This window comes from Bradyrhizobium sp. MI1.11, assembly GCF_055811255.1.
Map to the genome: position 1 here is coordinate 117,800 of NZ_JBVVPM010000001.1, position 114,366 is coordinate 232,165.

Annotated in this window: 100 protein-coding genes and 2 pseudogenes (2 of these 102 only partly in view); 69 read left to right on the forward strand and 33 right to left on the reverse strand. The window is 63.9% G+C overall.

Translation table 11 applies throughout. The features are described 5' to 3' along the window. On the forward strand, positions 1-577 hold the 3' portion of the coding sequence (locus AC0L30_RS00550) for a cytochrome c biogenesis CcdA family protein (protein ID WP_007593977.1). It extends 155 nt beyond the left edge of the window; 577 of the gene's 732 nt are visible here — the last part of the coding sequence; its start codon lies off the left edge, out of view; the stop codon is at positions 575-577. Here AC0L30_RS00550 and AC0L30_RS00555 read toward each other — a convergent pair. The 3 genes from AC0L30_RS00555 to AC0L30_RS00565 form a co-directional block, all read right to left on the reverse strand. Further along, on the reverse strand, positions 574-1,710 hold the full coding sequence (locus tag AC0L30_RS00555; RefSeq protein WP_473255070.1) for a mandelate racemase/muconate lactonizing enzyme family protein: 1,137 nt from the start codon (positions 1,708-1,710) through the stop codon (positions 574-576). The two genes, AC0L30_RS00550 and AC0L30_RS00555, sit on opposite strands and share 4 nt — an antisense overlap. A 13-nt stretch (positions 1,711-1,723) precedes the next feature. Further along, positions 1,724-3,181: a sensor histidine kinase gene (locus AC0L30_RS00560; RefSeq protein ID WP_007593972.1), complete on the reverse strand. Its 1,458-nt coding sequence runs from the start codon at positions 3,179-3,181 to the stop codon at positions 1,724-1,726. 342 nt (positions 3,182-3,523) lie between these two features. Further along, complete coding sequence (locus AC0L30_RS00565) at positions 3,524-3,868, reverse strand: DUF1236 domain-containing protein (RefSeq protein WP_007593970.1); 345 nt, start codon at positions 3,866-3,868, stop codon at positions 3,524-3,526. 138 nt (positions 3,869-4,006) lie between these two features. On the opposite strand from AC0L30_RS00565, the gene AC0L30_RS00570 reads away from it, so the two are divergent. The 4 genes from AC0L30_RS00570 (at position 4,007) to AC0L30_RS00585 (ending at position 7,509) form a co-directional block, all read left to right on the forward strand. Then, positions 4,007-4,240, forward strand: coding sequence for a hypothetical protein (locus AC0L30_RS00570; RefSeq protein ID WP_219682739.1), 234 nt, complete (start codon positions 4,007-4,009; stop codon positions 4,238-4,240). A 359-nt stretch (positions 4,241-4,599) separates the two neighbouring features. Beyond that, positions 4,600-5,598, forward strand: coding sequence for a TRAP transporter substrate-binding protein (locus AC0L30_RS00575; protein ID WP_473255071.1), 999 nt, complete (start codon positions 4,600-4,602; stop codon positions 5,596-5,598). Positions 5,599-5,677: 79 nt separating this feature from the next. Then, complete coding sequence (locus tag AC0L30_RS00580) at positions 5,678-6,193, forward strand: TRAP transporter small permease (RefSeq protein ID WP_007593965.1); 516 nt, start codon at positions 5,678-5,680, stop codon at positions 6,191-6,193. Further along, positions 6,190-7,509 (forward strand): TRAP transporter large permease, encoded by a 1,320-nt coding sequence (locus AC0L30_RS00585; RefSeq protein ID WP_007593964.1) that lies wholly within the window; start codon positions 6,190-6,192, stop codon positions 7,507-7,509. Before AC0L30_RS00580 ends, AC0L30_RS00585 begins: the two co-directional genes overlap by 4 nt. Before the next feature lie 48 nt (positions 7,510-7,557). On the opposite strand, the gene AC0L30_RS00590 is transcribed toward AC0L30_RS00585, so the two are convergent. After that, positions 7,558-8,832: a serine hydrolase domain-containing protein gene (locus AC0L30_RS00590; protein ID WP_007593963.1), complete on the reverse strand. Its 1,275-nt coding sequence runs from the start codon at positions 8,830-8,832 to the stop codon at positions 7,558-7,560. A 162-nt stretch (positions 8,833-8,994) separates the two neighbouring features. Here AC0L30_RS00590 and AC0L30_RS00595 point away from each other — a divergent pair, with 162 nt between their 5' ends. Next, on the forward strand, positions 8,995-9,912 hold the full coding sequence (locus tag AC0L30_RS00595; protein WP_007593962.1) for an intradiol ring-cleavage dioxygenase: 918 nt from the start codon (positions 8,995-8,997) through the stop codon (positions 9,910-9,912). Positions 9,913-9,942: 30 nt separating this feature from the next. On the opposite strand, the gene AC0L30_RS00600 is transcribed toward AC0L30_RS00595, so the two are convergent. Continuing rightward, entirely contained in the window at positions 9,943-10,836 is an 894-nt protein-coding gene (locus AC0L30_RS00600) for a LysR family transcriptional regulator (RefSeq protein ID WP_007593961.1), read from the reverse strand. A gap of 104 nt (positions 10,837-10,940) precedes the next feature. Here AC0L30_RS00600 and AC0L30_RS00605 point away from each other — a divergent pair, with 104 nt between their 5' ends. After that, positions 10,941-11,810 (forward strand): SDR family oxidoreductase, encoded by an 870-nt coding sequence (locus AC0L30_RS00605; protein WP_007593960.1) that lies wholly within the window; start codon positions 10,941-10,943, stop codon positions 11,808-11,810. A gap of 42 nt (positions 11,811-11,852) precedes the next feature. Beyond that, the gene (locus tag AC0L30_RS00610) at positions 11,853-12,527 is read left to right on the forward strand and encodes an NAD(P)-dependent oxidoreductase (protein ID WP_007593959.1); all 675 of its coding nucleotides are present in this window, start codon (positions 11,853-11,855) and stop codon (positions 12,525-12,527) included. 24 nt (positions 12,528-12,551) lie between these two features. Here AC0L30_RS00610 and AC0L30_RS00615 read toward each other — a convergent pair whose 3' ends face one another. Together AC0L30_RS00615 and AC0L30_RS00620 are read right to left on the reverse strand one after the other, a co-directional pair. Continuing rightward, the gene (locus AC0L30_RS00615) at positions 12,552-14,288 is read right to left on the reverse strand and encodes a bifunctional protein-serine/threonine kinase/phosphatase (protein ID WP_035993136.1); all 1,737 of its coding nucleotides are present in this window, start codon (positions 14,286-14,288) and stop codon (positions 12,552-12,554) included. 61 nt (positions 14,289-14,349) lie between these two features. Beyond that, the gene (locus AC0L30_RS00620) at positions 14,350-15,189 is read right to left on the reverse strand and encodes a formate/nitrite transporter family protein (RefSeq protein WP_007593957.1); all 840 of its coding nucleotides are present in this window, start codon (positions 15,187-15,189) and stop codon (positions 14,350-14,352) included. 669 nt (positions 15,190-15,858) lie between these two features. On the opposite strand from AC0L30_RS00620, the gene AC0L30_RS00625 reads away from it, so the two are divergent. The 11 genes from AC0L30_RS00625 (at position 15,859) to AC0L30_RS00675 (ending at position 29,523) form a co-directional block, all read left to right on the forward strand. Further along, positions 15,859-17,178: a CmpA/NrtA family ABC transporter substrate-binding protein gene (locus tag AC0L30_RS00625; protein WP_473403624.1), complete on the forward strand. Its 1,320-nt coding sequence runs from the start codon at positions 15,859-15,861 to the stop codon at positions 17,176-17,178. Positions 17,179-17,238: 60 nt separating this feature from the next. Further along, the gene (gene ntrB, locus AC0L30_RS00630) at positions 17,239-18,135 is read left to right on the forward strand and encodes a nitrate ABC transporter permease (protein ID WP_007593954.1); all 897 of its coding nucleotides are present in this window, start codon (positions 17,239-17,241) and stop codon (positions 18,133-18,135) included. Between the two features lie 11 nt (positions 18,136-18,146). Continuing rightward, positions 18,147-18,941 carry an ABC transporter ATP-binding protein gene (locus AC0L30_RS00635; protein WP_007593952.1) on the forward strand — a complete coding sequence of 265 codons (795 nt, stop codon included), beginning with the start codon at positions 18,147-18,149 and terminating at the stop codon, positions 18,939-18,941. 338 nt (positions 18,942-19,279) lie between these two features. Continuing rightward, entirely contained in the window at positions 19,280-20,671 is a 1,392-nt protein-coding gene (locus AC0L30_RS00640; protein WP_473255072.1) for an MFS transporter, read from the forward strand. Between the two features lie 119 nt (positions 20,672-20,790). After that, entirely contained in the window at positions 20,791-21,219 is a 429-nt protein-coding gene (locus tag AC0L30_RS00645; protein ID WP_007593949.1) for a globin family protein, read from the forward strand. Between the two features lie 10 nt (positions 21,220-21,229). Then, complete coding sequence (locus AC0L30_RS00650) at positions 21,230-22,447, forward strand: NAD(P)/FAD-dependent oxidoreductase (protein WP_007593947.1); 1,218 nt, start codon at positions 21,230-21,232, stop codon at positions 22,445-22,447. A 15-nt stretch (positions 22,448-22,462) separates the two neighbouring features. Then, the gene (locus tag AC0L30_RS00655; RefSeq protein WP_473255073.1) at positions 22,463-25,168 is read left to right on the forward strand and encodes a molybdopterin-dependent oxidoreductase; all 2,706 of its coding nucleotides are present in this window, start codon (positions 22,463-22,465) and stop codon (positions 25,166-25,168) included. Between the two features lie 300 nt (positions 25,169-25,468). Next, entirely contained in the window at positions 25,469-26,371 is a 903-nt protein-coding gene (locus AC0L30_RS00660) for an SMP-30/gluconolactonase/LRE family protein (protein WP_035993133.1), read from the forward strand. 45 nt (positions 26,372-26,416) lie between these two features. Then, on the forward strand, positions 26,417-27,256 hold the full coding sequence (locus AC0L30_RS00665) for an aldo/keto reductase (RefSeq protein ID WP_007593941.1): 840 nt from the start codon (positions 26,417-26,419) through the stop codon (positions 27,254-27,256). A gap of 186 nt (positions 27,257-27,442) precedes the next feature. Next, complete coding sequence (locus AC0L30_RS00670; protein WP_007593939.1) at positions 27,443-28,384, forward strand: DMT family transporter; 942 nt, start codon at positions 27,443-27,445, stop codon at positions 28,382-28,384. Between the two features lie 59 nt (positions 28,385-28,443). Further along, entirely contained in the window at positions 28,444-29,523 is a 1,080-nt protein-coding gene (locus AC0L30_RS00675) for a zinc-binding dehydrogenase (protein ID WP_007593937.1), read from the forward strand. 4 nt (positions 29,524-29,527) lie between these two features. On the opposite strand, the gene AC0L30_RS00680 is transcribed toward AC0L30_RS00675, so the two are convergent. Then, a complete protein-coding gene (locus AC0L30_RS00680) occupies positions 29,528-29,989 on the reverse strand; it encodes an Lrp/AsnC family transcriptional regulator (protein WP_007593935.1) in 462 nt (153 codons plus the stop codon). 132 nt (positions 29,990-30,121) lie between these two features. On the opposite strand from AC0L30_RS00680, the gene AC0L30_RS00685 reads away from it, so the two are divergent. Together AC0L30_RS00685 and AC0L30_RS00690 are read left to right on the forward strand one after the other, a co-directional pair. Further along, positions 30,122-32,485: a transketolase gene (locus AC0L30_RS00685; protein WP_007593933.1), complete on the forward strand. Its 2,364-nt coding sequence runs from the start codon at positions 30,122-30,124 to the stop codon at positions 32,483-32,485. Between the two features lie 204 nt (positions 32,486-32,689). Next, the gene (locus tag AC0L30_RS00690) at positions 32,690-34,120 is read left to right on the forward strand and encodes an aldehyde dehydrogenase family protein (RefSeq protein ID WP_007593931.1); all 1,431 of its coding nucleotides are present in this window, start codon (positions 32,690-32,692) and stop codon (positions 34,118-34,120) included. Positions 34,121-34,274: 154 nt separating this feature from the next. Here the strand turns inward: AC0L30_RS00690 and AC0L30_RS00695 are convergent, their stop codons facing one another. Next, positions 34,275-35,252, reverse strand: coding sequence for an SMP-30/gluconolactonase/LRE family protein (locus AC0L30_RS00695; protein WP_354127747.1), 978 nt, complete (start codon positions 35,250-35,252; stop codon positions 34,275-34,277). Positions 35,253-35,341: 89 nt separating this feature from the next. On the opposite strand from AC0L30_RS00695, the gene AC0L30_RS00700 reads away from it, so the two are divergent. Then, positions 35,342-36,166: an NAD-dependent epimerase/dehydratase family protein gene (locus tag AC0L30_RS00700; RefSeq protein WP_007593926.1), complete on the forward strand. Its 825-nt coding sequence runs from the start codon at positions 35,342-35,344 to the stop codon at positions 36,164-36,166. A gap of 38 nt (positions 36,167-36,204) precedes the next feature. Here the strand turns inward: AC0L30_RS00700 and AC0L30_RS00705 are convergent. Further along, positions 36,205-37,475: pseudogene (locus AC0L30_RS00705) on the reverse strand (MFS transporter). On the opposite strand from AC0L30_RS00705, the gene AC0L30_RS00710 reads away from it, so the two are divergent. Together AC0L30_RS00710 and AC0L30_RS00715 are read left to right on the forward strand one after the other, a co-directional pair. Then, positions 37,474-37,779 carry a hypothetical protein gene (locus AC0L30_RS00710; RefSeq protein WP_157158573.1) on the forward strand — a complete coding sequence of 102 codons (306 nt, stop codon included), beginning with the start codon at positions 37,474-37,476 and terminating at the stop codon, positions 37,777-37,779. The pseudogene AC0L30_RS00705 and the gene AC0L30_RS00710 overlap by 2 nt on opposite strands. Then, positions 37,776-38,189, forward strand: coding sequence for a hypothetical protein (locus AC0L30_RS00715; protein ID WP_007593923.1), 414 nt, complete (start codon positions 37,776-37,778; stop codon positions 38,187-38,189). Before AC0L30_RS00710 ends, AC0L30_RS00715 begins: the two co-directional genes overlap by 4 nt. Before the next feature lie 40 nt (positions 38,190-38,229). Here AC0L30_RS00715 and AC0L30_RS00720 read toward each other — a convergent pair whose 3' ends face one another. Further along, the gene (locus AC0L30_RS00720; RefSeq protein WP_007593921.1) at positions 38,230-38,913 is read right to left on the reverse strand and encodes a GntR family transcriptional regulator; all 684 of its coding nucleotides are present in this window, start codon (positions 38,911-38,913) and stop codon (positions 38,230-38,232) included. Positions 38,914-39,088: 175 nt separating this feature from the next. On the opposite strand from AC0L30_RS00720, the gene AC0L30_RS00725 reads away from it, so the two are divergent. The 4 genes from AC0L30_RS00725 (at position 39,089) to AC0L30_RS00740 (ending at position 43,951) form a co-directional block, all read left to right on the forward strand. Then, entirely contained in the window at positions 39,089-40,807 is a 1,719-nt protein-coding gene (locus tag AC0L30_RS00725) for an IlvD/Edd family dehydratase (protein WP_007593919.1), read from the forward strand. Between the two features lie 61 nt (positions 40,808-40,868). Beyond that, positions 40,869-41,864 (forward strand): TRAP transporter substrate-binding protein, encoded by a 996-nt coding sequence (locus tag AC0L30_RS00730; protein WP_473403625.1) that lies wholly within the window; start codon positions 40,869-40,871, stop codon positions 41,862-41,864. A gap of 168 nt (positions 41,865-42,032) precedes the next feature. Continuing rightward, positions 42,033-42,614: a TRAP transporter small permease gene (locus tag AC0L30_RS00735; RefSeq protein ID WP_473403626.1), complete on the forward strand. Its 582-nt coding sequence runs from the start codon at positions 42,033-42,035 to the stop codon at positions 42,612-42,614. Continuing rightward, the gene (locus tag AC0L30_RS00740; RefSeq protein WP_007593913.1) at positions 42,611-43,951 is read left to right on the forward strand and encodes a TRAP transporter large permease; all 1,341 of its coding nucleotides are present in this window, start codon (positions 42,611-42,613) and stop codon (positions 43,949-43,951) included. Before AC0L30_RS00735 ends, AC0L30_RS00740 begins: the two co-directional genes overlap by 4 nt. On the opposite strand, the gene AC0L30_RS00745 is transcribed toward AC0L30_RS00740, so the two are convergent. Further along, the gene (locus AC0L30_RS00745) at positions 43,911-44,516 is read right to left on the reverse strand and encodes a histidine phosphatase family protein (RefSeq protein ID WP_473255077.1); all 606 of its coding nucleotides are present in this window, start codon (positions 44,514-44,516) and stop codon (positions 43,911-43,913) included. The genes AC0L30_RS00740 and AC0L30_RS00745 overlap by 41 nt on opposite strands. Beyond that, positions 44,513-45,307, reverse strand: a complete 795-nt coding sequence (locus tag AC0L30_RS00750) for an enoyl-CoA hydratase/isomerase family protein (RefSeq protein ID WP_007593907.1) — start codon at positions 45,305-45,307, stop codon at positions 44,513-44,515. The genes AC0L30_RS00745 and AC0L30_RS00750 overlap by 4 nt, the downstream gene beginning before the upstream one ends. A gap of 216 nt (positions 45,308-45,523) precedes the next feature. Between AC0L30_RS00750 and AC0L30_RS00755 the strand changes: the two genes are divergently transcribed. Beyond that, positions 45,524-46,744: an NAD(P)/FAD-dependent oxidoreductase gene (locus AC0L30_RS00755; protein WP_007593906.1), complete on the forward strand. Its 1,221-nt coding sequence runs from the start codon at positions 45,524-45,526 to the stop codon at positions 46,742-46,744. Between the two features lie 50 nt (positions 46,745-46,794). Here the strand turns inward: AC0L30_RS00755 and AC0L30_RS00760 are convergent, their stop codons facing one another. Both AC0L30_RS00760 and AC0L30_RS00765 read right to left on the reverse strand, forming a co-directional pair. After that, the gene (locus tag AC0L30_RS00760; RefSeq protein ID WP_007593905.1) at positions 46,795-47,703 is read right to left on the reverse strand and encodes a ribokinase; all 909 of its coding nucleotides are present in this window, start codon (positions 47,701-47,703) and stop codon (positions 46,795-46,797) included. A 32-nt stretch (positions 47,704-47,735) separates the two neighbouring features. Then, positions 47,736-48,629 carry a sugar kinase gene (locus AC0L30_RS00765; protein ID WP_007593904.1) on the reverse strand — a complete coding sequence of 298 codons (894 nt, stop codon included), beginning with the start codon at positions 48,627-48,629 and terminating at the stop codon, positions 47,736-47,738. 210 nt (positions 48,630-48,839) lie between these two features. Here AC0L30_RS00765 and AC0L30_RS00770 point away from each other — a divergent pair, with 210 nt between their 5' ends. The 9 genes from AC0L30_RS00770 (at position 48,840) to AC0L30_RS00810 (ending at position 58,627) form a co-directional block, all read left to right on the forward strand. Beyond that, a complete protein-coding gene (locus AC0L30_RS00770; protein ID WP_007593903.1) occupies positions 48,840-49,688 on the forward strand; it encodes a VOC family protein in 849 nt (282 codons plus the stop codon). Positions 49,689-49,959: 271 nt separating this feature from the next. Beyond that, positions 49,960-50,619, forward strand: coding sequence for a TetR/AcrR family transcriptional regulator (locus AC0L30_RS00775; RefSeq protein ID WP_007593902.1), 660 nt, complete (start codon positions 49,960-49,962; stop codon positions 50,617-50,619). Positions 50,620-50,961: 342 nt separating this feature from the next. Further along, complete coding sequence (locus tag AC0L30_RS00780) at positions 50,962-51,771, forward strand: ABC transporter permease (RefSeq protein ID WP_007593901.1); 810 nt, start codon at positions 50,962-50,964, stop codon at positions 51,769-51,771. A 63-nt stretch (positions 51,772-51,834) separates the two neighbouring features. Then, a complete protein-coding gene (locus AC0L30_RS00785; protein WP_007593900.1) occupies positions 51,835-52,827 on the forward strand; it encodes an ABC transporter substrate-binding protein in 993 nt (330 codons plus the stop codon). 14 nt (positions 52,828-52,841) lie between these two features. Further along, a complete protein-coding gene (locus tag AC0L30_RS00790) occupies positions 52,842-53,672 on the forward strand; it encodes an ABC transporter ATP-binding protein (RefSeq protein WP_371261368.1) in 831 nt (276 codons plus the stop codon). Between the two features lie 220 nt (positions 53,673-53,892). Then, positions 53,893-55,290, forward strand: coding sequence for an enolase-like domain-containing protein (locus AC0L30_RS00795; protein ID WP_007593898.1), 1,398 nt, complete (start codon positions 53,893-53,895; stop codon positions 55,288-55,290). Further along, positions 55,287-56,438, forward strand: a complete 1,152-nt coding sequence (locus AC0L30_RS00800; protein ID WP_354127733.1) for a Gfo/Idh/MocA family protein — start codon at positions 55,287-55,289, stop codon at positions 56,436-56,438. Before AC0L30_RS00795 ends, AC0L30_RS00800 begins: the two co-directional genes overlap by 4 nt. Positions 56,439-56,573: 135 nt before the next feature. Then, positions 56,574-57,764 (forward strand): dihydrodipicolinate synthase family protein, encoded by a 1,191-nt coding sequence (locus AC0L30_RS00805; RefSeq protein WP_473254856.1) that lies wholly within the window; start codon positions 56,574-56,576, stop codon positions 57,762-57,764. Continuing rightward, a complete protein-coding gene (locus tag AC0L30_RS00810; protein ID WP_007593895.1) occupies positions 57,764-58,627 on the forward strand; it encodes a sugar phosphate isomerase/epimerase family protein in 864 nt (287 codons plus the stop codon). The genes AC0L30_RS00805 and AC0L30_RS00810 overlap by 1 nt, the downstream gene beginning before the upstream one ends. A gap of 1,197 nt (positions 58,628-59,824) precedes the next feature. Here the strand turns inward: AC0L30_RS00810 and AC0L30_RS00815 are convergent. The 3 genes from AC0L30_RS00815 to AC0L30_RS00825 all read right to left on the reverse strand — a co-directional run bounded on the left by AC0L30_RS00815 (position 59,825) and on the right by AC0L30_RS00825 (position 64,375). Next, positions 59,825-61,291, reverse strand: a complete 1,467-nt coding sequence (locus tag AC0L30_RS00815) for a Spy/CpxP family protein refolding chaperone (protein ID WP_007593890.1) — start codon at positions 61,289-61,291, stop codon at positions 59,825-59,827. Between the two features lie 486 nt (positions 61,292-61,777). Continuing rightward, entirely contained in the window at positions 61,778-62,992 is a 1,215-nt protein-coding gene (gene rocD, locus AC0L30_RS00820) for an ornithine--oxo-acid transaminase (RefSeq protein ID WP_007593888.1), read from the reverse strand. Positions 62,993-63,154: 162 nt separating this feature from the next. Beyond that, the gene (locus AC0L30_RS00825) at positions 63,155-64,375 is read right to left on the reverse strand and encodes a cytochrome P450 (RefSeq protein ID WP_007593886.1); all 1,221 of its coding nucleotides are present in this window, start codon (positions 64,373-64,375) and stop codon (positions 63,155-63,157) included. A gap of 107 nt (positions 64,376-64,482) precedes the next feature. Between AC0L30_RS00825 and AC0L30_RS00830 the strand changes: the two are divergent. The 9 genes and pseudogenes from AC0L30_RS00830 (at position 64,483) to cnbZ (ending at position 75,931) form a co-directional block, all read left to right on the forward strand. Then, positions 64,483-65,032, forward strand: a pseudogene (locus AC0L30_RS00830) (phosphonopyruvate decarboxylase). Next, complete coding sequence (locus AC0L30_RS00835; protein ID WP_473403627.1) at positions 65,029-65,619, forward strand: thiamine pyrophosphate-dependent enzyme; 591 nt, start codon at positions 65,029-65,031, stop codon at positions 65,617-65,619. The pseudogene AC0L30_RS00830 and the gene AC0L30_RS00835 overlap by 4 nt, the downstream one beginning before the upstream one ends. Positions 65,620-65,741: 122 nt before the next feature. After that, a complete protein-coding gene (locus AC0L30_RS00840) occupies positions 65,742-66,443 on the forward strand; it encodes a TetR/AcrR family transcriptional regulator (protein ID WP_007593882.1) in 702 nt (233 codons plus the stop codon). Position 66,444: 1 nt separating this feature from the next. Beyond that, positions 66,445-67,638 (forward strand): efflux RND transporter periplasmic adaptor subunit, encoded by a 1,194-nt coding sequence (locus AC0L30_RS00845; protein WP_007593881.1) that lies wholly within the window; start codon positions 66,445-66,447, stop codon positions 67,636-67,638. A 76-nt stretch (positions 67,639-67,714) separates the two neighbouring features. Beyond that, positions 67,715-70,810: a MexW/MexI family multidrug efflux RND transporter permease subunit gene (locus tag AC0L30_RS00850; protein WP_007593878.1), complete on the forward strand. Its 3,096-nt coding sequence runs from the start codon at positions 67,715-67,717 to the stop codon at positions 70,808-70,810. 134 nt (positions 70,811-70,944) lie between these two features. Beyond that, entirely contained in the window at positions 70,945-73,542 is a 2,598-nt protein-coding gene (locus tag AC0L30_RS00855; protein ID WP_007593877.1) for an ATP-binding protein, read from the forward strand. Further along, entirely contained in the window at positions 73,539-73,928 is a 390-nt protein-coding gene (locus tag AC0L30_RS00860; protein ID WP_007593876.1) for a response regulator, read from the forward strand. The genes AC0L30_RS00855 and AC0L30_RS00860 overlap by 4 nt, the downstream gene beginning before the upstream one ends. After that, positions 73,925-75,175, forward strand: a complete 1,251-nt coding sequence (locus AC0L30_RS00865) for an adenylate/guanylate cyclase domain-containing protein (RefSeq protein WP_007593875.1) — start codon at positions 73,925-73,927, stop codon at positions 75,173-75,175. The genes AC0L30_RS00860 and AC0L30_RS00865 overlap by 4 nt, the downstream gene beginning before the upstream one ends. 9 nt (positions 75,176-75,184) lie before the next feature. After that, positions 75,185-75,931, forward strand: a complete 747-nt coding sequence (gene cnbZ, locus AC0L30_RS00870) for a 2-amino-5-chloromuconate deaminase CnbZ (protein ID WP_007593874.1) — start codon at positions 75,185-75,187, stop codon at positions 75,929-75,931. Between the two features lie 221 nt (positions 75,932-76,152). Here the strand turns inward: cnbZ and AC0L30_RS00875 are convergent, their stop codons facing one another. From AC0L30_RS00875 to AC0L30_RS00930, 12 genes are all read right to left on the reverse strand, one after another. Then, a complete protein-coding gene (locus AC0L30_RS00875; protein WP_007593864.1) occupies positions 76,153-77,043 on the reverse strand; it encodes an ABC transporter permease in 891 nt (296 codons plus the stop codon). A 4-nt stretch (positions 77,044-77,047) separates the two neighbouring features. Further along, a complete protein-coding gene (locus tag AC0L30_RS00880) occupies positions 77,048-77,989 on the reverse strand; it encodes an ABC transporter permease (protein WP_007593862.1) in 942 nt (313 codons plus the stop codon). Positions 77,990-78,020: 31 nt separating this feature from the next. Continuing rightward, positions 78,021-79,544, reverse strand: coding sequence for an ABC transporter substrate-binding protein (locus tag AC0L30_RS00885; RefSeq protein ID WP_473403628.1), 1,524 nt, complete (start codon positions 79,542-79,544; stop codon positions 78,021-78,023). Between the two features lie 23 nt (positions 79,545-79,567). After that, positions 79,568-80,668, reverse strand: a complete 1,101-nt coding sequence (locus AC0L30_RS00890; protein WP_007593860.1) for an ABC transporter ATP-binding protein — start codon at positions 80,666-80,668, stop codon at positions 79,568-79,570. Further along, a complete protein-coding gene (locus AC0L30_RS00895) occupies positions 80,668-81,657 on the reverse strand; it encodes an ABC transporter ATP-binding protein (RefSeq protein WP_007593859.1) in 990 nt (329 codons plus the stop codon). The genes AC0L30_RS00890 and AC0L30_RS00895 overlap by 1 nt, the downstream gene beginning before the upstream one ends. After that, a complete protein-coding gene (locus tag AC0L30_RS00900; RefSeq protein ID WP_007593858.1) occupies positions 81,654-82,364 on the reverse strand; it encodes a DUF1028 domain-containing protein in 711 nt (236 codons plus the stop codon). Before AC0L30_RS00900 ends, AC0L30_RS00895 begins: the two co-directional genes overlap by 4 nt. 9 nt (positions 82,365-82,373) lie before the next feature. Further along, positions 82,374-84,176 carry a gamma-glutamyltransferase family protein gene (locus AC0L30_RS00905; RefSeq protein ID WP_007593857.1) on the reverse strand — a complete coding sequence of 601 codons (1,803 nt, stop codon included), beginning with the start codon at positions 84,174-84,176 and terminating at the stop codon, positions 82,374-82,376. 81 nt (positions 84,177-84,257) lie between these two features. Beyond that, the gene (locus AC0L30_RS00910; protein WP_007593849.1) at positions 84,258-85,247 is read right to left on the reverse strand and encodes an ABC transporter ATP-binding protein; all 990 of its coding nucleotides are present in this window, start codon (positions 85,245-85,247) and stop codon (positions 84,258-84,260) included. Beyond that, a complete protein-coding gene (locus tag AC0L30_RS00915) occupies positions 85,244-86,230 on the reverse strand; it encodes an ABC transporter ATP-binding protein (protein ID WP_007593847.1) in 987 nt (328 codons plus the stop codon). Before AC0L30_RS00915 ends, AC0L30_RS00910 begins: the two co-directional genes overlap by 4 nt. Before the next feature lie 13 nt (positions 86,231-86,243). Beyond that, complete coding sequence (locus AC0L30_RS00920) at positions 86,244-87,212, reverse strand: ABC transporter permease (RefSeq protein WP_007593845.1); 969 nt, start codon at positions 87,210-87,212, stop codon at positions 86,244-86,246. Next, the gene (locus tag AC0L30_RS00925; protein WP_007593842.1) at positions 87,213-88,193 is read right to left on the reverse strand and encodes an ABC transporter permease; all 981 of its coding nucleotides are present in this window, start codon (positions 88,191-88,193) and stop codon (positions 87,213-87,215) included. A 101-nt stretch (positions 88,194-88,294) separates the two neighbouring features. Next, entirely contained in the window at positions 88,295-89,896 is a 1,602-nt protein-coding gene (locus AC0L30_RS00930; protein ID WP_219682695.1) for an ABC transporter substrate-binding protein, read from the reverse strand. Positions 89,897-90,200: 304 nt separating this feature from the next. On the opposite strand from AC0L30_RS00930, the gene AC0L30_RS00935 reads away from it, so the two are divergent. From AC0L30_RS00935 to AC0L30_RS00960, 6 genes are all read left to right on the forward strand, one after another. Then, on the forward strand, positions 90,201-90,458 hold the full coding sequence (locus tag AC0L30_RS00935) for a DUF6489 family protein (RefSeq protein ID WP_007593837.1): 258 nt from the start codon (positions 90,201-90,203) through the stop codon (positions 90,456-90,458). After that, a complete protein-coding gene (locus tag AC0L30_RS00940) occupies positions 90,458-91,258 on the forward strand; it encodes an esterase/lipase family protein (protein ID WP_007593835.1) in 801 nt (266 codons plus the stop codon). Before AC0L30_RS00935 ends, AC0L30_RS00940 begins: the two co-directional genes overlap by 1 nt. 46 nt (positions 91,259-91,304) lie before the next feature. Beyond that, positions 91,305-92,855, forward strand: coding sequence for a WS/DGAT/MGAT family O-acyltransferase (locus AC0L30_RS00945; RefSeq protein WP_007593834.1), 1,551 nt, complete (start codon positions 91,305-91,307; stop codon positions 92,853-92,855). A 10-nt stretch (positions 92,856-92,865) separates the two neighbouring features. Then, positions 92,866-93,861, forward strand: a complete 996-nt coding sequence (locus AC0L30_RS00950) for an alpha/beta fold hydrolase (RefSeq protein WP_473254861.1) — start codon at positions 92,866-92,868, stop codon at positions 93,859-93,861. A gap of 129 nt (positions 93,862-93,990) precedes the next feature. Beyond that, positions 93,991-97,224, forward strand: a complete 3,234-nt coding sequence (locus tag AC0L30_RS00955) for a bifunctional cytochrome P450/NADPH--P450 reductase (RefSeq protein ID WP_007593829.1) — start codon at positions 93,991-93,993, stop codon at positions 97,222-97,224. 129 nt (positions 97,225-97,353) lie between these two features. Then, positions 97,354-98,028 (forward strand): spermine/spermidine synthase domain-containing protein, encoded by a 675-nt coding sequence (locus AC0L30_RS00960; protein ID WP_007593827.1) that lies wholly within the window; start codon positions 97,354-97,356, stop codon positions 98,026-98,028. Positions 98,029-98,128: 100 nt separating this feature from the next. Here the strand turns inward: AC0L30_RS00960 and AC0L30_RS00965 are convergent, their stop codons facing one another. Continuing rightward, complete coding sequence (locus AC0L30_RS00965) at positions 98,129-98,593, reverse strand: nuclear transport factor 2 family protein (protein ID WP_007593825.1); 465 nt, start codon at positions 98,591-98,593, stop codon at positions 98,129-98,131. Positions 98,594-98,742: 149 nt separating this feature from the next. Continuing rightward, a complete protein-coding gene (locus tag AC0L30_RS00970) occupies positions 98,743-99,657 on the reverse strand; it encodes an alpha/beta fold hydrolase (RefSeq protein WP_007593824.1) in 915 nt (304 codons plus the stop codon). A 170-nt stretch (positions 99,658-99,827) separates the two neighbouring features. On the opposite strand from AC0L30_RS00970, the gene AC0L30_RS00975 reads away from it, so the two are divergent. The 16 genes from AC0L30_RS00975 to AC0L30_RS01050 all read left to right on the forward strand — a co-directional run bounded on the left by AC0L30_RS00975 (position 99,828) and on the right by AC0L30_RS01050 (position 113,892). Next, the gene (locus tag AC0L30_RS00975) at positions 99,828-100,211 is read left to right on the forward strand and encodes a hypothetical protein (RefSeq protein WP_007593823.1); all 384 of its coding nucleotides are present in this window, start codon (positions 99,828-99,830) and stop codon (positions 100,209-100,211) included. Beyond that, positions 100,208-101,290: a PHA/PHB synthase family protein gene (locus AC0L30_RS00980; protein ID WP_007593822.1), complete on the forward strand. Its 1,083-nt coding sequence runs from the start codon at positions 100,208-100,210 to the stop codon at positions 101,288-101,290. The genes AC0L30_RS00975 and AC0L30_RS00980 overlap by 4 nt, the downstream gene beginning before the upstream one ends. Beyond that, the gene (locus tag AC0L30_RS00985; RefSeq protein ID WP_007593821.1) at positions 101,287-101,880 is read left to right on the forward strand and encodes a GNAT family N-acetyltransferase; all 594 of its coding nucleotides are present in this window, start codon (positions 101,287-101,289) and stop codon (positions 101,878-101,880) included. The genes AC0L30_RS00980 and AC0L30_RS00985 overlap by 4 nt, the downstream gene beginning before the upstream one ends. Before the next feature lie 202 nt (positions 101,881-102,082). Beyond that, positions 102,083-102,538 (forward strand): phasin, encoded by a 456-nt coding sequence (locus tag AC0L30_RS00990; RefSeq protein WP_007593819.1) that lies wholly within the window; start codon positions 102,083-102,085, stop codon positions 102,536-102,538. 169 nt (positions 102,539-102,707) lie between these two features. Further along, positions 102,708-103,994, forward strand: a complete 1,287-nt coding sequence (locus tag AC0L30_RS00995) for a DUF445 domain-containing protein (RefSeq protein WP_354127710.1) — start codon at positions 102,708-102,710, stop codon at positions 103,992-103,994. Positions 103,995-104,194: 200 nt separating this feature from the next. Then, a complete protein-coding gene (locus AC0L30_RS01000) occupies positions 104,195-104,965 on the forward strand; it encodes an esterase/lipase family protein (RefSeq protein ID WP_007593815.1) in 771 nt (256 codons plus the stop codon). Between the two features lie 92 nt (positions 104,966-105,057). After that, positions 105,058-105,924, forward strand: a complete 867-nt coding sequence (gene paaX / locus AC0L30_RS01005; protein WP_007593813.1) for a phenylacetic acid degradation operon negative regulatory protein PaaX — start codon at positions 105,058-105,060, stop codon at positions 105,922-105,924. 76 nt (positions 105,925-106,000) lie between these two features. Next, entirely contained in the window at positions 106,001-106,993 is a 993-nt protein-coding gene (paaA, locus tag AC0L30_RS01010) for a 1,2-phenylacetyl-CoA epoxidase subunit PaaA (RefSeq protein ID WP_007593811.1), read from the forward strand. Positions 106,994-107,003: 10 nt separating this feature from the next. After that, on the forward strand, positions 107,004-107,291 hold the full coding sequence (gene paaB, locus AC0L30_RS01015; protein WP_007593808.1) for a 1,2-phenylacetyl-CoA epoxidase subunit PaaB: 288 nt from the start codon (positions 107,004-107,006) through the stop codon (positions 107,289-107,291). Positions 107,292-107,421: 130 nt separating this feature from the next. Then, a complete protein-coding gene (paaC, locus tag AC0L30_RS01020; RefSeq protein ID WP_007593806.1) occupies positions 107,422-108,198 on the forward strand; it encodes a 1,2-phenylacetyl-CoA epoxidase subunit PaaC in 777 nt (258 codons plus the stop codon). Continuing rightward, positions 108,192-108,695: a 1,2-phenylacetyl-CoA epoxidase subunit PaaD gene (gene paaD / locus AC0L30_RS01025; RefSeq protein ID WP_007593804.1), complete on the forward strand. Its 504-nt coding sequence runs from the start codon at positions 108,192-108,194 to the stop codon at positions 108,693-108,695. Before paaC ends, paaD begins: the two co-directional genes overlap by 7 nt. Before the next feature lie 2 nt (positions 108,696-108,697). Further along, entirely contained in the window at positions 108,698-109,780 is a 1,083-nt protein-coding gene (gene paaE, locus AC0L30_RS01030) for a 1,2-phenylacetyl-CoA epoxidase subunit PaaE (RefSeq protein WP_219682679.1), read from the forward strand. A 55-nt stretch (positions 109,781-109,835) separates the two neighbouring features. After that, positions 109,836-110,285, forward strand: a complete 450-nt coding sequence (gene paaI, locus AC0L30_RS01035) for a hydroxyphenylacetyl-CoA thioesterase PaaI (protein ID WP_007593801.1) — start codon at positions 109,836-109,838, stop codon at positions 110,283-110,285. Between the two features lie 28 nt (positions 110,286-110,313). Further along, entirely contained in the window at positions 110,314-111,645 is a 1,332-nt protein-coding gene (gene paaK, locus AC0L30_RS01040; RefSeq protein ID WP_007593800.1) for a phenylacetate--CoA ligase PaaK, read from the forward strand. Between the two features lie 181 nt (positions 111,646-111,826). Next, positions 111,827-112,831 (forward strand): quinone oxidoreductase family protein, encoded by a 1,005-nt coding sequence (locus AC0L30_RS01045; RefSeq protein WP_007593798.1) that lies wholly within the window; start codon positions 111,827-111,829, stop codon positions 112,829-112,831. Between the two features lie 2 nt (positions 112,832-112,833). Next, entirely contained in the window at positions 112,834-113,892 is a 1,059-nt protein-coding gene (locus AC0L30_RS01050) for a YeeE/YedE family protein (protein ID WP_473403692.1), read from the forward strand. Here AC0L30_RS01050 and AC0L30_RS01055 read toward each other — a convergent pair. Continuing rightward, positions 113,871-114,366: the 3' portion of a DMT family transporter gene (locus tag AC0L30_RS01055; protein WP_007593794.1), read on the reverse strand. It continues 419 nt past the right edge of the window; 496 of the gene's 915 nt are visible here — the last part of the coding sequence; its start codon lies off the right edge, out of view; it ends in the stop codon at positions 113,871-113,873. The genes AC0L30_RS01050 and AC0L30_RS01055 overlap by 22 nt on opposite strands.

A 114,366-nucleotide genomic window follows, 5' to 3' on the forward strand; every position in this document is an offset into this window, starting at 1 on the left:
CGCCATCATGATGTCGGCGCTCCTGTTCGTGCTCGGCTTCTCCACGGTGTTCGTGGCGCTCGGCGCCAGCGCCTCTCTGATCGGCGGACTGATCCGCGCCTGGTCGGCCGAACTCTCGATCCTCGCCGGCATCGTTATCATCGTCATGGGCCTGCACTTCCTCGGCCTGACGCGCATCGGCCTGTTGATGCGCGAGGGACGCTTGACCGCGCCCAAGCCCGTTGGCCTCTGGGGCGCTTATGTGATGGGGCTGGCCTTTGCCTTTGGCTGGACGCCCTGCATCGGCCCGATCCTCGCCGCGATCCTCTCGGTCGCCGCGGCCGAAGCCACGGTGACGAAGGGTGCCGGCCTGCTCGCGGTCTATTCGGCCGGCCTCGGCATTCCCTTCCTGATCGCGGCCCTGATGATCGAGCAATTTTCCACCCTGTTCGCGCGCATGAAGGGCCATCTCGTCAATGTCGAGCGCGCCATGGGCGTCCTGATGGTGATTACCGGCATTGGATTCCTCACCGGCGCGGTCTCGAACGTGAGCATCTGGCTGCTGGAGACGTTTCCGGCGTTGCAGACGATCGGCTAGGCCTCCGCCGCAAAGCGCGCCAGCGCCTCGCGGTCGATCTCGATGCCGAGGCCAGGCCCCTCGGGCACCCGCACGACGCCTCTCTCATGCTCGATCGGTTCCTTCAAAATCGCCTGCCGGATCGGATGTTCGGTGCGGTCGAATTCAAGCATCGGCTCGAGCGAGGACAGCGAAGTCGGCGTGTGCGACGGCAGCACGGCGAGGAGCTGAAGCGAGGCCGCGATCGCGATGCCGGTGCCCCAGACATGCGGATTGTAGCGGATGCCGAACGCCTCGCTCATGTCGGCGATCTTCTTGCATTCACTCAAACCACCTGCCGCGCAGCTGTCGGGCTGGGCGATGTCAAGTGCGTGCGAGACGAACAGCTCGCGAAAGCCGAAGCGCGTGAATTCGCACTCGCCGCCGGCGACCGGAATCGTGAGCGCGGATTTCACCGCGCGATAGCCCGCGACATCCTCCGGCGGCACCGGCTCCTCGAACCATCCGATGTCATGGCGCTCGATCAGGCGGCCGAGCCGGATCGCCGCGACCGCGTCATAGGCGTGGTTCGCATCGACCATCAGCGCGACATCGGCGCCGATCGCCTCGCGCACCGCGCGGGTGACTGCGGCATCCTCGGCGATGCCGAAACCGACCTTCAGCTTCACGGCGCGGAATCCTTCGGCGGCATAACCGGCCGCTTCCTCCGGCAGATAGGTCAGCGGATCGCCTGACTTGCGCCGGTAGAGACCGGTCGCATAGGCCACAACCTGCTTGCGCGCGGCACCGCCGAGAAGCTGATGCACGGGTACGCCAAAATGCTTGCCCTTGATGTCCCATAACGCGATGTCGATGCCGCTCATCCCCTGGATCACGACGCCCTTCTGGCCATGATCGCGCAAGCGCGCATAGACCATCTGCCACAGCACGTCGGTGCGCAACGGATCTTCGCCGATCAGCCATGGCTCGATGCTGCGAACCACCGCCGCCGTCATTCGTGCCGGGCCGTAGCATTCACCCCAGCCGACAAGGCCGTCGTCAGTCTCGATTTCGACCAGCATCGCGGTGCGCGTGTCGTACCAGGCGCGCGAATAGGCGAAGGGCTGCGACAGCTTTGCTTCGAGGATGTGCGTGCGAACGCTTGTGATCTTCATTGCCGGCCTCCGTTCATCGCGCCTCATCCAGCGCGCAAATCACCGTGCAGACCACGCCGCGCGGCAGGAAGTCGACCGTTGCCTCGCCGCCGAGCTGGTCGCGCGCGCTGCGTTCGATCAGGCGTGAGCCGAAGCCGCGTTGCACCGGCGCCGTCACCGGCGGTCCGCCGATCTCGGTCCAGATCAGGCGGAGCCGCGGCTTCGGCGCCTCGGCAACGACCTCCCACTCCAGCGTCACCCGGCCGGTCTCATTGGACAGCGCGCCGTACTTTGCAGCGTTGGTGGCGATCTCGTGCACGATCATCGACAGCACCACGGCGAGCCGCGGCGACAGCGGCACTGCGGGTCCGGCCATGCGGATGCGCTCTGGATTGTTCAGCAGGAACGGCTGGAGCGCGCGGGTGATCACGTCCCGCAGCTCGGAGCCCGCCCATTTTTCCTGGCTCAACAAATTGTGCGCTTCGGCCAGCGCGCCGAGCCGCCCCTCGAACTTCGTCCGCTCGTCCCGGCTGGCGCTGCGGAAGGTCTGCACCGCGATCGCCTGCATCAAGGCGAGCGTGTTCTTGACGCGATGGTTGAGCTCGTCGATCAGGAGATCGTGCAGCATCTCGCCGCGCGCGATCGTGGTCGCCATCCTGACCGCGAAGGTCAGGCCGGTCAGCAGCAGGATGCCGCCGATAAAACTGGTGATCGCGATGTTGCGCCAGAGCGGAGCGATCAGCGAGCTCTCGGCGACGCCGGCCACGATGGTCCAGCCAGTGAGCCGCGACCTCGTATAGACGGTGGACAACGCAACACCATCGAGCGAAACGGTCGAGAGTGCGGCCTCCGGTGTGCGCAATATACTCTCATACAGCGTGCCGGTAGCCCGTTTGCCGAACGTCTCCGTAGGGTTCGGCGTGCGCGCGAACACGAAAGCCTTGGTGTCGAGCAAGGAAACCGTCCAGTTCTGGTCGGGCCGTTGCTTCTCGACCAGGTCCTGAAAGGTGCTGACCGGCGGACTGAAGCAGAGGTCGTAGATCACCTCGCCATCGCGGAGCACCGGAACCTCGACCGTAAGCACCTGTCGGCCGTTGATCGCGCCGGTGAACAGGTCGGAATATTGCGGCGACCTGGTCGCAAACACCTTCTCGATGATCTCGAGATGACCGCGCGGCGGCAGGCTTGCGGTGTCCTCGGTCGCGGAGGAAAACAACAGCCGGCCTTTGCGATCGGAGATCAGCACCAGGCCGCCCTTGCCATATTGGTCGACGAAGCCGAGGGCCATGCGGCGGAAGCTCTGGAAGTCGTCATTGCGCAGCGAATTGGTCAGCGCAAGCACTTGCAGGCCGCCGGTCATCCGCTGCACCTCGGAGTCCAGCACGAGGCGCATGCTGCGCACGTTCTCCAGCACGCGGCGGGTCGCGTCGTTGCGGTCCTGCTTGTAATTGTAGACGGCAATACCGACCGCGAAGACGATCAGCGGCAACATCGTTCCCGTGACCAGAAGAGCGAGCCGGACCGGCAAAGTGAGCTTTGACAAACGCGGGCGTCCCGGTTCCAGCGCAAGGGAGCGCCGGATTTATGATTTTGGGAGACCATAGGGGCGGGATTTGCGCCGCGCCATAATTTTCGCGTCCGGACGAGCCGCCCAGAAGATTTTGCATCGCAGTCGGCGGCTGTGCCTCAGCTCATGCTGATTGCGGTTAGTAGCAGGCACATGGCGTACACGGCCGCCAGGCTGAGCCCGGCGATCCGGGCCTCTCGATGCGATCTCATAACGTCAACTCCCAGAGAGGGAGGCCGCCTTCAAGGCGGCCCCCTTACACCTGGATCAATCAATTTCCTGAACGACCGTACGCGAGCCGGGATCGACGAGCATCACGCGATCGCCGGAGTAGACGTAGCGATACTTCGTGAGGGACGGGCCCCAGTCGGCCGGAACGGCCTCGAGCTCGACGTCGCTCGGCACCTTCGCGCCGACGATAATCTTCTCCTTCGTCGTGACCGGGCGAATGCGATGCTCGGTGACGTAGGATTTGATCCTGGTCCGGTATTGCGGCTCGATCTGAACGGCCGCCGCGTGACCGGTTCCGGTCGTCGTTACGACGGTCGATTGCGCGAAAGCACCGGTCGAAATCAGGACCGCGGCGGCGGAAAGCAGGAACAACTTCTTCATCTCGTTCTCCTCATTCGAATATGCGCCGCAACAACCCCTCATCGCCGACAGCGTTCCCGGCTCTGGGAACCAATTACCATTTTTTCCCGTTTGTAGATGACCGGGCTGAACGGCTCGGGTTCTGGAGGAGGACGACCAATGAAGTTGAAGATAGTAACTGCAGCACTGATGCTTGCCGCGTTTTCCCTGCCGGCGTTCGCTGCCGACGAGTTCTATGTCGTGCAGGACGTCAAGACCAAGAAGTGCACGATCGTCGACAAGAAGCCGACGGACACGTCCATGACCGTCGTCAGCCCGTCGGGCACGATCTACAAGTCGCGCACCGAGGCTGAAAGCGGCATGAAGACCGTCAAGGTCTGCACGTCGAACTGAGGAGGATGACAAATGCCAGTTCTGATTCTCTGGGCCGTTCCTGCCGTGCTGGTGATCGGCGGCGGCATCTATCTGATCGGCCATTTGCATTAAAGCACAGTGGAAGGCGAGCGGATCTGTGCGTGCAGCGCACAGGTCCGCAAGCCTGTCTCCCCTCAGCCTGCCACGCGTCGCCAGGAGCGCAAGTTGCAGTGCAACAGTTCGCGCGAAGAGTGGCCCTGCGACGAAGAGGACCTCCCGCGCACGCGAAATGACTTCCGTCCCGCCGACGTTTTCCATACGCTTCCCTCTCGCAAGCCGCATACCGGCTGCGCTCACGGCCCGGCGACAGGGCCGGAGCATCAAAGGGAGGGGAGACGATGAAGCGAAGATCATTTCTCGCTGGGATCGGTGCGACCACTGCGGCGGCCGCGATTGGCATGCCGTCAATCGTCAGGGCACAGTCGCCGATCACGCTGAACGGCGCGGTCCAGTTCAACGACGACCACGCCTTTAACCGGGCCCTGCTCCGGTTCGAAGAGCTGGTGAAGAAGTATTACGGCAAGCCAGTCAACTTCAGGCTGCACAGGAATTCCTCGCTTGGCCTCGAAAAGCAGTATTTCGAGTACATGTCGCAGGGCAAAGCCGTCGATTACGGCATCGTCTCGCCGGCTCACATGTCGACCTTCGCCAAGGCGGCTCCGTTCATCGACGCGCCCTTCGTGTTCAAGGGCATCGAACACATGAACAAGGTCGTCGAAGCCAATATCCTGGCGCCGATCGCTGACGAAGTCGCGGCCAAGGCCGAGGTCGTTCTGATCGGCTATTCCGGCGGTGGCATCCGCAATATCTTCGCCAACAAGCCGCTCAAGACTCTTGCCGACCTTAGGGGACTCAAGGTGCGCGTGCAGGGCGCGCCGATCTGGTCCAAGACCTTTGCGGCCGTGGGCATGAGCCCGACGGTGATCGCCTATAACGAAATCTACAACGCGATCCAGAACGGCGTGATAGCGGCCGGGGAGAACGAGGCGGCCGGCGTCGAGGCGATGAAGTTCTACGAAGTGGCTCCGCATCTCAACCTGACCCAGCACGCCGTGTCGATCCGGCCGATCTGCTTCTCGGTGAAGACGCTGAAGACCCTGCCGAAGGATTTGCAGGACGCGATCATGAAGGCCGGCAAGGAGGCCGGCGACTACGGCCGTCAGCTGGAGTCGAGCGAAGAGGTCGTCAAGCTCGACACGCTGGAAAAGGCTGGCAAGCTCAAGCGGGTCCCGTTCGAGGAGCGGGACGCCATGAAAAAGCTCGCCGATCCCGTGATGGCCACCTACGCCAAGGAAATCGGCGCGGAAGGCATTTTCGAGAAGATCAACGTCGTCTGAGAACTGTCGCCGCCCACGCGACAGCGGGGCAAGCCAGACGGCTTGCCCCATTGCGTGATTATGATCCCCCGGAGTCGTAATGACCGAAATATCGATGCCGCCGAACCCGTCGCCATGGCGCCGAGCAACGGCGGCCTATGCAAAACTGCTGGAAATCCTGCTCGCCGCCTCTGTCGGCCTTCTGGTCATTCCAGTCACGTTGCAGATCATCTCGCGCTACACGCCTTTGATTCCGTCCTACATCTGGACCGAGGAGATGGCGCGGTTCATGTTCATCTGGACGATCATGATCGGCGCCATGGTCGGCATCAGAGAGTCGCAGCATTTTGAAGTCGACGTCTGGCCTGACCTGTCACGCCGAAGCGAAGCCTTGGTGCGGATTCTTGCGCGGCTCGGCGTGCTGGTGCTGGCGCTGGTGTTCGTATCCGCCGGCATCGAGTTCACCCGCTTTGCCTGGAACAGAACTTCGGAGCTGGCCGATCTGCCGCTTTGGCTGATCCACGTCGCCTGGCCGGTTGCCGGCGTGACCTGGATCGTGTTCGCCGGTGAACAGATTGTCGACGAGATCCGGATTCTGGTTGGGGCAAATCAATGAGCGGCAATGTTCTTTCTGCCGGGCAGGCCGCGATGGTCCTGTTCGGTACTTTCGTTGGCCTGCTCATCATACGCGTGCCGGTCGCCTTCGCGCTTGGTCTGGCCTGCGTGCCGATCCTGCTGATCGAACCGCATCTGTCGCTGATGACGCTCGCGCAGGAAACCTTCAACGCCTACAATTCGTTCATCCTGCTGGCGGTGCCGTTCTTCCTGCTCACCGCCAATTTGATGAGCATTGGCGGCATCACCGATCGCCTGGTGGCGTTGTCGCGCTCGATGGTCGGGCACTGGCCGGGGTCGCTGGCGCAGATCAACGTCGTGCTGTCGGTGTTCTTTGCCGGCATCTCCGGCTCCTCCACCGCGGACGCGGCGAGCCAGTCCAAGATATTCATCGATGCCCAGACCAAAGAGGGTTACGACCTCTCGTTCTCCATCGCCATTACAGCGGTGTCGGCCGTGCTCGCCGTCATCATCCCGCCCTCGATCCTGATGATCGTGTGGGGCGGACTGATCTCGACTTCGATCGCCGCGATGTATCTCGCGGGCATCGTGCCGGGCTTGCTGATCGCCGGCGCGCAGATGGCAACAGTGCATGTCTATGCCGTGCGGCGTGGTTATCCGACCTATCCGAAGGACACCTGGAGGGAGATGTGCTGCGCCATCTGGCGCTCGATACCGGCGCTGCTGACGCCGTTCATCATCGTCGGCGGCATCCTGCTGGGGTGGTTCACCGCGACCGAATCCGCCTGCGTCGCGGTGCTTTATTCCGTGGCGCTATCGACATTCTTTTACCGTGAAACCGGCGCGCGCGAACTCTACAAGGCTTTGCTCGACACCGGCCGTCTCGCGGGTGTCGCGCTGTTCTGCGTGGGCACCGCCAGCGCGTTCGGCTGGCTGCTGGCCTACTACAGGATTCCGCAGGAATTGCTGGCCAACGTCTCGACCTGGGGCATGGGTGCGATCGGGGCCGGCTTCTTCATCGCGTTCTGCTTTCTGGTGGTGGGCTGCTTCCTCGACGCCATTCCGGCGATCATCATCGTCGGCACCGTTCTCGAACCGCTGGCGAAATCGGTGGACCTTCATCCGGTGCAGTTTGCGATCATATCGATCGTCTCGCTGGCCTTCGGGCTGGTGACGCCGCCCTATGGCCTGTGCCTGATGATCGCCTGCTCGATCGCCGGGGTGCGGTTGCGCTATGCGCTCAAGGACACGGTGATCATGCTGATTCCGATGCTGCTCGTGCTGGCGGCGGTCATCATCTGGCCGAGCGTTTCGCTGTTCCTGCCGCGCCTGATCGTGCCGGAGATGTTGAAATGAACGGGGCTTGATCCCGCGGTTCTGATGCCGCGGGATCGGTGATTTTGTCTAGAGATTGCTCTCGGTGATCGCGGCGTAGACCATGCTGCGCAGCTCGCGCCGGAGCGGGTAGGCGCTGGATGGCAGCACCTGCGTCATGAAGATGGTGATCAGCTCCTCCGCCGGGTCGATCCAGAACGACGTCGTGGCCGCGCCGCCCCAATTGTATTCACCGGGGCTGCCGGCGACCAGTGTCTCGGCCGGGCGCATGGTCACGGCGAAGCCGAGGCCGAAACCGATGCCGTTGTAGGTCGCTTCGGAGAACAGCGAGCGCGACACCTCGGGGAGAAAGCGCCCGCCGGGAATGTGGTTGGTCGTCATCAATGCCAGCGTCTTCGGCCCGATCAGCCTGACGCCGCCGAGCTCGCCGCCATTGAGCAGCGCACGGCAGAAGGTGAGATAGTCGGCCGTCGTCGAGCACAGCCCGCCGCCGCCCGAGATGAAGGACGGCGGTGACAGGAACGAGCTCTTGGTTGGATCGTCCTGTAATGTCAGTCCCTCGCGCCGCTGGCCGGCATGGAAGGTCATGCCGCCGCCCGGGTCGGCCGAGTAACAGGCGGCGAACCGGTGGGCCTTGGAAGCAGGCACGTGGAAATCAGTGTCGGTCATGCCGAGTGGATCGAGGATGCGTTGTTTCAGGAACTGCTCGAAGGGGATCCCGGAGATCTTGCCGACGAGGTAACCGATCACGTCGGTCGAAACCGAGTAGTTCCAGGCCTCGCCCGGCGAGAACTCCAGCGGGATTTTCGCGAGGCTCTCGATCATGGTCTGCAGCGTGCCTGATTTCTCGACCTCGCCGATCTTTTCAGCGCGGTAGGCGGCATCGACATTCGAGCGCTGCTGGAAGCCATAGGTGAGGCCGGAGGTGTGGCGCAGGAGGTCGACGATCAGCATCGGCCGCGACGGCGGCCGGGTCAGGAAGGACGGCGCGGTGCCGGCGACGAACACGCCGAGATCCTTCCATTCCGGAATGTACTTGGCGACCGGCTCATCGATCGCGACGAGGCCTTGCTCGACCAGCATCATGAAGGCGACGCTGGTGAGCGGCTTGGTCATGGAATAGATGCGGTAGATGGTGTCGTCCTTGACCGGCGCCTTGCGCTCGATATCGGCAAAGCCCTGCAGAGAGCTGTGGGCGACCTTGCCACGGCGATAGACCAGGAGATGCGTGCCCGGGAAGCGACCGGCATCGATGTACCGGCTCTTCAGATGCGCATCGATACGGTCGAGCGCGGACTTGGACATACCGACGGATTCGGGCGAGGCGGGGGTAGGGGCGAGCATCAGTTCCTCCGGGGCATTTTATCGGAAAGGTGATAGCCGAAATGGCGACCTCTTTCCAAGCCGGCTGCGCTTAACGCAGCCGGCCCGACTGGTGTAGGCTGCGCCCTGGAACGCCTCCAAGGAGCCCACCCGGGCCAACGAAAAAACCAGGGCAAACGCACCATGACCCAGTTCAACGAGACCGAACTCACTGAAGCCGTCGTCCGGAGCTTTGACCAGACACCCGACCCGCGCGCGAAATTCCTGCTCCAGGAATTGGTGAAGTCGCTGCACGATTACGTGAGCAAGACCGGCCTCACCTTTGAGGAGTGGGAATACGCCATCGATTTCCTGACCCGCACCGGCCAGAAATGCACGGACACCCGGCAGGAATTCATCCTCCTGTCCGACGTGCTCGGCGTCTCCATGTTGGTCGACGCGGTCAACCATCGCGAGCGCGAGGGCGCTACCCAGACCACCGTGCTCGGGCCGTTCTATGTCGGCGAGCACAAGGTGACGGCGCACGGCACCGACATCTCTCCGAACAATCAGACCGGCGAACGGATGTTCGTGCAGAGCCGTGTCACCGATCTCAAGGGCAAGCCGCTCGCGAATGTCCCCGTTGACGTCTGGCACGCCGACGATGACGGCTTCTACGACTCGCAGAAGCCGAACTATGATGAGGTCGGCGCCTCGGCGCGGGCGCGCTTCATCACCGATAGCGATGGCCGCTTTTTCTTCCGCACCATCCTGCCTTGCAGCTACCCGATCCCGACTGACGGCCCGGTCGGCGAGATGATCGTGCAGACCAACCGCCACCCGATGCGCCCGGCGCATGTGCACTTCCTGGTCAATGCCAAGGGCTACGAGCCGCTGATCACCCACGTCTTTATGGACGGCGACAAATATCTGGATTCCGACGTGGTGTTCGGCGTGAAGGACGACCTCGTCGCCAAGGTCGAGCCGCGCAGCGACCCGGAGATGCCCGACGGCTCCAGGGCAAGCGGGCAGTGGCACCTGATGACCTACGAATTCCACCTCAAGCCCGGCGGCGGCATGGCGCCCAAGCCGCTGGGGATGAAGGCGGAGGAGCCGGCCTGACCGTCAGGCGCGAGAGCACGCGCCGCCCTCTCATCTCCCGATAAAGGCCGCCAGCTCGTCAGGCGTCCCCATCGGAAAGGCTTCTTTCATGAAGTCGAGGAAGGCGGATACGCGCGCACTCAGGAGCCGGCGTGATGGATAAAGCGTCCACAGCGCGATCTCCGGTCCCTCGATATCGCCCCAAAGCACCAGCGTGCCCGCAGCGAGGTCGTGACTGACCAGTGACACTGGCAGGCGCGTAGCGCCGACGCCGGCCCGGACCGCATCGCGGACCATGATGAGCGACGACAGGCGGAGGACTGGATCAATCGCAATGCGCGATTGTCCGCCTGGCGTTGTCACGTCCCAGCTTGTTAGCTGATCGCCCGCGCCGCGCATGACGGCCGGCACGGCGATTCCGTCCCGCGGTCGTTCGAGGTCAGGGCTCGCCACCACCACCAGCCGATCGCGCAAGAAGATTCGTCCGACCAGGTTTTCATCCGGATCGGGATTGACCCGGATCACCAGATCATACCCTTCCTCCACCATGTCGACGGAGCGATCTTCCGTCGTGACCTCAAGACGGATCTCCGGATATCTGAGCGCGAACCCGGCCGCGAGATTTCCCATTGCAGTCTGCGAGAACAGCATAGGCGCGCTGATCCGCAAGCTGCCGCGCGGCCTGTCTCCACCCGAGGCGATCGCTGTCGCCGTCTCGTCGAGCTCGGTGAGCAAGGCCCCCGTCCGCTCGTAAAGGGCGCGTCCTTCCTGCGTGAGTTTCAGGGTGCGCGCTCCCCGTTCGAACAGGCGCAGGTCGAGCGCGGCTTCCAGCTCCGCGACCCGCCGGGACAGGGTGGCTTTCGGGCGTCCGGCGGCGCGTGCGGCCCGGCCGAACCCGCCGTGCCGGGCAACGAGATTGAAATCGGCGAGTGCGAGCAGGTCCATTGTTCCACCAGTGAGACAGTCTGTCCAGATATAGCGGCTATCGGTCCGAATGTGGATCAGTAATTTCCGGGATGTCTTCTGACCCCAACCCCGGAGTGATCCCCATGACCATCCTCGTTACCGGCGCAACCGGCACCGTCGGCCGCCATGTCGTCGAACAGCTCGTCAAGCGCGGCGCCGATGTCCGCGCTCTTGCGCGCGATCCTGCCAAGGCAAACCTCCCGGCAGGCGTCACCGTCGTGCAGGGCGATCTGCTCGACGTCGACTCGATCCGCAGCGCATTCAAGGGCGTCTCGACCCTGTTCCTGCTCAATGCAGTGGTGCCGGATGAATTCACCCAGGCACTGATCGCGCTCAACCTGGCCCGCGAGGCTGGCGTCGAGCGGGTCGTCTACCTCTCGGTGATCCACAGCGATCGCTACGTGAACGTCCCGCACTTTGCCGGCAAGTTCGGCGTCGAGCGGATGATCGAGCAGATGGGCTTCAACGCCACCATCCTGCGCCCGGCGTACTTCATGAACAACGACGTCACGATCAAGGACGTGGTGACCGGATACGGCATCTATCCGATGCCGATCGGGAGCAGGGGGCTCGCCATGATCGATGCGCGCGACATCGGCGAGATCGCGGCCATCGAGCTCGTCCGTCGTGAGCGCGCCGCAACACCGCTTCCGCTCACGCGCATCAATCTCGTCGGTCCTGATACGCTCACCGGCGCGAAAGCCGCCGCCGTCTGGTCGGAGGTGCTGGGCCGCACGATCGCCTATCCCGGTGACGATACCGCCGGCTTCGAGAAGAATCTCCGGCAGTTCATGCCGAGCTGGATGGCTTTCGACATGCGGCTGATGAGCGAGCGTTTCCTCACCGAGGGAATGATCCCGGAAGCCGGCGACGTCGAGCGTCTGACCGCGCTGTTGGGCCGTCCGCTGCGATCCTATCGCGACTTCGTCTCCGAGATCGCGGCCACTGCCTGACGGCAGGGGCGCATTCCCAATCACGACACGAGGAATCCTATCATGATCTCTTCAACCGCCACCGTTCCGGCGGATCCGGAAGGCGCAACGAAGATATTGCTGCTTGGAGCGACTGGTGCCACCGGTCGCCTGATCGTCAACCAGGCGGTGGCGCGAGGGCACGACGTCACCGTGCTGGTGCGCTCCGCCGGCAAGGCAAGTGACATCAGGGGGGCGAAGCTCATCGTCGGAGATGCACGCGATGAAGCAGCCCTGCGCGAAGCCCTCAAAGGCCGTGACGCCGTGGTCAGTGCGCTGGGTACACCGGTAAGTCCGTTCCGCGAGGTGACGCTGCTCTCGACCGCGACGCGCGCGCTCGTGAGCGCGATGAAGGCCGAGCAGGTCTCGCGGCTGGTTTGCATCACGGGGATGGGCGCCGGCGACAGTGCCGGGCACGGCGGCTTTGTCGCCGACAACGTGATCTTTCCGCTTCTCCTGAAGAAGGTGTACGCCGACAAGAACCGGCAGGAGGCGATCGTCAGAGACAGCGGGCTGGACTGGATTTTGGTTCGCCCCTCGATCCTCAATAACAAGCCCGGCCGCGGCTCGGTCCGGGCGCTGACGGATCTTTCGGGCTTCCATGGTGGCAGCATCGCGCGCGAGGACGTTGCGACATTCGTGCTGGATCAAGTGCGCGCCGATACCTGGCTGCATCGGTCTCCGCTGATCACGTGGTGACGCTTTGCGTGGCTAAACCCCTGATCAGCGCGCGTGCAACATCGCAAGCAGGACCACGACGACGCAGGCGAGCGCCGCCGTGGTCAATTTCCAGAACATCAGCGGGCTGCGCTCCAAAAGCGGCGTGATCCGCGTGTCGAGATAGGCCGGATTGGGCGTGCGAAGCTCGAAGACGAATTCGGACAGATCCTCGTGCCGCTTGTAGGGATCCGGATGGAGCGCACGTCTGAGCGCGCCGTCGACCCAGGCAGGCACGTTGCTGTTGTCGTCGGCCGGGCGATATTTGAGCCTCCGCACGTCCGCCTTGCGCCGGATCCTGGCGATTTGCGTGCCATAGGGAAGCTTTCCCGTCAGCATCTGGTAGCAGATCACGGCCAGCGAAAACATGTCGGAGCGCGGCGAACCGACTTGCCCAAGAAAATATTCCGGCGCCGTGTACTGGACCGTTCCCAAAATTTCGTCGGCCTCGTCCTGTGGCGCTGCCTCCGCGACGCCTGCCACCTTCACCGATCCGAAGTCGATGATCTTCGCGGTGCCGGTCTTGTCGATCAGGATGTTGTCGGGCCTCAAGTCCTGATGCAGCATCTCCATGCGGTGGAAGGCGCGCAGGCCCGCGGCGATCTGCTCGACCAGTCCGCGGACGGTTTCGAGATCGGGGCGCGGATTGTCTGTCATCCATTGCCGCAAGGTCTGACCTTCGACGAATTCGGTCGCGACATAGAGATAGCCACGCCGTTTCGACTGCGACAACGGCTTCAGCACATGCGGGCTGTCGATCCGGCGCGCGATCCACTCTTCCATCAGGAAGCGCTTCAGGTAGGCGGCATTGTCGCGCAGATCGATCGACGGAAGCTTCAGCGCGACCGGCTCCTCGGTCACCGCGTCGACAGCAAGGTAAATATGGCTGCGGCTGCTGGCGTGGATTTCGCGGACGATCCTGTAGCCGTCGAAGATCGCCCGCGGCTCCGGCAGCGGGGGAAGCGGCAGCTGGGAGGTCTGGTTGAAGATGCCGGCCGGCTCGCGCTGCGGCACTGCATCGATGCGGAGGATCTGGACCGTGATGTTGTCGTCGCTGCCGCGCCGGTAGGCTTCCTCGACGATCGCCTTCGCCGCTCCGTCGAGCTCGGCTGCATGCTCGCTGAGCGCGTTCGTGATGAAACGCGCGTCGACGAATTCATAGGCGCCGTCGGTCGCCAGCAGGAAGGTGTCGCCAGTCTCGATCTCGAAACTCTGGTAGTCGATTTCGAGTTGCGGATTGATGCCGAGCGCACGGCCGAGATAGGTCTGCTCCGAGGACACAATGATCCGGTGATCGTCGGTCAGCTGCTCGAGCGCCTTGCCCGCCACGCGGTAGACGCGACAGTCGCCGACGTGGAAGATGTGCGCGGTGGTCGCCTTGATGACCATGGCGCTCAGCGTGCAGACATAACCCTTGTCGCGGTCATAGGCATATTGGCTCTTGCGCGTCTGCGCGTGCAGCCAGGAATTGGTCGCATCCAGCACGCGGCGGGCGGAGGTCTTCACCGTCCAGGATTCCGACGTGCAGTAATAGTCCATCAGGAAGCTCTTGACCGCCGACTCGCTGGCGATCTGGCTCACCGTGCTGCTGGAGATGCCGTCGGCGAGGACGGCCGCAATGCCCTTCAGGCTGAGCATCGGCTCGTCCGGGACGAGGACGCCGTGAAAATCCTGGTTGATGGGCTTGCGACCCTTGTCGGAATGCTGGCCGACCGAGATCTGAAGTCCGCGGGTCATCGTCATCACCGGCAAAGGGGAGCCTCACCCTGATCGGGCGAGGCTCTCCTGTCGAGACGTTGTTTGCTCAGGCCGCGACGCGGGGCGACGAGGCCTTGCCCGCCTGGCGCTTCGGCTGGGTCAAGACGTGCGTGGCGTAGAGGGTCATGCCGGTGAAGGCGAGGCCGCCGACGAGATTGCCGAGCACGGTCGGGATCTCGTTCCAGATCAGATAGTCCATGATCGAGAATTTCGCGTGCAGCATCAGGCCGGAGGGGAACAGGAACATGTTCACGACGGAATGCTCGAACACCATGTAGAAGAACACCAGGATCGGCATCCACATCGCGATGACTTTGCCGGGGACCGAGGTGGAGATCATGGCGCCGACGACGCCGGTCGAGACCATCCAGTTGCAGAGCATTCCGCGGATGAACAGCGTCGCCATGCCGGCCGCGCCGTGCGCGGCGTAGCCGAGCGTGCGGCCTTCGCCGATATTGCCGATCGCCGTGCCGACCTTGTCCGGATCCTGCGTGAAGCCGAAAGTCGTGACGAAGGCCATCATGAAGGCCACCGTCAGGGCGCCTGCGAAATTGCCGACGAAGACGAGGCCCCAGTTCCGCAGCACGCCGCCGAAGGTGACGCCCGGGCGCTTGTCGATCAGGGCGAGCGGGGAGAGCACAAACACACCGGTCAGGAGGTCGAAGCCCAGCAGATAGAGCATGACGAAGCCGACCGGGAACAGCAGCGCGCCGATCAGCGGCTGCCCCGTGTTCACGTTGATCGTGACGGCGAACCATGCCGCGAGCGCCAGGATAGCGCCGGCCATGTAGGCCCGGATGATGGTATCCCGGGTGGACATGAAGACTTTGGACTCGCCCGCATCCACCATCTTGGTGACGAATTCCGAAGGCGCGAGATACGACATCAATGGTTCCTTTGCTTCCTGGTGAGATCGACACACTCTGCGTGAGCGCGACTGAACATCATTGGCCGTGCGGGCTGGTTGCCGCGCGTAAGCCGGAGAGATTTGGAAGCTCTGGGAATCGCGTCACGAGGATGAAGCCGGGAGGGCCGCGAAGCAGGTGAGCTTCCGTGCTGCAGCCGCCTGAGGCTGCAGCATTGCGGTCGAGCCGCAGTCTTCGTTGACGCGAACTCAAATGCAAATTGCGTGCCGTGCGCCTGGCCTATAAGAACCCAGCGATATCAAGAAGATACGACTTTTCCTGACCCGGCTTTTGCGGGCCGAGTGGCCTGTTGCTTAAGCGGCTGCACAAGACTTGTGCGCCGCACAAATGTTGGGCAGGTCGCAAATTTCACGAGCGGAGCAGACCTGCGACAGACTGGCGCGGCGTACATAAGCTATTGATATCGATTTGTTTTCGGCTGCCTCACGCTTGGCATGAAGCTTGAATAGTTCCACGCCGACGCCATTGAAGCCGTCCCGCGAGACTTCTCATCCGAATTGCCGACGCCACCAGACGGGGGTCTCCCCGTCGCGCGTTCGCATGCGCTGCTTCAGGCGTCGCCGGACGGACGGGCTGCTCGTGTGCACTGACACAATCATTCTGCAACGACGCAAAGGACGATACCGCCTATGACCAAGCGCACCCGCCGGCCGTCGGACACTGGCCTCAGCCGCCGTCAATTGTTGAAGGCCGCCGGCTCGACCGCCGCACTCCTGGCCGCCGTGAAGCTGAATTTCCCAGCGGGCGCTTTCGCGCAGGACGCCGGTCCGGAGTTCAAGGGCGCAAAGCTTGGCTTCATCGCGCTGAGCGATGCCGGTCCCTTGTTCGTCGCCAAGGACAAGGGCCTGTTCGCCAAATACGGCATGCCCGACACCGACGTGCAGAAGCAGGCCTCCTGGGGCACCACGCGGGACAATCTCGTGCTCGGCTCGGAAGGCAACGGCATCGACGGTGCGCATATCCTGACCCCGATGCCGTATCTGATCTCGGCCGGCAAGGTGACGCAGAACAACCAGCCGACGCCGATGTACATCCTGGCGCGGCTCAATCTCGACAGCCAGTGCATCTCCGTCGCCAGTGAATATGCCGACCTGAAGCTCGGCGTCGATGCGTCCACCTTCAAGGCGGCCCTGGAGAAGAAGAAGGCTTCCGGCAAGCCCGTGAAGGCGGCGATGACCTTCCCCGGCGGCACGCACGACCTCTGGCTCCGCTATTGGCTTGCCGCCGGCGGCATCGATCCGGACAAGGACATCGAGACCATCGTGGTGCCGCCTGCGCAGATGGTGGCCAACATGAAGGTCGGCACGATGGACTGCTTCTGCGTCGGCGAGCCCTGGAATCTGCAGCTGATCCACCAGAACATCGGCTATACCGCGATCACGACCGGCGAGCTCTGGAACAAGCACCCGGAAAAATCCTTCGGCATGCGCGCCGCCTTCGTCGATAAATACCCGAAGGCCGCGAAGGCGCTGCTGATGGCGGTGATGGAAGCGCAGCAGTGGTCGGACAAGGCCGAGAACAAGGCCGAGCTTGCTGCCATCATGGGGAAGCGGCAGTGGATGAACTGCCCTGTCGAAGACGTACTCGACCGCACCGCCGGCAAGTTCGACTACGGCCTTCCCGGCAAGGTGGTCGAGAATTCGCCGCACATCATGAAGTATTGGCGCGACTTCGCCTCTTATCCGTTCCAGAGCCACGACCTCTGGTTCCTCACCGAGGACATTCGCTGGGGCAAATACGAGGCGAATTTCGACACCAAGGCGCTGATTGCCAAGGTCAACCGCGAAGACATGTGGCGCGACGCGGCCAAGACGCTCGGCATCGCAAGCGCCGAGATCCCGACCTCCACCTCGCGCGGCAAGGAGACCTTCTTCGACGGCAAGGTGTTCGATCCGGAAAATCCGGCTGCCTATCTGAAGTCGCTCGCGATCAAGCGCGTCGAAGTCTGATGGAGCCAGCGGCCGCCTCCGGGCGGCCGCATCGCCTTTTGCAGCCGGAGAAATATTGCGATGAACATGCCCGCCACCAAGATCGAGGTTGAGACCGCGAAGCCCGCGAGCGCTGCCGCGCCGGTCGTCGCGATGACACCGAAGCGGCCGCCGCGTTCGGAGACTTACGCGCGGATGGCGCGGGAGACCGCCGTGCGCGTCATCCCGCCGCTGGTCGTGATCGCGCTCTTGCTTCTGGTGTGGGAGCTGGTCTGCCGCCGCGCCGGCTCGGCACTGCCGCCGCCGTCGAAGGTGTTCAAGGACACGAAGGAGCTGATCCTCGATCCGTTCTTCGATCACGGCGGCATCGATAAGGGGCTGTTCTGGCACCTCTCCGCTAGCCTCCAACGCGTCGCCTTCGGCTATTCGCTCTCGGCGATTGCCGGCATCGCGCTCGGCGTGCTGGTCGGGCAATCGGTCTGGGCGATGCGTGGGCTCGATCCGCTGTTCCAGGTCTTGCGCACGATCCCGCCGCTGGCCTGGCTGCCGCTGTCGCTCGCCGCGTTCCGCGACGGCCAGCCCTCGGCGATCTTCGTCATCTTCATCACCTCGATCTGGCCGATCATCATCAACACCGCGGTCGGCATCCGCAACATCCCGCAGGATTATCGCAACGTCGCCGCGGTGGTGCAGCTTAACCCGCTCGAATTCTTCGCCAAGATCATGATTCCGGCCGCCGCGCCCTATATCTTCACGGGGCTTCGCATCGGCATCGGTTTGTCCTGGCTCGCGATCGTCGCCGCGGAAATGCTGATCGGCGGCGTCGGCATCGGCTTCTTCATCTGGGACGCCTGGAACTCCTCGCATATCAGCGAAATCATCCTGGCGCTGTTCTATGTCGGCATCATCGGCTTCGTGCTCGACCGCCTGATCGCGGGTGCCGGCAAGATCGTCACCCGCGGCACCGCGCTGAACTGAAGGGGAAGCACATGACCGCTTATCTGAAGCTCGACCACATCGACAAGATTTTTACCCGCGGCGCTGCCTCCACCGAGGTGCTGAAGGATATCAATCTCACCATCGAGAAGGGCGAATACGTCTCGATCATCGGCCATTCCGGTTGCGGCAAGTCGACCCTGCTCAACATCATCGCAGGCCTGACCAACGCCACCACCGGCGGCGTGCTGCTCGAGAACCGCGAGGTGAACTCGCCGGGACCGGATCGCGCGGTGGTGTTCCAGAACCACAGCCTGTTGCCGTGGCTAACCGTGTACGAGAACGTCAGGCTCGGCGTCGACAAGGTCTTCGCTAAGACCAAGAAGCGCGCCGAACGCGACGCCTGGGTCATGCACAATCTCAACCTCGTGCAGATGGCCCATGCCAAGGACAAACGGCCCTCGGAAATCTCCGGCGGCATGAAGCAGCGCGTCGGCATTGCCCGCGCGCTCGCGATGGAACCGAAAGTGTTGCTGCTCGACGAGCCTTTCGGCGCACTCGACGCACTGACCCGCGCGCATTTGCAGGATTCGGTGATGGCGCTGCATCAGAAGCTCGGCAACACGATTCTGATGATCACCCACGACGTCGACGAGGCGGTGCTGCTGTCCGACCGCATTGTCATGATGACGAACGGGCCGAGCGCGCGCATCGGCGAGGTGCTGGAGGTGCCGCTGGCGCGCCCGCGCAAGCGGCTCGAGCTCGCGACCAACACCACTTACTTGAAGTGCCGGCAGCGCGTGCTCGAATTCCTCTATGAGCGTCATCGCTTCGTCGAGGCCGCGTAAACGCGTCACCAACAGGTGCTGACGCAACGCCTAATTTTGAATCATCAAGCTCAATCCTTGTGCGCCGCACAGGGATTGAGCGAATCGCAAAATTTGCGTGCGAAATAGTCCTGCAAAAATTCGGAGCACTCCGAACAAGCTCCTGAATTTCCTGCGTTTCCGGAATGCGCGCAGTTGGCACGGAAATTGAAGCACCAACCGCGACGCCAACGACGACGTCCCTCAACATCATCAATCAGCATCGTAACTCGCCACCGGGGTGAAGCCTCGGAGCGCGCCTCCGTGGCCGGAGGCTGAGCCTGCAACGACGCAGCGGTGAGCCTGGAAGGGATTTTGCAATGACGAAGAGTCCGACTGGTAATCAGACTTGGATTTCAGACTGGCGCCCCGAAGATGAGGCGTTCTGGAGTGCGGGCGGCAAGACTATCGCGCGACGCAACCTGATCTGGTCGATCGTGGCCGAACATATCGGCTTCTCGGTCTGGCTGATCTGGAGCATCGTCACCACCAAACTGCCGCAGGCGGGCTTCCACTACACCACCGACCAGCTGTTCCAGCTCGTCGCTGTGCCCGGACTGATCGGCGCGTTGATGCGCTTTCCCTACACCTTCGCGGTGACGACCTTCGGCGGCCGCAACTGGACCATCTTCAGCGCGGCGATCCTGTTCATTCCGACGCTCTCGCTGGCCTATTTCGTCGGTCAGCCCGGCACGCCGTTCTGGCTGATGCTGCTGATTGCTTCGACCGCCGGTCTCGGCGGCGGCAATTTTGCATCCAGCATGACCAACATCTCGTTCTTCTTCCCCGACCGGATGAAGGGCTGGGCGCTGGGACTGAATGCAGCCGGCGGCAATATCGGCGTCTCCAGCGTGCAGCTCCTGACCCCGATCCTGATGACGCTCGCCGTCATCAATCTGTTCCAGGCAACGCCTGTCGATGGTGTCTTTCTTCAGAATGCCGGCCTGATGTGGGTGCTGCCGATCGCGATCGCGGTCTTCGGCGCGGTGTTCTTCATGAACAACCTGACCACGGCCAAGTCGTCGATCAAGAACCAGCTCGCCGTGGTCAAACGCAAGCACACCTGGATCATGGCGTATCTCTATATCGGCACGTTCGGCTCCTTCATCGGCTACTCGGCGGCATTTCCGCTGCTGATCAAGACCCAGTTCCCGCAAGTCACGATTGCGATCGCGTTCCTGGGACCGCTGGTCGGTTCGTTGTCGCGGCCGCTCGGCGGCTGGCTTGCCGACAGGATCGGCGGCTCGGTGATCACGTTCTGGAATTTCATCGTGATGGCAGGCGCCACGATCGGCGTGCTCTATTTCGTCGGGCACAAGGATTTCATCGGCTTTCTGTCGATGTTCCTGGTCCTGTTCGTGACGACGGGCATCGGCAACGGCTCGACCTACCGCATGATCCCCTCGATCTTCCGCGAGCAGAATTTGTTCAGGGTGCGCGGCAAGGGCGATGCGGAGCGCGCGCTCGCCTTGAAGACGGCGAGCATCGAGAGCGGTGCCGCGGTCGGCTTCATCGGCGCGGTCGGCGCAGTCGGCGGCTATCTGATCCCGACCGGATTCGGCAAGTCGATCGCGCTGACCGGCGGCCCGCAGCTCGCGCTCGCGATCTATCTCGGCTTCTACGCCTCCTGTCTCGCGCTGACCTGGTGGTTCTATCTGCGTCGCAGCCCGCAAGGTGAGGGCGCCTCAAGCCTCGCCGGCGCGCGAGTTTAACACTTGGTACGAATCTCGCTTCTCCCCGTACGCGGGGAGAAGCATTGCCCGACAGTTTGACAATGAACCTGGTTCGCAATGGCGCGCACCAAGGCAAACCCAACAGGCAGGAGAACATCATGACGCCAGAACAGATCACCCTCGTCCAACAGAGCTTTGCCAAGGTCGCGCCGATTTCCGCGCAGGCCGCGGTGCTGTTCTACGATCGCCTGTTCGAGGTGGCGCCGTCCGTGCGCGCGATGTTTCCCGAGGACATGACCGAGCAGCGCAAGAAGCTGATGGGCATGCTCGCCGCCGTCGTCGGCGGTCTGTCGAACCTGGACTCGATTCTTCCCGCGGCCTCGGCGCTTGCGAAGCGTCACGTCGGCTACGGCGCCAAGGCCGAGCACTACCCGGTGGTCGGCGCGACCTTGCTGTGGACCCTGGAGAAGGGCCTCGGCGAAGCCTGGACGCCCGAACTGGCTACCGCCTGGACCGACGCCTACGGCGTATTGTCCGGCTACATGATTTCCGAGGCCTACGGCGCACAGCCGCAGGCCGCCGAATAGGAGATGCGTTGTGAGTGAACCGCTGGTCATCGTCGGTAACGGTATGGCGGCCGCGCGTCTGGTCGACGAGCTCGCCAAGACCTCGCTCGGCCGCTACGCGGTCGCCGTGATCGGCGAAGAGCCGCGGCTCGCTTACAACCGCGTTCTGCTCTCCTCCGTGCTGGCCGGCGAGACCGGCTCGCACGAGATCGAGCTCCGGCCCGCCGACTGGTGGCGCCATCGCGGCGTCACGGTGCGCTACGGCTATCGCGTCACCGAGATCGACACCGGCCGACGCGAGCTCAAGATCGAAGGCGAAGAGAGTATGGAATACTCCAAGCTCGTGCTCGCCGTCGGCTCGACGCCGCTGCGGCTCAACGTGCCCGGCGCCGACCTTTCCGGCGTGCACACCTTTCGCGACACCCGCGACGTCGATCTGCTGCTGACGCTCGCTGCCGCCAGGAAGCGCGTCGTCGTGGTCGGCGGCGGTCTGCTCGGACTCGAAGCGGCTTACGGCCTCGCCAAGGCCGGAGCGCCCGTGACGCTGCTGCACCTGATGGACCGGCTGATGGAGCGCCAGCTCGATGCCCCCGCCGCCGACCTGCTCAAGACACTGGTCGAGCGCAAGGGCATTCGCATCCTGCTCAATGCATCCACAGCCCGCATCCATGGCGAGGGTCATGTCGAAGCGGTCGAGCTTGCCGACGGCAGCCGCATCGAGGCCGATGCCGTGATCTTCGCCGCCGGCATCAGGCCCAACATTGCGCTGGCAAAGGACGCCGGCATCGCCGTCAATCGCGGCATCGTCGTCAACGATGAGATGCAGACGGCGTCACCAGATATCTACGCGCTCGGCGAATGCGCCGAGCATCGCGGCATCTGCTACGGCCTGGTCGAACCCGCCTACGAGCAGGCACGCGTGCTGGCGCGACACCTTGCCGGCCGTCCCGCGGCCTATCAGGGCAGCGTGGTCTCGACCAATCTGAAGGTGTCGGGCGTCAGCGTGTTCTCCGCCGGTGACTTCATGGGCGGGGAGGGCAGCGAGAGCCTCGTGCTGTCAGACCGCAGGCGCGGCACTTACAAGAAGCTCGTCATCGCCGCGGGCCGGCTCACCGGCGCTCTGCTGATCGGCGATACCGTCGATGCGCTCTGGTATCTCGAACTGATCCGCAATCGCGAAAAGGTGGCGGCCATCCGCGCCGACATGATATTCGGCCGCGCGCTCGCGCGTCCCTCCAAAGCGGCTTGATAGAGGCGGCTTGATATGACGGCGATCGATCCCACGCTCCGCGCCACCAAGACGACCTGTCCGTATTGCGGCGTAGGCTGCGGCGTGCTGGCGACGCCAGACGGCAAGGGCGGCGCGGCGATCGCGGGCGATCCCGATCATCCTGCCAATTTCGGCCGGCTGTGCTCCAAGGGCTCGGCGCTCGGCGAGACCGTCGGGCTCGAAAGCCGGCTGCTCTATCCGATGATCCGCTGCAAGGGCGTGCTCGAACGCGTCGCCTGGAGCGATGCGCTCGATCACGTCGCCCACCGCATGCAGCACATCGTCGCGCGCGACGGCGCTGACGCGGTCGCATTCTATCTCTCGGGCCAACTGCTGACCGAGGACTATTACGTCGCCAACAAGCTGATGAAGGGCTTTGTCGGCACGGCCAACGTCGACACCAATTCGCGGCTCTGCATGTCGTCCTCGGTCGCCGGTCACCGCCGCGCCTTCGGCGCCGACACCGTACCCGGCTGCTACGAGGATCTCGATCAGGCCGATCTGCTGGTGTTCGTCGGCTCGAATGCCGCCTGGTGCCATCCCGTGCTGTTCCAGCGCATGTTGAAGAACCGGCAGGAACGCGGCGCCCGCATGATCGTGATCGATCCGCGCCGCACCGACACCGCGACCGACGTCGATCTGTTCCTTGGCCTCAAGCCGGGCACCGACACGGCGTTGTTCTCCGGCCTGTTCGTTCACCTCGCCGACAATGGTGCCCTCGATCAGGACTACATCGCGCAAAACACCTCGGGCTTTGACGACGCGCTGGCGCGTGCACGTAGCATCGCCGGCAGCGTCACCGCGACCGCACTGGCGACGGGCCTCTCCGAGCAGGACGTTGCGACCTTCTTCAAGATGTTCCGTGACACGCCCCGCGTCGTCACGCTGTACTCGCAAGGTGTCAACCAATCGGCGCAGGGCACCGACAAGGTCAACGCGATCTTGAACTGCCATCTCGCAACGGGGCGCATCGGCAAGCCGGGTGCCTCGCCGTTCTCGCTCACCGGCCAGCCCAACGCGATGGGCGGCCGTGAGGTCGGCGGCCTCGCCAATCAGCTCGCTGCGCACATGAACTTCACGCCGCCGGACATCGATCGCGTGCGGCGGTTCTGGAAGGCGCCGCGCATCGCCACCCATGAAGGGTTGAAGGCGGTGCAGCTGTTCGAAGCCATCAACCGCGGCGAGGTCAAGGCGCTATGGGTGATGGGCACCAACCCCGCGGTCTCGCTGCCCGATGCCGACTTCGTGCGCGAGGCGCTGAAGAAGCTCGAGCTGTTCGTGGTCTCCGAGAACGTGCTCTCCAACGACACCGTCGAGGCCGGACCGCACGTGCTGCTGCCCGCGCTCGCCTGGGGCGAGAAGTCGGGCACCGTGACCAATTCCGAGCGCCGGATCTCGCGCCAGCGCTCGTTCCTGCCGGCGCCCGGCGAGGCGCGGCCGGACTGGTGGATCCTGAGCGAAACCGCAAAGCGCCTCGGCTTCGGCGACAGCTTTAATTACAAATCCGCAGCCGACATCTTTCGCGAGCACGCCGCGCTCTCCGCGTTCGAGAACGATGGCAGCCGCGACTTCGACATCGGCGCGCTGACTTCGCTGTCGGACGAGGCGTTTGACGCCTTGAAGCCCGTGCAGTGGCCCGCGCGCCAGGGCGAGGCGCCCGGCGAGCGCTTCTTCGCGGCCGGCGGGTTCTTCACCAATGACGGCAAGGGCCGCTTCGTCGCGCCGGAGGTGCCGGCGCTGCGTGGCGAGACCGGACCGTCGCGACCGCTGCGGCTCAACACCGGCCGCATCCGCGACCAGTGGCACACCATGACGCGCACGGGCCTCAGCCAGCGGCTCGGCGCGCATCTGCCCGAGCCGTTCGTCGAGATTCATCCCGATGACGCCAACAAATACAACGTCGTCCACGACGGCTATGCCCGCATCACCACCGACTACGGCCAGTGCACCCTCAAGGTCGTCGTCAGCGACCGGCAGCAGCGCGGCACGCTATTCGCGCCGATCCACTGGAGTGCGATGAACGCCTCGCACGGTCGCGTGGGGGCGCTGGTCGCACCGTTCACCGATCCGTTCTCGGGACAGCCGGAGTCCAAGGCGACACCGGCCGCGATCTCGCCCTATGAATACGTCTTCCGCGGCTTTGCGTTGTCGCGCAAGCAGCTGGAGCTGCCGCCGAACCTGATGTGGACCCGCGTCACTGTTGCCGGCGGCTTCGGCTATCTCTTCGCCGACAATGCGGATCTGTCGCGCTGGCCGGCCTGGCTCGAAGGCGTTGCCGGCGAGGACGTCGCCGACTATCGCGACTTCGGCGGCGGCGTTTATCGCGCAGCGTCGTTTGCGGGCGACCGCATCGAAACCTGCCTGTTCGTCGGCCCCGCGCATGACGCCGGCGACTGGGAGGTGGTGAAGAGCCTGTTCGTGGCCGACAATGTCACCGACGAGCAGCGGCGCATGCTGCTGTCCGGCAAGTCGAGCGAGGGCGCGGCTTCGACCGGCCCCGTCGTCTGCGCCTGCTTCGGCGTCGGCCGCGGCACCATCTGCGACACCATCGCCGCAGGCGCGCGCACAGCGGCCGAGATCGGCACAAAGCTCAAGGCCGGCACCAATTGCGGCTCCTGCATTCCTGAACTGAAGCGCCTGATCGCGACGACCGAGGTGGCTCCAGTAAAGCAGGCGAAGGTCGCGGGCGCCGCGGGGTAGGGGCGCTTTCTCGGTCGTCGCCGAATACTCCGCCGTTATCGCCCGGCTTGACCGGGCGATCCAGTACGCCGAGACGCCTGTGATCAAGCGGTAAGGCCACGGCGTACTGGATTCCCCGCTTGACGCCTACGCTAAAGCTTCGGCGCCCCTGGACCTCGACCCCGGCGAAGCCTTGGCGTAGCCGGGTCGCGGGGAATGACAGCGGGGGCGGGGCGCTACGCCTCAGCCCAATCGACGCACGCCCCATTGTGCCCTATGTTGCCGCGCTCTCCCCCATCAACAACGACAACAACAACAATGATGTACCTGGAAACGCCGCCGCGCCTGATCGAGACCAGGCTCTTTTCCGCCATGCCAGACAAATTCCGCCGCAAAGGCGAGCGGACGGATTGGGCCGATGCCAACCGGCCGGGCGTGCCGACGGACTCCTTCATCGAAGGGCCGTCGTTCGACAGGGATGGCAATCTCTACATCGTCGACATTCCGTTCGGCCGGATCTTCCGCATTGCGCCCGACGGCGAGTGGTCGTTGGCGATTGAATATGAAGGCTGGCCGAACGGGCTGAAAATCGCGGCCGACGGCCGCATCCTGGTCGCCGACTACAGGCACGGCATCATGGAGTTCGACGCCAACGCGGGGCACGTGGCGCCGGTGCTGACCTCGCGCAATTCGGAATCCTTCCGCGGCTGCAACGACCTGCATCTCGCGTCCAACGGCGATATCTATTTCACCGACCAGGGGCAGACCGGCCTGCATGACCCCAGCGGCCGTGTCTATCGCCTGACGCCAGGCGGCCGCCTGGATTGCCTGATCGACACCGGCATCAGTCCGAACGGTCTGGTGCTCGATCCAACCGAGACCGTGCTGTTCGTCGCGATGACGCGCGACAACGCGGTGTGGCGGTTGCCTTTCATGAAGGACGGCAGCGTGTCGAAGGTCGGCCGCTTCTGTTCGCTGTTCGGTACCAGCGGCCCCGATGGCTTGACCATGGATGCCAAGGGCCGTCTGTTCGTCGGCCACGCATCGCTCGGCCATGTCTTCGTGTTCGCGCCCAACGGCGAATTGATCGCGCGGGTGAAGTCGTGTGCCGGGCCGAACTGCACCAATGTCGCGATTGGTGGCGCGAACAAAGATCAGCTCTACATCACGGAATCTGCGACCGGTAGCGTACTGGTCGCTGACATCGGCGGATTGAACTCTTGAGCTCGATGGCGGTTGCCTGAGCGAACGAGTGGTATCGGAGCAAATATGAACACGAACCCCTTCGGCAAAACCGGCGCCAGCGTCTCTGTCATCGGGCAGGGCACCTGGTATCTCGACCACGGCGATCGCAAGCGCGCGATCGCGGCGCTTCAGCGCGGGCTCGATCTCGGCATGACCCACATCGACACTGCCGAGATGTATGGCGACGCCGAGCTCGTCATTGCCGATGCGATCGCGGGGCGACGCGACGAGGTGTTCCTCGTGTCAAAGGTGCTGCCGAGCAACGCCTCGCGCCGCGGAACCATCACCGCCTGTGAGCGCTCGCTGAAGCGGCTGAAGACGGATCGGCTCGACTGCTATCTGCTGCATTGGCGCGGCTCGTATCCGCTGGAGGACACTGTGGCCGCGTTCGAGGAACTGGTGAAGGCCGGCAAGATCAAATCCTGGGGTGTCTCCAATTTCGATGCCGATGATCTCGACGAGATGCTCGACGCTGCCGGCGAAGGCCGCATCGCCTGCAATCAGGTGCTCTATCATCTGAGGGAACGCGCGATCGAGCACGCGGTGATCCCGTGGTGCGAACAGCATGGTGTCGCCGTGGTCGCCTACTCGCCGTTCGGCCACGACGATTTCCCTGCGAGCAACAGCAAGGGCGGTGTAGTGCTGGCGCGCATCGCGGAGGCGCGTCGCGCAACGCCGCGCCAGATCGCGCTGAGCTTCCTCACCCGTGCGACTACGGTGTTCGCCATCCCGAAGGCGTCGTCCGCGGAACACGCCGGCGAAAATGCCGCGGCCGGCGATCTCGTGCTGACGAAAGACGAGATCGCGGCGCTCGATGCGGCGTTTCCGCGCGGTCCGAAGCCGCGCGGCCTGCCCATGCTGTAGTGCACAAACGCCCATTGTTAATGGAGTCTTGACGCGCGCGGACGTGAGCGCATATCGGCATCCTGTTTTCGGAAGTTGTGAAAGCGGCGCAATTATCGTTTTTTACGATCATTCCCGATTCGCATCTCCTAGGTTCCAGCCGTGACCCCGCCGCCCGCCGCAGCCGCAAGGCTCGACAGTATTCCCATGCTCATGCCGGAAAAGAAGCCGCAGGCGCGCCGCGCGCCGGCGCGCGTCGATCATCCCTTCAAGGGCATCGCGCTGGTGCTGCTGTCGACGATCTTTCTCGGCTGCTCCGATGTCACCGCGAAATATCTGTCGTCGAGCCTGCCGTCGATCGAGATCACCTGGATCCGCTTCGTAACGTTCGCGCTGATGTTCACGCCGGTAATGCTGCCGGGCTCGCCGCTTCATGCCATGCGCACCGAGCGCCTCGGCCTGCAGCTGATGCGCGGCGCGGCATTGCTCGGCTCTTCGCTGTTCTTCATCACCGGCCTGAGCTTCCTGCCGATCGCGGAAGCGTCCGCGACCGGGTTCGTCTCGCCACTGTTCGTCACCGCGCTCTCGATCGTGTTCCTGAGCGAGAAGGTGGGCATGCGCCGCTGGATCGCCACCGCGATCGGCTTGACGGGCGTGATGATCATCCTGCGCCCGGGCTCCAGCGCGTTTCACGCCGCCGCGTTCTTCCCGATCGTCTCGGCGTTCTGCTGGGCTGCGGCGCTGATCCTGACGCGCATGATGAGCGGGCGCGAAGCCGTCCTCACCACCATGGCCTATTCGGCGCTGACGGGCGTTGCGATCCTCTCCCTGATGGTACCATTCGTCTGGGTCACGCCGACCTGGACCGCGATCGGGCTTGGCATCGTGATCGGCGTCGCCTCCACCGTCGGCCAGTGGATCATCGTCCTGGCCTATCGCTACGGCGATGCCTCGGTGCTGGCGCCGTTCTCCTACACTCAGTTGCTCTGGGTCAGCATTCTCGGCTTCTTCCTGTTCGGCGAAGTGCCTGATGTCTGGACCGTCACCGGTGCAGCCTTCATCGTCGCCAGCGGCCTCTACATCGCCCATCGGGAGCGCATCCGTCGCGCCCAGCTCCTGATCATGGAAGAGCGTTCCCCGAACCCCTGACGCAAGTTCACGCGTCCGCTTCGTGCTATCAATGGCTCCAACAAGCCGGGAGGAGCCGAATGCGCGCTGCGATTTTCAGGAACGGTGAGATTGTCGTCGATCGGATGGCGGAGCCAAAGCCCGGCCCCGGCCAGGTGCTGGTCAAGACGCTCGCCTGCGGCATCTGCGGCTCTGACCTGCACGCGCGCCAGCACGCCCATCGCATGGTGGAGATGGCGCGAAAGAGCGGCCGCAAGCCGATGGACCTCGCCCGCGACGTCGTGTTCGGCCATGAGTTCTGCTGCGAGATCGTCGATTTCGGCCCGGGCACTGTGCGCAAGCTCAAGCCGGGCACGCGCGTGTGCTCGCTGCCGGCCCTCGTGACGCCGCAGGGCATCGAGGGCATCGGCTATTCCAACGAAAATATTGGCGGCTATGCCGAGGCGATGCTACTGAGCGAAGCGCTGCTGCTCGAGGTACCCAACGGTCTCGCGCCGGAGCATGCCGCGCTCACCGAACCGCTCGCGGTCGGTGTTCACGCCGTTGCCAAGGCCAATATCCGAGGCGGCGAAGTGCCGCTCGTGATCGGCTGCGGCCCGGTTGGGCTCGCGGTGATTGCGGCGCTGAAGCTCAAGGGCCTGCATCCGATCGTCGCGGCCGACTATTCGCCGGCGCGGCGCGCGCTTGCGGCAAAACTCGGCGCCGATATCGTCGTGGATCCAAGGGTGTCGCAGCCCTATGCGATCTGGGCCGAGCATGCGCAAATGTCGGACGCGGAAAAGGCGGCGCGCCCGCCGTTCCAGGCGATGCTGCCCGCGCTGAAGCCCGCGATCATCTTCGAATGCGTCGGCGTGCCTGGTCTGTTGCAGCAGGTGTTCGAAGGCGCGCCGCGCGATGCCAGGATCGTCGTGGTCGGCGTCTGCATGGAGACCGACAGGAGCGAGCCCATGCTCGGCATCATGAAGGAGCTCAACGTTCAGTACGTGCTCGGCTACACGCCGGACGAATTCGCAGCTTCGCTGCGCCTGATCGCGGAAGGGAAGGTGGATGCGGCTGCGATGGTGACGGCCGAGATCGGCATCGATGGCGTCGCAAAGGCTTTCGCCGATCTCGCCAATCCTGAAGCGCACACCAAGATCATCGTGCAGCCGTGGCGATGATGCCTCACACCGGTAGCGCGATCGAATATTTCACCTGGCTGAGCGCGAAGCTCGACTCGATCGAGGCGATGCCGTCGAGCCGGGTCAGCTTGGTCTTGAGGAAGGTCTCGTAGGAGGCGAGGTCGGCTGCGACGACGCGCAAAAGATAGTCGCGGTTGCCGGTCATCAGGTAGCATTCCAGCACCTCGTCCCATTTCGAGATCGCGCGCGCGAAGCGGTTGAGGTCCTCCTCCTTCTGCCGCGCCAGCTTGATCGAGATGAAGACGCTGACATGCAGCCCCAGCGCCTTCTGGTCGACGGTCGCGATGTAGCGCGAGATGACGCCGCGTTCCTCGAGCAGTTTGACCCGGCGATGGCAGGGCGACACCGACAGCCCGACCTTATCGGCCAGCTCCTGCATGGTCAGCCGGCTGTCGTTCTGGAGGTAGCTGAGGATTTTTCGGTCGATGGCGTCGAGGGCGGGCATTGGGATGAACCTGTCGTTTTTACCGATCGATTGGTAAGATATCCCAATATGGGCTGGTACTGCGCGAAAAATTGAGAAGTTTGGCGCTTCCGGCAGGGGTATCATCGGCACCTGTTTTCCGGGAGCATTGCCATGCCCGTTGATACCGCCCGCCTCGACACATTGACCGCGCTCGCCCGCAAGGCGCTGTGGCTGTCGTCATGGACCATCCATCACGCCAACCACGTCCGCGCGAACGCGGACGGCCTCAAGGTTGGGGGACATCAGGCCTCGTCGGCCTCGCTCGCAACCATCATGTCGGCGCTGTATTTCCACGTGCTGAAGCCCGAAGATCGCGTCGCGGTGAAGCCGCATGCGAGCCCGGTGTTCCACGCCATCCAGTATCTGTTCGGCCGGCAGAGCCGCGAGAAGCTGGAGAATTTTCGTGGCTTCAAGGGCGCGCAGTCCTATCCCTCGCGCACCAAGGACGTCGACGACGTCGATTTCTCCACGGGCTCGGTCGGCCTCGGCGTCGCGCAGACGCTGTTCGCCTCGCTGGTGCAGGACTACGTCAAGGCACATGGCTGGATGAAGGATCGCCGCGAAGGGCGGATGATTGCGCTGGTCGGCGACGCCGAGATGGACGAGGGCAACATCTTCGAGGCGCTGGCGGAAGGCTGGAAGCACGGCCTGCGCAACACCTGGTGGGTGGTCGACTACAACAGGCAGTCGCTGGACGCCGTCGTCCGCGAAGGCCTCTGGGAAAAGTTCGAGACCGTATTCCGCAATTTCGGCTGGGACGTGGTGATCGTGAAATACGGCCGCCTGATGCGCGAGGCCTTTGCCGAAGCTGGCGGCGAGGCGTTGAAGCGCTGGATCGACAATTGCCCGAACGCGCTCTACGCCGCCTTGTGTTTTCAGGGCGGCGCGGCGTTCCGCAAACATCTTCACGATGAGATCGGCGATCAGGGCCCCATCACCAAACTGATCGACAAGCGCAGCGACGACGAATTGCTGGCGCTGATGTCGAACCTCGGCGGCCATGATATGGCGAGCATGCTGGATGCGTTCGAATCCATCGATCACGATCGCCCGGTCTGCTTTATCGCCTACACCATCAAGGGCGTCGGCCTGCCGTTCCAGGGCCACAAGGACAACCACGCCGGCCTGATGACAGTCGCGCAGATGGAGAAATATCGCGACAGCCAGAACATCCGGCCCGGACACGAATGGGACAGATACGAGGGTCTCGCGCAAAGTCCTGCCGAGCTCGACGCCTTCCTCGCGGGCGTGCCGTTCAACCAGGACGGCCGCCGGCTCACCGCGCCTGTGATCGAGGTGCCGTCGCAGCTCGCCTTCAAGCCGGCGCCGCAGATGTCGACCCAGCAAGGTTTTGGGCTGGTGCTGAACGAGATCGCGCGCGGCGACAGCGAGCTTGCCAGGCGCATCGTGACGACGTCGCCTGACGTCACCGTCTCGACCAATCTCGGTCCGTGGGTGAACCGGCGCGGCCTGTTTGCGCGCGGCGAGAAGGCGGACTTATTCCGCAGCGAGAAAATTCCATCCACCTTCAACTGGGACTTCTCGCCCAAGGGCCAGCATCTCGAACTCGGCATCGCCGAGATGAACCTGTTCATCATGCTCTCGGCGCTCGGCCTGTCGCACCAGATCAACGGCGAGCGGTTGCTGCCGGTCGGCACGCTCTACGATCCCTTCATCGAGCGCGGTCTCGATGCGCTGAACTATGCATGCTACCAGGATGCCCGCTTCATGGTGGCGGCAACGCCGTCGGGCATCACGCTGGCACCCGAAGGCGGCGCGCACCAGTCGATCGCAACGCCTTTGATCGGCATGGCGCAGGACGGCCTCGCCTCGTTCGAGCCTGCCTTCGTCGACGAGCTCGCCGTGATCATGGGGTGGGGTTTCAACCACATGCAGCGCGATCCGGGCGAGGGCGGCTCGGTCTATTTGCGGCTCTCGACGCGCTCGATCGAGCAGGCGCAGCGGATCATGACGCCGGAGCTCGCGCAGGGCATCACCGACGGCGCCTATTGGCTGCGCAAGCCGGGCCCCAATGCCGAAGCCGTCATCGCCTATACCGGCGCAGTTGCGCCGGAAGCGATCGAAGCGACTGGCTTCATCGGCGAGAGCCGGCGCGACATCGGCCTGCTCGCGATCACGTCCGCAGATCGTCTGCATGCGGGGTGGACCGCCGCACGGAAATTGCGCCGGGATCGGCGCGGCGTGCAGCATCTCAGCCACATCGAAAAACTGCTCGCGCCGCTGCCGCGCGACTGCGGCATCGTGACCGTGATCGACGGACATCCGGCGGCGCTCGGCTGGCTCGGCAGCGTCCGCGGCCATCGCGTCGAGGCACTCGGCGTCGAGCAGTTCGGCCAGACCGGCACCATCGCCGACCTCTACCGCCACTACGGCATCGACGCCAACGCCATCATCGATGCGGCCGAAAGCCTCACCACCGGCGCGCCGGTGTTGCATCGGAAGATGGCTGTGTAGTTCGTCATCCCGGCCTAGCGCGCAATGGGCACTAGGCCGGGATGACATCGTGAGTGAGGCGAGACCTTGCCACCCCTCCGCCATCGGCTCATATAACCTCCGTCCGCCGCAATGCTGGCCCCGCATATGGCGGGTTCAATTGCCGGCGCTTTCGTGCAAGGATGCCTGCCGAAACGCCCCCAAGCCCCCAAGAAGAGGTTCACTATGGTCAATCGCATGCAGTTCTACATCGACGGCGCCTGGGTCGATCCCGCCGTCAAGAAGTCCACCGCCGTGGTCAATCCGGCGACGGAAGAGGCGATGTACGAGGTTGCGCTGGGCTCCAAGGCCGACGTTGATAAAGCCGTTGCCGCCGCCAAGCGCGCGTTCGTGACGTTCTCCCAGACCAGCCGTGACGAGCGCGTCGCGCTGCTCACCAAGGTCATCGAGATCTACAAGGGCCGCCTCAAGGAGATCGGTGCTGCCGTCTCCGACGAAATGGGTGCGCCGCTGCCGATGGCGGAGAAGCTGCAGGCCGGCGCTGGTCTCGGCCACCTCATGACCACGCTCGACGTGCTCAAGAACTATCATTTCGAGGAACCGGTCGGCACCGCCATGGTGCTGCGCGAGCCGGTCGGCGTGGTCGGCATGATCACGCCCTGGAACTGGCCGCTCAACCAGATCGCCTGCAAGGTCGCGCCCGCGCTTGCCGCCGGCTGCACCATGATCCTGAAGCCGTCGGAGTTCACCCCGACCTCGGCGCTGATCTTCGCGCAAATCCTGCATGAAGCCGGCGTGCCGAAGGGCGTATTCAATCTCGTCAACGGTCTCGGCCCCGAGGTCGGCGCCGCCATGAGCGAGCATCCCGATATCGACATGATCTCCTTCACCGGCTCGACCCGCGCCGGCATCGACGTGGCCAAGCGCGCCGCACCGACCGTGAAGCGCGTCAGCCAGGAACTCGGCGGCAAGTCGCCGAACGTCATTCTCGAAGGCGCCGACCTCACGAAGGCGGTGACCGGCGGCGTGATGCACATGTTCAACAACTCCGGCCAGTCCTGCAACGCGCCCTCGCGCATGATCGTGCCGGCCTCGAAGATGAAGGAAGTCGCCGCGATCGCGAAGGCGGTCGCCGACAAGACCAAGGCGGGCGATCCGCGCGCCGAAGGCACCACCATTGGTCCGGTGGTCAACCGCGGCCAGTGGGACAAGATCCAGGGCCTGATCAAGAAGGGCATCGATGAGGGCGCAACGCTCGTCGCCGGCGGCCCCGGCCTGCCCGAAGGCGTCAACAAGGGCTTCTATGTCCGTCCCACCATCTTTGCCGACGTCACCCCCGACATGACGATTGCGCGTGAAGAGATCTTCGGACCGGTGCTCACCATCATCGGCGCCAAGGACGAAGCCGAGGCCGTGCACATCGCCAACGACACGCCCTATGGGCTTGCCGGCTACGTCACGGGTGCTTCCGTCGAGGACGCCAAGCGCGTCGGCCGGCAGATCCGCGCCGGCAACGTCAATCTGCAGGGCGTGCCCAACGATCGCAGCGCACCGTTCGGCGGCTACAAGCAGTCCGGCAACGGCCGCGAGTGGGGCAAGTACGGCCTCGAGGACTTCCTAGAAGTGAAGGCAGTTGCGGGCTTCAACGCGGCGTAGGCTTTATCGCCTGAACCAACAAAACGCCGGAGCGGCCACCGCTCCGGCGTTTTTATTTTTTCGTAGCCCGCATGGAGCGAAGCGGAATGCGGGGACTGTCCCGGATTGCGCTTCGCTCCATCCGGGCTACGGACTCGCAACGACGGCGGCGAAACTATCCCCCGACCGCTCCTTGCGTGTTCACATACAACGCGTAGATCGACTGGCTCGCCGCCATGAACAGGCGGTTGCGCCTGACGCCGCCGAAGCAGAGGTTGGCGCAACGTTCGGGCAGTGCGATGCGGCCGATCATGACGCCGTCGGGGGCGAACACCACGACGCCGTCGAGCTCGGGATCGCCCATGCCCCAGCCGCACCAGAGATTGCCGTCGATGTCGCAGCGCATGCCGTCCGGCGTGCCCGGGCCTGCGTCGATGAAGACGCGCTTGTTCGAGATCGTGGTGCCATCCGCCGAGACGTCATAGGCGAGGATCTTGCGGTTCGGCACGCCGCGCGATTCCACCACATAAAGAATTTTCTCGTCCGGCGAGAAGCACAGCCCGTTCGGACCCAGCACGCCTTCGGCGACGATGGTCGCATTACCGGTTGTGGGATCGAGCCGGTAGACATTCGGATCAATGTCCGGCTCGGCCTTGTAGCCCTCGTAATTGCCTAGCAGGCCGAAGGTTGGATCGGTGAACCAGATCGAGCCGTCCGATTTAACAATGACATCGTTCGGTGAGTTTAACCGCTTGCCGTTGAATTGATCCATCAGCACGGTGATCTCGCCGTCATATTCGGTGCGGGTCACGCGGCGCCCACCATGCTCGCAGGTGACGAGCCGACCCTGGCGATCCCTGGTGTTGCCGTTGGCGAAATTGGAGGGCTTGCGGAACACCGAGACCGCGCCGGTCTCCTCTTCCCATTTGACGATGCGCTGGTTCGGAATGTCGCTGCACAGGAGATAGCGACCATCGCCGAACCACACCGGACCCTCGGCCCAGCGCAGGCCGGTCGTCAGCCGCTCCACCGCCGAGAGTTTTAGCCAGTATTTTTCGAAGCGGGGATCGAGTGCCTTTATCGCCGGATCGGGATAGTAGCTCGCCGGCCGCCAGCCTGGCCGCTCCTGGGGATGGGACGATGCCTCATTCATGTCGGTTCTCTCGTTTCGTTCCCTCTGGACAATCCTGCTATCATTAGAGACATGTGACCGCAAATTGGTTGCCAAAGGCGAGGAAAGACATGCCGCGTATCTTGATGACGGGAGCTTCGGGCGGGATCGGAACGCGTCTGCGGAAACTGCTGCCGCCGATCTATCCGGACCTGCTGCTCTCTGATATCCGCCCGCCGAAGGACCTCGGCGCGAACGAGGAATTCAAGGCGGCGGATCTCTCTGACCTGGCGCAGTGCGAGGCGATCTGCGAGGGCGTCGACGGCATCATCCATTTCGGCGGCTATTCGGTCGAAGGTCCCTGGAACGACATCCTCCAGGCCAACATCATCGGCGGCTACAATCTGTTCGAGGCTGCATATCGCAAGGGCGTCAAGCGCGTGGTGTTTGCCTCCTCGAACCATGCCGTCGGATTCTATCCGCGCCACCACAAGATCGGCACCGACGTGACCCCGCGCCCCGACGGCCGCTATGGCGTCAGCAAGGTGTTCGGCGAAGCGGTCGGGGCGCTCTATGCCGACAAGCACGGCTTGAAGGTGACTTGCCTTCGCATTGGCAATTTCGGCGACGTGCCCCTGGACCTTCGCCGGATCTCGATCTGGCTGAAGCCGGAAGATCTGGTGCAGCTCTGCCAGATCGGGCTCGAGCATCCCGACATTCATTTCGAGATCTTCTACGGCGTGTCCCTGAACGAGCGCGCCTGGTGGGACAACCACCGCGCCTACGAGTTCGGCTACCGTCCGACGGGGCGCTCCGAGGACCACGTGGCACATGCGATGGCCGAGCAGGCCAAGCTGAAGCCAGATCCGGTCGGCGATCACTATCAGGGCGGCGCGTTCTGCAGCAACGAGTTCGACGGCGACACAAGTCGCATCATCGATTGGAATAAGCGGTAGGAGCGCATTCGCAAATCCAGGGCGTCGGAAACGACGCCCTAGACAACGCGTTTGCCGGCCTGGGCCGCGATGGGCCGCTGCACAAAGTACATCAGGATCAGGGAAATCACGGCCGTCGTCACGACGACGTATCCCAGCCGGTCGAAGTGCCGGAGCGTACCGTCGGGATCCTGCGCGATCAGCGCGGCGGCGAGCACGGAGCCGAGCCCGCCGGAGAGCTGCTGCAGCGACGCGCTGACCGCGCTGAAGGAGCCGCGTTGCGCCGGCTCGGGGATTGCGGAAATCAGCGCCTGCGACGGAATCATGCGGGAGAAGATGCCGACGAACATCAGGACGTTGACCAGGATCGCGACCGTCAGGCTCACCTCGCCGAGATGGGTGTAGATCAGCACCATGACGATGGACATCGCGCTGCCGAAGACGAAGGTCGAGTATTTGCCGAAGGCATCGCTCGCGCGTCCCACCAGCGGGCCGATGACAATGCTGAACAGGCCGGAGACGAGATAGATCGTCGGCAGATGCACGATGTCGATGCCGAGATTGTGCACGGTGTAGGCGCTGCCGAACGGCATCAGCATGTAGCCGCCGGTCGCCAGCAGGGTCGTCACCGAGAACGCCATCCAATAACGCGGCTGAGAGACCGTTGCGATCAGATGCCGGAACGGGTTTCGATCCTGCTTCAGCCCGAGATGGCCGTTCACCGGCTTCATCAGGAGCATCACGGCGATCATCCCGATCACCGACAGGCCGACCAGCGCGCCGAACGCGACGTGCCAGTTCCACTGGTTGGCGAGGAAAAGGCCGGCTGGGATGCCCAGCACCTGGCTTGCAGCGAAGGCGGTTTGCACGAAACCCATGACGCGGCCGCGCAATTGCAGCGTGAACAGATCGGTGACGATGGCGAGCACGACCGAGCCGATCACGCCGCCGAACAGGCCGGTCACGATCGCCCCAGCAGCAACAGATGATAGTTGGGCGCGATCGCGCACAGCGCCGTGCCGAGGGTGAAGCCGGCGTAGAAGAACAACAGCAGCCGTTTGCGGTCGAACCGGTCGGCGAAGCCGGCCGCCAGGATGCCGGAAATTCCCGCGCTGAACGCATAGGCCGAGACCGCCACGCCGAACTGAGCGGCCGAAATATCGAGCGCCGGCATCATGATGGCGCCGAGCGGCGACATGATCATGAAATCGATGATGATCGTGAACTGGACCAGCGCCAGCAGCGCAACGAGGATCGTCTGGTAGCACGTAAAACCGCGGGATCGCTCCTGCGACTCGACGATCGGCTCGGTCAGGGTTTGTTCGGTCATGGCATTTCATTCGGGAGGGAATACGGGGAAGAACGTGCGATTCGCGGCTGGACGCCGGTCCTATCTATTTCCGACGGCGCGCTATTTCGATGGGTTGACAAAAGGTTTTGATGTCCATCACGACGCGGTGCCCCGGTTCATTGAGGACGAGCGCATGCGGGGGCCGAGCTTTGGCTTGGCCGCCCTGCCCATTGATCCAGGTCAACCTTGCCTTCGGCATTTGGTTCTCGATCTGCGCGATCGCATTTCGGCAGCCGGTGCCGCGATCACGGTTCGATTGCGGCGGCGAGAGTCAGAACAATGAAAATCAAATTGCCAGCCGTCGTACTGCTCGCGCTGATCATGTCGGCCCCGGCGCGAGCCGCGATGCTCAGCGACGCCGAGGCGACGTTTCTCGACCAGCTCGTCACCGCGTCCGCGGTGCTCGAACAACGATGCGTCGGCTACGAGGTCAATGGTGCCGGCAGTGTCCAGCTCGGCGCCCGACTTCTCGGCAGCACGGATGCCGCGATGGCGATGATCGACGCCTATGCGGCAGCCATCAAGGCCCGCGACGGCGAAAACTACGATGCCGGTAAATTCCGCATCGAGGTGTCCGACGCGGCCGCCAAAACGTTCAGGCGCATCCGAGCGCAGTTGATCAACGACCCGAAAGCGGCCTGCGCCGACTATGGTGATACCAGCGTGGAGCGCGGCCTGCTAAGACGGTACTGAACCTGCGACTTGGCTTGCCATGGCCTAACGGGCGCACGCGCTAGCGCTCGGCCTCACCCGCAATCCGCGCCAGATAATCCTTCTTGCTGAACTGCATATGATCGACGCAGAGCTGGGCCAGCGCCCAGCTGTCGCGGCCTTTCAACAGCTCGATCATCAGCTCGTGCTGGCGCCGTGATTGCGCGAGGCCGTCTCGGTCGGCGAGATTCTTGGCACGCATCGGCAGCGTCAGGTTCATGTAGTCCTGCAGCGAGCGCACCAGATATGGATTGCCGCAGGCCGTGAACAGCGCGAGGTGGAAGGCGTCATTGGCTTCATGGATGCCGCGCAGATCCCGCACCTCTGCCTTCGCGCAATATTGCCGCTGCAATGCAGAGAGCTCGTCGATCAGGCCTTGCGGTGCGGGCAGGGGGATCATCAGCGCCGCCTGCCGGGTCAGCATCTCCCGGACCTCGTAGATCTGCCGGACCTCTTCGGCCGAGTAGAACCGCACGGTGGCGCCGACATTCTTCTCGCGGCGGACGATGCCGCGGCGCTGCGCATCCACCAGCGCCTGGCGCACGAAGTGCCGCGAGGTGCCGTAAGCCGACATCAGCGCGTCCTCGGTCAGACGCGCGCCGGGCGCGAGGCGGCCGAAGATGATGTCCTCCTCGAGCCGCGCGACGATGTCGTCCGGATCGTCGCGCCGGACCATCGTGGCATCTGCGGTGTGAGTGTCGGACATGCCCTCGGCCTCCCGGCGCTCGGCCGGTCCGTCCTGTGGAGCAGGGAAGGCTTGGATTGTCAATAATCTGGTCATCACCGGGGCGTCGACGGCCAAAATAGCAGGTTTGACGTCTGTCTTATTGACAATCAAGGGGCAGGCTGTACGACAATGACCCGGTAATGGGAGCGGTATGATGACGAGTGGGTTGCGCAAAGGGCTGACAAGCTATGGCGATGCCGGCTTCTCGCTGTTCCTGCGCAAGGCGTTCATCAAGGCCATGGGCTATTCCGACGACGCGCTGGAGCGCCCGATCGTCGGCATCACCAACACCTATAGCGACTACAATCCCTGCCACGGCAACGTCCCGCAGATCATCGAGGCCGCCAAGCGCGGCGTGATGCTGTCGGGCGCGATGCCGTTCGTGTTCCCGACTATCTCGATCGCCGAGAGCTTTGCGCATCCGACCTCGATGTATCTGCGCAATCTGATGGCGATGGACACCGAGGAGATGATCCGCGCCCAGCCGATGGATTCGGTGATCGTCATCGGCGGCTGCGACAAGACACTGCCGGCGCAGGTGATGGCCGCAATCAGCGCCGATCTGCCGACGGTGGTCATTCCCGTTGGCCCCATGGTGGTTGGTCATCACAAGGGCGAGGTGCTGGGCGCTTGCACCGATTGCCGCCGTCTCTGGGGCAAGTATCGCGCCGGCGAAATGGATGACATTGAGATCGAGGCGGTCAACGGCCGTCTCGCGCCGTCGGTTGGCACCTGCATGGTGATGGGCACGGCCTCCACCATGGCCTGCATGATCGAGGCCATGGGTCTGTCGCTGCCGATGAGCGCGACGATCCCCGCGCCGCATGCGGAGCGCTTTCGGCTCGCCGAAGCGAGCGGCAGGGTGGCCGCCGAGATGGCCAAGACCAAGGGTCCGAAGCCGAGCGAGGTGCTGACGCCTGCATCTTTTAGGAATGCCCAAGTCGTGCTCCAGGCGATCGGCGGCTCGACCAACGGCCTGATTCATTTGACCGCGATGGCACATCGCTCGCCGCACCGGCTCGACCTCGGCGTGTTCGACCAGATCGGCCGCGAGGTGCCGGTGCTGATCGATCTCAAGCCGTCCGGCGAGCATTACATGGAGCATTTCCATCACGCCGGCGGCGTGCCGAAACTGCTGGCGCAGCTTGGTGACCTCGTCGATCTCGACGCGAAGACCATCACGGGCGAGAGCCTGCGCGATGTCGCCGCCAACGCGGAACACGTACCCGGCCAGGACGTGATCCGCGCGCGCGACAATCCGATCAAGAAGGAAGGCGGCCTCGCCGTCCTGCACGGTAACCTCGCCCCGCGCGGCGCGGTGATCAAGCAGTCAGCTGCAAGCCCAAAACTGTTGCAGCACACCGGACGTGCCGTGGTGTTCGAATCCGTCGAGGATATGACGCTGCGGGTTGACGATCCCGATCTCGACGTCACCGCCGATGATGTGCTGGTGCTGCGCAATGCCGGGCCCAAGGGCGCGCCCGGCATGCCCGAGGCGGGCTATCTGCCGATCCCGAAGAAGCTCGCGCGTGGCGGCACCAAGGACATGGTGCGCATTTCCGACGCGCGTATGAGCGGCACCGCGTTCGGCACCATCGTGCTGCACATCACGCCGGAATCCGCCGTCGGCGGGCCGCTGGCGCTGGTGAAGAACGGCGACATGATTCGGCTCGACGTCGCCAAGCGCAGCATCGAGCTGCTGGTCGATGCGGCCGAGCTGGAACGGCGCCATGCCTTATTGAAGCCGGCAGCCGCTCCCGACGAGGCGCGGCGCGGCTATGCCTGGCTGTTCAACGAGACCATCATGCAGGCCGACGAGGGCTGCGATTTCGATTTTATGCAGAGAACTGGGAAGAAGACGGATAAGGGGTGACCAACCACCCGAACGAACGCTTAGACCGCTAAAGCGGCGAGCGATAAAACAGGGGGAAACGATGATTGCACGATCCATGCTTGGGCTGGCGGCAACGGCCGCTGTTCTCTTCGTAACGAGCGCGTCGGCACAGGAGGTGAAGCATTATCGCTTCGCCTATGACCAGCCGCGCAACACCGGCTATTCGATCGCGGGCGACCTCTTTGCCGACAAGCTCAAGGAATTGAGCAAAGGCACCATGATCATCGACCAGTATCCGGGCGCGCAGCTCGGGCAGGAGCCGCAGGTGCTCCAGCTCGTGAAAGCGGGCGACGTCGAATTTGCGATCATCTCCTCGGCGAACACCGCGACGATCTCGCCGCAAGCGGGCGTGATGTCGTTGCACTTCCTCTTCCGCGACGAGAACCACGTGGTCAAGGGCCTGGCCGATCCAAAAGTGTTCGCGGCGCTCAAGACCATGATCGACGAGACCACGCAGGGTTTGCATGTGATCGCGACCGGTTCGCAGGGCGTGCGCCACATGTACTCCAAGAAGGAGATCCATAACGTCGGTGACATCAAGGGCCTGAAGATCCGGGTGCAGGCGACCGCGACCGAGGACACCATGTTCCCGGCCTATGGCGCCCAGACCGTGCACATGCCGTTCGGCAGCGTCTACACGAGCCTGCAGACCGGTGTCGTCGACGTCGCCGAAAACAGCATCAACGTCTATCTCGTCAACAAGCACTACGAGGTCGCGCCGGTCCTGAACATCACCGAGCACGAAGCCAACAACGCGCTGGTGTTCATCTCCGACAAGCTCTGGCAGAGCCTGTCGGCGGAGCAGAAGGGCTGGGTGCAGGCGGCGGGGAACGAGATCAGCTCCAAGGAGCCGCAGAAGGCCTTCGACCTCGAACGCACCGCGGCGGAGAAGCTCAAGAAGATGGGCGTGAAGATCGTCGACAACGTCGACAAGAAGAGCTTCACGGCGGTCGCCGATCCCTATCTCGACAAGCTCGCCAAGGAGCTCGGCCCGCACGCCGAGAAGATCAAGGATTTGATCCGCTCGATCAATTGACGTGATGCCGAAAGACGGTGCGCTCCCTCTCTCGCCTGCGGGAGAGGGTAGGGGAGAGGGTGTCTCCGCGGAGAGACTCCCGATGAGGAGAGAGCCCTCACCCGGCGCTTCGCGCCGACCTCTCCCGCAAGCGGGAGAGGTTCAGAAAACCCGCAGCCGGGAGCAACAATGCCCATCGCCGAAAAACTGCTGGTGCAACGCCAACGCCACCTCAAATGGCGCGGGCTCGACTGGCTCGAGCTCGCGCTGATGATCCTCTGCGGCGTGCTCTGCTTCGGCTTCTCGCTGTCGGTGACCGCCGACATCGTCACCCGCACCATCGGCCATCCCTGGCTCTGGCTCCAGGAAGTGACCTCGACATTGTTCATCTACGCCATCTTCGTCGGCACAGCGGCTGCGGCGCGGCGCAACGACCACCTCTATCTCACCGCGATCTCCGAGGCGATGCACGGCACGCCGCGTCTGATCGTCGAGATCATCATCCGGATCGTGGTGCTTGGCGTCGCCTTCTGCCTGATCGTGTACGGCTATCAGAACTATCTTCGCGGCTTCGGCAGTTTTCGCCTGCCGTCGGGCACGCCGATCGCCTCGCTCTACGCGATCATTCCGCTGTCGGGCGTGCTGATCGGCCTGTTCACCATCGAGCAGCTCGTCAACGGCGTGCGCAACGGCTTTGACCACCCCGAGCCGCCCGAAGAGGATGACGGGGCGCCTGTCATCACCGACGCGCAGATGAGGGCGCAGCCGTGAGCGCACCCATCGTTCTGGCGTTGATGACGGTCTGCTTCCTGTCCTTCGGCTATCTCGGCGTGCCCGTGCCGTTCTCGCTGATGGCCGGCGTCTTCATCGGCGCGCTGCTGTCGGACGTCTCGCTCGCCGCGATCATCCAGAAGATCTTCGACGGCGTCGATTCCGAGGCACTACTGGCGATCCCCTTCTTCCTGCTGGTCGGCGAGCTCATGAGCTCGGCCAATGTGGTGGTCCGGATAGCCAACCTCTCTGTGTCACTGGTCGGGCATATCAGGGGCGGACTGTCCCAGGTCGTGGTCGTCTTCAGCATGTTCTTCTCGGAAATGTCGGGCTCGACCACCGCCGACGTCGCCGTGATGAGCCGCGCGCTGGGCGGCCCGATGAAGCGCGAGGGCTACGAGCCCGCCTTCATCGCCGCGATCATCGCATCCGCATCGACGATTGCGGCGCTGGTGCCGCCGAGCATCACGGCCGTGGTCTATGGCGCCGTCGGCAACGTCTCGATCGCCGGCCTGTTCATGGCAGGCGTCGTGCCGGGCCTGATGATCGGCTTCGGGTTGATGATCTATTGCTATTTCTTCGGCCCGTCCGGCCTGCGCAAGCCGCGCGCGCCGCTGCGGCAGGTGGTGTTCGCGGCCGGCGATGCGGCGCTACCGCTGATGATTCCCGTGATCCTGCTCGGCGGCATTCTGACCGGCTGGTTCACGCCGACGGAAGCCGGCGTCGTTGCGGTGGTCTGGATTGTCGCGGTCGTGATCCCCGCGCTCAACCGCGGCCATATCAGGAAGATTCCGTACGATTTCTGCCTTGCGGGCCTGATCTTCTCGCTGCCGCTGATCACGATCGGCGCCGCCAATGCGTTCGGCTGGATGCTCGCCTATTTGCGCGGTGCAAGCTACATCGCCGAAGTCATCACCTCGATCGCCGGCAACGATCCGCATTTGATCATGCTGCTGATGGTGCTGCTGTTCACGATCGTCGGCGATTTCATCGAGCCGGTGCCGACCATCATCATCTTCATGCCGCTCGTCAACACGCTGACGGAGGCCGGCGACATCAACGCCGTGCATATGGGCGTGGTGCTGATCGCCACGCTCGCCTTCGGCCTGATCACGCCGCCGTATGGCCTGGTGCTGCTGATGGCCTCGAAATTCGTCGGCGTCAGTTTCGCAAAGGCGCTACGCGCCGCGTTGCCGATCTATCTGGTGTTCCTCGGGACGATCGCGTTTGCGATCTACTTCCCGAGTGTGGTGCTGTGGCTGCCGCAGAAAGTGCTGCCGGAATCGGTCGGATGCTTCAAGTCGCCGGCGGGGACGGGTTATATCTGTCCGCGGTAGCGAATTGCTCGACGCGCCATTGTCCGGCTTCGTGCAGATAGCGGAACGGCGTCCCGTGGCTGTTCTTGAAGTAATTGCCGCAAAGCTCCTTCGCCACGCCCTGCATCACCGCGTCATGGCAAACGAACAGCAGATCGTCGCCGGGATGACGGTCGAGCCATGCCGAGACGCAAGCCAGCGACCGCTCGGCCATGGCCTCCCACCTCTCGCCATCGGCGGGCAGGATCGAGACAAGGCCTGTCGCTGATGTGACGCCGTGCTTGATCATGAGGTCGCCGACGGGGAGGCCTTCGAAGCTGCCGAAATCGAGCTCGATGATGCCGGCGTCGATCGTGAGCGGCACCGCGATCGCGTCCGCGATGATCTCGGCCGTTCGCGCCGCGCGCAGCAGCGGGCTTGCGATGATGCGACTGATGCCGGCACCGCGCAACATGCTCGCTGCCTGGTGCGCCTGCCGCAGACCGTCCTCGTTCAGCGGATTGTCGGTCCGGCCCTGGAACAGCCCTTTGCGATTCCAGTCGGTCGCGCCATGACGAAGGCCGTAGAAACTGCGGGCGGGTGTCACTTCGACTTGCTCGTGAATTTCTTCACGGCGGCGCGAAACTCCTCCGTGTTCATCGCCATGATGATCTTGTGCTCCTCGGCGTCGAGCTGCTGCTTCACTGGCGTCGTGGCGGCCTGGTAGACTAGCGATTTGGTGCCCGCGATCGCGGTCGGCGGGTTCTGTGCGAGCCGCTCGGCGAGGGTTCGCGTTGCCGCCTTCAGCTCGGCGGCGGGAACGAGCTTCGCAACGAGGCCCCATTCATGGGCCTGCTGCGCGGTGAAATTGTCCTCGGCCAGGAAAATCTGGAGCGCGCGGCGGGAGCCGACCGTGTTGACGATGCCGACCGTGGAGCCGCCGTCCGGCGACACGCCGATCTTGGCATAGGCCGGCGTGAATTTGGCATCCTCCGCGGCGATGCAGAGATCGGTGACGAAGGCGAGGCCCATGCCGGCGCCGGCCGCCGAGCCGTGCACGCTCGACAGCGAGACCTTCGGCATGCGCCGGATGATCTCGATGAAGGCATGATAGTGCTTCAATAGCTCGCCGACGACAGGCGTCACCGTATTGGCCTCGGCCGCGGCACCGATCGTCTGCAGATCGCCGCCGGCCGAGAAGGCGCGGCCTTCGCCCTCAATCACCAAAACCTTGATGCCATCCTCGCCCTCGATGTAAGCCGCAAGCTGTTCGAGTTTTTGTGCAATCGCCAGATTGATCGAATTGAACGACGCGGGCCGGTTGAGCGTGATGGTCGCGATCGGGCCATCGATCCGCAACAAGGCGGGATCGTCGGGCTGAGAGATGGGAGCTGGCATCTTGGAATCCCCGGCATGAGATCGTTCGTGCGACTAAATCGCAGAAGGCGAGGGGTGACAATCCCCGCCAGCCGCCCTTGCGCAAGCCGGAACGATAGGTTCAAATGGGCCTGCCTTCGTCAGGGACGGACACGAGCGCCGGCTCCTCCTGGCCAAAATCAGCGAGAGAGGAGACGACATGGGTGACGCTCGTGTCTTGCGGAAATGGGCTGTCCAATGACCGATGGCCCGGTGATCATTGTCGGTGCCGGCCATGGCGGCTACCAGGTCGCGGCATCCCTGCGCCAGGCGGGCTTTTCCGCTGCTATCTGCCTGATCAACGACGAGGCGCATCTGCCCTATCAGCGGCCGCCGCTGTCCAAGGCCTATATCAAGGGCGTGGCCGGGCCGGAGAGCCTGATGTTCCGGCCGGAGAAATTCTACCAGGACCAGACCATCGAGCTGGTCGCGGGCCGCGCCGTGTCGATCGACCGCGCGGGGCGCAAGGTGCTGCTCGCCTCGGGCGAAACGCTGCCCTACGGCCACCTCGTGCTGGCGACCGGCGCCCGCAACCGGCTGCTCGATCTGCCCAATGCCAACCTTCCGGACGTGAAATATCTGCGCATCCTCGACGACAGCGAGGCGCTGCGGCAGATCATGCCGTCGAAGACGCGGATCGTGGTGATCGGCGCGGGCTTTATCGGCCTCGAATTCGCGGCCACCGCGCGGATCAAGGGGCTAGAGGTCGACGTGCTCGAGCTCGCGCCCCGCGTAATGGCGCGCGCGGTGACGGCGGAGGTCTCGGAGTATTTTCAGGCGCGGCATCGCGAGGCCGGCATCCGCATTCACCTCGGCGTGCAGGCAACGTCCATCGAGGCGGAGGACGGCAAGGTCACCGGCGTCTCCTTGAGTGACGGAAGGCATTTGCCGGCGGATCTCGTTGTGGTCGGCGTCGGCGTGCTGCCGAACATCGAGCTTGCGGCGGAGGCGGGGCTGCCGGTCGCGGCCGGTATCATTGTCGACGAATATCTCGCGACGGCCGATCCCGATATCTCGGCGATCGGCGATTGCGCGCTGTTCAACAGCCCGCGCTTCGGCGGATCGCAGCGGCTGGAATCGGTGCAGAATGCCACTGATCAGGCGCGCTGCCTCGCGGCGCGGCTGACTGGCGACCGTAAGGCCTATGACAGCCATCCCTGGTTCTGGAGCGACCAGGGCGATGACAAGCTCCAGATCGCTGGCCTCACCACCGGCTACGACCGCGTCGTGCTGCGCGGCGATCCCGCCAGGAAGGCGTTCTCGGCGTTCTGCTACAAGGGGGACAGTCTGCTCGGCATCGAATCGATCAACCGTGCCGGCGACCACATGTTCGGCCGCCGCCTGTTCGGCCTGGATCGCTCGATCACGCCGGAGCAGGCCGCCGACGAAAGTTTTGACCTGAAGGGCGCGCTGGCGTGAGCTCTTCTCCCTCGCCCCGCTTGCGGGGCGAGGTGAAGGAAGCGCGCGGTCTACACCACCGCGCCGACTTCCGCGGCTGTCGGCATCGACGGCCCCGCGCCCATGCGCTGCACGGAGATCGAGGCGGCGGCATTGGCGAAGGCGAGTGCCGCGCGCAAGTCGACGCCGTCGGCAAGTTGCGCCGCGAGTGCTCCCACAAAACAATCGCCTGCGCCTGTGGTGTCGATCGCCTTCACCACGCGGCCGGACACCGAAATCTCCTCGCGCCCGGCGAGCGCGAGCACGCCACGCTTGCCGAGCGTGACGCAGATGGTCTGGTCCTCGCGCGCCTGAAGTTTTCGCGCGACGTCGAGGATCCGCGCGGCCTCGTCACTGTCGGACAACTCCACGCCGGCGAGGAGGCCGAGCTCGGTCTCGTTCAGCACGAGGATGTCGACCAGCGCGAGCAATTCGCTCGACATGGTTTGTGCCGGGGCCGGATTGAGCAGCGTCGTGGCGCCGGTGTCGCGAGCCCGTTGAAAGAACGCGGCAATCGTCGGCAGCGGGATCTCGAATTGACTGACCGCGACATCGCCCTTTGCCAGCGGGACGCCCGCGACGTCATCGACGCCGACGAGCGCATTGCTGCCGGGAATGACGACGATGGTGTTGTCGGCCTCCGCCACCGTGATGATGGCGGTGCCGGTGTGCGCTTCGGCCGTCTCGCGGATCGCGCCGAGATCGATGCCTTGCGCGCCGAGGAACGTCCTCAGCTCACCGCCGAACGAATCCTTGCCGAGCCGGCCGATCAGCGTGGTCCGCGCGCCAAGCCGCGACGCCGCCACCGCCTGGTTGGCGCCCTTGCCACCCGGAAAATACAACACCTGCTTGCCGGCGACGGTCTCGCCGACCCGGGGATGGCGATCGGCCGTCGCCACCACATCCATGTTGATGCTGCCGGCGACGAAGACGCGCCCCATAAGAAACCTCAGATGAGAGACCTCGGCGAACGCTAGACCCTGACCTCGAACTCGTGCCTGACCTTGGCGATGTCGACAAGCGTCGGTAGGCCGGCTTCGTTGCCAAGGCGTTGGATCTTGAAGGTCGAGGCTGCCCGGGCAAAATCGAAATGCTCGCGCCAGCTTTTGCCGGGATGGGCGAGATAAGAATAGACATAGGCGCCGTGAAAGACGTCGCCGGCGCCGTTGGTGTCGATCACGCGCTCGCGCGGAATCGGCATCGCCGGCATCACCTGCACCGTTCCAGTCTCGTCGTACCAGAGCAGGCCCTTCTCGCCCATGGTGATGCCGCCGATCTTGCAGCCGCGGCTCTTGAGATAGTCCAGCATCTTCTCCGGCGTCAGGTCCATCTGCTCGCACAGGCGCTCGGCGACGATCGCGACGTCGATGAATTCCAATAGCTCATGCGTGTTGGTGCGAAGGCCGCCACCGTCGAGCGAGGTCAGAATGCCGGCCTCGCGGCAGACTTTTGCGTAGTGGATCGCGGCATCGGGCTGATGGCCGTCGACATGCAGCGCGCGGCAGCCGCCGAGATTGAGCATCGGGAACGGATGGATGTGGTCGTCGTCGCGGCAGCGGACGATGGCGCGCTTGCCGTCCTTTGGCATGATGAAGGACAGCGAGGACTGGTTGACCTTCCGCCCATGCAGCGAGATCGCGTATTTCGCGCACATGTCCATGAACATGCGGCCGAGCCAGTCATTGGCCGCGGTCGCGATCAGATCGGGCACGATGCCGAGCTTGGCGCAGCAGAACGCCGCGGTCACCGCATTGCCGCCGAAGGAAACCGCGTAGTCGGAGGCCACGTGCTTCTCGTCGCCGGTCGGCATGTGGTCGGTGATGAAGACGACGTCGATATAGGTCTGTCCGATGAAGAGAGCCTGCATTGCTTGTCCGTGATGCGCTTTGTGGTCCCGGCCGGCGCGCTTACTGTAACACCGGTTCCGCCGCGGGACCGCTGAAATTATTCGCAAAACCGCCGCCCGGAGTGCTTGAGGTCGGCATGCGGCCGGAATACGACCATCACCGGACAATGCCAAGCCCGGACAAACGCCGTCTCTCGGTCCACGGTTCCGGGCCGTTCAACAGGGGGTAGCATGATCACCGGCCTCGATCACGTCGTCGCACTGGTCAGGGATATCGGTGCGGCCAGGGCGGCCTATCAGACGCTGCTCGGGCGCGCGCCGGCCTGGCAGAATTCGGGCGAGGGCGCAGATCGGGTGCTGTTCACTCTCGCCAACATGACGATCGAATTGATGGCGCCGAACGGCTTCAGCGTGACCGCCGACCGCATGCGCGCGTTGCTCGGCGACCAGGAAGGCGTGCTCGCCAGCCTGTGCTTTCGTGTCGCGGACATGAGCAAAATGCACCGGCGGCTGGAGCGGGTGGCGCTCAAGCCGGATCCGGTTGCCGAGGTCGAAAGCAGCGACGCGGAGAGCGGCGCGGCCCTGCACTGGAAGCGGACGCGCGCCGCCACGGAGCTCACGCGCGGCGTGCGCATGTTCTTCCTCGAACTGGCTGATGAGCGTCCGCTTTCGCCGGCGACCGATATCGGGCCGATCGATGCGCTCGACCACGTCGTGATCACGACCGAGGATTCCGATGGCGCCGCCGCGCTTTATGGCGCGCGGCTCGGGCTCGATCTGGCGCTCGACCGCTCGCACCAGGATTGGGGCCAGCTGATGTTCTTCCGCTGCGGCGATCTCGTGGTCGAGCTGGTGCGCCGCCCCGTCGCGGGCGGCGATCCCCTGCATGACCGCCTCTGGGGCCTGAGCTGGCGGGTGACCGACATCGACGCCACGCGCGCCCGCCTGATTGCCGCCGGCCTCGACGTCAGCGACGTGCGCAACGGCCGCAAGCCGGGCACGCGGGTGATGACGGTGCGGACCGGCACCTGCGGCATCCAGACGGTCCTGCTGGAGCGCTCGTCGAAGCCGGTGGAGTGAGGGGCCTAACGCTCGGTCGTGTCCCGGACGCGCAGCAACGCCCTTGGCATTGCTGCGCGGAGCCGGGACCCAGAAGGCGGCGACCTCTCATTGATATGGGCCCCGGCTCTGCAGCGCACCGCTGAAGAAGCGCTGCGCTGCGTCCGGGGCACGAGATCGTTCTCAAACCGCCGCGCGCGTGTTACATGCGTCTTGAAGCATCCAGCGAGCACCCGGTTTGGCGAAAGCAGCGGCAAAGCGAACTCTGAAATGGCAGCGCGATCCCGAGGGGATGCGGCTGCGCATTCTCGAAGCCGCCAAGCAGGAATTCTCGGCGCACGGGCTCGCCGGTGCGCGCGTCGACCGCATCGCGGCCAACGCCGGCGCCAACAAGCGGATGCTCTACTATCACGTCGGCAACAAGGACGAGCTCTATCTCGCGGTGCTCGAAGGCGCCTACGACAAGATCCGCAGCGAGGAGCGCGGGCTCGATCTCGAGCATCTCGATCCGCCCGAGGCGATCCGCCGCCTGATCGAGTTCACCTGGAATTATTTCCTGCGCAATCCGGAATTCCTGTCGCTGCTCCAGACCGAAAATCTCGCCCGTGCAAAGCACCTGAAGCGCTCGACCAAGGTCAAGTCGATGCACTCGCCCTTCGTCGAAATGATCGGCACCGTGGTGCGGCGCGGTGTGTCCGGCGGCGACTTCAAGGTCGCGGTCGATCCTGTCCAGCTCTACATCTCGATCGCGGGGCTGTGCTTCTTCTATCTCTCGAACTCGGCGACGCTCAGCGTGATCTTCGGTCGCGATCTGCTGGCTAAGGACGCCAAGGACGAGCGGCTAGACCACATGGTCGGCCTCGTGCTGGCAGCGCTGACCGGACAGTCGGCCGCACTGTTAGCTATGACCAAGACGCCGAAATCGCGCGCCGCGGTGGTGCAGACGGTTTAGCGCGACTTCGTCGTATCGCTGCTTGCGATAATGGAAATTGTGGAGTCGGACTGCACCCCCAACGTCGTCCTGGCGAAGGCCAGGACCCATACCGCGTGATCCATCGATCGCGCGTGGTGCCAATCCCGAACGACCAGCCTTCGCCAAACTTCACCCTGTGGTTATGGGTCCTGGCCTTCGCCAGGACGACACCGAATGTTTGGAGGGACGGCACGTTCCGCCGCGATCCCCCGCCCAAACCTTGCGGAACCCCCGCCCAAAACGTCGCAGGAAAACCGCTGGACAGTATTTACCCAACGGGTTAATTTCTCGCCCAACGAACAAGACGACCGGGAGTGAGACGTGGCTGAGCTGAAGCCGCAGAGTGCGGTGTCCAAGATGCTGAATGCGGCCTGGATCCGGCCGTTTTTGTTCCTGGTGTTCATCGTCGTGGCCTGGGATCTCGCGATCCGGCTGTTCAAGATTCCCGCCTATCAGATCCCGTCGCCGGGCGATGTCATTGCGGTGCTGCGCACCGATTGGCCGGAACTGCTGCGCCAGTCCTGGCCGACGACTTATGCGACCGTCTGCGGCTTCGCGCTCTCGGCGCTGTTCGGTATCCCCATCGCGATGCTGATCGCGGGATCCAAGACCGTGGAGAGCTACGTCTATCCCCTGCTGGTGTTTTCTCAGTCCGTGCCGAAGATCGCGATCGCGCCGCTGTTCGTGGTGTGGTTCGGCTTCGGCATCATTCCCAAAGTCATTTCCGCGTTCCTGCTCGGCTTCTTCCCCGTGGTGGTCTCCGCCGTGCAGGGCTTCAAATCGGTCGATCCAGATATGGTCGATCTCGCCCGCGCCATGCAGGGCAGCCGCTTCCAGGTGTTTTGCGCGGTGAACCTGCCGCATGCGCTACCGGCGATCTTCTCCGGCCTCAAAGTGTCGGTGACGCTGGCCGTGGTCGGCGCCGTCGTCGGCGAGTTCGTCGGCTCCAATTCCGGCATCGGCTATGTGATGCAGCGCTCGATCGGCACATTCGACCTGCCGACGATGTTCGCAGCGCTCGTGATCCTCGCGCTGCTCGGCGTCATCCTGTTCTGGATCGTGGACCGGATCGAGAAGCTGGTCATTCCCTGGCATGTCAGCCAGCGCGAGGACGTGATTTTCGCCTCTTGACGACAACCAAAGCAACGAACGGCCGCCAACGGCCGACGCAAACAACGACAAGGGAGAGTGACGATGAAGCGATGGATAGGAGCTGTCTCGGCGGCGCTGATGGTGTTCGCGGCCATGCCGGCGCAAGCGGCCGACAAGGTCGTGCTGATGCTGAACTGGTACGTCTATGGCGAGCACGCACCGTTCTATTACGGCAAGGCCAAGGGCATCTACGCCGCCGAAGGCATCGACCTCGAGATCCAGGAAGGCCGCGGCTCGGCCGCGACCACGCAGGCGGTGGCCGCCAAGACCGCCGATTTCGGCTATGTCGACGTGCCCACCATGATGCGCGCCGCGATCAAGGGTGCGCCAGTGGTTGCGACCGGCGTGCTGCTCCAGACCAGCCCGATGTCCGCGATGGGCTTCGTCGACAAGAACATCAGGAAGCCCGAGGATATCAAGGGCAAGACGGTCGCGATCACGCCGGCCGATTCCATGACCCAGATCTGGCCGCTGTTCCTGAAGAAGACCGGCCTCAAGGAAAGCGACTTCCAGACGGTGGCGGGCGATGGCCAGACCAAGCTCAACGCCGTCATCAACGGCCAGGCCGATCTCTTGCTCGGCTACGTCATGGACCAGTCGATGAAGATCAAGGACGCCACCGGCAAGGACGTCTATCCGATCAAGTTCGCCGACTACGGCATCAACATGGTCTCGTCGGGCATCATCGCCAACACTGATTATGTGAAGGCCAATGCCGACCTCGTCCGCCGCTTCATGTCGGCGACGACCAAGGCGGTCGAAGCCGCCGAGAAGGAGCCGAAGGCCGCGGCGCAATCGATCCTCGATGCCAACCCCAAGGGCGGCAAGATCGACACGCTGACGCAGGGCTTTGAGCTGACCATTCCGCTGTACCGGACGCCTGAGACCAAGGGCAAGCGCCCGTTCCAGGTCACCGACCAGAACATGACGGACTCGGTCAATCTGATGGTCGAATATGGCGGGCTCGATGCCAAGGCCAAGGAGAACCCGAAGGCGTTCTACACCAACGACTATCTGCCGAAGAGCGGTTCGTGAAACCTGCGACGAACATGAGTGAAACCCTGCAACCGGCCGCGCATCTGAGACTGGTGAGCGACCGGGCTGCCGGCGATGCGTCGGGCATCAAGCTTTCAGGCGTGTCGAAGACCTACCGGACGCGCGACGGCGATGTGCCGTCGTTGCGGCCGCTCGACTTCCATATCAATGACGGCGAGTTCTTCGTCGTCGTCGGCCCATCCGGCTGCGGAAAGTCCACGCTGCTCAAGCTGATCTCGGGGCTGCTGCCGCCGACGACGGGCGAGATCCTGGTCGAGGGCGAGAAGGTGACGGCGCCGCACGGCAATGTCGGCATCGTGTTCCAGAACGCGCTGCTGCTGCCGTGGCGCAACATCCTGTCCAACGTCATGCTGCCGATCGACATGAAGGGGCTGCCGCGGCAGACATATCTCGACCGGGCCAAGGCGCTGTTGAAGCTGGTCGGGCTCGAAGGCTTCGAGAAAAAGCTGCCGTGGCAGCTCTCCGGCGGCATGCAGCAGCGCGCCTCGATCTGCCGCGCCCTGGTGCATGATCCCCGGATCATGCTGATGGACGAGCCGTTCGGCGCGCTCGATGCGCTGACGCGCGAGCGCATGAATGTCGAGCTGATGCGGATCCAGCGCGAGACCAGGAAGACGGTGCTGTTGATCACGCACTCGATCCCCGAGGCCGTGTTCCTCGCCGATCGCGTGCTGGTGATGACCGAGCGGCCCGGCGCGATCGCCGCGATCTACGACGTGCCGCTGCCGCGGCCCCGTTCGCTGGACGTGATGGCCGATCCTGTTTTCACCGAACTGGTGCAGCGGATCCGCAAGCATTTCTTCTCGCAAGGGACGTTGGATTAGGACGGATGGGATTTCCCGTGGCCTCTGCTGCGCGAACGGTGCGCTCCCTCCCCCGCCTGCGGGGGAGGGCTGGGGAGAGGGTGTCTCAACAACGGGACACTCCCCCAGAGGAGAAAGCCCTCACCCGGCACTTCGTGCCGACCTCTCCCGCAAGCGGGAGAGGCGAGTCGCCCGCGGCTGTACCGCTCGCACCAAATTCACCTCATTTCGTTGCGACACCATGTCACCGCGCCTGAAGCTGCGAGACATTGCCTTCTTCGAACGTCCCGTGCAGTTCGCGCGGCCGTTCCGCTTTGGCGCGATCACGATCAACGCGACTCCGCAGCTGTTCGTGCGGGTCGGGATCGAGGTCGAGGGCAGGGGAAGTGCTGTCGGTGCGAGTGCCGAGCTGCTGGTGCCAAAATGGTTCGACAAGCGGCCGGAGCTTTCGCCGGCCCAGACCGTCGATGACTTGCGCCGCTCGCTGGAGATCGCGCGGGGGCTTTATCTCGCGCGAACCGGATTTTTGACGGCATTCGATCTGCATGCATCGTGCATCGGTGCCCAGGTCGCGACCTGTGCGAAAAAGAACATTCCGGCGCTTGCCGCGGCTTGCGGACCCGCCGAAATCGACAAAGCGATCCTCGATGCGCTGCTCCGCGCTGCCGAGACCAATTTCTTCGGCGGCATGGCCGGCAACATCGCCGGCATCGATGCGCGGCTTTCGTCCGACCTGAAGGAAACGGATATCACGGCCTTTCTATCCGGCCGGAAGCCGCTGGCGCGCGTTGCCATCAGGCATACCGTCGGTCTCGACGACACCGTTGAAGGCGAGGGCGGAGTTGCAGATCCCCACGAGAACTCCGGTGCAAGATACTTCAAGCTGAAGCTGTCGGGGGACCCCGTCGGCGATGCAGCGCGGCTGGCGCGCATTGGCAAGGAGCTCGATGCGCTGGACCGGGACTACAAAGTGACGCTCGATGCCAACGAGCAATATGCCGATCTCGCAGCCTTGCATGAACTCATCGGCCGGCTCGACCATGACACTGCGCTGCGATCGATTTCATCCAGGCTGCTCTATGTCGAGCAGCCGATGCCGCGCGATGTCACGAGGCAGTCGCCGCTCGGCTCGCTCGCGGCGCGCGGCTTCATCATCGACGAAGCCGACGATTCCTACGACGCGTTTCCCGCGGCACGGGCGCTCGGCTATCACGGCATCTCCTCGAAGTCCTGCAAAGGGCTTTACAAGTCCATCGTCAACGCGACACGCGCGGCGAAATGGAGCTTGGCCGGCGAAAGATTCTTCGTGACCGGCGAGGACCTCACCTGCCAGGCGGGCCTCGCCGTGCAGCAGGACCTTGCGCTCGGGGCCTTCATCGGCATCACCCATGCCGAACGTAACGGCCACCATTACGTCGATGGCTTCGGTGATACGCCCGCCGCGGAGGCCCAGGCTTTCGCCGTCGCGCATCCCGATCTCTACGCGGATGCCGGGCAGGGCATCCGCCTCTCCATTCACAACGGCGATCTCCTCACGGGATCGCTCAATGCAACGGGCTTTGCGACGTCGGTTCATCCGGACTGGTCGGCGCTACGCCCGCTCGAACAGCCAAAATCTCTGCAGGAGCAGTCGGCATGACCACCCAACGCCTCGGCCTCATCATGAACGGCGTCACCGGCCGCATGGGACTCAACCAGCATCTGATCCGCTCGATCGTCGCGATCCGCGAGCAGGGCGGCGTCCGCTTGAAGAACGGCGACCGCGTGATGCCCGACCCGATCCTGGTCGGCCGCAGCGCCGAGAAGGTCGAGGGGCTCGCCAAGCGCTACAACATCGCGCGCTGGACCACCGATCTCGACGCCGCCCTCGCCGACAAGAATGACACCATGTTCTTCGATGCCGCGACCACACAGGCGCGGCCGGGGCTTCTGACCCAGGCCATCAATGCCGGCAAGCACGTCTATTGCGAGAAGCCGATCGCGACCAATTTCGAGGAGGCGCTCGAGGTCGTCAAGCTCGCCAATTCCAAGGGCGTCAAGCACGGTACGGTGCAGGACAAGCTGTTCCTGCCCGGCCTGAAGAAGATCGCCTTCCTGCGCGACTCCGGCTTCTTCGGCCGCATCCTCTCGGTGCGCGGCGAGTTCGGCTATTGGGTGTTCGAAGGCGGCTGGCAGGAGGCGCAGCGGCCGTCATGGAATTACCGCGACGAGGACGGCGGCGGTATCATCCTCGACATGGTTTGCCACTGGCGCTACGTGCTCGACAATCTTTTCGGCGAGGTCGAGAGCGTGAGCTGCATCGGCAACACCGACATTCCCGAGCGTTTCGACGAGCAGGGCAAGAAGTACAAGGCGACCGCCGACGACTCCGCTTATGCCACGTTCCAGCTCAAGGGCGGCGCCATCGCCCACATCAACATGTCCTGGGTGACGCGCGTCTATCGCGATGATCTCGTCACCTTCCAGGTCGACGGCACGCTCGGCTCGGCCGTCGCCGGCCTTTCCGACTGCATGATCCAGGCGCGGCAGGCGACGCCCCGACCGGTGTGGAATCCCGACGAGAAGCGGCTGCACGATTTCTACAGCGACTGGCAGAAGCTGCCTGACAACGTCACCTACGACAACGGCTTCAAAGAGCAGTGGGAGATGTTCATCCGCCATGTCTACGAGGATGCGCCCTACAAGTTCACGCTGCTCGAAGGCGTCAAGGGCGTGCAGCTCGCCGAATGCGCGCTGAAGAGCTGGAAGGAGCGGCGATGGATCGACGTCGCCCCGATCAAGGTCTGAGGTCTATCGGACAATCATCGATGTTGTTGAACCGTCATTGCGAGCGAAGCGAAGCAATCCAGAAACCCTCCGCGGACACAGTCTGGATTGCTTCGTCGCTTCGCTCCTCGCAATGACGGGGAGAGGTCTGAAATCATGAACAAGCCCGTCCAGCCGATGTTGTCGTTGTCGCTCAAACTGCCGAAGGCCGATCGCTCGATCGAGACCTACCGGCTCGCGGCCTCGCGAACGTTTCCCGCAAAGCTCGAGGGTCCGCTGAACCGCATTGCGTTCTCCGCCGTCCATACCGTGATCGATCCCTTTGCCGACAACGACCCGTGGCTCTCCGCTGCCGTCGACTGGGACAAGACCATCGCCTTTCGCGAGCACGTCTGGGATCTCGGTCTCGGCGTGGCGGAAGCCATGGATACCGCGCAGCGCGGCATGGGGCTGGACTGGCCGACCTCGCTGGAGCTGATCACGCGCTCGGTGTCCGCCGCCAAGCGCCGCAACGCGCTGGTGTTTTCCGGAGCGGGCACGGACCATCTTGCGGTCGAGGACGCCAAGAATCTCGACGACGTGATCCGCGCCTATGAGGAGCAGATATCGGCAGTCGAGAAGGTCGGCGGCCGCATCATATTGATGGCGTCGCGCGCGCTGGCGAAGCTGGGCCGCAACGCCGACGATTATGCCAAGGTCTATGACCGTGTGCTGTCGCAGGTTCGCGAGCCCGTGATCATCCACTGGCTCGGCGACATGTTCGATCCGGCGCTGACGGGATATTGGGGCACCAACGATCTCGACAAGGCAATGGATATTGGGGTCGCCATCATCAACGGCAACGCCGCCAAGGTGGACGGTGTCAAGGTTTCGCTGCTCGACAAGCAGCGCGAGATCGACATGCGCCGTCGTCTCGACAAGCGCATCAAGATGTACACCGGCGACGATTTCAATTATGCGGAGCTGATCGCCGGAGACGGGCAGGGCTTCTCGCACGCGCTGCTCGGCATTTTTGATGCGATCGCGCCGGCGGCGTCTTACGCCTTGTCGCGGCTGGCTGCTGGTGATGAGGCAGGCTTCCACGACGTGCTGGGTCCGACCGTGCCGCTGTCGCGGCACATCTTCAGGGCGCCGACCCGGTTCTACAAGACCGGTGTCGTCTTCATGGCCTATCTCAACGGCCACCAGGACCACTTCACCATGGTCGGCGGGCAGGAGAGCACGCGCTCGACGCTGCATCTGGCCGAGTTGTTCCGGCTGGCCGACAAGGCCGGGCTGCTCGCCGATCCGGAGTTGGCGACGCGGCGGATGAAGGCGGTGCTCTCAACGCGCGGAATCGAATCCTGATGCGTGATTTTTCGCCCGACCATCGCTGGCTGTCGCTCAACACGGCGACAATCCGCAAGCAGGCTGATCTCGTCGAGATCATCGATGCCTGTGCCAGGCACGGCATCCGCGCCATCGACCCCTGGCGCGACCAGGTCGCTTCCGTCGGCCTCGATCGCGCCGCGCGTGCGGTGCGCGATGCCGGTCTCGACCTGTCGGGCTATTGCCGTGGCGGCATGTTCACCTCCGACGCATCGCGCCGGAGCGAGGTGCGCGACGACAACCGGCGCTGCGTCGACGAAGCCAAGGCGCTGGGAGCCCCCTGCATCGTTCTCGTCGTCGGCGGCCTGCCGCAATATTCGCGGCCGGGCAGCGAGGCGTCGAAGGACATCGCCGGCGCGCGGACGCAGGTCGAGGAAGCGCTCGCCGAAATGCTCGATTACGCCAAACAGGCCAAGCTGCCGCTGGCGATCGAGCCGCTGCATCCGGCCTATGCGGCGGACCGCGCCTGCGTCAACACCACGAAGCAGGCGCTCGACATCTGCGACCGGCTCGACCCTGATCGCAGCGGCATGCTCGGCGTCGCGCTCGACGTCTATCACATCTGGTGGGATCCGGAGCTGATGGGGCAGATCGCGCGCGCCGGCCGAGATCGCCTGCTTGCCTTCCATGTCTGCGACTGGCTGGTGCCGACCAGGGACATTCTCAACGACCGCGGCATGATGGGCGACGGCGTGATCGACATCAAATCGGTGCGCGAAGCGGTCGAAGCGCAGGGCTTTGCCGGCTATTCGGAGATCGAAATCTTCTCCAACGACTGGTGGAGGAAACCGATGGATGAGGTGCTGCAAACCTGCATCGCGCGGCACAAGACGGTGGTGTAGCTTTAACGAACGCTGGTCTCACGGGCTTGCTACCTGCTGCAGCCTGTTGAAGCGTGCCTTCTGCTCGGTGCTCCGCACAAACTCCTGCAGAGCAGCGAACTAGTTGGGAGTAGTACCAACGAGAGGTGGACAGCCTTCAGCTTTCAGGCAGAATATCACCACCCCGATGCCGCAGCCGCGCCACAGTCTGCGCCAGATCGGATGAGGTAATTGGTGGCATCAACGATCGGCAGGCACGACGGATGTACCCTGCCTGACGATCTTGAATGGCCCCGACGTGCAATCGTCGGGGCCATTGTGCGTGGTAAGGCTGGCCACTTTTGGCAAAGGCCTCGGCGTGGTCGGACGCGGCTGATTTTATTGCGGTTGTAAGGAAAGACCGCACGAACGCGGTCTTGCAGTCCAATGGGCCGGGACCAAATAGTTTTGGGATCAAATTTTTTGTCCGGTCCGGTCTGGTCACGAGCTAACCACATCCAGGAAGGGCCGCTCACTATTAAAATTTCAGTCCTAAATAATTTCAGTCCTAAATGGAACGCGCCGGCGACCTATCGTCCGATGCGCGCTTTGCTGACGTGTGCCTAGAGCGCAGGCCGAAGGGCTGTCATTCTGCGCAGCCCTTGTTGCTGCCCCGCATCGTTCGCCTTGCTATTCGGTGAAAAGTCAAACGATTGCGCTATCATCGATGACCGTCAAACACCGGGCTGTCACTCGTCAATTCAATCTGCGAAGCTGTGACACCCCAAATGCGCTTGTAAGCAAACAAGCGTGAAGGAAGGGTTCGCAATGGAGAAGGTGCGACGCTTGCGTGCGATAAGTTCGCTGTGCCGGCAACAGGCCGCGTACAACAGCATAAATGGAAGCTGCTCGCAGAAGCAGAGTACTGGGATCACCTGGCCCATCTTGAGCTGTCTTCCTACTTCCAACAATGCAACGCCATTAGCTCGAATGAGATAGAGCGGCCTCGATCAATCACAAACACGAATGACGCTGGACCGAAGGCGATTTCGGCCACGTGAGGACGGAGCAAGGCTGTCGTTTGCATTCCGCCACCGCACGTCTCACAGAGAGAAGTGGCCTGGACACGCATGCTCTCGTCGAGCTGTGAAGCAGGGCAGGGCGATTGCGGTCACACCACGTCGTTCGGCTGCTGCGCAAATGGCCACGAGAGAATGCCGAGAGAACGCGACCTCGTCCTCACGGGCTTGCGACCTGTTCCAGCGCGTTGAAGCGTGCCTTCTGCTCGCTGCTCAGCGTGGCATAGAACTCGTCAAGAGTCGGTTCGACCAGCTTGGCGGCCGTCAGCATGGCTTCGAGCCGGTGCTGCATCGCTTCCAGCCGTCCGACCGGCGTCAGCGGTACATCGTTCGGGCAGGCCGCCTGCAGGTGATCGACGCCCTTGGCCGTCGCTTCGCTGAGGCGGTCGAGCGCTTCCTTCTGCTTGCCTGCGGGGTGCAGCACTGCCTCGATCCTTTGGATCGGTAACTGGGTCAAGCCGGACTTCGGATCGCCGCAGCCGTCGGCAGTGGTTTGGGCACTGGCTTGCTGCGGCAGGGAGCGCTCGCCGACATTGGGGCCGAGCGCGTTGAAGCGCGCCTGCTGCTCGTCACTGAGTGAGCTGTAAAAATTCTCCAGTGCCGGCCGCACGATCTTGACGGCTTCCAGCGTCGCGCTGATGCGGTTCATCATTGCGCGCAGGCGGCCGGGTGGAGTCAGTGCATACGTCTCTGCGCAGGAATCCTTGAACACACCGGCAGCGTTGGCCGCCGCGGTCTTCAGCTCGTCGAGCAGCGTGCGTTGCTCCGGTGTCGGCCGTACCGCCCGCGCGATATCGGCAAGCGGCCAGGCGGTGACGCCCTTGTCCGGTGTGCCGCACAATTGCCGCAGCGTCTGGGGGCTCACGCTGGCGCCTCGAGGAGCGCGGGAGCCTCCGCCGGCTTGCGGATAGTCATACGGGTTGGTGCTGGCATAGGCGGAATAGGGGCTGTCACCACCCCAGAACACGGTGTCGACGAAGTCGTCGTACGCGTACGCCCAATAGCCGGGCTCGTAGGCATAGGACCAGAAGGTGTAGTCAAAAATGTCGGAATAGGCGTAGGGCCAGAACACCGGCCCAAGCCATGCCACGAAGGCCGCGGGATGGCGGTGGCGCCAGGCCTGCCGGGGCGCCCAGCCGCTCTGGCGGGTGATGAGAGCCGCCTGGGTTTGCGAAGTGGCCTGCTCGCGGAAACGCTCGGCAAATCGCCCGCGCCCGGCGGCTCGCCCTGCGGCAGCCGCTGCAGCAGTTGCCGCGGGAGCCTGTCCCAGCCGCTGCTGGCGCGCCAGATCGGTTTGCTGCACACGCTGCTCACGCTGGAGCAAGCGGTTTTGCGTCTGGAACATTCGTTGTTGCTGGCGTTGCGCCCGCGCACCTTCAGGCTTTTGCGACTGCAATTGCTGCACGCGCTGCTGCAGCCGATCGATGCGGGTCTGGCGCTCCGCGGTCTGGCGCGACAGCACCTCGCGCTGCCGCTGCTGCACCACCTGCTGGCGCTGCTGGATCTGCAGGTGATGCTGTTGCGCGCGTTGATCGATCTGCTCCCGTCGCGACAGCCGCTCGCGCGCGGCTGGCGGTCCGCTGGGGCGCAAGGGGGCGGCGATGTGCGGCGTCGGCCGCGGCCCCATGGCCGGACGTTGCGGTGCAGGCGGCGCCCGATGGAATTCAGGTCGCGGCGCCGCCACGTGCGGGGCAGCCCGCGGCGGTGCAGCGAAGTGGGGGGCCGGACGCTGGGGCGGTGAGGCGAGGTGCGGCGCCGGATGCGGCGCCATGGCCGGTCGCTGCGGCATGGAAGGTGGATGGAATGCGGGGGCGGCGGGGCGCACCATGGCCGGCGGCGCCGGCGGACGGGCCATGGCAGGTGGTGCGGCTGGCCGAACTGCCGGCGCTGCGGCCGGCCCGGGTGGTCCACCCCTTCCGTGTCCCTGAGCGGACGCGCTGACGCTCGCCGCCAGCATCGAGGCACCAACCAAAAAGGCCGTCAGGCAAACGCCATGCGGAAGCATGCTCGTCGCTCCCAGCTCGATATCACCCACAATTCTCAACGCACAGGTGGCGGAATCGTTCGTCGTTGGTCGCAGCCGGCAATTGCGATCTTCCGACGCAGGCAGGCTCTAGGAGAAATCCTGCGTCAGGATCGTCGCGAACTGCTCCAGTGCCCCGTCGACCTGAGCGCTGGTGATCACCAGCGGCGGGGCGATGCGGATGGTGTGCTCATGGGTGTCCTTGGCGAGGATGCCCTTGCCCTGGAGCGCCTCGCAGTAGCGGCGCGCGCGGCCGGCTTCGGGATGCAGCTCGACCGCCAGCATCAGGCCGCGGCCGCGCACGTCGCGGATCGTGTTGGCGCGGATGGCTTTCAAGCCTTCGAGAAAGCGCGCGCCTTGCGTGGCTGCGTTCTCGATCATGCCTTCTTCCACCAGCACGCGCAGTGCCGCGCGCGCGACCGCGCAGGCGAGCGGGTTGCCGCCGAAGGTTGAGCCGTGTTGCCCGGGTCGCAAAGTCCCGAGCACGTCGTTGTTCGAGAGCACAGCCGACACCGGATAGAAGCCGCCGGACAAGGCCTTGCCGAGCAGCGTCACGTCAGCCTCGACGCCTTCGTGCTGTTCGGCAAGCAGCTTGCCAGTGCGGCCGAGCCCGGTCTGGATCTCGTCGAGCACCAGCATGACGTTGTTGGCCGTGCAGAGCTTTCGCACCCCCGTGAAATAGCCGGGTGGAGGAATGATGACACCGGCTTCGCCCTGGATCGGCTCGACCAGAAAGGCGACGGTGTTTTGCGTGATCGCTTCTTCCAGCGCCGCGGCGTCGCCGAACGGGATAATCTTGAAGCCCGGCGCGAACGGCCCAAAATGGGCGCGGGTCTCGGGCTCGGTTGAAAAACCGACGATGCCCAGCGTGCGCCCGTGGAAATTGTTGGTGCAGACGATGATCTCGGCCTGGCCGTCCGGCACGCCTTTCACCTCGTAGCCCCATTTCCGCACCGACTTGATCGCGCTTTCGACCGCCTCGGCGCCGCTGTTCATCGGCAGCACCTTGTGCGAGCCGGTCAACGCCGCGATCTCTTCGTAGAACGGGGCGAGCTGGTCGTTGTGAAAGGCGCGCGAGGTCAATGTAAGCCGGCTCGCCTGTTCGACCATCGCGGCCAGGATTTTCGGGTGGCAGTGGCCCTGGTTGAGAGCCGAATAAGCCGAGAGGCAATCGAGATAACGGTTGCCCTCGGTATCCCACACCCAGACACCTTCGCCGCGCGACAGGACGACCCCGATCGGCTCGTAGTTGCGAGCGCCAAAGCGTGCTTCGGTTGCGAGGAAATCGATGACCGAGGAGCTCATCTTCGTCACTCCATTGCTGCTTCGGCATTGGCCGTTGGCGAGGCGCGCGCTCCCGTCGATTTGCCTCCCCTTGTCAAATGGTTATGCGGATCCATAAGGCAATCTTCCGCCGAGGGCCCTCTACTGTGCATGGGGTTGTTTTCGACATCTTTGTTTCCGGCCTCAGCCGATTGCGCAAGGCACGCTCAAGAACCCGCGGAACCGCACCCGTCCACCCCTGACCGGCTGTCCGCTCACGGCATAGTTCGGGAAGCGCGCCAAGAAGCGTGAGACCGCGATGGCGCCTTCCAGCCGCGCCAGCGCCATGCCGGCGCATTGATGCGCACCGGTGGCGAAGGCGAGATGCCGGTTCGGCGTGCGCGCGATGTCGAATCTCTCGGGGTCGGGAAACTGCGCCGGATCGCGGTTGGCAGCTCCGATGCACAGCGTGATCGACGTGCCGGCATCGAGCATGACGCCGCCGAGCTCGACCCGCTCCGTGGTCATGCGGTTGCCGAGCTGGTTCGAGCTCTCGTAGCGCAGCGTCTCTTCGACCGCAGTTTTGATGAGGTCGGGGTGGTCGATCAGCCGCCGCTTCTGATCCGGATTGCGGTCGAGCGCCACGAGGCCGTTGCCGATCAAATTGGTGGTGGTCTCGTGGCCGGCATTGAGCAGGAAGATGCAGTTGTGCAGCAGCTCCTTCTCGGTCAGCCGCTCGCCGTTCTCCTCGCCCTGTATCAGGCGCGTCAGCACGTCGCGTTCGGGGTTGCCAGGCTTCGCTCGTCGGCGTGCGACCAGCGTTCGGAGGTAGCCGAGGAAATCCGTCACCGCCTTGTTGCCGCGGGCAGCGACTTCAGGTGACACCACTGGTTCGAGGGCACCGAGGATTGCCAGCGACCAGTCGCGCAGCGGCGCGCGCTCGTCATGGGGCACGTCGAGCAGATTGCCGATCACCTCGATGGGGATCGAGGCGGCGAAGTCCTCGATCAGCTCGCAGCTGCCCTTGGTGGCGATGGCATCGAGCAGACCGTCGACCAGCTTGATGATATCAGGCTCCATCCCGGCGATTGCGCGCGGCGACAGCGCGCCCATGATCAGGCGCCGCACGCGGGTATGCGCCGGCGGATCGTTGAAGACGAGGCTCGTGGTGTGGTGCTCGTAGAGCGGGGTGTCGCCGTATTTCGGCGCGAACTCGCGCTTCTTGTCCGAGCTGAACGATTTTGTGTTCTTGTAGGTCGTGACGAGATCGTCATAGCGGGTCAGGAACACGGTGCCGTTGCGCAGGCGCTTGACCGGCTCGTTCTCCCGCAGTGCACGATAGGTCGGGTAGGGATTGTCGTAGAATTCCGCCGTCAGCTTCTCCAGATCGAAACTGGCCGCCAGTTCGTTCGCACTTGCGTTCATGCCGCCATACTCGCCGGTTGAGTCCGATATGCTGTATTCGCTCTTTTGAGAGGCTCGGTTCACCGTCTACAGTCGAACCGCGATTTGCAAGCCGACCAGACAGGAAAATGCACGCCCGTGCTGACGCTGCCGACACCGCCGCCGAGTCCGGCACTCATTGGCCCGACGATATTTTCGCGACCTTGCAACGCTTCGACGTTCGGCAGGTGCCTTACGTACCCGACGCCGGCCATTCAAAGCTGATCCAGCGCGTGCTGGCATCGTCCACGATGCGTGGCATTCCGCTGACGACGGAGGAGGAGGGCGTGGTCTTCTCGCCGGCGCCTGGACCGGCGGACAGCGCGGCGTGCTGCTGATGCAGTCGAGCGGGGTCGGTAATTGCATCAACATGCTGTCGCTGATCCCGATCCTGCGCTTTCCCTTCCTCACCCTGGTGACCATGCGTGGCGAGTGGGGCGAGTTCAATCCGTGGTGCCGATGGGATCGACCACGCAGGGCGTGTTCGAGCTCTCGGGTGTCAAGGTGCTGCGGGCTTCGACCGCAGCCGAGGTGCCGGCCGTGCTCGAGGCGGCGGCCGCGCAGGCCTATAACGCCCTCACGCCCACCGCCGTCCTGCTGTCGCAGCGCCTGATCGGCGCCAAGGTTTTCACCAAATGAGCAAGGCCAATCTCCTCGACCGCCGTCAAGTGGTGTCCGCGCTTCTCGCGGACCGCAAGGATGTGGTTGCGATCGGCGGCCTCGGCGCCTCCACCAACGACATGTTCGCGGCCGGCGACCATGCCCGGAATTTCTACCTCTGGGGCGGCATGGGCGGGGCGGCGATGATCGGGTTGGGCCTCGCTCTGGCGCAGCCAAAGTTGCCGGTGCTGGTCATCACGGGCGACGGCGAGATGCTGATGGGCATGGGCAGCCTTGCCACCATCGGCCTCCAGAAGCCGTCCAACCTCTCGATCGCGGTGCTCGACAATGAAGCCTATGGCGAGACCGGCGGTCAGACCAGCCACACCGCCGCGGCCGCCGACCTCGTCGGCGTCGCCAAGGCCTGCGGCATCGGGGATAGCCGGTCCGTGACGACCATGGTCGCGGTCGAGGCCTTCGCCAAAGCCGTCCACGACGTCACCGCCGGGCCGCGCTTTGCCAACGTGAAGATCGACAGCGCCAATCTGGAGCGGATTTTGCCGAGCCGGGATGGGACTTACATTCTCAACCGGATTCGCGGCGACCTCGGTTTCCAGCCAATCTAGGCGCTCCCGTCCTGCACGGGGACCGTGTGGGCGAGGTCAATTTCCACTGGAATTACAACGCACTCAGGTTGCGATGCAGCATAGTGCTTGACTTTTGCGTGGGTGAGTGCTTACTCACTAGCATGAGCTCATTGCGTATGACGAGCGACCTGAGGCGTCAATTGATCCTCGGCGCCGCAAAGCGTTGCTTTGCCCGACACGGCTATACCGGCACCACGACCAAGAGCGTGGCGGCCGCCGCTGCCATTTCCGAGGCGCTGCTGTTCAAGCATTTCCCGTCCAAGGCCGCGCTTTACGCCGAAATCCTCAGCGACGAATGCGAGGCGGACCCGGCGCTCATGGAGCTGCTCGAACGTGAGCCGTCGACGGCCACGTTGGTCGAAGTGATCCGCGGCATGGTCGGGCATTTCATGCACATCGCCGATGGGCCCGACCAGGAAGAGGCCCAGCGCCTGCGATTGATGGCCACGAGTCATTTGGATGATGGCGAATTCGCTCGTTTGCTATATGCCAAGATCGAGACGCTGATCGGGGCGGCCTTCGTCGCCTCGCTCAAGCGTGCGGTTGCCGCGAGGGACGCGCGGCCATACAACGGCGAACCGCTCAACCTGTTCTGGTTTGCGCATCACACCGTGATGACGGCTGCGCTGACCAGGCTGCCGGCCACGCCGTGTCTCGCTTACGGCAAGGCGAACGACCTCGAGCGGCAGCTGTGTGAGTTTCTCCTGAGGGGTATCGGACTTAACGACGCCGCAATTGTTTCGCATTTGGGCCGCGATCAGGCCGGTTGTGTGGGCAAGACGGCGATTGCAGAGAGTGCATGACATGAACATCGTCACCGAACACAAGATTTCGGGCGAACCGATCGACAACAAGGCTCCCAAGCGTCCGGTCCGGCCGGTGCTCTGGTTCATCATCGTCGGCGCGCTTCTGGCGGTGCTCGTCGGTGGCCTCGTCTGGTTCAATTATTTCCGCGGCCAGATGATCAAGCAGTTCTTCGCCAACAACAAGCCGCCGCCGGTCGCGGTCAGCGCCGCCGAGGCGAAGTCCGAGGTGGTGCCGAACCTGCTGACCGCGGTCGGTGGGTTGTCCGCCGTGCACCAGGTCGACGTCAGCGCCGACGTCAACGGCCGCGTCACCGAGATCAAGTTCGAGCCAGGCACGCATGTCGAGGCCGGCACGCCGCTGGTGCAGATGTTCGACGCGCCGGAGCAGGGCGACCTCGCCAACTACAAGGCGCAGTCCACCGTCGCGCAGCTGTCGCTCGACCGCGCCAAGCAACTGGCGTCGCGCCAGTTCGGCCCGCAGGCAACCGTCGACACCGCGCAGGCCGCGTACGATCAGGCGCTGGCGGGTATTGCCAAGACCGAAGCGTTGATCTCGCAGAAGCTGGTCCGCGCGCCGTTCGCCGGCGATCTCGGCGTTCGCAAGGTCGAGGTCGGCCAGTATCTGACCGCCGGCACGGCCATCGTTTCGCTGACGGATCTGTCGGAGCTGTGGGCCAACTTCACGGTGACGGAAAAGGACTCGGGCAATCTCAAGGTCGGTCAGCCGGTTCGGCTGAAGGTCGACGCCTATCCGGGCCGCACCTTCGACGCCAAGATCACGACGATCGAACCGCAGATATCGAGTGACACCCGCAACATCCGCGTGCAGGCGACCATCTCCAATCCGGAGAAGATCCTGAAGCCCGGCATGTTCGTGACCACCACCGTGGTGCTGCCGGACAAGCCGGCCGTGGTCACCGTGCCGGAGACGGCGGTCGACTACACGCTGTACGGTGACTCGGTGTTCGTGATCACCGAGAAGAAGGAAGCCGACGGCAAGACCAGCCTGAGCGCGGTGCGCACTTTCGTGCAGACCGGCAGCCGGGTCGAAGGCCGCGTCGAAATCGTCAAGGGCGTGAAGCCGGGCGACAAGGTCGTCGCCGTCGGCCAACTCAAGCTGCAATCGGGCGCGGCGGTGTCGATTTCGACCGACCCGGCTCCGCAGATCCCGGCGCAGCCACCGCGCTACTGACATCGTACACGTTGCAGCATGATCCGGCACGGCCGGGTCATGCGTTTTGCAAGTCAAAGAAATCGAGATCGCCGCGATGCGCTTTACTGATATTTTCATCAAACGCCCGGTCCTGTCGGTCGTCGTCAGCCTGCTGATCCTGCTGATCGGTTTGCGCGCGGCGACGACGCTGCCGATCCGGCAATATCCGAAGCTGTCGAACACGGTCATCAACATCACGACCGTCTATCCGGGCGCGTCCGCGGACCTGATCCAGGGCTTCATCACCACGCCGATCGAGCAGGCGGTCGCTTCCGCCGAAGGTGTCGACTACATCACCTCGTCCTCGGTGCTCGGCACCTCGACGATCCAAGTCTACATCAAGCTGAACTTCGATCCGAACCAGGCGCTGACCGAGGTTCTGGCCAAGACGAACTCGGTCAAATATTTGATCCCGAAGGAATCCAACGACCCGATCGTCACCAAGACCACGGGCCAGACCACGGCCGTGATGTATCTCGGGTTCTCCTCCGAAGAGCTGTCGGGCTCGGCGATCTCGGACTATCTGACGCGCGTTGTGCAACCGGTGCTGTCGACCGTCGATGGCGTGGCCTCCGCCGACATTCTCGGCGGCCAGACCTTTGCGATGCGGCTGTGGCTTGATCCCCTGAAGATGGCGGGCCGCAACGTGTCGCCCGCAGATGTCGCGACCGCGATCACCGCCAACAACTTCCAGTCAGCGGCGGGGCAAACCAAGGGCTATCTCATCGTCTCGAACGTATCGACGAATACGGGCCTGACCGACGTCAACCAGTTCAAGAAGATGATCGTCAAGGCCAAGGACGGCGGCTTCGTGCGGATGGAGGACATCGCCACCGTCGAACTTGCGGCCCAGAGCACGGACGCGAGCGTCGCCTTCAACGGCGAGCACGCCATCTTCATCGGTGTGCAGGCAACGCCGCAGGGCAACCCGTTGACGCTGGTCAAAGGCGTGCGGGCGCTGTTCCCCGAGCTGGAGCGCAATCTGCCGCCCTCGATGAAGATGAAGGTCGCCTACGATTCGACCAAGTTCATCCAATCCTCGATTGACGAGGTCGAGAAGACGCTGGGTGAAGCCGTGATCATCGTGATCGTGGTGATCTTCCTGTTCCTGGCGTCGTTCCGTTCGGTGATCATTCCAGTCGTCACCATCCCGCTGTCGATGATCGGCGTCTGCACGCTGATGCTGGCGCTGGGCTTCAGCTTCAACCTGTTGACCCTGCTTGCGATGGTGCTCGCGATCGGACTCGTGGTCGACGACGCCATCGTCGTGGTCGAAAACATCCATCGCCATCTGGAGGAAGGGAAAACGCCAGTCCAGGCATCGCTGGAAGGCGCGCGCGAAATCGTGGGTCCCGTCGTCTCGATGACCATCACGCTCGCCGCCGTGTACGCGCCGATCGGTTTCCTCGGCGGCCTGACCGGCTCGCTATTCCGCGAATTCGCCTTCACGCTTGCGGGCTCGGTGATCGTATCCGGCGTGATCGCGCTGACGCTGTCGCCGATGATGTGCTCGGTGCTGCTGAAGAACACCGAAGAGGGTCGCTTCGCCAAGGCGGTCAACAAGGTGTTTGGCGCGCTGACGCGGTGGTATGGGCGCAGGCTCGACCGCTCGCTCGACTACAAGGCCATCACCGGCCTGTTTGCGGTGACCATCCTCGGGCTCGTCGGCTTCCTCTACATGCACACGTCGAAGGAGCTGGCGCCCGAAGAAGACCAGGGCATCGTGTTCGCGGTGACCAAGGCGCCGAAATACGCCAACATCGACTACGTCGACTTTTACGGCGAGAAGCTCGACAAGGAATTCCAGAAATTCCCCGAGACCGATCTGCGCTTCGTGCTGAACGGCATCAACGGCCCGCAGGGCGGTATCGCCGGCATGCTGCTGAAGCCGTGGGAGGACCGCAAGCGTTCGTCGATCCAGCTGAAGTCGCTGGTGCAGGCCGAGCTTTCCAAGATTGAGGGCGTGCAGGCGTTCGCGTTCAACCTGCCGCCGCTGCCGGGCGGCCCCGGCGGCCTGCCGGTGCAGATGGTGATCAACTCCACCGCCAGCTTCCAGACTGTCTACGAACAGATGGAGAAGCTGAAGGCTGCCGCCCGCAAGAGCGGAATGTTCATCGTTTCCGACAGCGATCTTGCCTACAACCAGCCGAACGTGAAGGTGACGATCAACCGCACCAAGGCGCAGGATCTCGGCGTCAACATGCAGAACCTCGGCAGCACGCTCGCCGTGCTGCTCGGCGGCAACTACATCAATCGCTTCAACCTCGAGGGCCGTTCCTATCAAGTCATCCCGCAGGTGCCGCGCGGTCAGCGGCTCTCGCCGGAATCGCTCGCCGGCTACTACGTGACGACCAACACCGGCCAGCAGCTTCCGCTGTCGACGGTGGTGTCGATCGAGACCAAGACCGAGCCGAATTCGCTGACACATTACAATCAGCTCAATTCGGCGACCTTCTCAGCGGTACCGATGCCCGGCGTGACCGTCGGTGCGGCGGTGGACTTCCTCGAGAGCGAGGCCAAAAACCTGCCGCAAGGTTTCAGCCATGATTATCTCGCGGACAGCAGGCAATATGTGCAGGAAGGCAACCAGCTCGCGATCACCTTCGGCTTCGCGCTGATCATCATCTTCCTGGTGCTGGCGGCGCAGTTCGAGAGCTTGCGCGATCCGCTGGTCATCATGATTTCGGTGCCAATGGCGATCGTTGGCGCGCTGATCCCGCTGTTCTTCGGCGTGGCGACCATGAACATCTACACCCAAGTCGGCCTTCTGACCTTGGTGGGCCTGATCACCAAGCACGGCATCCTGATGGTGGAGTTCGCCAACGAGCTCCAGATCAACGAACGGCTCGATCGCCGCTCCGCCATCGAAATGTCGGCCCGCATTCGTCTGAGGCCGATCCTGATGACCACGGCCGCGATGGTGACGGGCCTTATCCCGCTCCTGACCGCGACCGGCGCAGGCGCGGCGAGCCGCTTCTCGATCGGTCTGGTGGTCGTCGCCGGAATGTCGATCGGCACGCTGTTCACGCTGTTCGTGCTGCCGGCGGTCTACGTGGTGCTGGCGACCGACCATCGCGCGGCGGCCGATTCCGAGCGGAACAAACAAGTCAACGATCTCGACCTTGGCTCCAAGGCGCTACGGCCGACCTGAGGCCGCAGGTAAGCCAACCCGAGGGCGGCAGCGGCTAATCCGTTGCCGCCCTTTTTCTATTGCCCCGGTTGCTTCGGCTAGCTTTTCCCCGCTCGCGAGAGACAAGGTCCCGTCTTCTTGCTAGGTTCGGCGGGATGAGCCTTTCCCTCCACCCTGACACCCCGCAAGCCAGGACGCTGCCAAGCGCGGCGCCGGTTGCCGTCGCGTCGGGCACGACGCCAGGGCAGGGGATCAGGAGCCGGCTCTTCACGAAATATGTGGCGCTGTTCGTGGCTGTCGTCGCGATCGCGCTGCTGGCCAACGGACTGTTCGAGGTCCTCTTCTATTATCGCGAGCACAAGGCCGCGCTGATCCGGGTCCAGCATGAACAGGCCGAGGCAGCCGCGGCCAAGATTGGTCAGTTCGTCAAGGAGATCGAGAGCCAGCTCGGCTGGACCACGCAGCTGCCCTGGTCGGCGGGTTCGATCGAGCAGCGCCGCTTCGATGCGCTGCGGCTGCTGCGCCAGGTCCCCGCGGTTACCGAGCTCGCCCAGGTCGATGCGACCGGCAGGGAGCGGCTGCGGGTCTCGCGGCTCGCCATGGACGCGATCGACAGCGGCATCGACCTGTCGGACGATCCGAAGTTTACCGAGGCGGTCGCGCACAAGGTTTTTTACGGTCCGGTCTATTTCCGCAGGGAATCCGAGCCGTACATGACCCTGGCGCAGGCCGGGTCGCGCAAGGATGCCGGCGTCAGTATCGCGGAGGTCAATCTCAAGCTGATCTGGGACGTGGTATCCCAGATCAAGGTCGGCGAGCACGGACACGCCTACGTGGTCGGTCCGGAGGGACGCCTGATCGCGCACCCCGATATCAGCCTGGTCCTGCGCAACACCGACATGTCAGGTCTCACCCAGGTGCGTGCCGCGCTTCTCGGAGGCAGCGCCGCATTCGACGCGCTTTCCGAAGCGCGCAATCTCCAAGGACAGAAGGTGCTGACCGCGTCGGCGCCGATTGCGCCGCTGCACTGGACCATGTTCGTCGAGCTCCCGGTCGAGGAAGCCTATGCGGCGCTCTATGCCGCGTTGGAACGGCTTGCATTCGTGCTGCTCGCGGCGTCGATCTTCGCGGTGCTTGCCGGGATATTCCTGGCGCGCCGCATGGTCGGGCCGATCCAGGCGCTGCGGCGCGGCGCCGAGCGCATCGGCAGCGGCGATTTCTCCCAGCGCATCTCGATCCGAACCGGAGACGAGCTGGAGGGGCTCGCGGACCAGTTCAACGACATGGGCGAGCGTCTGCAGGAATCCTATGCGGACCTGGAGAAGAAGGTCGAGGTGAGAACGGCCGAGTTGACCGAGTCGCTCGAGCAACAAACGGCTACGTCGGAAGTGTTGCAGGTCATCAGCTCGTCTCCGGGCGAACTCGCGCCGGTGTTCCACAAGATGCTCGAGAATGCCACACGCGTCTGTGGCGCGAGTTTCGGCGTGATGAATTTGTGGGACAGCGAGAGTTTCACGATTGCTGCGGATTACAATGTGCCGCCCGCGTTCGCGGCTTCGCGGAAAGATATGGCAATCCGTCCGCATCCGGAGAGCGCGCTTGCTGAGGTCGTCAGGACACGTCAGGTTGTTCACGTGCACGATGTGCAACAAACTCCGGCGTATCTTGCCGGGGGGCCGACCATTCGTGGAATCTCCGACGTCGCCGGCGCCCGCACGATCGTCATCGTGCCCATGATGAGGGACAGCGAGCTGATCGGAACCGTCGCGGTCTATCGCAAAGAGGTCCGGCCGTTCACCGACAAGCAAATCGCGTTGGTTGAGAACTTCACGAAGCAAGCCGTCATCGCAATCGAGAATACGCGGCTTCTGAACGAGTTGCGCAAGCGTACGACGGAGCTGTCGCAATCCCTCGACGATCTTCGTACCGCGCAGGACCGCCTGATCCAGACCGAGAAGCTCGCGTCCCTCGGCCAGCTCACGGCGGGGATCGCGCACGAGATCAAGAATCCGCTCAATTTCGTCAACAATTTCTCGGCGGTGTCGACCGAGCTGATCGACGAGCTCAACGAGGCCTTGCAAGCGGCCTCGCTCGACGGCAAGACGAAGGAGGAGGTCGAGGAGCTGACCGGCATGCTCAAGAGCAACCTCGAAAAAGTGGTGCAGCATGGCAAGCGCGCCGATTCCATCGTCAGGAACATGCTGCTGCATTCGCGCGAGGGCTCCGGCGAGCATCGCCCCAGCGATATCAATGCGATCCTGGAGGAGAGCCTTAATCTCGCCTATCACGGCGCACGTGCCGAACGGCCCGGCTTCAATGTCACGATCGAGCGCGGCTTCGACCCCGCCGCAGGCATGGTCGATATCTATCCGCAGGAAATCACGCGCGTCTTCCTCAATCTGATCTCGAACGGCTTCTACGCCACCGCCAAGCGCAAGGAGAGCGACGCAGGCGCCTTCGAGCCCACGCTACGCGCGGCTACCAAAACTCTCGGCGAGAGGGTCGAGATCCGCATTCGCGACAACGGCACCGGGATCCCTTCCGATGTGAAGGAGAAGATGTTCAATCCCTTCTTCACCACCAAGCCGGCCGGCGAGGGCACCGGCCTTGGCCTTTCCATGAGCCATGACATCGTCGTGAATCAGCACGGCGGCACGATCGACGTGAACACCGAGCCCGGCGTATTCACCGAGTTCATCATCACCCTGCCGCGCATGATGGCGGCGGGCGACACTTCCGGAGGCAAGACTTGAACGTTTACATCCTGGTCGTCGATGACGAGCCCGACGTCGAGGCGCTGTTCCGGCAGCAGTTCCGGCGCGATTTGCGCGCCGGCCGCTTCCAGATGGAATTCGCGCCGTCCGCGCCCGATGCGCTGAAGCTCGCTGCCGAGGTTCGCGATCCGTCGTTGATCCTGATCCTGTCCGACATCAACATGCCCGGCATGAGCGGACTCGACATGCTGCCGAAGGTGCGTCTTGCGCATCCGGACGTTCCCGTCATCATGATCACCGCCTATGGCGACGCCGAGACGCGCCGGAAGGCTATCGAGCGCGGCGCAGTCGGACTTCTCACCAAGCCGATCGATTTCGCGCTGCTGCGGCAGGAAATCGACACGAGGCTCGGGCAAGCCGCATGACCGCGACCATCCTCTTCGTCGACGACGAGCCGGATCTCGAGGCGTTGGTCCTGCAAAAATTCCGCAGGCAGATTCGCGATGGGTCGGTGACCATCATGTTCGCGCGCGACGGCCTCGAAGCGCTGCAGTCGCTCGAGCAGAACCCCCATGTCGACATGGTGGTCTCCGACATCAACATGCCCAGGATGGACGGGCTGTCGCTGCTGGCGAAACTCCAGGAAGCCGAAGACAAGAAGTCCACCATCATCGTGTCGGCCTATGGCGACATGAGCAATATCCGCACTGCGATGAACCGCGGTGCGTTCGACTTCCTGACCAAACCGATCGACTTCGCCGACCTCGAGATGACGATCCAGAAGACCATCCGCCACATCGAAATGCTGCGTGAGGTGCGAGGCCGCCAGGCGGAGGCGGAGCGCGCCCATGCCGCGCTCTCGCGTCATTTCTCGCCCGAGCTCGCCAAGCGTCTGGCGGCCAGCGGTGAGAGCGAGGGAATCGAAGTGCAGTGGCGCGATGTCGCGACCATCTTCACGGACATTACCGGCTTCACCTCGCTGGTCGAGAGTGCGCCTCCGGAGACGCTGGGCGCGCTTCTCAACGAGTATGTCGGCGGCATGACCGAGGTCGTCTTCGCGCACGAGGGGACTGTCGCCAAGATCATCGGCGATGCGATCCAGGTGCTCTTCAACGCACCCGGCGATCAGCCCGATTATGCGACCCGCGCGGTCGCCTGCGCACATGATCTCGACGCCTGGGCCGAGGATTTTTCCGCGCGCTGGAAGGTGAGAGGCGTGAATTTCGGCACCACCCGTATCGGCATCCACGCCGGGCCGGCACTGGTCGGAAATTTTGGCGGCAACCGGTTTTTCGACTACACCGCGTATGGAGATTCCATCAACATCGCGGCACGGCTGGAAGCCGCGAACAAGCATCTGGGCACGCGGATTTGCGTCAGTGACGGCATCGCCGAGACGGCTGAGAATTTTCGAGGTCGTCCCGTCGGCGAGCTGATGCTGCGTGGACGCAGCGAACCGTTGCGCGCGTTCGAGCCGCTGGCTCCGGCCCAATTCGCTGCGCCGGAAACGGCGCTGTATTCCAAGGCTTTTGCCAAGATGGAGGCCGGTGATGCCGCCGCCATGCCGGCCTTCGCCGCACTCGTCGGCATGCATGCCGACGATTCCCTGGCCGGCTTTCACCTGAAGCGCCTGCTTAACGGCGACAAGGGCATTCGCATGCAACTGGAATAGTAGTCCGACATGGTTGGTGAATTTAGCGCCGGAAACTACCGTTTCATTCCGTCCGTATTCCAGTACTCGGCCGGTGCGGCCGCTGACGATGGCTATGAGATCGAGCGCGTCCGCTTCGACCGGCTGGTGCCGCTCGCGGAAGGGTTTGCGCTTGCCGCGAAGTATATTCAGGCGGCGGGGCGGCCGCTGACGGCGTTCTGCGCCTGCGAACTGCGCTCGCCCGCGGCCTTCAGCGAGGAAGGCTTTCGCGCGTTCAACCTGCACTATGTGAAGACGCTGTCCGAATGGGGCATCTTCGACGGCACCACCAATCCGGTCGCGCGCAGCAATGTCTGTCCCGAGATCGATCCACCGGCCAAGCCGTCGTTCTATGCGTTCTCCTTCACGCGGCCGACAGGCTCGAAGACGCCGAGCTTCGTGATTTCCGGCGGCGCCGAGGCGCGCGAGGGCAGTGGGACCTATGTCGAGCGCACCGTGCGCTACCGCGACCTCAGCTTGGAAGGCCTTCGCGAGAAGGTGCGCTTCACGACGACGTCCCAGATGGAGAACAGGATGACGGCCTTCGGCTTCGGTTGGAAGGACACGACCAGCGTGCAGGCCTATTCCGTGCACGACTTCCACCACACGCTGGTCGACGAGCTCGTCCGCCGCGGGGCGTTGCGGTCCGGCCTGACCTGGCACTATGCCCGGCCGCCGGTGGTCGATCTCGAATACGAGATGGATTGCCGCCGTGTGATGCGCGAGGTCGTGATCTAGCTAGACTAAGGACCGGTGAGATCAGGCTCGTTTGCTGCAACGGGGGAGGTGTGCTCCCTCCCCGCTTGCGGGGGAGGGTTGGGGAGAGGGTATTTCCGCAATCGAGAACCCCCAAGAGGAGAGAGCCCTCACCCGGCGCATTGCGCCGGCCTCTCCCGCTTGCAAGCGGGAGAGGTGCACCAAGCCCGGGGCCGCTTAATTCAACCTATTCTCATTCCGCTCTAACGCTGCCTTGGATCGAGCGCGTCACGTAGGCCGTCGCCGAGCAGGTTCAGCGACAGCACCACGAGGAAGATCGCAAGCCCCGGCCAGATCGCCATCCAGGGCGCCTGGGTCAGGAAACGCTGCGCTGCGTTGAGCATGCTGCCCCAGGACGGCGCCGGCGGCTGCTGGCCGAGGCCAAGGAAGGACAGCGCGGCTTCGGCGATGATGGCGGCGGCAATCGATAGCGTCGCCTGCACCAGCAGCGCCGGCAGGATGTTCGGCAGGATGTGCGAAAACGCGATCCGCCACGGCGGGTTGCCGAGCGCGCGCGCCGCCTCGACATAGTCCTCGGCCTTGACGTTCAACACCTGGCCGCGGGTCAGGCGGATGAAGATCGGGGTTGCCGAGATGCCGATCGCGATCATGGCATTGCCGAGGCTCGGACCGAGGAATGCGGCGAGCGCGATCGCCAGGATCAGGAATGGGCAGGCCAGCATCGCGTCGGTCATCCGGCTGATCAGCGCATCGACGAAGCCGCCGCGATAGCCGGCGAGCAGGCCGAGCGGAACGCCGACGCCCAGCGCGATCGCGACCGAGATGAGGCCCGCGAGCAGGGACGCGCGCGCGCCGTAGACGACGCGGCTCAGGATGTCGCGACCGAGCTCGTCGGTGCCGAACCAGTGTGCCGCGGTGGGCGGCTTGCGGACGAGGCCCCAGCTCGTCGCGATCGGATCGTAGGGCACGACGAACGGCGCGAGCAGCGCGAAGCCGACGAACAAGGTGATCATGACAAGTCCGAATACTGCGGCCTTGCGTTTGAACAAGCGCCGCCGGGCGCGACGCGCCGGGCTGTCCAGCTCGTCAGCTTGCGCGATAGGAGCGGCGGCGGGCAGGGCGGCATCGGTCATGAGTCTAGCCCCGCAGCCGCGGATTGACGAGGATGTAGGCGACATCGGCAACGAGATTGAGGGTAATGTAGACCGTCGCCGTCACCAGCACGACGCCCTGTACGACCGCGTAGTCGCGGTTGAATACGGCGTCCACGATCAGTTTGCCGAAGCCGGGAATGGAGAAGATCTGCTCGGTCAGAACCGCCCCCGACAACAGCGTGCCGAGCTCGAGCGCGCCGAGTGTGATGATCGGCGTGAGTGCGTTGCGCATGGCGTGCTTGAGGATGACCGAGCGTTCGGACAATCCCTTGGCGCGCGCGGTGCGGACATAGTCGCTTTCCAGCACCTGCAGCATGGCGCTCCGGGTGTGCCGCATCAGGACCGCGGAAATCGCGTTGCCGAGCACGAAGGCCGGCATGATGGTGGCGGCGAGGCTCGCGCGCCAGTTCTCGGTCAGCGGCACGTAGCCGGACGCCGGCAGCCAGCCGAGCTCGATCGAGAACAGGAAGATCAGCATGATGCCGAGCCAGAAATTCGGCGTCGAGATGCCCCACAGCGCGAACAAATTGGCGCCATAGTCCCAGACGGTGCCCCTTTTCACGGCGGAGACGATGCCGGCGGGAATGCCGATCAGGAGCGCGATCAACATTGCCATCGAGCCGAGCTGGAGCGTCACCGGCAGCTTCTGCGCGATCAGCTCGCGTACCGGCATCTTGTTGCGCAGCGATTCACCGAAATTGCCTGATAGAACGCCCTTAAGCCAATAGACGTACTGTACGGGGATCGGCTGATCGAGCCGGTATTGATGGCGGATCTGTTCGATTGCCGCGGGATCGCGCTCCTCGCCGGCCATCACCAGCGCGGGATCCCCCGGCAGCAATTGCTGGAGCGAGAAGATCAGCAGCGACACGAAGAACAGTGTCGGCACGATCTGCACAATGCGGCGGGCGAGGAAGTTCAGCATGGCGCCGGCCGGTTGTCGGGCGATGCCACGCTCACTTGAACTTCAGCCCGACCACGCGCACCAGCCCGTCGGGCATCTGCCTGTATCCCTGGAGCTTGGTCGTGTGCGCAATCAGAAGCGTGCGGTGGTAGATGTAGATGATCGGCAAATCGTCGAGCAGGATCTTGGTCATCTTCTCGTAGATCGCTTTGCGCTCCGCGACATTGGCGGTCAGCCTTCCTTCTTCCATCAGCTTGTCGGCCTCCGGATTCGAATAGACGCCATCGTTCTGCGGTGCCTTGCTGCGCATGAAGATATAGGAGTTGCCGTCGGGATCGATGCGACCGCTCCAGTTGATCTGGAAGATCTGGAACTCGCCGGCCTGGGCCTGCTTGAAGGTGGTCGCGAATTCGACGACGCGGACCTTGATGTCGAAACCTGCTTCGGCCGCCATGGACTGCACGACCTGAGCGACGGCCTCGTACTCGGTCCCCTTCGGCACCATGTAGTCGACCGTGACGGGCAGGCTGACGCCAGCCTCCTTCAACAGCGCCTTCGCTTTAGCGATGTCGCGACCATGAAGGGGGAATGCCTTCTGGTAATAGGGATGCGTCGGGCTGACCCATTGATTGCCGGGGGTGAACTCGCCGTTGAACACGACCTGGTTGATCGCCTCGCGATCGATCGACAGATCGAGCGCCTGACGGACTTTCGCCGATTGGCTCAGCGGCCCCTTGGCCTTGTCATTGCCAATATTGATGGTCAGGCCGAGATAGCCCAGCTCAGGCGCCGTTGACAGCACGAGCTTGGGGTCGGCGCGGACGTCCTTGATGTCGGTGGCGAGCACGCGCTCGATCAGATCGAGCCCGCCGGACTTCAGGTTGGCAAGGCGCACCGTGGCATCCACGATCGGCAGGAACACCACGCGGTCGATATGGATGTTGTCCTTGTTCCAGTATTCGGCGAATCTCTCGAACACCATGCGGTCCTGCTGCACGCGCTCGACGAATTTGTAGGGACCGGCGCAGACCGGATGCAGGCCGAACTTGTCGCCGGCCTCCTTGGCGGCCTTCGGCGACACCATCATGCCGGAGCGGTCGGTCAGCTGGGCGATCAACGGGGAGTAAGGCGTCTTGAGCACCAGCTTGATGGTCAGGGGATCGACCACCTCGACATGGTCGACGCTGGCGAGCTCGGACTTGCGGAACGAACCCGGCAGCGTCATGTGACGCTCGATCGAGAATTTTGCCGCTTCCGCGTCGAGCGGTTCGCCGTCGTGGAATTTCACGTTCGGCCGGAGCTTGATGGTCATCTCCTTGCCGTCGGCCGAGGTCTCATGGGACAACGCGAGCTGCGGCACGATGTTGAGCTTCTCGTCGATGTCGAACAGCTTGTCGCAGAAGGCGGAGAATACGATGCGCCCGACATAGGTACGGCCGATGCTGGGGTCGAGGATATCAGGGTCTTCGCCGATGCCGATGCGAAGCGTGGTCTGGGCCTGGGCCTGGAGTTGGGCCGCGCCTACGAGCGACGTCAGCAATGCCGACGCCAGGAGTGCCAAACGCATAGGACTCATCGCTCTCAACCTCTGTTTTACGGCTATGCCGGGTTCGTCCCCAATGAACTAACCCCGCTGCCGCGGACTGCTTCCGGGCCGCCGCTGAAAGCGGCGACCAATTTTTCGAGAACCGGGGAGAAGCCGCCGTCCGTTGGGACGATTGCCTCGGACGACGGCAGTTCCGACGTTCGGTGGCATGCCGTTGCATGTCCGATGCCATCCGGCACGAGCTGAGGCATTTCGCTGCGGCAACGGTCGACCACGTAGGGGCAGCGGGTGTGGAAGCGGCATCCCGGCGGCGGATTGAGCGCGCTGGGGATCTCTCCCTGCAGCACAATCCGGCTGCGCTTTGCCCGCGGTTTAGGCACGGGAATCGCGGACATTAGGGCCCGGCTATAGGGATGACGCGGTGCGGCGAACAGCGCGTCCGCCGCCGCCGTCTCGACGATCTGGCCGAGATTCATCACCGCCACGTGGTCGGCGATGTGCTTGACCACGGCGAGGTCGTGCGAGACGAAAATGTAGGCCAGCCCAAGCCGATCCTGGAGTTCGCGCAGCAGATTGAGGATCTGCGAGCGGATCGAGACGTCGAGCGCCGAAACCGGCTCATCGCAGATGATCAGTTTCGGCTCGACCGCGAGCGCGCGGGCGATGGCGATGCGCTGGCGCTGGCCGCCGGAGAATTCGTGCGGGTAACGCCGCGCCAGCCGCGGCTCCAGCCCGACCAGCCGCAGGATCTCCTCGACGCGTTCGCGGCGCCGGGCGGGCGGCACCAGGTTGTGCAGCGCCAGCGGCTCGGTCAGGATCTGGCCGACGGTCATGCGCGGATTGAGCGAGGCGTAGGGATCCTGGAAGATGATCTGCGCCTCGCGGCGAAAGGCGCGCAGCGCGCCGGCGTCGAGCGAGAGCAGATCGCGGCCTTCGAAATGGATCGTGCCTGCATCCGGCTCGATCAGCCGCAGCACCAGGCGGCTGACGGTGGATTTGCCGCAGCCGGACTCACCCACCAGCGCCAGCGTCTTGCCGGCATCGAGCGAGAAGGAAACGCCATCAACGGCGTTGACATGCGCCAGCGCCCTTCCAAACAGCGAACGCTCGGCGACGAAATGCTTGACCAGGCCATCGACCTTGAGCAGCGCCATCACGACACCAGACGTTCGAGCGGCGCGCGGATGCAGCGCGAGAGGTGGCCGGGACTGATTTCGACCAGCCGCGGCGGCGCCTTGGTGCAGGCGTCCAGCACGAAGGGGCAGCGCGCGGCGAAACGGCAGCCGGCGGGCGGCTGCGCCATGTTCGGAACCATGCCCTCGATCGTGGCAAGCTGTTCGGCGCGATGATCGAGCCGCGGGATCGAGCCTAGCAGGCCGACGGTGTAGGGATGTTGCGGCGCCGAGAACAGCTCGTCCACCGCCGCGCGCTCGACGATCTCACCGGCATACATTACCGCGACCTCGTCGCAGACTTCGGCGACGACGCCGAGATCGTGGGTGATCAGGATGATGGCGGCGCCGCTCGCCGCCTTCAACTCGCGCATCAGCTCCAGGATCTGCGCCTGCAGGGTGACATCGAGCGCGGTAGTCGGCTCGTCCGCGATCAGCAGCCGCGGGTCGCAGGCCAGCGCCATCGCGATCATGACGCGCTGGCGCATGCCGCCGGAGAGCTTGTGCGGATATTCGTCGATCCGCCGCTCGGGCGAGGGGATGTGGACGCGACGCAACAGATCGATCGCCCGCTCGCGCGCACTCCTGCGCGAGCCGCCGCGGTGGCGCAAAATCGTCTCGACGATCTGGTCGCCAATCGTGAAGCTCGGATTGAGCGAGGTCATCGGCTCCTGAAAGATCATGGCGAGCCGGTTGCCGCGAAGGTCGCGCAGCGTCTGGTCCGACGTCTTAAGCAGGTCGAAACCGTCGAAGCGGATCGCGCCGGAGATTTCTGCGCTCTGCTTCGGCAGCAGGCCCATGATCGCCAGCGACGTCACGCTCTTGCCGCAGCCGGATTCGCCGACGAGGCCGAGTGTCGCGCCATTGGCGACGCTGAGATCGACACTGTCGACCGCATGGGTGACGCGGCCGTCGTCGCCGTGAAAACGAATGCGCAGATCGCTGATCTCGATGAGCGGGCTCGGGTTCATGATCGTTTTGCGCGCGCTGCGGCGATGCTCGCGTCGATGACACTGCGATCGGTGTTGCCGGCTGGGTTTTGCCGCGTCGGCATGGAGGCGCGGAAGTGTACCCAGAGCTCGTGGCTGACCCGTTCGAGCCGCTCGAGCTCACCGAGCGGATCGGGATGATCGTCGGCGCGCAGGTCCAATGCCGGCCATTCCTCCTCGCCGTGGATCAGGAGCGCAGCGGATTGCTTGCCGCGCTTGTCGCCGCCGGCGGCCTCGCCCGCGCGCATCGCGGCGAGCAGGCGGCGCGGGAAGGGCAGGCTGTCATTGGCGATATAGGTTTTTGCGGTCTCGTCGAGCACGTCGGCGCCGGCAAGCATGTTGCCGGCGATGGAGAAGCCGCTGCCGGCTATGTGGCCGCACCAGTCGACGCAATCGCGCCCGGTATGCGCGGCGATCGCGCCGCTGGCGTCCATGATGTGGATCTGGCGGCTCTCGCGGCCGTCATCGGTTGCGAGCAGGCTGGCGAGAACATCATGTGCGTTGAGGCCTTCGCGCAAAAGCTTGACGCCGTCGATGCCGTAATAGGGATTGACGAAGGCCTGCGTCGCGATGGCGCCGAGGCCGGCGGCGATATAAGGCACGCGCGCGCCGACGGCGAAGAAGCGCGTGGCAACGGCGATGCCGAACTGGCCGGTAGCAGAATCGCGCGCGATGATCGACCAGGTCATGTGCTGCCTCTAGCGCCCTGCGGCGTAGCCCTGCATGCCGCGCGGATTGGCGGCAGCCCGGCGGCGCGGACCGACGCGCGAAGCCGCGGTGAGGCGGCCTTCCGACCAGTCGGGACCGACCTCGACGATATGTCCGCGTTCGCGAAGATTCTCGATCGTCGCCTTCGGCACGCGGTTCTCGACCACGAGCACGCCGGGGCGCGCGGTGCGGGGCCAGAACGAGATCGGGAAATGTTCGGAATGCCAGGCCGGGGCGTCGATCGCCTCCTGGAGATTGAGGTTGCAATGGACGTGCCGCAGGAAAAACTGCGTGATCCATTGATCCTGCTGGTCGCCGCCCGGCGAGCCCCAGGCGAGATACGGCTCGCCATCGCGCAGCGCCATGCTCGGCGACAGCGTGGTGCGCGGCCGCTTGCCCGGCGCGAGCGAGCTCGGTTGGTTCTCCTCCAAATCGAACATTTGTGCGCGGCTGCCGAGACAGAAACCCAGCTCGGGAATGACAGGTGAGGATTGCAGCCAGCCTCCCGACGGCGTCGACGACACCATGTTGCCGGCCTTGTCGATAATGTCGAAATGCACGGTGTCGCCGCGCACCTCGCCGAAGCGGCCCACCGTCGGTTCACCGGCGCCGAGCGCGCCGACGGCCTCGCGTTGGCCTTCGGCGCGGCGCAGCTTGACCACGCCGCCAAAGCCCTCGATCGCACCGGGCCGGAGATCGAGCGAGGCCTCGTCGGTGACGAGCTTGCGGCGCTCGTTGTTGTAGGCATCCGACAGCAGCGTTCCGATCGGGATCTCGCTGAACTTGGGATCGCCGTAGAATTTTTCGCGGTCGGCGAAGGCGAGCTTGGCGCATTCGATCTGGAGATGGATGAATTCCGGCCCGGTCGGGTCGAGCCCATCGAGCGCAAAGCCCTTCAGCAGCGCGAGCTGCTGCAGCGTCACCGGCCCCTGGCTCCAGACTCCGGCCTTGCAGACGGTGTAGCGGCCATAATCGTAGGTGAGCGGGGCCTCGACCGTCGGCTGCCACCGCGCCATATCATCGGCCGACAGCACACCGCGATGCGGCGAGCCGCTGACGTCCATCACCTCCTGCGTCCGGCAGAATTTGTCGATGGCTTCCGCGACAAAGCCTTGCGACCAGGCCTTGCGTGCACGCTCGATCTCGGCGTCCCGACCGCCGCCGCTTTCGGCTTCGCTCAGGATCCGTGCGTAGGTCGCCGCAAGTGTCTTGTTGGTGAAGAGCGTTCCCGGTGTTGGCACTTCGCCGTTCGGGAGATAGACGGCGGCTGATGTCGGCCAGTGCGTGCGGAATAATTGCTCGACGGTCTGGATCGTGGCGCAGGCGCGCTCAACCAGCGGATAGCCGTCGCGCGCATAGGAGATCGCGGGCTCCAGCACGTCGCGCACGCGCATCGTGCCGTAGTCACGCAGCAGCATCATCCAGGATTCGAAGGTGCCGGGGACGCAGGCCGCGAGCAGGCCGGTGCCGGGCACCATGTCGAGGCCTTCGCTCTTGTAATGCGCGATGGTGGCGCGGGCCGGTGCCGGACCTTGGCCGCAGATCACCTCGGTGCGACCGCGTTTCACGTCGTGCACGATGATCGGAACGTCGCCGCCGGGGCCGTTCAGATGCGGCTCGACCACCTGGAGCGTGAAAGCGGTGGCGACGCCGGCGTCAAAGGCATTGCCGCCCTTTTCCAGGATGGCCATGCCGATAGCGGTCGCGATCCAGTGCGTGGTCGCGACGACCCCGAAGGTGCCTTCGATCTCGGGGCGTGTCGTGAACGGATCGGGATTGACGATGCTGGCCATGGACTACCTCATTTGCGGCGCGCGCAATTGATCACAGGGCCAGGCCGTCGCCAAATGCGCAGGCTGCATGGCACGCGCGCGTCACGCCGGTATCGGCGCGGTGTTGACCGCATGGCAGGCGACGCCGTTGATCAGGCTCGGCGCCTCCTTGCGGCAGAGATCGAACGCCAGCGGGCAGCGCGGATTGAAGGCGCACCCGGACGGCGGATTGATCGGGTTCGGGATCTCGCCCTTCACGGGAATGCGCTGGCGGCCGCTCATGGCAAGATCGGGCACGGCGCCGAGCAGCATCTTGGTGTAGGGCATGCGCGGACGGGCAAACAGCTCGCGCCCTTCCGCGATCTCGACGATGCGGCCGAGATACATCACGCCGACGCGGCTCGCCATGTGGCGGACCACGGCGAGGTTGTGGCTGATGAACATGTAGGTCAGGCCGAACTTGTCCTGGAGGTCGCGCATCAGGTTCAGGATCTGCGCCTGCACGGAGACGTCGAGCGCGGAGGTCGGCTCGTCGCAGACGATGAACTCCGCGTCGGAGGCGAGCGCGCGAGCGATCGCGATGCGCTGACGCTGGCCGCCCGAGAATTCGTGCGGAAATTTCAACCTGTCGTCGGGATGCAGGCCGACGAGGGTGAGGAGCTCTCCGACACGTGCCTGGATGTCGCGCTCGCCCTCGATCAGGTCGAAAGCGCGTATCGGCTCGGAGATGATGGCGTCGACCCGGAAGCGTGGGTTCAGGCTCGCATAGGGATCCTGAAAGATCATCTGGATGCGGCGGCGCAATTTCCGCCGCGCCTGGGCCTGCCGCGGATCGGTCATCGAGATGCCGTCGATCAAGACGTTGCCGGAGCTTGGCGGCAGCAAGCCGACGACCATCCGCGCTACCGTAGTCTTGCCCGAGCCGGATTCGCCGACCAGTGCAAAGGTCTCGCCCTTCCTGATGTCGAAGGTGACGCCGTCGACGGCCTTGAGATATTCGAGCTGCCCGCCTTCGAGCATGCGGTTGAGCCAGGGCTTCGAGACGTCGAAGACGCGGCGCAGATTCGAGGCCTGGACGAAGGGAGTGCTCATGCCGCGCTCTCCGCCGGCACGCTGTCATAGAGGTGGCAGGCGACCGATTGCGCGCCGCGCGGCAGCGGCTCCGGCCTCTCCACGCGACATCGGTCGAATGCGAATGCGCAGCGCGGATTGAACGAACAGCCGCGCGGGATCGCCGACAGGCGCGGCATGGAGCCGGGGATCTGCACCAGACGCTTGTCGTCGCCGGCAAGGGTCGGGATCGCGCCCATCAGGCCCTTGGCGTAGGGGTGCAGCGGGTCCCTGACCACGTCCTGCACCGGACCGATCTCGGCGACGCGGCCGGCATACATCACCGCGACCCGGTCGGAGGTCTCGGCGATCACGCCCATGTCGTGGGTCACCAGCATCACCGCGGTGCCGTGGTCGCGGCCGAGCCGCTTGATCAGAGAAATGATCTGCGCCTGTACGGAGACGTCGAGCGCGGTGGTCGGCTCGTCGGCGATGATCAGCTCCGGTTCGGCGCAGATCGCGAGCGCAATCACAACGCGCTGGCGCATGCCGCCGGAGAATTCGTGCGGATAGCCGTCGATGCGCTTTTCCGGAGCCGGAATGCCGACTTCGGCGAGCAGGTCGATGGCTCGCCGGCGGGCGGCGGTCTCGGACAGGTTCAGATGGGTTCTGATCGTCTCGATGAGCTGGTCGCCGATCTTGTACAGCGGATTGAGCGAGGTGAGGGGGTCCTGGAAGATCATGCCGATACGTTTTCCGCGCACGCGGCGCATCTCTTCCGGCGGCAGATTGTCGATGCGCAGGCCGGAGAGGCGGATCTCGCCGCCCGAGATGCGGCCCGGGGAATCGATCAGGCCAATGACCGCGAGTCCGGTGACCGATTTGCCGGCGCCGGACTCGCCGACAACACCGAGCACCTCGCCTTTGGCGATATCGAAGGAGACACTGTCGATCGCGCGCAGCGTGCCCCGGCGGGAGGCGAACTCGACCTGAAGATTACGAACGGAGAGAACGGGCTCGGTCATGAACGCTGCATACTCATCGGAGTTTCGGGTTAAGCGCGTCACGCAGCCAGTCGCCGAGCAGGTTGATCGACAGGATCAGCGCCGCGAGTGCGATTCCAGGGAAGGCGACGATCCACCATTCGCCCGCGAACAGATAGTTGTTGCCGATGCGGATCAGCGTGCCCAGCGATGGCATGGTCTCGGGCATCCCCGAGCCGAGGAACGACAGCGTCGCCTCGGTGATGATAGCGAGCGCGAGATTGATGGTGGCGATGACGAGAATCGGCCCCATCGTGTTCGGCAGCACGTGGCGCAACATGATCACCGGGGCGGGCAGGCCAATGAGCTGGGCGGCGGCGACATAGTCCTTGTTCTTCTCGACCATGACGGAGCCGCGCACGGTGCGGGCATATTGCACCCAAAAGCTCAACCCGATCGCGAAGACCAGGACAGCCAGCATGCTCATCTCGTCGAGCTTGTTGCCGAAGACCGATTTGGCGATGCCGTTGATCAGCAGCGCGATCAGGATCGCCGGAAATGAAAGCTGCACGTCGGCGATGCGCATGATCAGCCCGTCGACGGCACCGCCGAAATAGCCGGCCGTCAGCCCGAGCAGGATGCCGATCGCGCCGGAGAAGACGACGCCGAGCACGCCGACGAGAAGCGAGATGCGCATGCCGTAAAGGATCGCGGACAATACGTCCCGGCCTTGTTCGTCGGTGCCGAGCAGGAACGGGCTCTGGCCGTCGGAGGTCCATAATGGCGAAATGCGCGAGTTCATCAGCTGGAGCTGCGCCGGGTCGAAGGGATTCTGGACCGACAGCACCGAGGCGAGGATCGCGACCAGGAAGAACAGCAGCGTCACCGCCGCTGCGACCATGGTGATCTTGGAGCGGCGAAATGAATAGAACAGGTCGCTGTCGAGCGCGCGTTTGAACCAACCCGGCGCGTCGGCGCGCGGGCCGCGTTCTTCGACCTTGTGCGGGACGACGGCTTCGCTCATTCAATGTGCCCGGCTGATCGTCGAGCGCAGCCGCGGATCGACGATGGTGTAGAGGATATCAACCACGAGATTGATGGTGACGAAGATCAGGGACACCATCATCAGATAGGCGGCCATGATCGGGATATCGACATTCTGCACGGCCTGCACGAACAGCAACCCCATGCCGGGCCACTGGAACACGGTCTCGGTGATGATCGCAAATGCAATTACCGAGCCAAATTGCAGGCCGGCCACCGTGATGACGGGGATCAGCGTGTTGCGCAGCGCATGTCCGTAATGGATGGCGCGGGTGGTGAGGCCGCGGGCACGGGCGAAGCGGATGTAGTCGGTGCGCATGACTTCGAGCATCTCGGTGCGGACCAGGCGCATGATCAGCGTCATCTGGAACAAGCCCAGCGTGATCGAGGGCATGATCAGCGCCTTCAGTCCGGACAGCGTCAGCAGACCCGTCGTCCACCAGCCGATATGCACGACGTCGCCGCGCCCGAACGAGGGCAGCCAGCCGAGCGTCACCGAGAACAGGTAAATCATGAGAATGCCGATCAGGAAGGTCGGCAGCGAGATGCCGATCAGCGAGATCGCCTGGAACGCGTGTGTGAGCCAGCTGTCGCGGCGAAGCGCCGAATAGACGCCCATCAGGATGCCACAGAGCATCGCGAAGATGGTGGCGCAGATCGCGAGCTCCAGGGTCGCGGGCATCCGCTCCATCAGAAGATTGCTGACAGGCAGGCGGAATTGGTAGGAGACGCCGAACTTGAACTGCGCAGCGTTGCCGATATAGCGGCCGAACTGCACGATCACGGGATCGTCGAGGCCGAGCGATTTGCGGATCGCGGCACGTTCGGCGCCCGACGTGTCCATCCCGACCATCTGGTTCACGGGATCGCCGGCGAAACGAAACATCGAGAAGGAGATGATCCCGACGGCGATCATGACACCAATGGCCTGAATGGCCCGGCGCAGTGTGAAAGCGAGCATCTGTTCCTTTCACATTTCTTCAGTGGCACGCATCATTGCGTTAGCCCGAAATAGCAAGTCCCGGAAGCCAGGGCTTCCGGGACTTCACAACTTGTCGACACCTACTCGTCCTGCTTGGTCGCCCAGTAGAGCATGACCATGTTGTCCGCACGCTGGGTCAACTTCACCTTCTTCGAGACGCCCCAGGCGAGCGCCTGCTGGTGCAGCGGGACATAGGCCCAGTCCTTCATCGAGACCTCGAAGGCCTGCTTGATCAGGAGATCGCGCTTGCCCGTATCGGGTTCCACGAGAACCTTGTCGGCGAGCTCGTCGAACTGCTTGTTGCAATAGCCGGCGAGATTGGCTTCGCCGCGGTTCGGATCCTTGGGATCGTCCCGGCAGCCCATGATGTCGTGCAGTACGTTATGGGAGTCGAGCGTATCCGGGGTCCAGCCCAGCATGAACAGCGAAGTCTTGTAGCCGCCGGGCTTCAGCACCTTGGCGAAATACTGGGCCTTCGGCTGCGCCAGCAGGTCTACCTTGATGTTGATGCGGGCGAGCATGCCGACGACCGCCTGACATATCGCGGCGTCATTGACGTAGCGATCGTTCGGGCAGTCCATCGTCACCTCGAAACCATCAGGATAGCCGGCATCCGCCAGGAGCTTCTTGGCGGCGTCAGGATCGAGCTTCGGCCGGGTGAAGTCCTTCGACAGCGAAAAGATCTCCGGCGCAACCATCAGCGCGGACGGTGTGGAGAGCCCGCGCATGACGCGATTCTTGATCAAATCGATATCGATTGCCCGGTAGACAGCTTCGCGGACGCGAACGTCCTTGAACGGGTTCTTGCCCTTGACGTTGGAGTACAACAGCTCGTCGCGCGCCTGATCCATGCCAACGAAGATGGTGCGGAGCTCGGGCCCCGTCAGCACGGTGGCGTTCGGACTCGCTTTCACGCGCTCGATATCCTGGACCGGAACCGGCTCGATCACGTCGACCTCGCCGGACAACAGCGCTGCGACACGCGTGGCCGGGTTGGCGATCGGCGTGAAGACGATCTCCTTCAGATTATGTTCCGGCTTGCGCCACCAGTTCGGATTGGCCTTGAAGACGGTCTTCACGCCCGGCTGATGGCTTTCGATCGTGAAGGCGCCGGTGCCGTTCTCATGGAGCGAGGCGTAGCTCGGGGTCGTCGCGGCGGCAGGCGTCGGTGCCGTCGCATCGTTCGCCTCTGCCCATTTCTTGTCCATGATGTACCAGGTCGCCCACAGCGCCGTCAGGATGGGATTGGGCGAGGTCAGGACGAAATCGACGGTGTAATCGTCGATCTTGACCACCTTGGCATCGGCGGGAACGCGGCTCTGGAAATTCGAACCTTTCGCCCGCACGCGCTCGGCCGAGAACACCACGTCGTCCGCGGTGAACGGGTCGCCGTTGTGGAATTTGACGTCCTTGCGGAGGTGAAAGCGCCAGCGTGTCGGCTCCGGCGTCTCCCAGCTTTCGGCGAGTGCCGGGACGATCTTCAGGTCCTTGCCGCGGGCAACCAGGCCCTCATAGACATGACCGAGATGCGCACTGGTGGTCGACTCGTTCAGCGTGTACGGGTCGAGCGACTTGAGCTCACCCTGGTTGGCGTAGCGCAGCGTCTGGCTCGACGCCGGCGAGACCGCCCACGCAAGCATACTGGCGAGCGTCGCCGCAAACAGACTTCGTCCGACTGACATTCTTGACCTCTCCACTCGCCCGCACCGTCATTTTTGATTGTTCGGCGGGGCTGATCGAACCATGTTGCCCAGAGTTCTCGACCCGTGCAAGCGCCATTCCAGCAAGGAACGCGCCAAGTTGCACCGCTGTGCAGCAATGCTGACCGGCATTGACGGGTGGATGGGCGCGGACGCGGCTGATTTTGATTGACCATATCCGCCGATCGGGGAAGCCGGTGGCTGCCACCGCCCTCAGGTCGCTTGCGTTGCACACCGTCTCGCGGCGATACTGCGGACGGCCGCTCGAATCTCATCTGGAGGGGACATGAAAGTTAACATCGAAATCGATTGCACCCCCCTCGAGGCCCGCCAGTTCATCGGATTGCCGGATCTGGCACCGATGCAGACGGCGGTGATGGACAAGCTGCAGCAGCAGGTTCTGAGCAACATCGACAAGGTCTCGCCGGAGTCGCTGATCCAGAGCTGGTTCACCTTCGATCCAAAGCTCGCCGAGCGGTTTCAGGACATGTTCGTCACCATGGCCGGCCTCGGCGGCACCCGCAGCGGCGACAAGAAGAAATAATGCCGCCCGGTCCGGACGGGCCGCAGACCTTGGGCCGGCTTCGTCCGCCCGGCCTTGCTTTGCTGCTCGCCGAAGCCCGTGGGTTGCTCGAACTCAACGCCAGCCTGCTGCTGTCGCCGGTCCTGATGCGGGCGCCCAAAGGCGATGGCCATCCGGTGCTAGCGCTGCCGGGCTTCCTCGCCAGCGACCTCTCGATGGCGCCGATGCGGCGCTATCTCAGCGAGCTCGGCTATGAGGCACGTGCCTGGCAGATGGGCCGTAATTTCGGCGGGTTCGGACGGATGCGGGATTCGTTGCGCGCCCGTCTCGCCGAAATCCATGCTGCGAGCGGACGCAAGGTCAGCCTGGTCGGATGGAGTCTGGGCGGCGTCCATGCGCGCGATCTCGCGCTGCAGGCGCCCGACATGGTCCGCAATGTCATCACGCTCGGCAGCCCTTTTGCCAATGACATACGAGCGACCAATGCGACGCGGCTCTACGAGATGATGTCCGGCGAGCGTGTCGAGGATTTCGCCGAGCTGCGGGAGGCGATCGCGGGCGATCTTCCGGTGCCGGCGACGTCGATCTATTCGCGCGCCGACGGCATCGTGAACTGGCGGACCTGCCTGCTGCGTCCCTCCGACCGCGCCGAGAACATCGAGGTGCATCTGGCGAGCCATATCGGGCTTGGGGTGAACCCCGCGGCGCTGTGGGCAGTGGCAGACCGCCTTGCGCAACCGGAGGGAGAGTTCTGGCCATTTGACAGGGCAGGGCCGTTTGCCGTTGCATATGCCCCGCCGGAACAGGCAGTATCGGCCTGACGAGAAGCGCCGCCTAAGGCGCCCGTCAAATACTCGGGAGGGAACCATGGCTGACGGTAAGAAACTGTCGTCGCTGGACGCGTCGTTTCTCTATCTGGAAACGCCGGAAATGCCGATGCATGTCGGGAGCATGGCGATCTTTCGCCTGCCGGACGACTACAAGGGCGACTTCTTCGAAGATTTCAAGGCGATGATCGTCTCGCGCCTGCACGTCGCGCCGATCCTCAAGGCGCGCCTGGAGAAGGCGCCGCTCGACATCGATCATCCCTCCTGGGTCGAGGACGAACAGTTCGACATCGATCGTCACATCTTTCGCGCCAGCCTGCCGCAGCCGCGCGACCGCGCCACGCTTGAGCGCATCGTGGGCTGGATGCACGCCAAGCTCTTGAACCGCGCCCGCCCGCTCTGGGAGTTCTACGTGTTCGAGGGCATGAAGGACAACGAGGTCGGACTTTATTCGAAGATGCATCATGCTGCCATCGACGGCGGCGCCGGTGCGGCGCTGACCAACATGATCTACGATATCTCGCCGATCCCGCGGAAGGTCGATCCGCCGACCGCGGGAGCGAAGCCCGGGCAAGAGCCGCGCGACATCGCGGCGAACCTGGTCGATTCCTACCAGCAGCTCTTCACCCAGCCGCTCGATGCATCTGCGGCCGCGAAGAACCTGCAACTGCCGCGCACCGGCAAGAGTGACATCGGTTCAATCCTGTTCGACAATGCGATGTACCAGATCGAGAGTGCGGTACGCTTCGCCGGCAACATCCCGACCATGGTCAAGAGCGTCTCGGACGTGCTCGGCAAGATATCCGATCCAAAATCGCGCGAGAGCCTCGCCAGCATGGTGTCGCCACCGACCATGCTCAACAAATCGATCTCGTCCGAGCGCAGCTTCGCCGGCGTCTCGATCTCGCTGTCGCGATCCAAGGCGCTGGCCAAGCAGGCCGGCGGCAAGCTCAACGATGTCGTGCTGGCCCTCGCCTCCGGCGTGGTCCGGCGCTACCTGCAGCAACACGGAACGCTGCCGGCGAAGTCCTTGACCGCTGCCGTGCCGATCTCGCTGCGCGAGGAGGGCAACACCGAGGCCAACAACCAGGTGTTCGGCATGATCTGCTCGATCGCGACCAACATCGACGATCCCAAGGCACGCCTGGAAGCTATCATCGCGCAATCGACCAAGTCCAAGGAGATGTCGCATCCGCTGCGGGCACTGATGCCACAGGTCTCCAACATCTCGATGCTGGGTGCGCCGATCATCGTTCAGATCATGGCGCTGCTCTACAGCCGCTCCGATTTGTCGAATGTGCTGCCGCCGGCTGCGAACATCACGGTGTCCAACGTGCCGGGGCCGCGGCAGACGCTCTACGCCGCGGGCGCGGAGCTGTTGCACATCTTTCCGGTGTCGATCTCGACGCACGGGCAGGCGCTCAACATCACCGTGCAGAGCTATCGCGACCAGCTCGATTTCGGCTTCATCGTCGGCGCCAACATCATTCCGCACGTGCAGGTGATGTGCGACATGCTGCCGGAGGAGTTTGCCGCGCTGGAGGCTGCCTATGCCTTGCCCGCGGCGGACATCAAGGGCGCCGCCGAGTAGGAATGTTCCGATGATTGAAATGCCACCGCTCAAGTTCGTGCAGACGAACGGAATCCGCATGGGCTATTACGAGGCGGGCCCGGTCACAGACAAGCCGCCGATCGTGCTGTGCCATGGCTGGCCCGAACTCGCATTTTCCTGGCGCCACCAGATCAAGGCGCTGAGCGAGGCCGGCATCCGCGTGATCGCGCCGGACCAGCGCGGCTACGGCGCGACCGACCGGCCAGAGCCGGTCGAGGACTACGACATCGAGCACCTGACCGGCGATCTGATCGGGTTGCTCGACCATCTTCAGATCGACAAGGCGATCTTCGTCGGCCATGACTGGGGTGGCTTCATCGTCTGGCAGATGCCGCTCCGGCACATCGACCGGGTCGCCGGCGTGGTCGGCATCAATACGCCTCATACCAACCGCGCCTGGGCTGATCCGATCGAGCTCCTGCGCGCGCGCTTCGGCGAAAGGATGTATATCGTGCAGTTCCAGGACCCGGCGCGTGAGCCTGACAGGATCTTTGGCAGCCGCGTCGAGCAGACCTTCGATGCCTTCATGCGCAAGCCCGTACCGCGCCCGGCAGATGCTCCGGCGGAGGAAGTCGTCGCGGGTGTCGGTGCTTCGCCGCGACTGAACCTGGCATTCCCGCAGATGATCGCAGGCTACGATGCGAAGCACGATCCGCGCACGCCGATCCTGTCGCCGGAAGAGAAAAAGGTGTTCGTCGACAATTTCACCAGGACAGGCTTCACCGGCGGCATCAACTGGTACCGCAATATGTCCCGCAACTGGACGCGCGCCGAAGGGCTCGATCATACGGTGCGCGTGCCGTCGCTGATGATCATGGCCGAGAACGACGCGGTGTTGCCGCCGTCTTCTGCCGATGGCATGGACAAGCTGATCCCCGATCTGGAAAAATATCTGGTGAAGGACAGCGGCCATTGGACGCAGCAGGAGAAGCCGGAGGAAGTCAGCGCCAAGCTGATCCAATGGCGTAGAAGGCGGTTCGGCTAGCTGGTCATCGCGAACTCGTCATTGCGAGAAGCGAAACGACGAAGCAATCCAGGCTGCCTCCGCGGAATATTTCTGGATTGCTTCGCTTCGCCCGCAATGACGACATTGAAGCAGGGGGACTACATTTCGATGTCATCCAAGAACCGTCTGGACCCGATCCCGCAGCCGCCGACCAAGCCGGTGGTCGGCAACATGCTGTCACTGGATTCGGCCGCGCCGGTGCAGCATCTGACCCGGCTTGCCAAGGAGCTGGGGCCGATCTTCTGGCTCGACATGATGGGCTCGCCGATCGTGGTCGTCTCCGGCCACGATCTCGTCGACGAGCTCTCGGACGAGAAGCGCTTCGACAAGACAGTGCGCGGTGCATTGCGGCGGGTGCGCGCGGTCGGCGGCGACGGCCTGTTCACCGCCGACACCAAGGAGCCGAACTGGAGCAAGGCGCACAACATCCTGCTCCAGCCCTTCGGCAACCGCGCCATGCAATCCTATCACCCGAGCATGGTCGACATCGCCGAGCAGCTCGTGGGCAAGTGGGAACGGCTCAATGCCGACGACGAGATCGACGTCGTCCATGACATGACGGCGCTGACGCTGGATACGATCGGCCTGTGCGGCTTCGACTACCGCTTCAATTCGTTCTACCGGCGCGACTACCATCCCTTCGTCGAGTCGCTGGTGCGCTCGCTCGAAACCATCATGATGACGCGCGGCCTGCCGTTCGAGCAGCTCTGGATGCAGAAGCGGCGCAAGACCATGGCCGAAGACGTCGACTTCATGAACAAGATGGTCGACGAGATCATTGCGGAGCGCCGCAAGGGAGGCGAGGCGACCGACGATAAGAAGGATATGCTTGCGGCGATGATGACCGGGGTCGATCGCTCGACCGGCGAGCAGCTCGACGACGTCAACATCCGCTATCAGATCAACACGTTCCTGATCGCGGGCCACGAGACCACCAGCGGCCTGTTGTCCTGCACGCTGTATGCGCTGCTCAAGCACCCCGACATTCTCAAGAAAGCCTATGACGAGGTCGATCGCGTCTTCGGTCCCGACGCCAACGCGAAGCCGACTTATCAGCAGGTGACGCAGCTGACCTACATCACCCAGATATTGAAGGAGGCGCTGCGGCTGTGGCCGCCGGCGCCGGCCTATGGCATCTCGCCGCTGAACGACGAGACCATCGGCGGCGGGAAGTACAAGCTCCGGAAAGGCACGTTCACCACCATCCTGGTGACCGCTCTGCATCGCGATCCCTCGGTCTGGGGTCCGAACCCCGACGCGTTCGATCCGGAGAATTTCAGCCGGGAGGCGGAAGCCAAGCGGCCGATCAATGCCTGGAAGCCGTTCGGCAATGGCCAGCGCGCCTGCATCGGCCGCGGCTTCGCCATGCACGAGGCCGCGCTCGCGCTCGGCATGATCCTCCAGCGTTTCAAGCTGATCGACCACCAGCGCTACCAGATGCATCTGAAGGAAACGCTGACGATGAAGCCGGAAGGCTTCAAGATCAAGGTCCGTCCGCGCGCCGATCGCGAGCGCGGTGCCTATGGCGGACCTGTGGCGGTGTCGTCGGCACCGAAGGCACCGCGCCAGCCCACCGCGCGGCCCGGCCACAACACGCCGATGCTGGTACTCTACGGCTCCAATCTTGGGACCGCCGAGGAGCTGGCGACGCGGATGGCCGACCTGGCCGAGATCAACGGCTTTGCCGTGCATCTGGGGCCGCTCGACGATTACGTGGGCAAGCTGCCGCGGGAAGGTGGCGTGCTGATCATCTGCGCCTCCTATAACGGCGCGCCGCCAGACAATGCGACGCAATTCGTCAAATGGCTCGGCGACGAGCTGCCGAAGGATGCGTTTGCCAATGTGCGATACGCCGTGTTCGGCTGCGGCAACAGCGACTGGGCCGCGACCTATCAGTCGGTGCCGCGCTTCATCGACGAGCAATTGTCGGCGCATGGTGCGCGCGCGGTCTATCCGCGCGGCGAGGGCGATGCGCGCAGCGATCTCGACGGCCAGTTCCAGAAATGGTTCCCGGCGGCCGCCCAGGTCGCGACCAAGGAATTCGGCATCGACTGGAATTTCACCCGGACCGCGGAGGACGATCCGCTCTACGCGATCGAGCCGGTCGCGGTGACCGCCGTCAACACCATCGTCGCCCAGGGCGGCGCGGTGGCCATGAAGGTGCTGGGCAATGACGAGCTTCAGAACAAGGCCGGTTCCAATCCGTCAGAGCGTTCGACGCGCCACATCGAGGTGCAGCTGCCATCCAACATCAACTACCGTGTCGGCGATCATCTGAGCGTGGTTCCGCGCAACGACCCGACGCTGGTGGATTCGGTTGCCCGTCGCTTCGGCTTCCTGCCGGCCGACCAGATCAGGCTTCAGGTCGCCGAAGGCCGCCGCGCGCAATTGCCGGTCGGCGATGCCGTGTCGGTCGGCCGTCTGCTCAGCGAGTTCGTCGAGCTCCAGCAAGTGGCGACGCGGAACCAGATCAAGATCATGGCCGAACACACCCGCTGCCCGGTGACCAAGCCGAAGCTGCTGGGCTTTGTCGGCGATGAGGCTGAGCCACTCGAGCACTATCGCGGCGAGATTCTGGCCAGGCGAAAATCGGTGTTCGATCTGCTGCTCGAATATCCGGCCTGCGAATTGCCGTTCCACGTCTATCTGGAAATGCTCTCACTACTGGCGCCGCGTTATTATTCGATCTCGTCCTCGCCGTCGGTCGACCCAGTTCGTTGCAGCGTCACGGTCGGCGTGGTTGAAGGACCGGCCGCCTCCGGCCGCGGCACCTACAAGGGTATCTGCTCGAACTACCTCGCCAATCGACGCGCGGGCGACGTGATCCATGCAACCGTGCGTGAGACCAAGGCCGGCTTCCGGCTCCCGGACGATCCGTCCGTGCCGATTGTCATGATCGGCCCGGGCACGGGATTGGCGCCGTTCCGCGGCTTCCTCCAGGAGCGCGCCGAGCGCAAGGCCAAGGGCGCCGCGCTCGGCCCGGCCATGCTGTTTTTCGGCTGCCGGCATCCCGATCAGGATTTTCTCTACGCGAACGAGTTGAAGGCGTTAGCAGCAAGCGGCATCACCGAGCTGTTCACCGCGTTCTCGCGTGCGGAAGGACCGAAGACCTATGTGCAGCACGTCCTCGCCGCGCAGAAAGACAAGGTCTGGCCGCTAATCGAGCAGGGCGCGATGGTCTATGTCTGTGGCGACGGCAGCAAGATGGAGCCCGACGTGAAGGCGGCGTTGGTCGCGATCCATCGCGAGAAGAGCGGCAGCGATGCCGCCACGGCCGCGCGCTGGATCGAGGAGATGGGCGCGAAGAACCGGTATGTGCTGGACGTGTGGGCGGGAGGGTAGGCCGGTTCGTAGCCCGGACGGAGCGCAGCGAAATCCGGGGCGATTTTTCCTCACGCGCGCGCTTCCCGGATTGCGCTTCGCTCCATCCGGGCTACGAAGCTACGAAGGAAATCGTGCTAAAGCTTCCGCATGATTCCCTGGGAAAAGATCGACACCGCCAAGATCCCCGGCTCCGATGAAGAGCTTCGCCTGATGCGGCGAGGCAAGGAGTTTTCCATCAAGCTCGGCACCAACGAGCTGATGAACAACCGCCTGTCAGGCTCGGAGGCCGCGCTCGCCACACTCGCGGCGAAGCAGATCGAGACGGTCGCAAAACCCGTCGTCCTCATCGGCGGCCTGGGCATGGGCTTTACGTTGCGTGCGGCCCTGACCGTGCTCGGAAGCAAGGCGAAGATTGTGGTCTCCGAGCTCGTGCCGGCGGTGGTCGCCTGGGCGCGGGGCCCGATGGCGCAGGTGTTCGGCGACAGTCTCGATGATGTCAGGGTGAGCATACGGGAAACCGACGTTGGCGAAATCATCCGGGCGCAGCGGTCGGCATTCGATGCCATCCTCCTCGACGTCGACAACGGGCCAGAAGGGCTGACCCGGAAGGGCAATGATGCGCTCTACAATGCGAGCGGATTGAAGGCAGCGAAGACGGCGCTGCGGCCGGGAGGCGTGCTCGCGGTCTGGTCCTCGGGGCCCAACCCGGCCTTCACCAAGCGGCTCGGCAGCGCCGGCTTCGAGGTCAACGAAGTCAATATCCGCGCTACCGGAAGAGGCGGTGGCGCACGTCACGTGATCTGGATGGCCAGGAAGAGCTAGGCGGCTATTTGTAACCCGGATGAGCGCAGCGAAATCCGGGACGGTCGATCCACGCAAGAACCCGGATTGCGCTGCGCTCCATCCGGGCTACGGCTCCGAGCTAGAACATCGTGTTGTTGTTCGCCGGATTTTCCGGGATCGGTTGAACGACGTCCCAGTGTTCGACGACCTTGCCGTTCTCCAGCTTGAAGATGTCGACGATCGCGTTGCCCCTGCTGCCGGGCTCGCGAACCGCGTGAACGTGCAGGATCACGTAGTCGCCATCCACGAAGCTGCGCTTGATCTCGCTGTGCGAGTTCGGGAATTTCTCCCGGAGGAAGCCGATGAATTTTCGGAAGCCGTCCGGACCATCTGCCGCGTTTGGGTTGTGCTGGACGTAGCGGTCGCCGACATGGGCGAGGGCTGCATCGGCGTCCTTTTGGTTGAGCCCCTTCTCGTAGAACGCAAGCACAGTTTTGCGATTGGCTTCTTCTTGCGCGCTACCCGCCATCGCGACGCCACCGGCGAGGGACAGCGTGAGGACTGAAGCGGCGACGATTGCGGCTGACCGGACGATGAGATGCATGTGAACTCCGAGAGGCCGCAGCCTCTTTGTTGGCGAGTGAGGTTCTCGGCGATTGAAGGACGCCTGTATAGCTTTCGTTCCGGCACGCGTTAAGAGAGTAACCGGCAGCTCACATGGTCACCGCGAGGAGACCTTCTGTGCCGATCAATCTACGCCGCCTGCGCCGCTGCGCCATGCGCGTGCTTGGCGATGGCGCCGATGATCTCCGGCCAGAACCGCATCGGCAGCGCGTGGCCCATGCCGTCGATCATCAGCAGCTTGGCGCCCGGAATTGACTCTGCCGTGTCCCTGCCGCCCTCGGGGCGGACCAGCGGATCGACGGTGCCGTGGATCACGAGCGTCGGCGTCTTGACGCCGTGCAGCCGCTCCTTGCGGCTGCCGGAGGCGAGCACGGCGCGGAGTTGCCGGCCGACGCCGGCCGGATTGAGCCCCCGCGCGAACACGCGCTCGGCACGACCGGGATCGAGCGCCTCTTCCTCCGGAAAGGACCCGGCCCGCAACACGTTCCAGGTTTGGCCGTAACGGGCGATAAACTCCTCCTTGCTGCGCGGCGGCGGCGCCATCAGCATCGCGGCGGCCTCACGTGTCGGGGGCGGCACGCGCGGATTGCCGGTCGTCGACATGATCGATGTCAGTGAGCGCACGCGCTCGGGAAACGACAACGTCACTTCTTGCGCAATCATGCCGCCCATGGACGCCCCGACCAGATGCGCCGACTTGATGCCGAGTGCGTCCATCAGCCCGACCGTGTCTTTCGCCATGTCGATCAGCTTGTAGGTGGCCGCAACGGGAATCCTGAGGAAGCGGAGCTTCAACAGCTCGAGCGGCGTCAGACGCTTGCCGCCTGCGAGATGGCTTGACTTGCCGATGTCGCGATTATCGAACCGGATGACGCGAAAGCCGCGCGCGGCGAGCTGCTCGCAGAACGCATCGTCCCAGTGGATCATCTGGGCGCCTAACCCCATGATCAGCAGCAGCGGCTCGGCACTGTCGTTGCCGAAAGTCTCGTAACAGATGTCGATGCCGTTGGCGTGGACGGTTTGCGGCGGCTGATAGGCGTTCACGGGTGCGTTCCCTCGGCTTTTGATCAGTGCTGTATCGCACGGTTTCTCCTCGCGATGAAGCCGCGTCCGCGACACCGGACCCGCTGCTTGCCGGTTGACCGGCACCGCGCAACGGTGTGGTATGGCGAAAAAGGAAGGGCATCGAAGCTCTCGATCTCAGGAGGACGCCGATGACCGATAAGAGCAATGACCCCGTTGCCATGTGGCAGAAGATGATTGGCGAGATGGAGAAGGGGTTCAACTCCTTCGCCAATCAGGCCATGTCGTCGCCCGAGTTTTCGCAAGCCGTGAACCGAGCCGGCGGCGTTGCTGCAGGTGCTCAGAAGCAGCTCGGCGATCTCATGGAGAAATATCTGGTCTCCATGAATCTGCCGAGCCGGGACCAGGTCACCGGCCTTGCGGAACGGCTGCAGTCCATCGAAGGACAGATCGGTGAGATCAAGTCGATGCTGAGCCAGATGGCGGCAAGTTCCGGCATTTCTCAGGGCTCCGACACCGCAATGCGCCCGCCGCGCACCAAGCGCCCGCCATCTGAAGGCGGAGAGCAGACATGAATGCACCCGCCGGATTAGACTTCGCAGGAATCCCGGAGCGCATCCAGTCCGAGGTGCAACGCGCCATCCAGCGCAGCATCAAGGGCGTCGAATATTTCTCGACGTCCGGTCCCACGCTCGGCTCGACTCCGAAGGACGTGCTGCATTCGCGCGGCACGATGAGCCTCTACCATTATCGGCCGATGTCCGATGAGATCTATCGAATTCCGATCTTGATCGTGATGGCGACCACCAATCGCGGTTACATTCTCGACCTCGTGCCCGGCCAGAGTTTCATCGAGTTCCTGTTGAAGCGCGGCTACGACGTCTACATGCTCGACTGGAGCGCGCCACGGCCGGAGGAGAAGAGCCTCCGCATGGAGGACTATGTCCTCGACTTCATCCCGGACTGCATCCGCCGCGTGCAGCAGGATTCCGGCGAACAGGACGTCTCCGTCATCGGTTATTGCTTCGGCGGCGTGCTGTCGCTGCTCTACGGCTCGATCCACAGGGACGGGCCGATGAAGAATTTGATCTGTTTCACCACGCCGATCGACTTTCGCGAGATGAAACTGTTCTCGAACTTCTCCGACCGTCGCTATTTCGATGTCGATCGCCTCGTCGACAGCGTCGGCAACGTGCCGCCCGAGATGATCCTGTCGTCGTTCGAGATGCTGCGCCCAGCCTCGCGTACCGTCAGCCAGATCCAGCTCTGGGAAAACATCTGGAACGACGAGTTCGTCAAATCCTACCGGATGTTCGACCGCTGGGCGACCGACACGCTGCCGCTGGCCGGCGAATATTTCCGCACCATCACCAAGGACCTGATGTGGGACAACAAGCTGTTCAACGACACCATGTCGGTCGGCGGCCGTGCGGCGAAGCTCGAGGACATCAAGGTGCCGTTCCTGCATGCGGTCGCCGAGCATGACCACATCGTGCCGTATGAGGCAGCAAAGCACCTGATCGCCAAGATCGGGTCCGAGGACAAAGAGGAGGTGATGCTGAAGGGCGGTCACGTCTCGCTCGTCGCCGGCGCCAATGCGGTGAAGCGGCTATGGCCGAAACTGGATTCCTGGCTGGGGAAGAGATCGACATGAGTGAGCAGCGTTCCTATCCGCGTCACGTCAAGACGGACGCCGGCGATATCGAGATCCGCCTGATGTCGCCCGCGGACGAAGCCGCGGTGCTCGCCTTCGGCAAGGGCCTGCCGACCCACGACCTTTTGTTCCTGCCGCGCAACATCAGTGAGCCGAAGGTGCTCTCCGCATGGGTCAAGGAGATCGAGCGCGGCGCTATCACGAGCCTGCTCGCGGTCAGGGGCGGCACGGTCGTCGGCTGCGGCACGCTGGTGCGCGATCCGCACTCCTGGTCGCCCCATGTCGGCGAGATCCGGATGGTGGTTTCGCTCGACGTGCGCGGGAAGGGGGTGGGACGGACGCTGTCTCAGGAGACGTTCGCACTCGCGCTCGGCGCCGGCCTCGAGAAGCTCTCGGTCCAAATGACGGTCGATCAGCAGGCGGCGATCACGCTGTTCGAGAGCCTCGGCTTCAAGGCCGAGGCTCTGCTGCGCGATCACGTCCGGGACGTCGATGGCAAGACCCACGATATCGTCGTGCTCGGGCACAACATCGCGCAGGTCCAGGCCCAGATGGAGGCCTATGGGCTGCCCGGTGCCGTCCAGCACTGAGAACCTCTCAGCGGGTGTCTGGGAACCTGGATGGTCAGGGAGGCGCCAGACTGCCTCTCATTAAGGCCGTTCACAGTTTCGTGATATCGCAGTGCAATATGGATATTGCATCGCACAATTAACTATGCCATATAAGCCGTGCCCCGGGCCAAAACGGACGGGGTGAGCCCATAGCTCAACCAATGAGGATGGAGAGACCCCAATGACCACCGAAACCAACACCGCTTTCGAAGGCTTCAAGGACGCGTTCAAGAACATCCAGAACCTGGAAGTTCCCGAGGCCGCCCGCGAGTTCGTCAAGAAGTCCGCCAATACCGCCAAAGACCGTGCTGCCGAGGTGTTCGCGGGCTCCGAGCGCGTGACTGCCGCCGTCGAAAACGCGGTGACCGAGTCCGTCACCGAAGCCGGCAAGATCAGCCGCAACATCCAGCAGGCGATCTACGAGGACGCCGACGCGTTCTTCGCGGGCATCGACAAGCTCGCGTCCGCCAAGTCGTTCAGCGAAGCTATCGAGATCCAGTCCGGCCTGCTCCGCGCCCGCGGCGAAGCGTTCGTCTCGCGCGCCAAGGCGACCACCGACTATTTCGGCAAGCTCGCCGCCAACGGTGCGAAGTCCGCTCAGGACAATTTCGCCAAGGTCTACAACAAGACCGCCTGATCTGCCTGAGACGAAAAACTGAATTTGAGGCCCGCTTCGGCGGGCCTTGTTTTTTGCGCCGCGTCATCATCGGTCGTCATTCCGGGGCGCCCAAAGGGCGAACCCGGAATCTCGAGATTCCGGGTCCGGTCCTGCGGACCGTCCCGGAATGACGTAACCTTGGTGAATCATGACTCCACCCGCCACCTTCTCCTTCGATTCCCCCGGCGACGCAGAACGCGCGGCCGAATTGCGCCGCGTGAAAGCGCTGGCGACGCTGGTGCTGGGCTCGACGCTTGTCCTGTTCGTCATCGCGAAATGGCTGCTGCCCGTGCATCCCGTGTTCGGATTCATCGCAGCCTTCGCCGAAGCCGCCACCATCGGCGGGCTCGCCGATTGGTATGCCGTCGTCGCGCTGTTCAAGCGGCCGCTGGGCCTGCCGATCCCGCACACCGCGATCATCCAGAGCAATCAGGCCCGCATCGCCGACAAGCTCGGCGAATTCATCCAGGTGCATTTCCTCGAGGCTGCTCCCGTTGAGGCCAAGCTGAACGAGATCGATTTCGGCTCCTTCGTCGCCGACTGGCTGCGCGATCGCAAGCGTAGCGATGACCTCGCGCGCTTTGCGCTGCGCCTGCTGCCGGAGGCGGTTTCTGCGACGGAAAGCTCGGGCCTGATGACCTTCATCCTTCGCCGCATGTCATCGCAGCTCCAGGCGATCGACCTCGCGCCGCTCGCGGCCGGCACGTTGCGCGGCTTCGTTGCCGAGGGACGCCACCAAATCCTGTTCGACGATCTCCTGCGCGTGATGCACGAGACGCTGAACCAGACCGAGACGATGGCGATGATCCGCGAGAAGGTGCGCGCGGAATTGCCGACCCTGCTCAGGCTCTACCGGGCCGACAAATTTCTGGTGAACAAGATCGTGGCCTCCGCCACCGCGTTCTTCAATGAAGTGCGCAGCGATCCCAAACATCCGTTCCGCGGCGAGTTCGACCGCATGGTGCTGAGCTTCGTCGATCGGCTTGGCACCGACCAGGCCTATATCGACCGCATCGACGGTTTGAAGCGCGATCTGCTCGCGCGTCCCGAGCTCGCCGATCTCGCCCGCACCGTCTGGGCCAACACGCGGTCCTTCATCGAGCGTAGTGCAAGCGGCGAGACGCAGGTGCTGCAGCATCATCTCGCCGGCATGTGTGTCGCGGCGGGCGAAGCGCTCGCCGGCGATGCCGAGCTTCGCGGCGAGATCAACAAGGGTCTGGTCGCGGTGCTGCGCAGTTTCGTCGCGGACCAGAAGAGCGGCGTTTCGACCTTCATCTCCGACCAGGTGAAATCGTGGGACATGGCGCAGCTGATTTCGCTGATCGAAATCAACATTGGCCGCGACCTGCAATACATCCGCTTCAACGGCTCGCTGATCGGCGGGCTCGCGGGCCTTGGGCTTTACTCCGTAGAATTCCTGCTTCGATTGTTGTGACTTTTGCGTCACGGACGCCAGCATTAACGCGCAGGCCTATTGTGGCCCCGGGTTTCACCCGCTTGAATGTCGGGAACCCGCTGCCTAGCTGATTCATGGTGCGCTGCGGAACGTTCGAAAAGCTGGCGTGTTGGAATTCATACCCATTTGCCGGCCTCGCAGCCGGTGATCTTTTCAGCATTTCTTCCGAGGGACCATTGATGACCGCTACCGCCCAGACGCTGAGCCCGCCGTCTCGTACCCTGATGTTCCTGGAAGGGCGAGCGATCCACGAGTTCGGCGCATTCCTCGGCGCGCTGCCGCTGCTGAGCCTTGCGCCGCGCGGCGATGGCCATCCGGTGCTGGTGCTACCGGGCCTCGTGGCCTCCGACGGGTCCACGCGCGCGTTGCGCACGTTTCTGTCGGGCAAGGGCTATGCGGTGAGCGGCTGGCGCCAGGGCCGCAATTACGGCCTGCGCGAGGGCGTGCAGCACGCGATGGTGGATCTGGTTCAGGAGCTGAGCGACAGGCATGGCCGCAAGATCAGCCTGGTCGGCTGGAGCCTCGGCGGTCTCTATGCGCGCCAGCTCGCCAAGATGATGCCCGACCGCGTACGCCAGGTGATCACGCTCGGCAGCCCCTTTGCCGGCGATCCGCATTCGACCAATGCCTGGCGCGTCTATGAATGGGCGAGCGGACGGAAGTCCGACGAGGTCGATCCGCAGTTCGGCGGCGATCTCGCCGTTCCGCCGCCGGTGCCGACCACGGCGATCTTCAGCCGCACCGACGGCGTCTGCGCCTGGCAGGGCTGCATGGAGAAGACGGGCGCGCAGACCGAGAGCATCGAGATCGAGAGCAGCCATTGCGGCATGGGCCATCATCCCGCCGCTGTCTTCGCGGTGGCTGATCGCCTTGCGCAGAGGGAGGGCAGCTGGCGTCCCTTCGACCGCAGCGGCTGGCGCAGCGTGGTCTATCCCGATCCGCATCGGTAGTTCTTTGCCTCTCCCCGTAAGAACGGGGCGAGGGAGAAGGCCGTCGCACCGGTCCATTGTCGCGCCCGCACCAAACGCGCTATGCCTCGCGCATGGCGCATCCGTTGTCCCGCATCATCGAGCAGCTCAAGCGCGAGCCGTCGCGCACCGGCTCTATCGTCATCACCGTGTTCGGCGATGCCATCGTGCCGCGTGGCGGCTCGGTATGGCTCGGCACGCTGCTGGAATTCTTCGAGAGCCTGGACATCGACAGCGGCGTGGTGCGTACCGCGATGTCGCGGCTTGCCGCCGATGGCTGGCTGACGCGCGAAAAGGTCGGCCGCAATAGCTTCTACCGCTTGGCTGACAAGGGCCGCCAGATCTTCGGGGCTGCGACACGCCATATCTACGATCCGCCGCCATCCGACTGGACCGGGCGCTTCGAGCTGCTTCTGATCGGCAATGGCGAGGATCGGGATGCCTCGCGCGAGGCGCTCCGCAATGCCGGCTTCGGCAGTCCGCTGCCGGGCGTGTGGGTCGCCCCGTCAGGTGTGGCAGTGCCGGATGAGGCCGCGGGCGCCATCCGTCTGGAAGTCTCGGCCGAGGATGACAGTGGTCGCCGGCTACTCAGTGCGAGCTGGCCGCTGGATCGCACCGCGGACGCCTATCTCAAGTTCATGAAGACGTTCGAGCCGCTGCGCGCCGCGATCGCGCGCGGCACGGGCTTGTCCGAGACCGACGCCTTCACGGCGCGCATCCTCCTGATCCACCATTACCGCCGGGTCGTGCTGCGCGATCCGCTCCTGCCCGAAAGCCTGCTTCCGGCGGACTGGCCGGGCAGGGCTGCCCGCGCGCTGTGCGGCGACATCTATCGCGCGCTGCTTGCCCCATCGGAACAATGGCTTGATGGTCATGGAACCAATGAAAAGGGGCCATTGCCGCCGGCGCGAAAACTGCTGGAACGAAGATTTGAGGCTTGATCGTTATGTTACAGAAATATCTTGCATGAGATAATTCTTGTTATATATTGCCTCTCAATAAAACGGGAGGATGCGCATGTATACCCAGGCGCTGAACACGGCCGAGACCGATGATCGCGGCCTCGAGGATGCGGCCAAGGCTGCGCAGTTCCAGACGCGCATCGATGCCGAGGAGCGCATCGAGCCGAACGACTGGATGCCGGCGGCCTATCGCAAGACGCTGACGCGCCAGATCTCCCAGCACGCTCATTCCGAAATCGTCGGCATGCTGCCCGAAGGCAACTGGATCACGCGCGCGCCGTCCTTGCGTCGCAAGGCCGCGCTGCTCGCCAAGGTGCAGGACGAGTGCGGCCACGGGCTTTATCTCTATGCTGCGGCCGAGACGCTCGGCACGTCGCGCGAAGAGCTGGTAGACGCCATGCTCGCGGGCAAAGCCAAATATTCCTCGATCTTCAACTATCCGACGCTGACCTGGGCCGACATCGGCACCATCGGGTGGTTGGTCGACGGCGCCGCGATCATGAACCAGATCCCGCTGTGTCGCTGCTCTTACGGTCCCTATGCGCGCGCGATGATCCGCGTCTGCAAGGAGGAGTCGTTCCATCAGCGCCAGGGCTACGAGATCATGCTGACGCTGTGCCGCGGCTCGGACGAGCAGAAGGCGATGGCGCAGGATGCCTTGAACAGGTGGTGGTGGCCGGTGCTGATGATGTTCGGCCCGCCCGATGCCACCAGCCAGCACAGCGACACCTCGACGAAATGGAAGATCAAGCGCTTCTCCAATGACGAGCTGCGCCAGAAATTCGTCGATGCCACCGTGCCGCAGGCGCAATATCTCGGCCTCGCCATTCCCGATCCCGGCATGATTCAGGATGCCGACGGGCGCTGGCGCTACAGCGAGATCGACTGGACCGAATTCAAGCAGGTGCTCGCCGGCAACGGCCCCTGCAACCGTGACCGGATGGCTGCGCGCCGTAAGGCGCACGACGAGGGCGCCTGGGTCCGCGAGGCGGCAGCTAGCTACGCCGCAAAGCGCGCGCAGCGTCGAACTGCACAAGCGGCAGAGTAGGGAGATCACGATGGCCACGCCGAACACGCCGCTGTGGGAAGTCTTCATTCGCAGCCGCAACGGGCTCGCGCACAAGCATGTCGGATCGCTGCATGCGAGCGACGCCACCATGGCCCTGCAGGCCGCCCGCGACATCTACACCCGCCGCGGCGAGGGCCTGTCGATATGGGTCGTGCCATCCACCGAGATCACTGCGAGCGATCCCGCCGAGAAGGGCATGATGTTCGAGCCGGCGGAATCGAAGATCTACCGTCATCCGACGTTCTATGAAGTGCCTGAGGAAGTAGGACACATGTAGCTCTTTCTCCTCATGGTGAGGAGCCGCGAAGCGGCGTCTCGAACCATGAAGGCCCGTGACCCGCGGCCCATCCTTCGAGACGGCGCTTCGCGCCTCCTCAGGATGAGGTTGGAACAAGTGGATAGGACAGATGCCCGTCGCCAACATCCAGGTCTCCGAAACACCGCTGGTGCTGTACGCGCTGCGCCGCGCCGATGATGCGCTGATCCTCGGCCACCGGCTGTCGGAATGGTGCGGGCACGCGCCGATGCTGGAAGAGGACATGGCGCTCTCCAACATCGCGCTCGACCTGATCGGCCAGGCCCGCGAGCTCTACACCTACGCAGCCAAAGCCGAAGGCAAGGACAACGACGAAGACAAGTTCGCCTACCTTCGCGATGTCAGGCAGTATCGCAATCTGCTGCTCCTCGAGCAGCCGAACGGCGACTTTGCCCAGACGCTGGTGCGGCAGTTCTTCTATTCCGCCTTCGCCGATCTCTACTGGCGCGCCATGATGACCTCGCGCGATACGACACTCGCGGCCATTGCCGCCAAGTCGGAGAAGGAGAGCGCCTATCATTTGCGGCATTCCTCGGAGTGGATCATCCGGCTCGGCGACGGCACCGACGAGAGCCATGCCCGCGCGCAGGCTGCGATCGATCATCTCTGGGCGTTCACCGGCGAGATGTTTGCCGTCGACGACGGCGAGCGCGCCTTGATCCATGCCGGTATCGCCGTAGACCCAGGGACCTTGCGGGGTCGCTGGCTGACGACACTCTCGGATGTGATCGGCGAAGCAATGCTCAAGCTGCCGCAGAACGACTGGATGCAGCAGGGCGGCCGCGTGGGCCGGCACAGCGAGCATCTCGGCCATCTTCTCTCCGAGCTGCAATCGATACAGCGCACTTTCCCGGGGCAGACATGGTGACGGTGCTGGAGCCCCATAACGAACTGCGCCAACGGGCCTGGGACGCCGCGGCGAGCGTGGTCGATCCCGAAATTCCGGTTTTGACCATCGCCGATCTCGGCGTGCTCCGCGATGTCGTTGTCGACGGCGATCACGTCGAGATCGCGATCACCCCGACCTATTCGGGCTGCCCGGCCATGAATATGATTGCGCTCGAAATCGAGGTCGCGCTGGAGCGCGCTGGTTTCCATCGTCCAAAGGTCCGCACCGTGCTGTCCCCGGCCTGGACCACGGACTGGATGAGTGAAGAGGGCCGCCGGAAGCTTCACGCCTACGGCATCGCGCCGCCGCAGGCCTCGAATTCACGCCGCGCGCTGTTCGGCGAGCAAGCCGTTGTGTGCCCGCAATGCAGCTCGGCGGATACCGAGCTGCTGTCCGAATTCGGCTCCACCTCCTGCAAGGCGCTCTGGCGCTGCAGAGCCTGCCGCGAACCCTTCGATTATTTCAAGTGTCATTGATCATGTCAGCAGCCGCACCACGCTTCCATCGCCTGGCCGTCAACGACCTCCGCCGCGAGGCGTCGGACGCCATATCGCTGACATTCGCCATCCCGGCGGAGCTTGCGACCGACTACGCCTTCACACCCGGCCAATACCTCACACTCCGCACCATGCTGGATGGCGAGGAAGTGCGCCGCTCCTATTCGATCTGCTCCGGGCCCGACGACGGCGAGATACGCATCGCGGTCAAGAAGGTTGATGGTGGCGCGTTTTCGAGCTGGGCAGCGGACGATTTGAAGTGCGGCGACGCGCTGGACGTGATGACGCCCACGGGACGTTTCGGCGTGATCCCGCCGACGGGCGCTAGCCGCATCCATGTCGGCTTTGCCGCAGGCTCCGGCATCACGCCGATCCTTTCGATCGTCAAGGGCACGCTTGCGCGCGAGCCGGGCAGCCAATTCTTCCTGTTCTACGGCAATCGCACGACGGACAACATCATGTTCCTCGAGGCGCTCGAAGAGCTCAAGGATCGCTTCATCGACCGGCTCTCGATCTTCCACGTCATCTCCGGCGAGGAACAGGACATTCCGATCCTGCACGGCCGGCTCGACGGCGACAAGGTGAGGGTGCTGCTGCGCTCGCTGGTACCAGCGGAAAGCGTCGACCACGTCTTCATCTGCGGTCCGTCCGGCATGAGCGAGGACATCGAGGCGACCTGCCGAGGGCTCGGCATCGCGGACGAGCGCATCCACGTCGAGCGCTTCGTATCGGAGTTCGGCGGCAAGCCGCGGCCGAAGAAGATCGTTGCGCCGGACGCGCCGCCGAAAGCGATCGCGTCGCTGATCATCGACGGCAAGCGCCGCGACGTGCCGGTCGCCGAGGACGAGGCGATCCTCGATGCCGCACTGCGCGCCGGAATCGATCTGCCCTTCGCCTGCAAGGGCGGCATGTGCTCGACCTGCCGTGCCAAACTGGTGGAGGGCGAGGCGCCGATGGACATCAACTACTCGCTGGAACCCTGGGAGCTGAAGGCTGGCTTTGTCCTGACCTGTCAGGCCAAGCCATCGTCGGAGCGGGTCGTGGTCGATTACGACCACGTTTGACAGTTTTAGCCAGGCAGCAGAACATCGTGTCCAAACAATCGGACGGGAGAAGCGCGTGAACGTCAAAGCCGCCTTGTCGCCCGAGGATGTTGCCCGCGCCTGCGCCAATGCGATGTGGGCGGAGGACGATGCCTCCAAAGGACTCGGCATGGAGATCGTCGAGATCGGACCAGGTTATGCGACGCTCGCCATGACTGTACGGCCGGACATGGTCAACGGCCAGCGCATCGCCCACGGTGGCTTCATCTTCACGCTGGCCGATTCCGCCTTCGCTTTCGCGTGCAACTCGCACAACGACCGCGTCGTGGCGGCGCAGGGCCAGATCACCTTCATCAAGCCGGGCAAGCTCGGCGATCGCCTCATCGCAAAGGCCCGCGAGGTTACGCGCGGCGGCCGCTCCGGCATCTATGACGTGCGCGTCACCGCCGGCGATACAGTCATCGCCGAATTCCGCGGGCATTCGCGGGCCATTCCCGGAAATTGGCTGCCGGCGCAGGATCAATAACGAAAAGCAATGATACGGGGAAACGAGGATGGCTCTGACGAGGCTCAAGGAAGGTGGCAACACCTATAAGGCCGAGCTGGATGCGCAAGAGCGCGCATCGCGCGACGAGATCATGGCGCTGCAGACGGAGCGGCTGGCCTGGTCGCTGAAGCACGCCTACGACAACGTCGCGCATTATCGCAAGGCCTTCGACGCGGCCGGCGTGCATCCGTCGGACTTTCGAGAGCTCTCGGACCTTGCGAAATTTCCGTTCACGGTGAAGACGGATCTGCGCGACAATTATCCCTTCAACATGTTTGCCGTGCCCCGTGAGAAGCTGGTGCGCGTGCATGCGTCCTCCGGCACGACGGGCAAACCGATCGTGGTGGGTTACACGCAACGCGATATCGACACATGGTCGGACGTGATGGCGCGCTCGATCCGCGCCGCCGGTGGCCGCACCGGCATGATCATCCACAATGCCTATGGCTACGGCCTCTTCACCGGCGGGTTAGGGGTGCACTATGGCGCCGAAAAGCTCGGCTGCACCGTGGTGCCGATCTCCGGCGGGATGACAGAACGACAGGTGCAGCTCATCAACGACTTCCGGCCCGACATCATCACGGTGACGCCGAGCTACATGCTTGCGATCCTCGACGAGTTCAAGCGCCAAAAGCTCGATCCGCGCCAGTGCTCGCTCAAGGTCGGCATCTTCGGCGCGGAGCCCTGGACCAATGCCATGCGCGGCGAGATCGAAGACGCCTTCGACATGGACGCGACCGACATCTACGGTCTTTCCGAGGTGATCGGGCCCGGCGTTGCGCAGGAATGTATCGAGACCAAGGACGGACTGCATATCTGGGAGGATCATTTCTATCCCGAAGTGATCGACCCCGACACCGGTGCGGTGCTGCCCGACGGGGAGAAGGGCGAACTGGTCTTTACTTCGCTCACCAAGGAAGCTTTTCCAGTGATCCGCTATCGCACCCGCGACCTGACGCGGCTGTTGCCGGGCACGGCGCGACCGGGCATGCGGCGGATGGAGAAGGTCACGGGACGTTCCGACGACATGATCATCCTGCGCGGGGTCAATCTGTTCCCGACCCAGATCGAGGAGGTTCTCCTCGCCACCGACTGGTGCGGCGGACATTTCATTCTGGAGCTGACCCGGGAAGGCCGCATGGACGAGCTGACCATCATTGCCGAGGCGCGGCCGGAGAGTTGGGACGGCCGGGGTCTCCTCGACCATGCGAGTCGGATCTCGACGCACATCAAGAACACCATCGGCATCAGCTCCAGGGTGAGCGTGGTTGCGCCGGCCACGCTGGAGCGCTCGCTCGGCAAGGCCAAGCGCCTCTACGACAAGCGGCCGAAGGATTAGGTCTTACCCCTCATGGTGAGGAGGCGCGTAGCGCCGTCTCGAACCATGCAGGCCAGGATGCTGCAATGCGGGCCTTCATCCTTCGAGACGCCGCTGGCGCGGCTCCTCAGGATGAGGGGAGGCAGGTTGACTTGGGTCTCTTCAAGGGCGACAAGGCCCGCGAGAAATCGCGGGTCTTTCCATGTCAACAGCCGTTCCCAAAGCCGTCGACGCGCGCTGCGTGCGCCTCAATGCCAAGGCCGAAAGCGCGGCTATGATCGCGCCGGCGGTCGAGCGTGAGACGCTTGCTCGCGGTCCGAATGATCTGCTGATCGAGATCAAGGCCGCTGCCGTCAATCCCTCCGACGTCAAGGCCGCGACCGGGCTGATGCCCTATGCCGTGTTTCCGCGCACGCCCGGCCGCGATTACGCCGGGGTAGTGATGGACGGGCCGGCCGGTACGATCGGCCGCGAGGTGTTCGGCTCCTCCGGTGATCTCGGCATTCGTCGCGACGGCACTCACGCCAGCCATCTCGTCGTTGAATCCGACGCGGTGGTGGAGAAGCCGAAGACCGTGTCCTGGGAGGAGGCCGCCGGCATCGGCGTGCCCTTTGTCACCGCGATGGAGGGTTTTCGCCGCGTCGGCATTCCAAAGCCCGGCGAAACGGTGCTGGTGTTCGGCGTCAACGGCAAGGTCGGGCAAGCTGCGGTGCAGATCGCGACCTGGCAGGGCGCGCGTGTCATCGGCGTGGTGCGCAAGGCGGAACCTTATGAGGGCCACACCAACGCATCCGTCGAGGTGATCGACGCTTCCGCGACCGACGTCGCGCCACGCGTGCGCGAGTTGACCGACGGTAGAGGCGCCGACATCGTCTTCAACACGGTCGGCGATCCCTATTTCCAGGCGGCGCACAAATCGCTCGCGCTTCGCGGCCGCCAGATCCTGATCGCCGCGATCGACCGCATCGTGCAGTTCAACATCCTCGAATTCTACCGCGGGCAACACACCTATGTCGGCATCGACACGCTCGGCCTGTCGTCGATCGCGACGGGCGCTGTGCTGCGTGACCTCGGCCAGGGCTTCGCGAGCGGGCACCTGAAACCGTTCCCCATCAAGGCGAACGCCGTCTATCCGCTCGAACGCGCGAAGGAGGCCTATGTCGCCGTTGCCGGCTCGTCGCGGGATCGCGTGATCCTGAAGCCTTGATGATGGAATCGTCCACCCAGCTCGTCATCCTCGCCGGCCTCGTCATTGGCCTGGTTTACGGCGCCGTCGGCCTGCTCAGCGGCTTCTGCCTGATGAGCAGCATGCGCGGCTGGCTATCGGACGGGGATGGGCGGTTGGTACGAACCTATGCGCTGGCGATCGCGGTCGCGACCGCAGCGAGCCAATTCCTCGCCGGCAACGGCATGGTAGATCTCGGCAAATCGATCTACCTGCAACAGTCCTTTTCGGTGCCGGTGCTGTTTCTCGGCGGACTTCTGTTTGGCTACGGCATGGTGCTGTCGAACGGCTGCGGTTCGCGCGCGCTGGTGCTGCTCGGTCGCGGCAATCTCCGCTCCTTCGTCGTGGTGGTCGTGCTCGCCATGGCCGCGCAGATGACGCTCAAGGGCCTGATCGCGCCGGCGCGCATCGCGCTGGTCCAGGCCTCGCAAACCACGGTCAACGTGAATTCGCTGCCGTCACTGTTGGCCGTGTTCGGTCCGGCTGAAGCGGTTTCGCGCGCGATGGCTGCTGCTGTCGTCGTCGTTGTGCTGATCCTGTTTGCTTTCGCGCACCCAGCGTTCCGGCGTTCGCCCGGCCAGATTGCGGCCGGCGTCATCGTCGGTCTCCTCGTCGCCGGAGGCTGGTTCGTCACCGGCTATCTCGGCGCGGATGATTTCAACCCCGTGCCGGTGACATCGCTCACCTTCGTCGCGCCGATCGCGGACAGCCTGCAATATGCCATGCTCTCGACCGGCCTGACGCTGAACTTCGGCATCACGACAGTTGCCGGCGTCTTCGCCGGCAGTCTGGTCACCGCGCTTGCGACGGGCCGTTTCCATCTCGAAGGCTATTCCTCGCCACGCCACATGCTGCGATCGGCGGGTGGCGCCGCGCTGATGGGCATCGGCGGCGTGATGGCGTTCGGTTGTTCGATCGGACAAGGGCTCACCGGCGTGTCGACGCTCGCGCTGGGGTCGTTCGTCGCCGTCGCCGGCATCCTGCTCGGCACGACGGCTGGCCTGCGCGGGATGCTGCGCGTTCAGCCTCTCGCGGTGGCCTGACCGCGCAGCAGACGATCGCCGAGCGTTGCGAGACCGATGCCGGTAACGATCAGCGCGGCCGCAATCACAAGACTCATGTCGATCGGCTCACCCAGCAGGATTGCAGCGCTGGCGATGCCGACGAGTGGCGTCCCGGTGGTGCCGAGTGACGTCGTCAGCGCCGAGATGCTCTTGTTGACCATCGACATCGCCCAATAGGCCAGCGCCGTCCCGATCAAGCCGGAATACAGGAACAGCAGCACGAGCCTCCACGACCATTCCGCGTGCGGCAGGCCGTGCGTGACGGCCGCCGATCCCGTCAGCACGATCGTCGCCACGAGCACCTGCCAGATCAAAAGCTGGAGCGGGGACGCGATCCAGCGATGCGCGCGGATGTAGATGATGTTCGCGGCCCATGAAATCGCGGCCAGGATGATCATGCCGGCGCCGAGTACGACGTTGGTGTTGGTCCAGTCGATCGATGCCGGATTCAGG

What these genes read in the sequence shown, in the direction of transcription:
- AC0L30_RS00555 (WP_473255070.1), bottom strand. Translation starts at nt 1,710, where the DNA reads ATGAAGATCACAAGCGTTCGCACGCACATCCTCGAAGCAAAGCTGTCG.
- AC0L30_RS00560 (WP_007593972.1), bottom strand. Translation starts at nt 3,181, where the DNA reads ATGTTGCCGCTGATCGTCTTCGCGGTCGGTATTGCCGTCTACAATTAC.
- AC0L30_RS00565 (WP_007593970.1), bottom strand. Translation starts at nt 3,868, where the DNA reads ATGAAGAAGTTGTTCCTGCTTTCCGCCGCCGCGGTCCTGATTTCGACC.
- AC0L30_RS00570 (WP_219682739.1), top strand. Translation starts at nt 4,007, where the DNA reads ATGAAGTTGAAGATAGTAACTGCAGCACTGATGCTTGCCGCGTTTTCC.
- AC0L30_RS00575 (WP_473255071.1), top strand. Translation starts at nt 4,600, where the DNA reads ATGAAGCGAAGATCATTTCTCGCTGGGATCGGTGCGACCACTGCGGCG.
- AC0L30_RS00580 (WP_007593965.1), top strand. Translation starts at nt 5,678, where the DNA reads ATGACCGAAATATCGATGCCGCCGAACCCGTCGCCATGGCGCCGAGCA.
- AC0L30_RS00585 (WP_007593964.1), top strand. Translation starts at nt 6,190, where the DNA reads ATGAGCGGCAATGTTCTTTCTGCCGGGCAGGCCGCGATGGTCCTGTTC.
- AC0L30_RS00590 (WP_007593963.1), bottom strand. Translation starts at nt 8,832, where the DNA reads ATGCTCGCCCCTACCCCCGCCTCGCCCGAATCCGTCGGTATGTCCAAG.
- AC0L30_RS00595 (WP_007593962.1), top strand. Translation starts at nt 8,995, where the DNA reads ATGACCCAGTTCAACGAGACCGAACTCACTGAAGCCGTCGTCCGGAGC.
- AC0L30_RS00600 (WP_007593961.1), bottom strand. Translation starts at nt 10,836, where the DNA reads ATGGACCTGCTCGCACTCGCCGATTTCAATCTCGTTGCCCGGCACGGC.
- AC0L30_RS00605 (WP_007593960.1), top strand. Translation starts at nt 10,941, where the DNA reads ATGACCATCCTCGTTACCGGCGCAACCGGCACCGTCGGCCGCCATGTC.
- AC0L30_RS00610 (WP_007593959.1), top strand. Translation starts at nt 11,853, where the DNA reads ATGATCTCTTCAACCGCCACCGTTCCGGCGGATCCGGAAGGCGCAACG.
- AC0L30_RS00615 (WP_035993136.1), bottom strand. Translation starts at nt 14,288, where the DNA reads ATGACGATGACCCGCGGACTTCAGATCTCGGTCGGCCAGCATTCCGAC.
- AC0L30_RS00620 (WP_007593957.1), bottom strand. Translation starts at nt 15,189, where the DNA reads ATGTCGTATCTCGCGCCTTCGGAATTCGTCACCAAGATGGTGGATGCG.
- AC0L30_RS00625 (WP_473403624.1), top strand. Translation starts at nt 15,859, where the DNA reads ATGACCAAGCGCACCCGCCGGCCGTCGGACACTGGCCTCAGCCGCCGT.
- ntrB (WP_007593954.1), top strand. Translation starts at nt 17,239, where the DNA reads ATGAACATGCCCGCCACCAAGATCGAGGTTGAGACCGCGAAGCCCGCG.
- AC0L30_RS00635 (WP_007593952.1), top strand. Translation starts at nt 18,147, where the DNA reads ATGACCGCTTATCTGAAGCTCGACCACATCGACAAGATTTTTACCCGC.
- AC0L30_RS00640 (WP_473255072.1), top strand. Translation starts at nt 19,280, where the DNA reads ATGACGAAGAGTCCGACTGGTAATCAGACTTGGATTTCAGACTGGCGC.
- AC0L30_RS00645 (WP_007593949.1), top strand. Translation starts at nt 20,791, where the DNA reads ATGACGCCAGAACAGATCACCCTCGTCCAACAGAGCTTTGCCAAGGTC.
- AC0L30_RS00655 (WP_473255073.1), top strand. Translation starts at nt 22,463, where the DNA reads ATGACGGCGATCGATCCCACGCTCCGCGCCACCAAGACGACCTGTCCG.
- AC0L30_RS00660 (WP_035993133.1), top strand. Translation starts at nt 25,469, where the DNA reads ATGTACCTGGAAACGCCGCCGCGCCTGATCGAGACCAGGCTCTTTTCC.
- AC0L30_RS00665 (WP_007593941.1), top strand. Translation starts at nt 26,417, where the DNA reads ATGAACACGAACCCCTTCGGCAAAACCGGCGCCAGCGTCTCTGTCATC.
- AC0L30_RS00670 (WP_007593939.1), top strand. Translation starts at nt 27,443, where the DNA reads ATGCTCATGCCGGAAAAGAAGCCGCAGGCGCGCCGCGCGCCGGCGCGC.
- AC0L30_RS00675 (WP_007593937.1), top strand. Translation starts at nt 28,444, where the DNA reads ATGCGCGCTGCGATTTTCAGGAACGGTGAGATTGTCGTCGATCGGATG.
- AC0L30_RS00680 (WP_007593935.1), bottom strand. Translation starts at nt 29,989, where the DNA reads ATGCCCGCCCTCGACGCCATCGACCGAAAAATCCTCAGCTACCTCCAG.
- AC0L30_RS00685 (WP_007593933.1), top strand. Translation starts at nt 30,122, where the DNA reads ATGCCCGTTGATACCGCCCGCCTCGACACATTGACCGCGCTCGCCCGC.
- AC0L30_RS00690 (WP_007593931.1), top strand. Translation starts at nt 32,690, where the DNA reads ATGGTCAATCGCATGCAGTTCTACATCGACGGCGCCTGGGTCGATCCC.
- AC0L30_RS00695 (WP_354127747.1), bottom strand. Translation starts at nt 35,252, where the DNA reads ATGAATGAGGCATCGTCCCATCCCCAGGAGCGGCCAGGCTGGCGGCCG.
- AC0L30_RS00700 (WP_007593926.1), top strand. Translation starts at nt 35,342, where the DNA reads ATGCCGCGTATCTTGATGACGGGAGCTTCGGGCGGGATCGGAACGCGT.
- AC0L30_RS00710 (WP_157158573.1), top strand. Translation starts at nt 37,474, where the DNA reads ATGGCATTTCATTCGGGAGGGAATACGGGGAAGAACGTGCGATTCGCG.
- AC0L30_RS00715 (WP_007593923.1), top strand. Translation starts at nt 37,776, where the DNA reads ATGAAAATCAAATTGCCAGCCGTCGTACTGCTCGCGCTGATCATGTCG.
- AC0L30_RS00720 (WP_007593921.1), bottom strand. Translation starts at nt 38,913, where the DNA reads ATGTCCGACACTCACACCGCAGATGCCACGATGGTCCGGCGCGACGAT.
- AC0L30_RS00725 (WP_007593919.1), top strand. Translation starts at nt 39,089, where the DNA reads ATGACGAGTGGGTTGCGCAAAGGGCTGACAAGCTATGGCGATGCCGGC.
- AC0L30_RS00730 (WP_473403625.1), top strand. Translation starts at nt 40,869, where the DNA reads ATGATTGCACGATCCATGCTTGGGCTGGCGGCAACGGCCGCTGTTCTC.
- AC0L30_RS00735 (WP_473403626.1), top strand. Translation starts at nt 42,033, where the DNA reads ATGCCCATCGCCGAAAAACTGCTGGTGCAACGCCAACGCCACCTCAAA.
- AC0L30_RS00750 (WP_007593907.1), bottom strand. Translation starts at nt 45,307, where the DNA reads ATGCCAGCTCCCATCTCTCAGCCCGACGATCCCGCCTTGTTGCGGATC.
- AC0L30_RS00755 (WP_007593906.1), top strand. Translation starts at nt 45,524, where the DNA reads ATGACCGATGGCCCGGTGATCATTGTCGGTGCCGGCCATGGCGGCTAC.
- AC0L30_RS00760 (WP_007593905.1), bottom strand. Translation starts at nt 47,703, where the DNA reads ATGGGGCGCGTCTTCGTCGCCGGCAGCATCAACATGGATGTGGTGGCG.
- AC0L30_RS00765 (WP_007593904.1), bottom strand. Translation starts at nt 48,629, where the DNA reads ATGCAGGCTCTCTTCATCGGACAGACCTATATCGACGTCGTCTTCATC.
- AC0L30_RS00770 (WP_007593903.1), top strand. Translation starts at nt 48,840, where the DNA reads ATGATCACCGGCCTCGATCACGTCGTCGCACTGGTCAGGGATATCGGT.
- AC0L30_RS00775 (WP_007593902.1), top strand. Translation starts at nt 49,960, where the DNA reads ATGCGGCTGCGCATTCTCGAAGCCGCCAAGCAGGAATTCTCGGCGCAC.
- AC0L30_RS00785 (WP_007593900.1), top strand. Translation starts at nt 51,835, where the DNA reads ATGAAGCGATGGATAGGAGCTGTCTCGGCGGCGCTGATGGTGTTCGCG.
- AC0L30_RS00790 (WP_371261368.1), top strand. Translation starts at nt 52,842, where the DNA reads ATGAGTGAAACCCTGCAACCGGCCGCGCATCTGAGACTGGTGAGCGAC.
- AC0L30_RS00795 (WP_007593898.1), top strand. Translation starts at nt 53,893, where the DNA reads ATGTCACCGCGCCTGAAGCTGCGAGACATTGCCTTCTTCGAACGTCCC.
- AC0L30_RS00800 (WP_354127733.1), top strand. Translation starts at nt 55,287, where the DNA reads ATGACCACCCAACGCCTCGGCCTCATCATGAACGGCGTCACCGGCCGC.
- AC0L30_RS00805 (WP_473254856.1), top strand. Translation starts at nt 56,574, where the DNA reads ATGAACAAGCCCGTCCAGCCGATGTTGTCGTTGTCGCTCAAACTGCCG.
- AC0L30_RS00810 (WP_007593895.1), top strand. Translation starts at nt 57,764, where the DNA reads ATGCGTGATTTTTCGCCCGACCATCGCTGGCTGTCGCTCAACACGGCG.
- AC0L30_RS00815 (WP_007593890.1), bottom strand. Translation starts at nt 61,291, where the DNA reads ATGGGGCCGCGGCCGACGCCGCACATCGCCGCCCCCTTGCGCCCCAGC.
- rocD (WP_007593888.1), bottom strand. Translation starts at nt 62,992, where the DNA reads ATGAGCTCCTCGGTCATCGATTTCCTCGCAACCGAAGCACGCTTTGGC.
- AC0L30_RS00825 (WP_007593886.1), bottom strand. Translation starts at nt 64,375, where the DNA reads ATGAACGCAAGTGCGAACGAACTGGCGGCCAGTTTCGATCTGGAGAAG.
- AC0L30_RS00835 (WP_473403627.1), top strand. Translation starts at nt 65,029, where the DNA reads ATGAGCAAGGCCAATCTCCTCGACCGCCGTCAAGTGGTGTCCGCGCTT.
- AC0L30_RS00840 (WP_007593882.1), top strand. Translation starts at nt 65,742, where the DNA reads ATGAGCTCATTGCGTATGACGAGCGACCTGAGGCGTCAATTGATCCTC.
- AC0L30_RS00845 (WP_007593881.1), top strand. Translation starts at nt 66,445, where the DNA reads ATGAACATCGTCACCGAACACAAGATTTCGGGCGAACCGATCGACAAC.
- AC0L30_RS00850 (WP_007593878.1), top strand. Translation starts at nt 67,715, where the DNA reads ATGCGCTTTACTGATATTTTCATCAAACGCCCGGTCCTGTCGGTCGTC.
- AC0L30_RS00855 (WP_007593877.1), top strand. Translation starts at nt 70,945, where the DNA reads ATGAGCCTTTCCCTCCACCCTGACACCCCGCAAGCCAGGACGCTGCCA.
- AC0L30_RS00865 (WP_007593875.1), top strand. Translation starts at nt 73,925, where the DNA reads ATGACCGCGACCATCCTCTTCGTCGACGACGAGCCGGATCTCGAGGCG.
- cnbZ (WP_007593874.1), top strand. Translation starts at nt 75,185, where the DNA reads ATGGTTGGTGAATTTAGCGCCGGAAACTACCGTTTCATTCCGTCCGTA.
- AC0L30_RS00875 (WP_007593864.1), bottom strand. Translation starts at nt 77,043, where the DNA reads ATGACCGATGCCGCCCTGCCCGCCGCCGCTCCTATCGCGCAAGCTGAC.
- AC0L30_RS00880 (WP_007593862.1), bottom strand. Translation starts at nt 77,989, where the DNA reads ATGCTGAACTTCCTCGCCCGCCGCATTGTGCAGATCGTGCCGACACTG.
- AC0L30_RS00885 (WP_473403628.1), bottom strand. Translation starts at nt 79,544, where the DNA reads ATGAGTCCTATGCGTTTGGCACTCCTGGCGTCGGCATTGCTGACGTCG.
- AC0L30_RS00890 (WP_007593860.1), bottom strand. Translation starts at nt 80,668, where the DNA reads ATGGCGCTGCTCAAGGTCGATGGCCTGGTCAAGCATTTCGTCGCCGAG.
- AC0L30_RS00895 (WP_007593859.1), bottom strand. Translation starts at nt 81,657, where the DNA reads ATGAACCCGAGCCCGCTCATCGAGATCAGCGATCTGCGCATTCGTTTT.
- AC0L30_RS00900 (WP_007593858.1), bottom strand. Translation starts at nt 82,364, where the DNA reads ATGACCTGGTCGATCATCGCGCGCGATTCTGCTACCGGCCAGTTCGGC.
- AC0L30_RS00905 (WP_007593857.1), bottom strand. Translation starts at nt 84,176, where the DNA reads ATGGCCAGCATCGTCAATCCCGATCCGTTCACGACACGCCCCGAGATC.
- AC0L30_RS00910 (WP_007593849.1), bottom strand. Translation starts at nt 85,247, where the DNA reads ATGAGCACTCCCTTCGTCCAGGCCTCGAATCTGCGCCGCGTCTTCGAC.
- AC0L30_RS00915 (WP_007593847.1), bottom strand. Translation starts at nt 86,230, where the DNA reads ATGACCGAGCCCGTTCTCTCCGTTCGTAATCTTCAGGTCGAGTTCGCC.
- AC0L30_RS00920 (WP_007593845.1), bottom strand. Translation starts at nt 87,212, where the DNA reads ATGAGCGAAGCCGTCGTCCCGCACAAGGTCGAAGAACGCGGCCCGCGC.
- AC0L30_RS00925 (WP_007593842.1), bottom strand. Translation starts at nt 88,193, where the DNA reads ATGCTCGCTTTCACACTGCGCCGGGCCATTCAGGCCATTGGTGTCATG.
- AC0L30_RS00930 (WP_219682695.1), bottom strand. Translation starts at nt 89,896, where the DNA reads ATGTCAGTCGGACGAAGTCTGTTTGCGGCGACGCTCGCCAGTATGCTT.
- AC0L30_RS00935 (WP_007593837.1), top strand. Translation starts at nt 90,201, where the DNA reads ATGAAAGTTAACATCGAAATCGATTGCACCCCCCTCGAGGCCCGCCAG.
- AC0L30_RS00940 (WP_007593835.1), top strand. Translation starts at nt 90,458, where the DNA reads ATGCCGCCCGGTCCGGACGGGCCGCAGACCTTGGGCCGGCTTCGTCCG.
- AC0L30_RS00945 (WP_007593834.1), top strand. Translation starts at nt 91,305, where the DNA reads ATGGCTGACGGTAAGAAACTGTCGTCGCTGGACGCGTCGTTTCTCTAT.
- AC0L30_RS00950 (WP_473254861.1), top strand. Translation starts at nt 92,866, where the DNA reads ATGATTGAAATGCCACCGCTCAAGTTCGTGCAGACGAACGGAATCCGC.
- AC0L30_RS00955 (WP_007593829.1), top strand. Translation starts at nt 93,991, where the DNA reads ATGTCATCCAAGAACCGTCTGGACCCGATCCCGCAGCCGCCGACCAAG.
- AC0L30_RS00960 (WP_007593827.1), top strand. Translation starts at nt 97,354, where the DNA reads ATGATTCCCTGGGAAAAGATCGACACCGCCAAGATCCCCGGCTCCGAT.
- AC0L30_RS00965 (WP_007593825.1), bottom strand. Translation starts at nt 98,593, where the DNA reads ATGCATCTCATCGTCCGGTCAGCCGCAATCGTCGCCGCTTCAGTCCTC.
- AC0L30_RS00975 (WP_007593823.1), top strand. Translation starts at nt 99,828, where the DNA reads ATGACCGATAAGAGCAATGACCCCGTTGCCATGTGGCAGAAGATGATT.
- AC0L30_RS00980 (WP_007593822.1), top strand. Translation starts at nt 100,208, where the DNA reads ATGAATGCACCCGCCGGATTAGACTTCGCAGGAATCCCGGAGCGCATC.
- AC0L30_RS00985 (WP_007593821.1), top strand. Translation starts at nt 101,287, where the DNA reads ATGAGTGAGCAGCGTTCCTATCCGCGTCACGTCAAGACGGACGCCGGC.
- AC0L30_RS00990 (WP_007593819.1), top strand. Translation starts at nt 102,083, where the DNA reads ATGACCACCGAAACCAACACCGCTTTCGAAGGCTTCAAGGACGCGTTC.
- AC0L30_RS00995 (WP_354127710.1), top strand. Translation starts at nt 102,708, where the DNA reads ATGACTCCACCCGCCACCTTCTCCTTCGATTCCCCCGGCGACGCAGAA.
- AC0L30_RS01000 (WP_007593815.1), top strand. Translation starts at nt 104,195, where the DNA reads ATGACCGCTACCGCCCAGACGCTGAGCCCGCCGTCTCGTACCCTGATG.
- paaX (WP_007593813.1), top strand. Translation starts at nt 105,058, where the DNA reads ATGGCGCATCCGTTGTCCCGCATCATCGAGCAGCTCAAGCGCGAGCCG.
- paaA (WP_007593811.1), top strand. Translation starts at nt 106,001, where the DNA reads ATGTATACCCAGGCGCTGAACACGGCCGAGACCGATGATCGCGGCCTC.
- paaB (WP_007593808.1), top strand. Translation starts at nt 107,004, where the DNA reads ATGGCCACGCCGAACACGCCGCTGTGGGAAGTCTTCATTCGCAGCCGC.
- paaC (WP_007593806.1), top strand. Translation starts at nt 107,422, where the DNA reads ATGCCCGTCGCCAACATCCAGGTCTCCGAAACACCGCTGGTGCTGTAC.
- paaD (WP_007593804.1), top strand. Translation starts at nt 108,192, where the DNA reads ATGGTGACGGTGCTGGAGCCCCATAACGAACTGCGCCAACGGGCCTGG.
- paaE (WP_219682679.1), top strand. Translation starts at nt 108,698, where the DNA reads ATGTCAGCAGCCGCACCACGCTTCCATCGCCTGGCCGTCAACGACCTC.
- paaK (WP_007593800.1), top strand. Translation starts at nt 110,314, where the DNA reads ATGGCTCTGACGAGGCTCAAGGAAGGTGGCAACACCTATAAGGCCGAG.
- AC0L30_RS01045 (WP_007593798.1), top strand. Translation starts at nt 111,827, where the DNA reads ATGTCAACAGCCGTTCCCAAAGCCGTCGACGCGCGCTGCGTGCGCCTC.
- AC0L30_RS01050 (WP_473403692.1), top strand. Translation starts at nt 112,834, where the DNA reads ATGGAATCGTCCACCCAGCTCGTCATCCTCGCCGGCCTCGTCATTGGC.